General features: G+C 39.7%; 99 protein-coding genes and 3 pseudogenes. 55 read left to right on the top strand and 47 right to left on the bottom strand.

Translation table 11 applies throughout. The annotated features are described in order from the left end of the window. The 8 genes from MTN97_RS10975 to MTN97_RS10940 all read left to right on the top strand — a co-directional run. On the top strand, positions 1 to 827 hold an 827-nt coding region (locus MTN97_RS10975; protein ID WP_248474395.1), incomplete at its 5' end, for a transposase. Between the two features lie 217 nt (positions 828 to 1,044). After that, positions 1,045 to 1,926 (top strand): NAD-dependent epimerase/dehydratase family protein, encoded by an 882-nt coding sequence (locus tag MTN97_RS10970; protein ID WP_248474394.1) that lies wholly within the window; start codon positions 1,045 to 1,047, stop codon positions 1,924 to 1,926. Positions 1,927 to 2,665: 739 nt separating this feature from the next. Next, positions 2,666 to 3,229: an oxidoreductase family protein gene (locus MTN97_RS18140; protein ID WP_409418112.1), complete on the top strand. Its 564-nt coding sequence runs from the start codon at positions 2,666 to 2,668 to the stop codon at positions 3,227 to 3,229. A 133-nt stretch (positions 3,230 to 3,362) separates the two neighbouring features. Further along, the gene (gene upp, locus MTN97_RS10960; protein WP_008466150.1) at positions 3,363 to 3,995 is read left to right on the top strand and encodes a uracil phosphoribosyltransferase; all 633 of its coding nucleotides are present in this window, start codon (positions 3,363 to 3,365) and stop codon (positions 3,993 to 3,995) included. A 9-nt stretch (positions 3,996 to 4,004) separates the two neighbouring features. Then, positions 4,005 to 5,243: a uracil-xanthine permease family protein gene (locus MTN97_RS10955; RefSeq protein ID WP_055011979.1), complete on the top strand. Its 1,239-nt coding sequence runs from the start codon at positions 4,005 to 4,007 to the stop codon at positions 5,241 to 5,243. Positions 5,244 to 5,391: 148 nt separating this feature from the next. Further along, on the top strand, positions 5,392 to 7,131 hold the full coding sequence (locus tag MTN97_RS10950; protein ID WP_248474393.1) for an HAD-IIB family hydrolase: 1,740 nt from the start codon (positions 5,392 to 5,394) through the stop codon (positions 7,129 to 7,131). Further along, positions 7,124 to 8,344, top strand: coding sequence for a glycosyl transferase (locus MTN97_RS10945; protein ID WP_036983932.1), 1,221 nt, complete (start codon positions 7,124 to 7,126; stop codon positions 8,342 to 8,344). Before MTN97_RS10950 ends, MTN97_RS10945 begins: the two co-directional genes overlap by 8 nt. A 20-nt stretch (positions 8,345 to 8,364) precedes the next feature. Further along, positions 8,365 to 10,143, top strand: a complete 1,779-nt coding sequence (locus MTN97_RS10940) for an alpha-amylase family glycosyl hydrolase (protein ID WP_248474392.1) — start codon at positions 8,365 to 8,367, stop codon at positions 10,141 to 10,143. Positions 10,144 to 10,195: 52 nt separating this feature from the next. Here the strand turns inward: MTN97_RS10940 and MTN97_RS10935 are convergent, their stop codons facing one another. Continuing rightward, on the bottom strand, positions 10,196 to 11,275 hold the full coding sequence (locus tag MTN97_RS10935; protein WP_248474391.1) for an ABC transporter substrate-binding protein: 1,080 nt from the start codon (positions 11,273 to 11,275) through the stop codon (positions 10,196 to 10,198). Between the two features lie 136 nt (positions 11,276 to 11,411). Between MTN97_RS10935 and MTN97_RS10930 the strand changes: the two genes are divergently transcribed. Further along, positions 11,412 to 11,801, top strand: a complete 390-nt coding sequence (locus MTN97_RS10930) for a cytochrome b562 (protein ID WP_248474390.1) — start codon at positions 11,412 to 11,414, stop codon at positions 11,799 to 11,801. A 9-nt stretch (positions 11,802 to 11,810) separates the two neighbouring features. Next, entirely contained in the window at positions 11,811 to 12,197 is a 387-nt protein-coding gene (locus MTN97_RS10925) for an OsmC family protein (protein ID WP_248474389.1), read from the top strand. Positions 12,198 to 12,249: 52 nt separating this feature from the next. On the opposite strand, the gene ykgO is transcribed toward MTN97_RS10925, so the two are convergent. Both ykgO and MTN97_RS10915 read right to left on the bottom strand, forming a co-directional pair. Next, positions 12,250 to 12,384, bottom strand: a complete 135-nt coding sequence (gene ykgO / locus MTN97_RS10920; RefSeq protein ID WP_002958669.1) for a type B 50S ribosomal protein L36 — start codon at positions 12,382 to 12,384, stop codon at positions 12,250 to 12,252. Next, a complete protein-coding gene (locus MTN97_RS10915; RefSeq protein WP_248474388.1) occupies positions 12,381 to 12,647 on the bottom strand; it encodes a type B 50S ribosomal protein L31 in 267 nt (88 codons plus the stop codon). Before MTN97_RS10915 ends, ykgO begins: the two co-directional genes overlap by 4 nt. 244 nt (positions 12,648 to 12,891) lie before the next feature. On the opposite strand from MTN97_RS10915, the gene MTN97_RS10910 reads away from it, so the two are divergent. From MTN97_RS10910 to MTN97_RS10900, 3 genes are all read left to right on the top strand, one after another. Then, complete coding sequence (locus tag MTN97_RS10910; protein ID WP_248474387.1) at positions 12,892 to 13,161, top strand: hypothetical protein; 270 nt, start codon at positions 12,892 to 12,894, stop codon at positions 13,159 to 13,161. 276 nt (positions 13,162 to 13,437) lie between these two features. Continuing rightward, a complete protein-coding gene (locus tag MTN97_RS10905; RefSeq protein ID WP_248474386.1) occupies positions 13,438 to 14,244 on the top strand; it encodes an alpha/beta fold hydrolase in 807 nt (268 codons plus the stop codon). 4 nt (positions 14,245 to 14,248) lie between these two features. After that, positions 14,249 to 15,160, top strand: coding sequence for a diguanylate cyclase (locus MTN97_RS10900; RefSeq protein ID WP_248474385.1), 912 nt, complete (start codon positions 14,249 to 14,251; stop codon positions 15,158 to 15,160). Between the two features lie 68 nt (positions 15,161 to 15,228). Here the strand turns inward: MTN97_RS10900 and MTN97_RS10895 are convergent, their stop codons facing one another. Next, on the bottom strand, positions 15,229 to 16,269 hold the full coding sequence (locus MTN97_RS10895; protein ID WP_248474384.1) for a metal-dependent hydrolase: 1,041 nt from the start codon (positions 16,267 to 16,269) through the stop codon (positions 15,229 to 15,231). 113 nt (positions 16,270 to 16,382) lie between these two features. After that, a complete protein-coding gene (locus tag MTN97_RS10890) occupies positions 16,383 to 17,270 on the bottom strand; it encodes a LysR family transcriptional regulator (RefSeq protein WP_171036837.1) in 888 nt (295 codons plus the stop codon). Between the two features lie 115 nt (positions 17,271 to 17,385). On the opposite strand from MTN97_RS10890, the gene MTN97_RS10885 reads away from it, so the two are divergent. From MTN97_RS10885 to MTN97_RS10875, 3 genes are all read left to right on the top strand, one after another. Next, positions 17,386 to 18,558: an MFS transporter gene (locus MTN97_RS10885; RefSeq protein ID WP_248474383.1), complete on the top strand. Its 1,173-nt coding sequence runs from the start codon at positions 17,386 to 17,388 to the stop codon at positions 18,556 to 18,558. A 161-nt stretch (positions 18,559 to 18,719) separates the two neighbouring features. Next, positions 18,720 to 19,535, top strand: coding sequence for a 2,5-didehydrogluconate reductase DkgB (gene dkgB, locus MTN97_RS10880; RefSeq protein ID WP_013463211.1), 816 nt, complete (start codon positions 18,720 to 18,722; stop codon positions 19,533 to 19,535). Between the two features lie 66 nt (positions 19,536 to 19,601). Next, positions 19,602 to 19,889 (top strand): putative quinol monooxygenase, encoded by a 288-nt coding sequence (locus MTN97_RS10875; protein ID WP_248474382.1) that lies wholly within the window; start codon positions 19,602 to 19,604, stop codon positions 19,887 to 19,889. Between the two features lie 37 nt (positions 19,890 to 19,926). On the opposite strand, the gene MTN97_RS10870 is transcribed toward MTN97_RS10875, so the two are convergent. Continuing rightward, on the bottom strand, positions 19,927 to 20,580 hold the full coding sequence (locus MTN97_RS10870) for a DUF6058 family natural product biosynthesis protein (RefSeq protein WP_248474381.1): 654 nt from the start codon (positions 20,578 to 20,580) through the stop codon (positions 19,927 to 19,929). Between the two features lie 172 nt (positions 20,581 to 20,752). On the opposite strand from MTN97_RS10870, the gene dapA reads away from it, so the two are divergent. Then, entirely contained in the window at positions 20,753 to 21,670 is a 918-nt protein-coding gene (gene dapA / locus MTN97_RS10865; RefSeq protein ID WP_248474380.1) for a 4-hydroxy-tetrahydrodipicolinate synthase, read from the top strand. A gap of 68 nt (positions 21,671 to 21,738) precedes the next feature. On the opposite strand, the gene MTN97_RS10860 is transcribed toward dapA, so the two are convergent. Both MTN97_RS10860 and MTN97_RS10855 read right to left on the bottom strand, forming a co-directional pair. Beyond that, positions 21,739 to 21,912 (bottom strand): hypothetical protein, encoded by a 174-nt coding sequence (locus MTN97_RS10860; RefSeq protein ID WP_171034703.1) that lies wholly within the window; start codon positions 21,910 to 21,912, stop codon positions 21,739 to 21,741. Positions 21,913 to 21,953: 41 nt separating this feature from the next. After that, the gene (locus MTN97_RS10855) at positions 21,954 to 22,274 is read right to left on the bottom strand and encodes a hypothetical protein (RefSeq protein ID WP_248474379.1); all 321 of its coding nucleotides are present in this window, start codon (positions 22,272 to 22,274) and stop codon (positions 21,954 to 21,956) included. Between the two features lie 339 nt (positions 22,275 to 22,613). On the opposite strand from MTN97_RS10855, the gene MTN97_RS10850 reads away from it, so the two are divergent. Beyond that, positions 22,614 to 23,915 (top strand): DEAD/DEAH box helicase, encoded by a 1,302-nt coding sequence (locus MTN97_RS10850; protein ID WP_248474378.1) that lies wholly within the window; start codon positions 22,614 to 22,616, stop codon positions 23,913 to 23,915. 29 nt (positions 23,916 to 23,944) lie between these two features. Here MTN97_RS10850 and MTN97_RS10845 read toward each other — a convergent pair whose 3' ends face one another. Beyond that, complete coding sequence (locus MTN97_RS10845; RefSeq protein ID WP_248474377.1) at positions 23,945 to 25,450, bottom strand: amidase family protein; 1,506 nt, start codon at positions 25,448 to 25,450, stop codon at positions 23,945 to 23,947. Between the two features lie 92 nt (positions 25,451 to 25,542). Further along, positions 25,543 to 27,150 (bottom strand): NAD(P)/FAD-dependent oxidoreductase, encoded by a 1,608-nt coding sequence (locus MTN97_RS10840; protein WP_214552176.1) that lies wholly within the window; start codon positions 27,148 to 27,150, stop codon positions 25,543 to 25,545. Positions 27,151 to 27,338: 188 nt separating this feature from the next. Here MTN97_RS10840 and fdxA point away from each other — a divergent pair, with 188 nt between their 5' ends. Continuing rightward, positions 27,339 to 27,662, top strand: coding sequence for a ferredoxin FdxA (fdxA, locus tag MTN97_RS10835; RefSeq protein WP_008114035.1), 324 nt, complete (start codon positions 27,339 to 27,341; stop codon positions 27,660 to 27,662). A gap of 10 nt (positions 27,663 to 27,672) precedes the next feature. Then, positions 27,673 to 28,834, top strand: a pseudogene (locus MTN97_RS10830) (DUF5916 domain-containing protein); the annotation flags it as partial. A gap of 96 nt (positions 28,835 to 28,930) precedes the next feature. Here MTN97_RS10830 and MTN97_RS10825 read toward each other — a convergent pair. The 7 genes from MTN97_RS10825 to MTN97_RS10795 all read right to left on the bottom strand — a co-directional run bounded on the left by MTN97_RS10825 (position 28,931) and on the right by MTN97_RS10795 (position 35,743). Continuing rightward, the gene (locus MTN97_RS10825) at positions 28,931 to 29,635 is read right to left on the bottom strand and encodes a TorF family putative porin (RefSeq protein ID WP_138626922.1); all 705 of its coding nucleotides are present in this window, start codon (positions 29,633 to 29,635) and stop codon (positions 28,931 to 28,933) included. A gap of 8 nt (positions 29,636 to 29,643) precedes the next feature. Then, positions 29,644 to 30,861, bottom strand: a complete 1,218-nt coding sequence (locus MTN97_RS10820; protein ID WP_036983948.1) for a BCCT family transporter — start codon at positions 30,859 to 30,861, stop codon at positions 29,644 to 29,646. 166 nt (positions 30,862 to 31,027) lie between these two features. Further along, on the bottom strand, positions 31,028 to 32,695 hold the full coding sequence (gene betA / locus MTN97_RS10815) for a choline dehydrogenase (RefSeq protein ID WP_248474376.1): 1,668 nt from the start codon (positions 32,693 to 32,695) through the stop codon (positions 31,028 to 31,030). A 9-nt stretch (positions 32,696 to 32,704) separates the two neighbouring features. Further along, positions 32,705 to 34,168 (bottom strand): betaine-aldehyde dehydrogenase, encoded by a 1,464-nt coding sequence (betB, locus tag MTN97_RS10810; RefSeq protein ID WP_248474375.1) that lies wholly within the window; start codon positions 34,166 to 34,168, stop codon positions 32,705 to 32,707. A gap of 1 nt (position 34,169) precedes the next feature. Then, positions 34,170 to 34,745, bottom strand: coding sequence for a transcriptional regulator BetI (betI, locus tag MTN97_RS10805; protein WP_008111458.1), 576 nt, complete (start codon positions 34,743 to 34,745; stop codon positions 34,170 to 34,172). Positions 34,746 to 35,183: 438 nt separating this feature from the next. Continuing rightward, the gene (locus MTN97_RS10800) at positions 35,184 to 35,486 is read right to left on the bottom strand and encodes a hypothetical protein (protein WP_248474374.1); all 303 of its coding nucleotides are present in this window, start codon (positions 35,484 to 35,486) and stop codon (positions 35,184 to 35,186) included. After that, entirely contained in the window at positions 35,486 to 35,743 is a 258-nt protein-coding gene (locus tag MTN97_RS10795; RefSeq protein ID WP_013463225.1) for a DUF3081 domain-containing protein, read from the bottom strand. The genes MTN97_RS10800 and MTN97_RS10795 overlap by 1 nt, the downstream gene beginning before the upstream one ends. 146 nt (positions 35,744 to 35,889) lie before the next feature. On the opposite strand from MTN97_RS10795, the pseudogene MTN97_RS10790 reads away from it, so the two are divergent. Continuing rightward, a pseudogene (locus MTN97_RS10790) lies at positions 35,890 to 37,164 on the top strand (flavohemoglobin expression-modulating QEGLA motif protein); the annotation flags it as partial. A gap of 223 nt (positions 37,165 to 37,387) precedes the next feature. Here MTN97_RS10790 and MTN97_RS10785 read toward each other — a convergent pair. The 4 genes from MTN97_RS10785 to MTN97_RS10770 all read right to left on the bottom strand — a co-directional run bounded on the left by MTN97_RS10785 (position 37,388) and on the right by MTN97_RS10770 (position 42,015). Continuing rightward, complete coding sequence (locus MTN97_RS10785) at positions 37,388 to 38,191, bottom strand: DUF1338 domain-containing protein (RefSeq protein ID WP_036983952.1); 804 nt, start codon at positions 38,189 to 38,191, stop codon at positions 37,388 to 37,390. 27 nt (positions 38,192 to 38,218) lie between these two features. After that, positions 38,219 to 39,685 carry a succinylglutamate-semialdehyde dehydrogenase gene (gene astD, locus MTN97_RS10780; protein ID WP_248474373.1) on the bottom strand — a complete coding sequence of 489 codons (1,467 nt, stop codon included), beginning with the start codon at positions 39,683 to 39,685 and terminating at the stop codon, positions 38,219 to 38,221. 8 nt (positions 39,686 to 39,693) lie between these two features. After that, positions 39,694 to 40,728, bottom strand: coding sequence for an arginine N-succinyltransferase (gene astA / locus MTN97_RS10775; protein ID WP_013463229.1), 1,035 nt, complete (start codon positions 40,726 to 40,728; stop codon positions 39,694 to 39,696). Positions 40,729 to 40,809: 81 nt separating this feature from the next. Then, complete coding sequence (locus MTN97_RS10770) at positions 40,810 to 42,015, bottom strand: aspartate aminotransferase family protein (protein ID WP_138562442.1); 1,206 nt, start codon at positions 42,013 to 42,015, stop codon at positions 40,810 to 40,812. Between the two features lie 190 nt (positions 42,016 to 42,205). Here MTN97_RS10770 and MTN97_RS10765 point away from each other — a divergent pair, with 190 nt between their 5' ends. The 3 genes and pseudogenes from MTN97_RS10765 to MTN97_RS18020 all read left to right on the top strand — a co-directional run bounded on the left by MTN97_RS10765 (position 42,206) and on the right by MTN97_RS18020 (position 44,440). Continuing rightward, on the top strand, positions 42,206 to 42,634 hold the full coding sequence (locus tag MTN97_RS10765; protein WP_036983954.1) for an Lrp/AsnC family transcriptional regulator: 429 nt from the start codon (positions 42,206 to 42,208) through the stop codon (positions 42,632 to 42,634). A 255-nt stretch (positions 42,635 to 42,889) separates the two neighbouring features. Then, entirely contained in the window at positions 42,890 to 43,264 is a 375-nt protein-coding gene (locus MTN97_RS10760; protein WP_036983956.1) for a hypothetical protein, read from the top strand. A gap of 296 nt (positions 43,265 to 43,560) precedes the next feature. Then, a pseudogene (locus MTN97_RS18020) lies at positions 43,561 to 44,440 on the top strand (GGDEF domain-containing protein). 1 nt (position 44,441) lies between these two features. Here the strand turns inward: MTN97_RS18020 and MTN97_RS10740 are convergent. After that, positions 44,442 to 45,365, bottom strand: a complete 924-nt coding sequence (locus MTN97_RS10740) for a hypothetical protein (RefSeq protein ID WP_028834784.1) — start codon at positions 45,363 to 45,365, stop codon at positions 44,442 to 44,444. Between the two features lie 384 nt (positions 45,366 to 45,749). Between MTN97_RS10740 and MTN97_RS10735 the strand changes: the two genes are divergently transcribed. The 10 genes from MTN97_RS10735 (at position 45,750) to rluF (ending at position 61,155) form a co-directional block, all read left to right on the top strand. Beyond that, on the top strand, positions 45,750 to 46,052 hold the full coding sequence (locus MTN97_RS10735; RefSeq protein ID WP_069438942.1) for an isoamylase early set domain-containing protein: 303 nt from the start codon (positions 45,750 to 45,752) through the stop codon (positions 46,050 to 46,052). Between the two features lie 9 nt (positions 46,053 to 46,061). Then, on the top strand, positions 46,062 to 48,050 hold the full coding sequence (gene malQ, locus MTN97_RS10730) for a 4-alpha-glucanotransferase (protein WP_248474370.1): 1,989 nt from the start codon (positions 46,062 to 46,064) through the stop codon (positions 48,048 to 48,050). Next, positions 48,051 to 50,273 carry a 1,4-alpha-glucan branching protein GlgB gene (gene glgB / locus MTN97_RS10725; protein ID WP_248474369.1) on the top strand — a complete coding sequence of 741 codons (2,223 nt, stop codon included), beginning with the start codon at positions 48,051 to 48,053 and terminating at the stop codon, positions 50,271 to 50,273. Beyond that, positions 50,266 to 52,329 carry a glycogen debranching protein GlgX gene (gene glgX / locus MTN97_RS10720; protein ID WP_248474398.1) on the top strand — a complete coding sequence of 688 codons (2,064 nt, stop codon included), beginning with the start codon at positions 50,266 to 50,268 and terminating at the stop codon, positions 52,327 to 52,329. The genes glgB and glgX overlap by 8 nt, the downstream gene beginning before the upstream one ends. Continuing rightward, entirely contained in the window at positions 52,322 to 54,847 is a 2,526-nt protein-coding gene (locus MTN97_RS10715; RefSeq protein WP_248474368.1) for a glycogen/starch/alpha-glucan phosphorylase, read from the top strand. Before glgX ends, MTN97_RS10715 begins: the two co-directional genes overlap by 8 nt. Positions 54,848 to 54,867: 20 nt before the next feature. Further along, on the top strand, positions 54,868 to 56,130 hold the full coding sequence (gene glgC, locus MTN97_RS10710) for a glucose-1-phosphate adenylyltransferase (protein ID WP_069438937.1): 1,263 nt from the start codon (positions 54,868 to 54,870) through the stop codon (positions 56,128 to 56,130). Between the two features lie 48 nt (positions 56,131 to 56,178). Further along, a complete protein-coding gene (locus tag MTN97_RS10705; protein WP_248474367.1) occupies positions 56,179 to 57,711 on the top strand; it encodes a glycogen synthase in 1,533 nt (510 codons plus the stop codon). 83 nt (positions 57,712 to 57,794) lie between these two features. Next, on the top strand, positions 57,795 to 59,009 hold the full coding sequence (locus MTN97_RS10700) for an EAL and HDOD domain-containing protein (RefSeq protein WP_036983965.1): 1,215 nt from the start codon (positions 57,795 to 57,797) through the stop codon (positions 59,007 to 59,009). A 27-nt stretch (positions 59,010 to 59,036) separates the two neighbouring features. After that, the gene (locus MTN97_RS10695; protein ID WP_248474397.1) at positions 59,037 to 60,122 is read left to right on the top strand and encodes a DUF418 domain-containing protein; all 1,086 of its coding nucleotides are present in this window, start codon (positions 59,037 to 59,039) and stop codon (positions 60,120 to 60,122) included. A 43-nt stretch (positions 60,123 to 60,165) separates the two neighbouring features. Beyond that, a complete protein-coding gene (gene rluF, locus MTN97_RS10690) occupies positions 60,166 to 61,155 on the top strand; it encodes a 23S rRNA pseudouridine(2604) synthase RluF (RefSeq protein ID WP_214552163.1) in 990 nt (329 codons plus the stop codon). A gap of 60 nt (positions 61,156 to 61,215) precedes the next feature. On the opposite strand, the gene MTN97_RS10685 is transcribed toward rluF, so the two are convergent. Together MTN97_RS10685 and MTN97_RS10680 are read right to left on the bottom strand one after the other, a co-directional pair. Next, positions 61,216 to 64,278, bottom strand: a complete 3,063-nt coding sequence (locus MTN97_RS10685) for an efflux RND transporter permease subunit (RefSeq protein ID WP_248474366.1) — start codon at positions 64,276 to 64,278, stop codon at positions 61,216 to 61,218. Between the two features lie 2 nt (positions 64,279 to 64,280). Beyond that, positions 64,281 to 65,363: an efflux RND transporter periplasmic adaptor subunit gene (locus MTN97_RS10680; RefSeq protein WP_248474365.1), complete on the bottom strand. Its 1,083-nt coding sequence runs from the start codon at positions 65,361 to 65,363 to the stop codon at positions 64,281 to 64,283. A gap of 122 nt (positions 65,364 to 65,485) precedes the next feature. Here MTN97_RS10680 and MTN97_RS10675 point away from each other — a divergent pair, with 122 nt between their 5' ends. Both MTN97_RS10675 and MTN97_RS10670 read left to right on the top strand, forming a co-directional pair. Further along, on the top strand, positions 65,486 to 66,388 hold the full coding sequence (locus MTN97_RS10675; protein WP_069438931.1) for a LysR family transcriptional regulator: 903 nt from the start codon (positions 65,486 to 65,488) through the stop codon (positions 66,386 to 66,388). Continuing rightward, positions 66,378 to 66,683, top strand: a complete 306-nt coding sequence (locus MTN97_RS10670; RefSeq protein WP_036983973.1) for an MGMT family protein — start codon at positions 66,378 to 66,380, stop codon at positions 66,681 to 66,683. The genes MTN97_RS10675 and MTN97_RS10670 overlap by 11 nt, the downstream gene beginning before the upstream one ends. Before the next feature lie 378 nt (positions 66,684 to 67,061). Here the strand turns inward: MTN97_RS10670 and MTN97_RS10665 are convergent, their stop codons facing one another. From MTN97_RS10665 to trhA, 3 genes are all read right to left on the bottom strand, one after another. Further along, positions 67,062 to 67,718 (bottom strand): hypothetical protein, encoded by a 657-nt coding sequence (locus tag MTN97_RS10665; protein ID WP_051498262.1) that lies wholly within the window; start codon positions 67,716 to 67,718, stop codon positions 67,062 to 67,064. Between the two features lie 198 nt (positions 67,719 to 67,916). Beyond that, positions 67,917 to 68,504, bottom strand: coding sequence for a cold shock and DUF1294 domain-containing protein (locus tag MTN97_RS10660; RefSeq protein ID WP_190276285.1), 588 nt, complete (start codon positions 68,502 to 68,504; stop codon positions 67,917 to 67,919). Between the two features lie 295 nt (positions 68,505 to 68,799). Continuing rightward, on the bottom strand, positions 68,800 to 69,429 hold the full coding sequence (trhA, locus tag MTN97_RS10655) for a PAQR family membrane homeostasis protein TrhA (RefSeq protein ID WP_036983974.1): 630 nt from the start codon (positions 69,427 to 69,429) through the stop codon (positions 68,800 to 68,802). A 281-nt stretch (positions 69,430 to 69,710) separates the two neighbouring features. Between trhA and MTN97_RS10650 the strand changes: the two genes are divergently transcribed. The 15 genes from MTN97_RS10650 to MTN97_RS10580 all read left to right on the top strand — a co-directional run bounded on the left by MTN97_RS10650 (position 69,711) and on the right by MTN97_RS10580 (position 80,961). Next, the gene (locus tag MTN97_RS10650; RefSeq protein WP_248474364.1) at positions 69,711 to 69,989 is read left to right on the top strand and encodes a hypothetical protein; all 279 of its coding nucleotides are present in this window, start codon (positions 69,711 to 69,713) and stop codon (positions 69,987 to 69,989) included. Positions 69,990 to 70,217: 228 nt separating this feature from the next. Next, a complete protein-coding gene (locus MTN97_RS10645) occupies positions 70,218 to 70,796 on the top strand; it encodes an LON peptidase substrate-binding domain-containing protein (protein WP_036984076.1) in 579 nt (192 codons plus the stop codon). A gap of 70 nt (positions 70,797 to 70,866) precedes the next feature. Further along, on the top strand, positions 70,867 to 71,490 hold the full coding sequence (locus MTN97_RS10640) for a sigma-70 family RNA polymerase sigma factor (RefSeq protein WP_036983976.1): 624 nt from the start codon (positions 70,867 to 70,869) through the stop codon (positions 71,488 to 71,490). Then, positions 71,483 to 72,148: a ChrR family anti-sigma-E factor gene (locus tag MTN97_RS10635; protein WP_036983977.1), complete on the top strand. Its 666-nt coding sequence runs from the start codon at positions 71,483 to 71,485 to the stop codon at positions 72,146 to 72,148. Before MTN97_RS10640 ends, MTN97_RS10635 begins: the two co-directional genes overlap by 8 nt. Before the next feature lie 8 nt (positions 72,149 to 72,156). Continuing rightward, the gene (locus MTN97_RS10630) at positions 72,157 to 73,110 is read left to right on the top strand and encodes a YbgA family protein (RefSeq protein ID WP_036983978.1); all 954 of its coding nucleotides are present in this window, start codon (positions 72,157 to 72,159) and stop codon (positions 73,108 to 73,110) included. Then, entirely contained in the window at positions 73,110 to 74,504 is a 1,395-nt protein-coding gene (gene phrB / locus MTN97_RS10625) for a deoxyribodipyrimidine photo-lyase (RefSeq protein WP_069439704.1), read from the top strand. The genes MTN97_RS10630 and phrB overlap by 1 nt, the downstream gene beginning before the upstream one ends. Before the next feature lies 1 nt (position 74,505). Then, complete coding sequence (locus MTN97_RS10620) at positions 74,506 to 74,934, top strand: nuclear transport factor 2 family protein (protein ID WP_036983980.1); 429 nt, start codon at positions 74,506 to 74,508, stop codon at positions 74,932 to 74,934. 2 nt (positions 74,935 to 74,936) lie between these two features. Further along, positions 74,937 to 75,647, top strand: coding sequence for an SDR family NAD(P)-dependent oxidoreductase (locus MTN97_RS10615; protein WP_248474363.1), 711 nt, complete (start codon positions 74,937 to 74,939; stop codon positions 75,645 to 75,647). Then, positions 75,644 to 76,897: an NAD(P)/FAD-dependent oxidoreductase gene (locus MTN97_RS10610; RefSeq protein ID WP_248474362.1), complete on the top strand. Its 1,254-nt coding sequence runs from the start codon at positions 75,644 to 75,646 to the stop codon at positions 76,895 to 76,897. Before MTN97_RS10615 ends, MTN97_RS10610 begins: the two co-directional genes overlap by 4 nt. Then, complete coding sequence (locus tag MTN97_RS10605; RefSeq protein ID WP_036983984.1) at positions 76,890 to 77,627, top strand: DUF1365 domain-containing protein; 738 nt, start codon at positions 76,890 to 76,892, stop codon at positions 77,625 to 77,627. Before MTN97_RS10610 ends, MTN97_RS10605 begins: the two co-directional genes overlap by 8 nt. A gap of 49 nt (positions 77,628 to 77,676) precedes the next feature. Next, positions 77,677 to 78,939 (top strand): SAM-dependent methyltransferase, encoded by a 1,263-nt coding sequence (locus MTN97_RS10600; protein ID WP_248474361.1) that lies wholly within the window; start codon positions 77,677 to 77,679, stop codon positions 78,937 to 78,939. Then, positions 78,917 to 79,417 (top strand): DUF2878 domain-containing protein, encoded by a 501-nt coding sequence (locus MTN97_RS10595; RefSeq protein ID WP_248474396.1) that lies wholly within the window; start codon positions 78,917 to 78,919, stop codon positions 79,415 to 79,417. Before MTN97_RS10600 ends, MTN97_RS10595 begins: the two co-directional genes overlap by 23 nt. 30 nt (positions 79,418 to 79,447) lie before the next feature. Then, positions 79,448 to 79,936, top strand: a complete 489-nt coding sequence (locus MTN97_RS10590) for a chalcone isomerase family protein (RefSeq protein ID WP_013463263.1) — start codon at positions 79,448 to 79,450, stop codon at positions 79,934 to 79,936. Position 79,937: 1 nt separating this feature from the next. Further along, complete coding sequence (locus MTN97_RS10585; RefSeq protein WP_248474360.1) at positions 79,938 to 80,477, top strand: DUF3833 domain-containing protein; 540 nt, start codon at positions 79,938 to 79,940, stop codon at positions 80,475 to 80,477. A 208-nt stretch (positions 80,478 to 80,685) separates the two neighbouring features. Next, complete coding sequence (locus MTN97_RS10580; RefSeq protein WP_008112559.1) at positions 80,686 to 80,961, top strand: HU family DNA-binding protein; 276 nt, start codon at positions 80,686 to 80,688, stop codon at positions 80,959 to 80,961. 58 nt (positions 80,962 to 81,019) lie between these two features. On the opposite strand, the gene ilvN is transcribed toward MTN97_RS10580, so the two are convergent. The 8 genes from ilvN to MTN97_RS10540 form a co-directional block, all read right to left on the bottom strand. Continuing rightward, positions 81,020 to 81,520 (bottom strand): acetolactate synthase small subunit, encoded by a 501-nt coding sequence (gene ilvN, locus MTN97_RS10575; protein WP_069439708.1) that lies wholly within the window; start codon positions 81,518 to 81,520, stop codon positions 81,020 to 81,022. Continuing rightward, positions 81,520 to 83,244: an acetolactate synthase 3 large subunit gene (locus MTN97_RS10570; protein WP_069439709.1), complete on the bottom strand. Its 1,725-nt coding sequence runs from the start codon at positions 83,242 to 83,244 to the stop codon at positions 81,520 to 81,522. Before MTN97_RS10570 ends, ilvN begins: the two co-directional genes overlap by 1 nt. 462 nt (positions 83,245 to 83,706) lie before the next feature. Next, a complete protein-coding gene (locus MTN97_RS10565; RefSeq protein WP_036983988.1) occupies positions 83,707 to 84,714 on the bottom strand; it encodes an isocitrate dehydrogenase in 1,008 nt (335 codons plus the stop codon). Between the two features lie 179 nt (positions 84,715 to 84,893). Beyond that, entirely contained in the window at positions 84,894 to 86,576 is a 1,683-nt protein-coding gene (locus MTN97_RS10560; protein WP_248474359.1) for a hypothetical protein, read from the bottom strand. After that, on the bottom strand, positions 86,576 to 86,971 hold the full coding sequence (locus MTN97_RS10555; RefSeq protein WP_069439711.1) for a DUF3192 domain-containing protein: 396 nt from the start codon (positions 86,969 to 86,971) through the stop codon (positions 86,576 to 86,578). Before MTN97_RS10555 ends, MTN97_RS10560 begins: the two co-directional genes overlap by 1 nt. A 69-nt stretch (positions 86,972 to 87,040) precedes the next feature. Next, positions 87,041 to 87,814: a flap endonuclease Xni gene (gene xni, locus MTN97_RS10550; protein ID WP_013463270.1), complete on the bottom strand. Its 774-nt coding sequence runs from the start codon at positions 87,812 to 87,814 to the stop codon at positions 87,041 to 87,043. A gap of 8 nt (positions 87,815 to 87,822) precedes the next feature. Continuing rightward, positions 87,823 to 89,166: a nucleotide 5'-monophosphate nucleosidase PpnN gene (gene ppnN, locus MTN97_RS10545; RefSeq protein ID WP_248474358.1), complete on the bottom strand. Its 1,344-nt coding sequence runs from the start codon at positions 89,164 to 89,166 to the stop codon at positions 87,823 to 87,825. 77 nt (positions 89,167 to 89,243) lie between these two features. After that, the gene (locus tag MTN97_RS10540) at positions 89,244 to 90,752 is read right to left on the bottom strand and encodes a GGDEF domain-containing protein (protein WP_248474357.1); all 1,509 of its coding nucleotides are present in this window, start codon (positions 90,750 to 90,752) and stop codon (positions 89,244 to 89,246) included. Positions 90,753 to 91,241: 489 nt separating this feature from the next. On the opposite strand from MTN97_RS10540, the gene MTN97_RS10535 reads away from it, so the two are divergent. Then, positions 91,242 to 93,029 (top strand): M61 family metallopeptidase, encoded by a 1,788-nt coding sequence (locus MTN97_RS10535; protein ID WP_069439714.1) that lies wholly within the window; start codon positions 91,242 to 91,244, stop codon positions 93,027 to 93,029. A gap of 149 nt (positions 93,030 to 93,178) precedes the next feature. Next, entirely contained in the window at positions 93,179 to 95,350 is a 2,172-nt protein-coding gene (locus MTN97_RS10530) for a S46 family peptidase (protein ID WP_248474356.1), read from the top strand. A gap of 679 nt (positions 95,351 to 96,029) precedes the next feature. Here the strand turns inward: MTN97_RS10530 and MTN97_RS17915 are convergent. From MTN97_RS17915 to MTN97_RS10510, 5 genes are all read right to left on the bottom strand, one after another. Then, entirely contained in the window at positions 96,030 to 96,161 is a 132-nt protein-coding gene (locus tag MTN97_RS17915) for a hypothetical protein (protein WP_282447362.1), read from the bottom strand. A gap of 273 nt (positions 96,162 to 96,434) precedes the next feature. Further along, positions 96,435 to 96,869 carry a hypothetical protein gene (locus tag MTN97_RS10525; protein ID WP_248474355.1) on the bottom strand — a complete coding sequence of 145 codons (435 nt, stop codon included), beginning with the start codon at positions 96,867 to 96,869 and terminating at the stop codon, positions 96,435 to 96,437. 110 nt (positions 96,870 to 96,979) lie between these two features. Next, entirely contained in the window at positions 96,980 to 97,201 is a 222-nt protein-coding gene (locus tag MTN97_RS10520; RefSeq protein WP_089368207.1) for a hypothetical protein, read from the bottom strand. Between the two features lie 475 nt (positions 97,202 to 97,676). Further along, a complete protein-coding gene (locus tag MTN97_RS10515; RefSeq protein WP_248474354.1) occupies positions 97,677 to 98,369 on the bottom strand; it encodes a transposase zinc-binding domain-containing protein in 693 nt (230 codons plus the stop codon). Then, a complete protein-coding gene (locus tag MTN97_RS10510) occupies positions 98,366 to 99,202 on the bottom strand; it encodes a tyrosine-type recombinase/integrase (protein WP_248474353.1) in 837 nt (278 codons plus the stop codon). Before MTN97_RS10510 ends, MTN97_RS10515 begins: the two co-directional genes overlap by 4 nt. A 390-nt stretch (positions 99,203 to 99,592) precedes the next feature. On the opposite strand from MTN97_RS10510, the gene MTN97_RS10505 reads away from it, so the two are divergent. Further along, positions 99,593 to 100,864, top strand: coding sequence for an O-acetylhomoserine aminocarboxypropyltransferase/cysteine synthase family protein (locus MTN97_RS10505; RefSeq protein WP_248474352.1), 1,272 nt, complete (start codon positions 99,593 to 99,595; stop codon positions 100,862 to 100,864). A 68-nt stretch (positions 100,865 to 100,932) separates the two neighbouring features. After that, entirely contained in the window at positions 100,933 to 101,592 is a 660-nt protein-coding gene (locus MTN97_RS10500; RefSeq protein ID WP_248474351.1) for an NADPH-dependent FMN reductase, read from the top strand. Positions 101,593 to 101,608: 16 nt separating this feature from the next. Here MTN97_RS10500 and MTN97_RS10495 read toward each other — a convergent pair whose 3' ends face one another. The 7 genes from MTN97_RS10495 to MTN97_RS10465 form a co-directional block, all read right to left on the bottom strand. After that, positions 101,609 to 101,797 carry a DUF1289 domain-containing protein gene (locus MTN97_RS10495; RefSeq protein ID WP_248474350.1) on the bottom strand — a complete coding sequence of 63 codons (189 nt, stop codon included), beginning with the start codon at positions 101,795 to 101,797 and terminating at the stop codon, positions 101,609 to 101,611. 44 nt (positions 101,798 to 101,841) lie between these two features. Next, positions 101,842 to 102,357, bottom strand: a complete 516-nt coding sequence (locus MTN97_RS10490; protein ID WP_248474349.1) for a hypothetical protein — start codon at positions 102,355 to 102,357, stop codon at positions 101,842 to 101,844. Positions 102,358 to 102,780: 423 nt separating this feature from the next. Next, entirely contained in the window at positions 102,781 to 103,395 is a 615-nt protein-coding gene (hisIE, locus tag MTN97_RS10485) for a bifunctional phosphoribosyl-AMP cyclohydrolase/phosphoribosyl-ATP diphosphatase HisIE (RefSeq protein ID WP_248474348.1), read from the bottom strand. Next, on the bottom strand, positions 103,386 to 104,165 hold the full coding sequence (gene hisF / locus MTN97_RS10480) for an imidazole glycerol phosphate synthase subunit HisF (RefSeq protein ID WP_109874959.1): 780 nt from the start codon (positions 104,163 to 104,165) through the stop codon (positions 103,386 to 103,388). The genes hisIE and hisF overlap by 10 nt, the downstream gene beginning before the upstream one ends. 303 nt (positions 104,166 to 104,468) lie before the next feature. Next, positions 104,469 to 106,439, bottom strand: a complete 1,971-nt coding sequence (locus tag MTN97_RS10475) for a diguanylate cyclase domain-containing protein (RefSeq protein ID WP_248474347.1) — start codon at positions 106,437 to 106,439, stop codon at positions 104,469 to 104,471. Between the two features lie 196 nt (positions 106,440 to 106,635). Further along, positions 106,636 to 109,683, bottom strand: coding sequence for an efflux RND transporter permease subunit (locus MTN97_RS10470; protein ID WP_248474346.1), 3,048 nt, complete (start codon positions 109,681 to 109,683; stop codon positions 106,636 to 106,638). A gap of 10 nt (positions 109,684 to 109,693) precedes the next feature. Continuing rightward, positions 109,694 to 110,764, bottom strand: coding sequence for an efflux RND transporter periplasmic adaptor subunit (locus MTN97_RS10465; protein ID WP_248474345.1), 1,071 nt, complete (start codon positions 110,762 to 110,764; stop codon positions 109,694 to 109,696). Positions 110,765 to 111,032 lie beyond the last annotated feature (268 nt).

Raw genomic sequence — 111,032 nt, 5'->3', positions numbered from 1 at the left:
GGCTACTTGCCTTAGCAAAAGTATTTTGCATAGATGTGTGTGCTTATGCTGTGATGAGTAATCACACTCATTTAGTATTATATGTAGATGATAAAAAGGCCAATAGGCTAAATGACAAAGCCATTATTATTCGTTGGCATAAAGTGTGTAAAGGCACGTTATTAACGCAAAAATACCTGCAAGGTGAAAAACTCACTAAAGCAGAGCTTATCTTTTTCAATCAAACAGTAAAACAATACCGAGAGCGGCTATCTAGCATCAGTTGGTTTATGCGCTTGTTAAATGAAGATATTGCGCGCAAAGCGAATAAAGAAGACAACTGCACTGGTCGATTCTGGGAAGGGCGCTTTAAATCACAGGCCTTGCTAGATGAAGCCGCACTAGCTGCTTGCATGGCGTATGTAGATTTAAATCCAATTAGAGCAAAGGTAGCCAGCATCCCCGAAGAATCAAATCATACCAGCGTGAAAAAGCGATTAGAAAGTGCAGCAACAGGCAAGCAGCCTAAAAGTTTATTACGTTTTGCAGGATTACCACGCCAAATCATGCCAAAAGGCCTACCTTTTGAACTTAAATCCTACCTTGAACTCGTTGAATTAACAGGCCGTGTTATAAGAGAAGACAAGCAGGGACACATTGACAATATATACCTTCCTTTACTAGAGCGAGTCAATATTAGCCCTGAGAACTGGCTGAAATTGACGACACAATTTACGCGTGTGTTTCATGGTGCAGTCGGTAGATCTTCTTCACATGAAAGCTATTGTGAAAATCTAGGGAGAAAGCGGCGAGCAAACATGAGTAACTGCGAAAAATTACTCGCATAAAGCTTAATCAATCAAATACGTAAACTTACTGTATAGAGCAGGTATTTCCATGTCTGTCATTTAAGTTTTACAACGATATTTACTTATTTAAAGCTGAAACCAGCCTTTTAAAGTTGCAAGAAACTAAATGCAGAGCTTAATAGTGAATTTTGTGACACAGGTTCAATAGGTCGTTAAGATGGGTGTCATCGTATGATATTGTTAGTAAGGTGTCGGAATGAGAATTTTGGTAACAGGCTCTGCGGGTAGGGTCGGGCGTGCGATCTATATTAAATTAATGCGTACACATGACGTAGTTGGCATTGATAAAACACCTTGCTCAACAGCCGATTACATTGGTGATATCCGTGACAGTGCCCTGATTGATGGGGTTCTTGAAAATATTGATGTCATCGTTCATACAGCGGCTCTTCATGCTCCTCATGTTGGTTTAGTACCTGATTTAGAGTTTCAATCTATCAACGTAGACGCGACTGAAAAACTGGCTTTGGCTGGTGTAAAAGCAGGTGTTAAACACTTTATTTTTACCAGTACAACTGCGTTGTACGGTTATGCTTCGACACCTAAAAACATTACAGGTTGGATTGATGAGGAAGTTACTCCACAACCCAAGTCGATTTATCATAAAAGTAAAATTGCTGCTGAAACTAAGCTAAAAGAAATTTCAAATCTGTTTCAGCTTCCCGTGACTGTGCTGCAAATGTCGAGATGCTTTCCTGAGCCAGCGGATTTAATGGCAGTATTTCGTCTGACTCGTGGCATTGATGCTCGCGATGTAGCAAATGCTCATTTATGTGCAGTGGAAAAACGCTTAAACGGTTTTAATCGCTTTATCATCTCAGGTGCAACACCTTTTCATTTTTCTGATTGCGAAGCTCTATATGCTGAAGCTGGAGAGGTTATCAAACGTAAGTGCCCAGAAATCGCTCTAGCATTTAAACAAAGAGGCTGGCAATTACCTCAAAGCTTAGATCGCGTATATGATTCATCGTTCGCACGTGAGAAATTAGGTTGGTCACCTATACATGGTTTTGAAAGTGTTTTAGAAATGCTAGATACTGAAACGGCAGAAGTATTACCAATTTTGAAACGCAGCTAACAAAGCGTTTAAGAGTGACTCCAAACGCGTGCCGGTTTCGCTTCGCTCACAGTATGGGACGCTATGTTTGTCGCACCTTAAGGCAGCGTTAAGTTTCCAAGGAGACCATGTACAAGTTATGCAGAAACCCACCTTAAATTTCTTACTTTCAATGGCTTCAAACTATGCCTTAAGAAGTATAAGTAATGAGCAGTGTGTGTCATGGCAATTGCAAGAAAGCGTCAAGTCAGTTGGCTGATACGCGATATTAACACTGTATTTCATGTTGTGCGCGCAGGGCTTTTTTTATTAAGACCTTTTATTAAAAACACCGTCTAATGTTAAACTAACTAAAATTTAGCAACCTAATATGGCTATGTCTTTTTATCTTCCGTTACTTATCCCGCATTTTGAGCGTATAGCCATTGGCGAAACCCTAACTTCACTTTGGAGTGGCTGTGGTCAAATTGTGAAGTGCCAACTTGATGAGCAAGCCTGTGTGATTAAAGCGATTAAAGTACCCGATCACATTAATCATTCTAAAATTAAACAAAGTGCGTTTGCGCTTAACAGGAAACGTGGCTCTTACCACGTTGAATATACATTTTATCAGCAATTTAGTCATAAACTGCCCAAGCAAGCGGCAGCTATTGAATGCATTAAAGCAATCAACAAAGGCGATGAGTTTGCCTTGGTGTTTAAAGATTTTTCAAAGCAGGGTTATATCCAAGCATCTAGCGAGAATATAAAAGCGATTTTAATGTGGTTGGCACATTTTCATGCCTTTCATTTAAATACAAAATTTGATGGTTTATGGCCGCAAGGAAGTTATTGGCATTTGGATACACGCCCTGATGAATTTAATAACTTACCTGAAAAGTCCGATATTAAACAGGCTGCTAATCAATTAAATAATGCGTTAAAGCAATGTAATTATAAAACGTTAATTCATGGTGATGCCAAGCTTGCTAACTTTGCCGCTAATAGCCAAGGGCATATTCTCGGTTACGATTTTCAATATGTGGGTGCGGGTGTTGGGGTGATTGATGTAATGTATTTTATGACCAGCTGTATGGATGATTCTGAGCTTCATAAACACGCACAGAGCTACCTTGATTATTATTTTAGCCAATTGAAGCAAGCTCTGAGTGACTATCAACCACACATTAATGCTGATGATGTTGTTACACAATGGGCTCATTTATGGCCAGTGGCATGGGCAGACTTTTATCGGTTTTTACTTGGGTGGAGCCCAGAACACAAAAAGGTTAACAGCTACATGCATGATCAGGTAAATAATTGGTTAGCGAGTAACAACTCATAAACACAAAAATCTTTATAGTTGTGGCTAAATTAAATATTTTGGCACGAACTATGAAATCAAGACTAAAATTAACAGTCAAACGGCCTGTTTTAATATAAAATACGTCAAATTTTTTATCACTAGGTTTATTACTATGGCTATTCACGTTATTTCTCATCCCCTTGTTCAACATAAGTTAGGTTTAATGCGCGCGCATGGAATTAGCACGAAAAGTTTTCGCGAGTTGTGTTCAGAAGTGGGCACATTATTAACTTACGAAGCCACTAAAAATCTAGAATTAGAAGATAACGAAATTACAGGCTGGGACGGCAATAAACTTAAAGTTGAGCACATTAAGGGTAAAAAAATTACCGTGGTGCCAATTTTACGTGCGGGCCTTGGTATGATGGACGGCGTAATGTCGTTACTCCCAGCGGCTAAAGTGAGTGTAGTGGGTTTAGAGCGTAATGAAGAAACGCTTGAGCCAGTACCCTACTTTGAAAAACTAGTGGGTAATATTGATGAGCGTTTAAGCTTAGTGATTGACCCAATGCTGGCTACTGGTGGTTCTATGATCGCCACCATTGATATGCTTAAAAAAGCGGGCTGTAAAGAAATTAAAGTAATCGTACTGGTTGCTGCACCTGAGGGCGTTGAAAAAACATTAGCCGCTCACCCTGATATTGAGATTTTTACTGCCTCAGTTGATAGCCATTTAAATGAAAAAGGTTACATCATCCCAGGGCTTGGCGATGCAGGTGACAAAATTTTCGGTACGGTTTACTAAGGTTTAGCAGTGCAAAATAATTCTACATTTTCTATAAAAACCATTTTAACCGGTGCCCAAATGCTGTTTGTTGCATTCGGTGCGTTGGTATTAGTGCCAATATTAACTGGCCTAGATCCTAGCGTAGCCTTGTTTACCGCTGGTTTAGGTACTTTGTTGTTTCAATTTGTGACTAAAGGCCAAGTGCCTATTTTTTTAGCTTCGTCATTTGCGTTTATTGCACCCATTATTGCCTCAGTGCAAATGTGGGGCATACCCGCCACTATGGGTGGTTTAATGGCGGCGGGCTTTACTTATATGCTATTAAGTTTATTGGTGAAGTTTAAAGGCACAAAAACCTTACATAAAATTTTGCCGCCAATTGTGGTAGGCCCAGTGATTATGGTGATTGGTCTAGCGCTTGCGCCTGCGGCGGTTAATATGGCGATGGGTAAAAGTGGCGATGGTGGCACACAAATCATTGCCTACGACAGCGCTATTATTATCTCTATGTTCTCATTGCTCGTGACTTTAGTGTTTGCCGTGTGGGGTAAAGGGGTATTTAAATTAATACCTATTTTAGCCGGTGTTGTTGCCGGTTACACGCTATCGTTATTTATGGGTATAGTGCAATTTGAAGCCGTAAGTAATGCACAGTGGTTAGCTGTGCCAAACTTTGTGTTACCAGAGTTTAAATGGCAAGCCATATTATTTATGGTGCCGGTGGCAATTGCGCCTGCTATTGAACACATTGGCGATATGATGGCAATTAGCCAAGTCACAAAAAAAGACTATTTGAAAAAACCAGGGCTCCATCGCACTTTATTTGGTGATGGTTTAGCCACGTCTGCCGCATCCTTATTTGGCGGCCCACCTAATACCACTTACTCAGAGGTAACCGGTGCGGTAATGCTCACTAAAAACTTTAACCCTAAAGTAATGATGTGGACTGCCATTATCGCAATTTGCTTAGCATTTGTTGCTAAAATGGGCGCTAGTTTGCAAACCATTCCGGTGCCAGTAATGGGCGGAATAATGATTTTATTATTTGGCTCTATTGCGGTTATTGGTTTAAACACCTTAGTTAAATCGGGCGATGACTTAAGTGAGCCGCGCAATTTAAGTATTGTGGCACTTATTTTAATTTGTGGTATTGGTGGTATGTACATAGGTAGTAGTGAGTTCAGCCTAGAAGGTGTGAGCTTATGTGCTATTTTAGGCATAGTATTAAACTTAGTATTACCCAAAGCACAGAGCAACCAGAGTTAAGTTTGCACTGTGGTTAAAAATATTGCACCAAAAAAGCGCATTTTAAATGCGCTTTTTTTTTAACCTACTAAAAAGTAACAATAAATAATATTGGTCTAGTAACTGCATTTCCTTAGTCATACCCTATAGTTGACTCAGGGATTGTTATATGGAGACCAAGAGTGTGGATATAAATGCTTTTTTAGTAAAACACCAACTGCCGTTGAAATATCAGTATATTAGCGAGCAGTATTTTTCTGCTATTGCGCAGGACATTCTAACCAGTAAAAAAACAGCCCCTATATTTGTCGCAATTAATGGCTGCCAAGGCTCAGGAAAAACCACACTTGGTGATTATTTAGTAACTTGGTTTAGCCAAAATACCCACCTAAACTGTGTTGCGCTTTCTATTGATGACTTTTATTTATCAACTCAAAAACGCCAACAGTTAGCGCAAGATGTGCATTGTTTATTCGCCACCCGAGGCGTACCGGGTACACACGATGTTGCGTTAATGGATAACACCATTAGTCGTTTATTAAATGCAGAAGTAAATGTACCGCTGCCGCGTTTTGATAAGCAACAAGATGAACCTGTAGCAAAAAACAAATGGTTAACTAATAGTCAGCCGATCGATGTTGTTATTTTAGAAGGGTGGTGTGTAGCCAGTGAACCACAGCAGCCTTTTACTTTAGTTGAGCCTATTAACGAGCTAGAAAAATCATACGATCAACAAGGGTTATGGCGTCGCTGTATTAACAGCTGTTTAGCCAATGAATATAAAACCGTTTTTGATAAAATCGATTACACAATTATGCTCAAAGCCCCGAGTTTTGATGATGTGTTTGCGTGGCGCCAAGAGCAAGAACACAAGTTAATTGCCAAACAAGGGCAGGGCGCAGGCACTATGACTGATGAGCAGTTATTGTGGTTTATTTCTCATTTTGAACGCATCACGCGTGAAAACCTCAACACCCTTAGTGCTAAAGCAAATGCACTTATAGAGCTCGATAGTAATCGAGATGTAACTGCGATGGTGCTTACAAGCGATAGTATTGTACAACCTATCATTTTTACCGATTTAGATGGCACATTACTCAATCACAGAGATTACAACACCGATGCGGTAGATACCTTATTACAAGAGCTGCAATACAGCGGTGTACCTGTGGTATTTAATACCAGCAAAACATTTAGTGAAGTAGTGGCACTGCAACAAGCGCTTAATATTACACAGCCTTTCATTGTTGAAAATGGCTCGGCTGTTTATATTCCTAAAAATTATTTTAATCTCAGGCCAATTGGCTGCAGCGAATACCAAGGCTACTGGTGTTACTCGTTTGCTGCACCCATTAGCAATTTATGGACTGATTTAAAACGCTTAAAAAAAGACTACGGCGACCAATATAGTTTGTTTAGTGAGCTTACCAGTGAGCAGGTAATGAAAATGACAGGATTAAACCAGCTACAAGCAACGCAAGCACAAATCCGTCAATACTCAGATCCGCTCTACTGGCATGGCGATGAGCAGCAACTAAATGAATTTATCAATGCGCTATCAGTATATGGCTACGAGGTTAAAGTAGGCGGGCGCTTTGTTCACATTGGAAAAAATACCGATAAAAGCATGGCTCAGCAATGGTTAGTGCAGCAGTTTAATACGCAGTTTACTAAAGCGCTGAGCATTATTGCGCTAGGGGATAGTGAAAACGATAAGCAAATGCTAGAAGAGGCTGATATCGCCATCATCATTACCAATCCAGAGAGTAAAAAGCCAGTTAAATTAACCTATAACAAAGCGCGCTATTCTCAATTGCCGGCACCGCTAGGCTGGGTTGAAGAAATTACAGCACTACCTTGTATTAACAGTATTTTACCCAGTTCTGAGGAGCATAGTTTACATGGCTGATTTTTATCAAAATGGCATTATTACAACACTACATAATATTGCCAACAGACCCGTAGACGATTTAGAAAAAGAGTTGCTGAGTTTTAGTAAGCAGCGACCCATGGGGCTTATTTTGCCCTCATTATTTAGTGAGTTAGAAGGCCCCGCGCTACAAAATATTGTTAAAGAGCTGCAAAAAGTACCTTATTTATCACAAATTACCATAGGCTTAGACAGAGCCGACGAAAGCCAATATCGTTATGCACTTAACTTTTTTAAATCGCTCGATCAAAATCATAAAGTGTTGTGGAACGATGGCCCCCGTTTGCAGGCGCTCGATAAAGAGCTTCAAGCCTTAGGTGTGGCGCCACGCGAGCTAGGTAAAGGCCGTAATGTGTGGTACTGCATGGGCTATAAACTCGCTACTGCTGAGGTTGAGTCAATAGCACTACATGATTGCGATATTTTAACTTATGACCGAGGCTTATTAGCGCGATTAATTTACCCTGTTGCACATCCTCGATTTAACTATGAATTTTGTAAAGGCTTTTACCCGCGCACCGCCAATGGAAAAATAAATGGTCGAGTATCGCGTTTACTAGTTACTCCGTTATTGCGCTCGTTTAAAACCATTTTAGGCAGCCGTGATTACCTAGAATACATGGATTCATTTCGTTACCCATTAGCCGGTGAATTTTCGTTTAGGCGTGATGTATTAAACGATATTCGTATTCCTAGTGACTGGGGGTTAGAAATTGGCGTATTAAGTGAAATGTATCGTAATTATTCTCATAACCGATTATGCCAAGTTGATATTGCCGACAACTACGATCATAAACATCAGGCGTTATCGCTCGACGACCAAACCGCTGGCCTTTCTAAAATGTCGATTGATATCACCAAAGCACTATTTAGAAAGTTAGCGACTCAGGGGGTTACCTTTACCAGCGAAACTATACGTTCATTAAAAGCGACTTATTACCGCATTGGTTTAGATTTTATTGAAACCTATCACAATGATGCACTAATGAACGGTTTAACCCTTGATATTCACCAAGAAGAAAAAGCCGTTGAAATGTTTGCGCAAAATATAATGAATGCCGGTCAGCACTTTTTAGAAAACCCAATGGAAGCCCCCTTTGTGCCAAGTTGGAACCGTGTGGCCTCGGCAATGCCAGACGTACTTGAGCGTTTAAAAGAAGCCGTTGAGCTAGATAACGAGCAATACAGTTAACATCATTAAACGAGGCGCCTGTGAGTATAGTTAAAGAACAGTTTTTTCAACGAGTTGAACAACATTTATATGCTATTTATCAAGATGTTGAATTACCGATAGCAATAAGCGAATTGACTGAAGAATTGATCACCTTAATTCTAGGTGATAACCCACTTCGCGATCCCACGCCACACACTAACCGCTGGGATGAACAAGATGTTGTGCTAATAGCCTATGGCGATTCGATAATAAACCATGAAGACAGTGAGTTAGCCGTTGGGACTCCCTTAGAAGCCCCGTTAAAAACCTTGCATCGCTTTATAAAAGAGCAGTGCGATCATCAGCTTAATGCACTGCACATTTTACCCTTTTATCCGTATAGCTCAGATGAAGGGTTTGCGGTAATGAACTATGCACACGTTAATGAAGCGCTGGGCGACTGGCAAGACATAAATGCGATTGCCAACGATGTAAAGTTAATGGCTGACTTAGTAATTAATCATTGCTCTAGTCGAAGTATTTGGTTTGAAAACTTTTTAACCGACACACACCCCGGAAAAGATTACTTTAAAACAGCCAGTTTAACTGACGATTTAAGCCAAGTTGTTCGTCCTCGTACGTCGCCACTATTAAATACGGTAACAACAACTAGTGGTGAAAAACATGTATGGTGCACATTTAGTCATGATCAAGTGGATTTTGATTTTGAAAATCCCGAGGTGTTAAAAGAGTTTGTCGGCATTATTCGCCACTATTTAGATAACGGTATTCGCTTGTTTCGCCTTGATGCCGTGGCATTTTTATGGAAACAACTCAATACCAGTTGTATAAACTTACCGCAAACCCACGAAGTGGTGCGTTTACTGCGAACGCTGATTGAGCATGCTGAGCCCAGTGTGGTGATTATTACCGAAACCAATATTCCTAATCAAGAAAACCTATCGTACTTTGGTAATGCCAACGAAGCCCATGCAATTTATAACTTTGCTTTGCCTCCGTTGTTATTGCATACCTTACTTAGCGGTGATAGTACGGCGCTTAAGCACTGGATGATGAGCATGCCGCCAGCACAAAATGGTACCGCATATTTTAATTTTATAGCCTCTCATGATGGCATTGGTTTAAGGCCAATTGAAGGGTTATTACAACCGAGTGAAGTTGCTTCGTTAGTCAGTACGACCATGCAATTTGGGGGGCGTGTTTCAATGCGCACCAGCCACGATGGCACGCATACCCCCTATGAGCTAAATATTGCTTTGTTTGATGCCTTACAAGGTACGCATAACGGCGCAGATAAATATGGCCTTGAGCGTTTTTTGTGTGCCCATGGCATTATGTTTGCAATGGAAGGCATACCAGGGCTATATATACATAGTTTACTTGGTACAACTAATGACTATGAGCGTTTTGAAAATTCGCAGCACAATCGCGCAATTAATCGTCATCGCTGGCAAGAATCAAAATTGTTAGCGGCAATTGAAGAAAAATACAGCCATCACCACCAGGTGTTTAAGGGAATAAAACAGTTATTAGCAGTGCGTAAAAGGCAAGCAGCATTCCATCCTAATGCCACACAATTTACTTTGCACTTAGGAGAGGGGTTATTTGGATTTTGGCGACAAAGCATTGACCGTCAGCAAAGTATTTTTTGTGTTTATAATATTAGCAGTCAGCCACAAAGCTTAACCTTAGCCGATTTGAACTTAATAAATACACAGCAATGGGTTGAGCTGCTCTCTAAAACAGTGCTGGATGAAGAGCTTAAAACTATGCAATTAGCACCGTATCAAACACTCTGGTTATCTAATAGAGCATAAATAACGACGTTTAAAGTAATCAATATAACTGTAAAGGGGCTTTACAGTTACATTACTCAAGCGCGAGTAGTAAGTTTTCTATAGTAAATTCAACTTTGTCTGGGCGGGTTTTACTAAACTGCGAAAAGTCTATTTCGGCTAGATTATTCGCATTAATTGCATTATATAAAGGCTTATTTGTATCGTTGAGTGGCTGAAAAATATCATTAGTGCTGTGAAAAAGTGGCCAACGCTTTAAATCAGTATGGTTATCAAATAAGTTTATAATTGCATGAGCCCCTAATAAAACATGACCTCCTATAGATACATCAAGCTCTGAACCAGTATTAGGTGGAACCTCCCAGTTAATACCGCCCACAATAACCTGTGATTGTATGTTTAGCTGTTTTAATGCCCTTTTTGCGCCAAACGCAATCGCGTCATTCGCACACCAAATAATGTTAATTTCAGGGGCTTGCTGCACATACGCCAAGGTTTTTGTAAACCCTTCTTGTTCAGACCAATTGGCAACCTCTTTACCGGTTAAGGTGACTTGCGGTGTTTGCGTTAAAAAATCCATTAACCCTTGAGTGCGCATAATAGAAGCAGGCGTTGCATAGTCGCCTAATAACGCCAATATATGTGCGCTAGTTGTTGTTTTATTGGTAAACTTTTTATAAAGCTGCTGCATCAATGATTTACCTGCAACGCGATTATTTGGGGTAATACTGCCGATCACATTGACGCCATTTTTTTGCAATTGCTCGAGAGACGCAGGGGAAGGGCGATTTAATAAAAAATAAATGGGAACATTGTTACTGTTTATTTTAGATAGGTATTGGCTGGTGACATTTTTTTCGTTTACCAATAACAGGTAATCAGGCTTATCGTTAATGGCCTGCTGGATCAGCTCTTTCATTAAAATATGATTTCGATTGGCGTATTTTATAGTTAATGTCACATCTAAATCTGTGGCAGCATTTTGCATAATTTTAGAAACATGAAACCAAAAATCACCGGTTTTATTGCTATTAGCTTCAGTTGAATTTGAAAAGCCAGGATTGATGAATATGATCTCTAAGGCATTAATACTGTAACTGCTGAATAGCAGGCAGGAAAAAGTTATCAGGCGGTGTAATTTGAACAAAGGCATATGTTTCTCTATATATTTTATAAAGCTCGATTTTTATCTTGCTAACTAGCTCCGTGGTGACATCTAAGCGTTATGCTATATAATACCCTAGTAAGTTTACCATGTATGCAGCAATTAATTTTTTTAGGATTTATGAATGAAAGCAGTTTTATTGTTAATAGTATTACTCTTTAGTCAAACAGTTGCCGCTAATGACGTAAGTGATTTAGAAAAGACCATGAAAAATATAGGGCTGGCTTATAAACAAAGTGTTGAAGCAACCCACCTTAAAGAATTTAATGGTGCTATCGATGAATTTATTGGATTGATAGAGCAAGGTAAGAAAGCCAAATTTTATAAAGAAGCTGAGAAGTCGGTGCAAGGGCTCGATAAAGTACTTGTTCAAGCCCAGTTAGCCAAAAAAGTAGCGAATGAGCAGGGACTCGAAGCTGCAAAAATACCACTTAAAGCTATCGATAATTTACGCAAAAAATATCATAAATTACATGAGCCTCCAGGCTTTTTTGAATTACTGTTTGGAAAATAAGGATTAGTAATGGAAATTTCAGTTTCAATGTTAGACGGTCAAAAATTAAGTGCTAAGTTTGGTGAGCATGAAGTTATAAGCGATCAAAGCATAAACGCTGGTGGTGATGCAGAACATCCAGAGCCGTTTGACTATTTTTTAGTAAGCATGGTGTTGTGCGCTGGTTTTTATGCGCGCAAATTTTGTCAGCAAAGAGAGATCTCGACTGAAGGGATGACACTGACACAAAATAACGAAAATGTAGATGAAAACGGTAAGAAGCTTTTTTCAATCGAAATTGGGTTGCCAGAAGGTTTTCCCGATAAATATAAAAAAGCACTTATTGCTGCTGTAAATACATGTACCGTGAAAAAGGTTATTCAGGCAGTGCCTGAGTTTTCTGTTGAAGTAAAGTAAATACCCTTTAACAATAATGCCGAGTATAAACTCGGCATTATTATCTATCCCACTATTTTTTCTTCATACCCTGCACGGCTTTAAATCTAGGGTTGTTTTTACATATCACGAATACTCGCCCTTTGCGCTTTACAATTTGACAACCTGGTCGTTGTTTTGCACTTTTTAATGAACTTAATACTTTCATTTGCTTTCCTTTTTAGCTGCAGAGAGGTTTTTAAAGCGACGATTAAATTGCGCAACGCGGCCATCAGTAGCAAGTGTTTTTTGTTTTCCGGTATAAAATGGGTGTGAGTCAGATGAAACATCAATAGGCACATAGGGATATGTATTACCGTCTATTTCGATAGTGCGATTGGTTTTAATGGTTGAACCAATAATAAAGTAAGAATCAGCTGCAGTATCATGAAAAGCAACCACATGGTAATCAGGGTGAATATTGGGCTTCATAAAATGCCTTTAATGTTATGTGATAGTATATCATTTAATCTAACGTATTTATTTTCCCTTTGCAAATCATTTTAAATAGCCTTAAACGCAGCGTAATTGCTACGTAATTGCTGCGTATTTGCACAAAGCAGTCAAAAAATAAGCACTTAGATCAAAAGTACTAGCTATTAGTATTTAGGCTGCTATAACTAGTCTCAGCAAAAAAAAATAATAAAAATTTAATAACGTTAATAGAGGTAGTTTTATGAGTGACGCTCAGGCACAACAAGACCAAATCGACCAAGGAGTCATGGATACTCTTAGGGAGCGCGATCATAGTGTATTGGCAAAACAAGTTGACTCACTCGCATGTACTCATAACGATATCATTGAATTACTTGCTCATTATTTAGCATTAAGCGAACAAGAAGATGATGAGTTATTTGACGATTGGTTTGATTCACTTTCAAAAGAGCAACACACCGTATTAAAAGTATTTGAAGTTTATCGCGGGCAGTATGAGCACCAAAACTAATCCGTTTGGTTGTAATAGCCATTTTATTAAGATGATGCTGGCTGCCAAGGATGTAATTTAATGTTAACAAAGGTGTGTGTTTTTATACCTAAGTAAAATATAAAATCACACTTTTTTAAGACAATAGTATGTACTTTTTCTCTTGATTATCTTTCATATAACTAATTGATGTATAAAGCTTTGTAATGAGTTACACTTATTTGTATAAACAGTAGCCTCACTATGTTTAATAAATGCACTCCTTTTATTAGGTGAACAAAGAAAAGGATCATTCTAATGTCGCACTTAAATGAAATACGCAAAAGAAACAACGTCAAAATAATTGGCAAGGGTGATAAAACCTTAGTGTTGGCTCACGGCTTTGGCTGTGACCAAAATATGTGGCGATTTATTATTCCTGCCCTTGAACAACATTTTACTTTAGTGCTGTTTGATTATGTAGGCTCAGGTAACTCTGATGTGGCTAAATATAATAAACAGCGCTACTCAACCCTTGATGGGTATGCCAAAGACGTACTAGAAATATGTGCCGCACTTGAACTTACCGATATTACATTTATAGGCCACTCGGTTAGTGGCACCATTGGCGCACTTGCTGCCATTGAGCAACCAGAGTTATTTACTCAGCTGGTTATGGTGTGCCCCTCACCGTGCTTTTTAAATTTACCCCCTGATTATTTTGGTGGATTTGAAAAACAAGATTTGCACGAACTACTTAACCTAATGGATAAAAATTACATTGGCTGGGCCAATTACTTAGCGCCTTTGGTTATGGGGAGTTCTCATCCTGATGAATTTATAGCGGAACTATCGGGAAGTTTTTGCTCAACCGATCCCCTTATTGCAAAAACTTTTGCAGAAGCCACGTTTTTATCCGACTACCGTTTTATACTTGAACATATAAAACAGCCTACTTTAATTTTACAAAGTGAAAATGATGCTTTAGCCGCGCCTTCTGTTGGGGAGTTTGTAGCGAATGAAATTTCAAATGCAACACTTAAGGTTATTAGTGCGCATGGCCACTGTATACATATGACGCACCCAGAAACAGTCAGACGTTTAATTTTTGATTTTGTGAGTTAGCCACATGTCACTTAATAAAGTAGATGAAAAACTTGCTGATTATTCCGCAGATCACTTTTTAAATGGTGCATTAGTGACAAATGCAGATAACATTATTGTTTATGCAAATACCTATTTTCAAAAGGAATTACAGTGGAATACTAATGAGCTTATTGGCAAGTCGGTTGATAAAATTATAACTAAATCATCAAAAATATTTTTACAAAGTTATGTGTTTCCTACCTTACTGCACGAAAAGCAATGCCAAGAAATGCAGTTAATTATGCTCAGCGCCCAAGGCGAGCGTATGGCGGTTACCGTTAATGCTCAGCTTAATGAAAAGAGCTATATATACTGGAGCTTTTTTAACGCGACTCAGCGAGATAAGCTTTACGACGAGCTGATTAAAACACGGGAAAAGTTAGAAGCGCAAACTGAACGCTTACAATCTTTAGCGTCTACCGATGAGTTAACCAACTTATTAAATAGAAGAGAGATGAATTGCCGCAGCGTGCTGTTACTCGAACAGGCTATGCGATTAAAGCAGTCGGTTGCATTATTAATTATCGATATTGATAATTTTAAAGTCGTTAATGATACCTTTGGGCATTTAGAAGGGGATCGAGTTTTAAAAGAGTTGGGGCAACGTCTTAAACATTTTGGTCGACAAACCAACCTTATTTCTCGTTATGGCGGTGAAGAGTTTTTAATTATGCTGCCAGATACAAATAAAGCAGATACTTTGTTATTTTGCCAAAGGCTGCATTTATTAATTGCTGAGATTAAAGTAGGTGATCGCCCAGTAACCGCCAGTATTGGGGTAAGTTTAAGTCGTGCGAAAACGACGTTTACTGATTTATTTGCTCAAGCCGATAATGCGGTATATGAAGCCAAAGAGCGCGGAAAAAACAGAACCCAATTATACGATAACCCCTAACTAAATAGAGGTAAACTCAATAAGGTATTGAGTTGAGCTTACCCAAAAGATGGCAGTTATAGTTGGTATTATTGCTCTACACAATTGTTTTTTGCGAATGGCGATGCTAACACGGTATTGGGGTGCCAAATTCTATCCCATATTTTAGGTAAGTTGTTTAAGTTGGGTCTTTGACTTATTTTTTCAAAATTACCGACACTGATTGCTGAGCCATCTTTCTGACCGACAACAAAATTAAACACATAGGCACACTCCATGCCCATGCGTAAATCAGAGAGAATAACTTTGTCTTGCTGCTCGCGAACGGAATAAAACCCTTTTGTAAACCACTGCAAGCGTTTAACACCCCATTCATTTTTAATCTCGTTTAGCAAAGAAGGGGTTGTTTGGTATGCATTTAAGGTAACCTCGTTGGCTGTATCAAACACCGATGCATAGCCTTCATAATATTTCCCATCCGACATCACAACCACCCGCCAAAGCAAAGTAGTAAATGGTGCTGGTGTGCTAATGTATTCATTGACTGTGATGCCTCTGTTTTGCAGCGCAGTGTTGACTTTATCGTCAATAACAACTTTAAGAATAAGCGAACAACATAAATAGAGAGTACTTACTGTGAGCGTAATTGCGTTAATTTTGTAGGCGGTCGGGGCGGTTATTTTTGGTATTAAAGTGCTTATAACCCCTACTAATAGTGGTAACGTGTAGAGGGGATCAATAATAAACATATTTGAAACCGCAAACGGATGCTCTGTAAGTGGCCACATTAATTGCGTACCGTACACAGTGAGTGCATCCAATAGTGCATGGGTTGATAAACATAAAAACACTAACCAAAACCAACGAACTTTATAAGCCTGCATGCCTGTGTGAATTTTTAATATTAGCCACACAATCAGCGGGCTTATTAATAAATGCACAAATAAAGAATGGCTAAAACCGCGATGATAGGTAAACGCCTCTACACTACCGCCATAGGGTAAAAATACATCTAGATCGGGTAAAGTGCCTAAAATAGCGCCCCACGCCACGGCTTTTCTACCTACTTTATTGCCTAGTACCGCGTAGCCTACAGCGCTACCTAACGCAACTTGTGTTAAAGAATCCATACTACCTCATCTAAATAATGCAACTGCAGTGTTTATACTCAGCTTAATCTTAAAACCGTCAATAATGTAAATTATTTCATTAAGTTGCTCTTTAAACTCAATTTAAAAGCGATTTATAAACTTAGTCGCGGTTGTATAAAATCTAAAAATGCAACGATACGGGAAGAAACCGCCCCATTTTTGTAATAAACGCCATAAATAGACTCTCGGCTATTTGGGCTACTCACGCTGTGGGGTAAAACTTCTATTAATCGTTTTTTGGCTAAATCTTCTGCAATCATAAATTGTGAGAGAAGTGCTATGCCTTGATCAGCAATACATAAATGCCTAATGGTTTCGCCGCTGCTAGCCCTTAAATCAAAGTGCAGTGATTGCTCATGTTTCAAGGGCCATTGATTAAGAGTATTGGGCTCACTGAAGCCAATTAGGTTATGGTTTTTAAGATCTGAAACCTGTTGTAACGGTGGCGCATTTTTTAAATAATCAGCGCTTGCGACCAGTTTTAATTTACTTTGGCCTAATTTTCGCGCATGCAGGTTTGAATCTTTTAAGTCTCCAATGCGAATAGCTAAATCTGTTTTGCGCTCAAGTAAATCAATAATATTGTCGTGTGAGGTAATATCGAGCGTGATTTGCGGGTATTGCTTTTTAAATTCATTAATTAGTGGCGCTAGTTGATGTAAAACAAAAGGGCTTGCTGCATCTATACGCAAGTGCCCGCTAGGTGCTTGCTTAAGTAGCTTTATTGTTTCTTCCCCTAAGAGCAGAGTGTTTAAAGCCTTTCGCGCATATTCTATGTATATATGTCCTTCCTCGGTCAGTTCTAAACGCCGAGTTGTTCTGTTTAATAATGTGCAGTTTAGCCTGCTTTCAAGGCGAGATAGCGCTCTTGAAACCTTAGCTACATTTAAATCAAGTAAACTAGCCGCACCGGAAAAACTGCCACAATCCACAATGGTAATAAACATTTCTAGATCTTCAGTTTTAGCTTGAACAGGCATAAATTCACTCATTTATATTTGCAAAATAAACAAAAGTATTTTGCCATTTATGCTATTTATTGCAAAGGGGTTTTTACACACACTATGCATCTATTTAAAAAATGAGGATGTATTTATGCCATTGGCTTTATGGGCGCTTACCTTAAGCGCATTTGCAATTGGAACAACCGAGTTTGTTATAGTGGGTTTAGTGCCAACTATTGCAAACGATTTAGGGGTGAGCTTACCATCAGCAGGCTTACTAGTGAGCTTATATGCAGTTGGTGTAGCTATTGGCGCACCGGTACTCACTGCATTAACGGGGCGCTGGAACCGAAAAGTGGTACTTATAAGCCTTATGGGCTTATTTGTTATGGGTAATTTATTAGCTTGGCAAGCGCCGAGTTACGAAACACTAATACTGGCGCGCATACTAACAGGCTTAGCTCACGGTGTATTTTTCTCTATTGGCTCAATGATAGCAACAAGCTTGGTAAGTAAAGACAAAGAGGCGAGCGCTATCGCAATTATGTTTACCGGCCTTACGGTAGCGCTTGTAACGGGTGTGCCATTAGGAACATGGATTGGCCAGCACTTTGGCTGGCGTGCAACTTTTTTAGTGGTTTCGGCATTAGGTTTAATTGCGCTAATTGGCAGCGCTATTTTAGTACCAAAAAACTTAAAGCAGTCTATTCCGGCGACGTTTAAAGAGCAGCTACAGGTTATTGTTAAGCCGCTGTTATTGCTCGTTTATTTAATGACTATATTAGGCTACGGCGGTACGTTCACCGCATTTACTTATTTAGCGCCTATATTAGAGCTGCAAACTGGCTTTGCACCATCCGCTATTGGTTTAATAATGCTGGTTTATGGTGTGTCGGTGGCTGTTGGTAATATATGGGGCGGAAAATTAGCCGACAAGCGAGGCCCAATTAGCGCACTGAGTATTATATTTAGCGCGTTAACAATTATTTTATTGGCTTTCACCTTTACTATGGAATCAAAAGTAGCCGCGGTGCTGACTATTTTAATATGGGGGGCATTTGCATTTGGTAATGTACCAGGTTTGCAGCTTTATGTAGTAAAACAGGCAAAAAAGCATACTCCTAATGCGGTAGATGTCGCATCGGGCTTAAACATCGCGGCGTTTAATATTGGAATAGCCTTAGGCTCTGTTACAGGGGGGCTTGTAGTCGAGCATATGGAACTAAAAGATACCGCATGGATTGGGGCCGTTGTTTCATTACTGGCTTTAATAGTCACTCGATACAGTGGCAGGCTAGATAAACATAATGTTCAGGCTAAATAAAGCCGAACTCATATAGGTTAGTCTTGAAATAAAAATGAATGGCCTCAGTGTTTATATGAGGTCAAAATTTTAAATCAAAAAAATAATCGGTGTATTTAGTAAACGCGACTAGTAAACGCGACGTTTGAATTTTAAACCAATTATTTAATAAGGATAAAGCTATGACACAACGTGTAATTGAAATGCCAGACTTAGGTATGGGTACTTTTCGTTTAGAAGGTAAAACTGCTTATGAATCTGTAAAAATGGCGTTAGAAGTAGGATTTCGTCATATTGATACCGCGCAAATTTATGGTAACGAAGAACAAGTTGGCCAAGCTATTAAAGACAGTAATATCCCCAGAGATGAATTATTTATTACCACCAAAGTATGGAACAATAAACTCAATAAAAACGACTTTATCGCAAGTGTAGAAAAGTCATTAGAAAAGCTGCAAGTTGACTCGGTTGATTTATTGCTAGTTCACTGGCCTGCACCATCAAACAATGAGCCTATGAGCGAATACCTGACTGAGCTACTAAAAGCTAAAAAGTTAGGGTTAACTAAACATATTGGCGTTTCAAACTTCACTATTGCGAACTTAAAAGAAGCGATGCAAACGTTAGACTCGCGTGAAATATTTACTAACCAAGTAGAAGTGCATCCTTATTTAACCAACACCAAACTGCGCGCCTTTTGTGCTCAGCATGACATACATGTAACAGCCTATATGCCGTTTGTGGTTGGTAAAGTGTTGAACGATCAAACCATTATAGATATTGCCAATAAACACGATGCAACGCCAGCGCAAGTGGTTATTGCATGGGAAAATGCAAATGGCATGACCACCATTCCATCATCGACCAAGCGTAAAAACTTAGAAGATAACTTTAACGACAAAGTTAAACTTGATGATGAAGACATAGCGCGTATAGATGGCCTTGATTGCAACGACCGCCAAGCAACGCCAGACTTTGCACCGCAGTGGGATCAATAACTAAAGAGCTAAAGCTAAAACAGGTGCAGCAAAGCTGCACCTTTATTTTTTAAACAAGGAACACCCATGTTAACGGTAATTGCCACACTAACGAGTGAAAATAGCGATGCAGATCGCCTTTTAACCGAGCTCGAAAACTTACAACAGACCTCGCGCCAAGAAGTAGGCTGCCTGCGTTACGAGCTATCAGTTAAAAACGATGCTGAGCAAACCATCTATTTAGTGAGTGAGCAATGGGCGTCTACTGAGCATTTTGAAGCCCATAAAAACGCACCACACTTTAAAGCCTTTGGTGATGCAGTAGGTACATTTATTACCTCTACTAATATTGATGTGTATAAAACCATTGGTTAACAGCACAAAGCTAATAGCCAAGTAGGATCTGTAACCTTTACTTAATCGATAAGTCGTATTTTAAAATAAGGGCATCAATATAGCGGCTACGTAATGTAAGTTGCTTTTCGTGATCGGCGCCATGGCTGAGGGCTTTATTTAAAAGCTTCATAGCAGGGTGAATGCGGGTGCGTTCATCTTTATCTAAACTGGCTTTACTGCGCAACTCGGTTATATCGTCTACTAATAATCTGCCTATATCCACAGCCACAATCTCATCAATCAGGCCATTTTGGGTGAGCACCCCATATTTGCTGCATAAAAATTGTTGCCACACTTGCTGTAAATGTTCTTCTATTTCACAGCCAAACAATTCTTCGTTAAATATAAAGCCTTGCTGTGCAAGCTTAGCTAAGCATTGGGTATAGTACTGAGCAAACAAATTAAACGCCTGATTAGATGACTCAATTTTTTGCTTTATAACTCCTTGACCCCAGTTTACGCAGCCACGGGGATAGTAATCGTCGTATTCTTCACATTCATACAAGCCTGAATAAGAGCTGCAACTCATCTGGTTTTTAATGCAATAACTTGGCTTAGGGAAAATGCTTTGCGCTTGCCAGTTTTCAAGGGTTTCAGTGTCTATGTTGAGTGCTTGGCATAACTCTTCAGTGTGATAAAAGTGAGTGCTTAAATAGTCAGATAAACGCATAGTGGCTCGCTTAATAGTAAAAAATAAAATACTGTTTATTTATACAGTTATTTATTTTGTATCATCAAACCCAATAACACAAGCCATTTTATAATTAAATACTGGCTATCACTGCAAATAGCGCGGTAAATATGGTACAAATAGGCCAAGTATTAATAACAATGATTTTTTTATGTGCACCCTAGAACAAATTAAACAAGCAAGCCTTATTACTGCAATTAAAACACCTTACTTAACCAATGGTGAAATCGATCTTGCAAAGTATGATGAACTCGTTGAAATACAAATTGCAGCGGGTGTTGACGGCATAGTTGTTGGTGGCACCACCGGTGAAGGCCAGTTAATGAACTGGGAAGAGCACTTAATGCTAATTGCGCACAGTGCCAATAAATTTGGTGATAAATTACTGATTGTAGGCAACACCGGAAGTAATAATACGCGCGAAGCAATTAAAGCAACTAAATATGGTTTTGCCAGCGGCATGCATGCCTCATTGCAAATTAACCCTTACTACGGGCGCACATCAATTGCGGGTGTTAAAGAGCACTTTAAACGTGTGCTTGATATTGGTCCGGCGTTTATTTACAACGTAGCAGGGCGCACAGGCCAAGACCTCACCCCTGATATTATTGAACCACTAGCACAGCATGAGCACTTTATTGGTGTTAAAGAATGTGGTGGCAATGAGCGTATAGCACACTATGAACAACAAGGCATTGCGTGTTGGTCTGGTAATGATGACGAAGCACACGATGCACGCCATATCCATAAAGCACATGGTGTTATTTCAGTTACGTCTAACCTGATCCCAGGGTTGTTCCGTCAATTAATGGATAGCAAAAATGATGCGCTTAATAACTCATTACAACCATTAATGAACTGGCTATTTTGCGAGCCAAACCCAATTGCCATTAACACCGCGATGATCATGACAGGTGCGGTTAACCCCGTTTTTAGAATGCCTTACGTGCCGCTCAACGATGAGCAACAGCAACAAGGTGAAACGCTAATTAATCAGCTGAATGAGCAAGATTTTGTCGGTAGCCGAGCGCAGTGTGTGGATATTAGTAAAGTTTTGATTTTATCTTAAATTCTTAAAGTCTTTATTAGACACATTTTTAAAGCAGCCTACTGTAAACTCAGAGGCTGCTTTTTATATCACTGCCAATAGTAGTTGAGTTTAAGCTGCCACATAGCTGAATTAGCATGAGTGACCGCTAATCGAATATCAATATCTTGGCTTATAGGCACTGCCAGTTCTAGTTTGGTTTGCGCAGGGTTTTTGGCATTTAAGAATGACTTTTCATAGGATGCTCTGAGCTTATATCCCACCTATCTCACTTTGGCTATTTTTTACTAAAATACTTAGCACACTAAAAAAGGCCAGTTCCAGATTCAATAGGAATATTTGACATATTGAACTGCTTAACAACATTATTTTCATCAAATAACATTACTAGCTCACTACGTGTGCCTTCTGATTTTGTACTAGCTAAACCATAGGCAAGTAAGATAGAGCCAACTGTTTCAACCGTAAATGCTGAAGTATTATCATAACGATACTTCCATATTGATAGTCCACCATCTGTATAGCTCGTCTTATACGGGCTTCCAAATTCTATACGTATTTCTTGCTGAGTTGTTTTACCTTTTATTATTTTTGCACTGGCATCTGCTTCTGTTAAATCTTCCATTGACGGGTTACCGCTATTTGCACAACCACTTACCGTAATGATTGAACAAAGGATTAAACCCCAAGCGAGTATTTTTTCACTATATAACTCAATTTATTTAAATTTCTAGTCAAAAACTAACATAGGCATACCTACCCAAATTGTAAATCAAAATTTTAATCCTTAATCAAGTACAAAAGTCTTCTATTGATTAACTTTATTTAGAATAGCCATTGTAGGAAATAGCTAACTACCCTGCATTTTATAAATTAGCGGTTTCTGGTGTTTAAAACTAACTGTTTAAGCGAATTTGCTGTATAATTTGCGACCCTTGATAATGTGGCCGCAGGTTATACAGCAATGAATTTTAAATCTTTTAGTTTTGCCCCTGAACTTATTCAGGCGTTAGACGAACTTAATTACCACACCCTTACGCCCATTCAGCGCGCAGCTATTCCGGCTGTTCGTAAAGGTAAAGACGTTTTAGCAAGTGCTCAAACCGGTACAGGTAAAACCGCTGCCTTTGCACTCCCTATTATCCAAAAGTTATTTGAGTCAGATAGCAGTACTACGAATGCGCCAAGCGCCTTAGTCCTTGCGCCTACGCGAGAGCTTGCAGAGCAAATAGCGAATAACTTTAAAAACTTTGCTAAGTATACTCAGTTAAAAGTAGTGAGTTTATTTGGTGGTGTTAATACCGCAGGACAAGAAATTGCACTCAAAGAAGGTGTGGATATTGTAGTAGCAACACCAGGGCGTTTACTTGATCATATTCGTTTAGGTAACTTAAGCCTTGCCCAAGTAAAACATTTAGTCCTTGATGAAGCTGACCGTATGCTCGATATGGGCTTTATTAATGACATGCAAAGCGTAATAAAAAGCTGTGCTGATGAGCGTCAAATCTTATTGTTTTCAGCAACTTTCCCAGCAGCAATTAAACAATTTGCCTCTAAAGTGCTAAAGCAACCTGAAATTGTCCGTGTTGATCAAACTAACAGCACCGCAAGCACAGTACAACACGTGGTTTACCCGGTAGAAGAGCGCCGTAAGCAAGAGTTACTTTCTGAGCTAATTGGTAAGAAAAACTGGCAGCAAGTGCTGGTGTTTGTAAACATGAAAGAAACCGCAGATGAGCTAGTCACTGAACTTAACCTAGACGGTATCCCAGCGGCAGTGTGTCATGGTGATAAATCGCAGGGTAACCGTCGTCGTGCGTTACGTGAATTCAAAGAAGGCAAAGTACGCGTACTCGTTGCAACAGAAGTAGCGGCCCGTGGTATTGATATTGACGGTTTACCACGTGTTATTAATATTGATTTACCTTGGCTTGCTGAAGATTATGTTCACCGTATTGGCCGTACCGGTCGTGCTGGTAACCAAGGACAAGCAATTTCGTTTGTGAGTCGCGAAGAAGAAAACATGTTGTTTGAAATTGAAACCTTAATTGGTCAAAAAATTAAACGTGTTTACTTAGAAGGTTACGAAGTAAGTAATCGTGAAGTACTGATTGATAAAATTGGTAAAAAGCCAGCGCATTTACGCCGCACCCGTGCTAATAAGCCATCAGGCCAAGCTACCGGTGAAGCGAGAGCGAAAAACCGTTCGCGAATTTCTAATGTACGTAAAAGCTTAAAAGGCGAAAAGCTGTCACTTAAAAAGTAAGATAGCTAAGCCATTAAAAAAACCTGAGTTTACTCAGGTTTTTTTATGCCTAATACATTATCGATAATAGCAGCGTACTTATACGCAGCCGCTTCATCGTTCTGATTAGCTATAACTGATAAACCAACCGGTAAGTGGCTGACTTTACCTACTGGCAAAGTGATGTGGGTCGTCCCTGCAATAGCAGGCAATGAACTACTACTGCCTTTAAAGTTATCACCGTTAATTAAATCGGTTTTCCACGCGGGCGAAACGGTGGGGGCAATCATAATATCGAGCTGATTATTGCGGTATAAATTGCTAATAGCGCGGTTTGCTAGTGCGCGATATCGCGCTTTGGTGCTTTTGTATCGTTGTATTTCACTCAAATCAACCGCGTTAGCTTGTTGTAAAATATCTTGCTCAAAGTAGGGCATTTCCTGCTGTTTATTTGCGCTATTAAATGCGATTAACTCATCTAAACTTTTTACGGTTACCTGCGTTGGTGTTTTGCTTAAGTAGTGGTTAATTTCGGCTTTAAAGTCGTAAAGTAGGATGGCGTATTCATCAACGTAAAGCGTGCTTAAGTCATCTTTTACTGCAACATTGACAACGGTATGACCTGCGTCTTTTAATGTTTGTAACTGCTTAGCGTAAAGCTTTTGTGTTGCCACAGTAAACTTACTGGCAGGTAACGCGCCTATCCTCAGTGATGGCTTAGGCGCTATACTATCAAGCTTTCTATTTACGTTGAGTGTCGATACATCGTCTGAGTCTTCACCTTGAATGACTGATAATACTGCGAGTGCATCTTTTAAAGAATGCGCCATTGGGCCTACCGAATCTTGGCTACTAGAAAGAGGGATCACGCCTGCGCGCGAAACTTGCCCCATGCTGGGTTTAATGGCGTACACCCCATTAACCGAAGCAGGGCAGGTAATTGAGCCGTCGGTTTCAGTGCCCAGCGCAATAGGCGCAAAATTTAAAGCAACCGCCACAGCAGAGCCCGAGCTTGAACCACACGGATTACGAGTTACATCATGGGCGTTATGGGTTTGCCCACCTATTGCACTCCAACCAGATGATGAATACGATGAGCGAAAATTAGCCCATTCACTTAAGTTCGCTTTACCTAAAATAATCGCCCCTGCTTGGCGTAATTGTTTAACCACAAAGGCATCTTTATCGGTAACGTTATTTTTAAGTGCCAGTGAGCCCGCTGTGGTAGGTAATGTACCTGTTGTTTCAATGTTATCTTTTAGTAATACCGCTATACCATGTAAAGGGCCTGCCCATTTTCCGGCTTTAAACAGTGCATCGAGTTGTTTGGCTTGTTCAATTGCAGTGGGCTCAATACTAATTACTGCATTATATTTAGGATTGAGCTCGTTTATTCTGTTGATATAAGTGCGGGTAAGCTGCTCAGCGGTGGTGGTATTATTTTTATAGGCACTGTGAATGTCACTAATGGTTTTAAGCTCTGTATTGTTAGCCGCTGCGTGTAAGTTAGTTATTGTACAAACACATAAGATTAAAAGTAGCCGTTTTATACTCATTGTTATTATCTATTTTATGGAAACACAGGTTATTTTTAGCACAAAAAAACCTCACATTGTGAGGTTTTTCGGTAAAGGTCGATTAAATCGAGTTAGGCGTTTTCTAGCATCGATAACGCAACCGCCTCTGCGGCTTTAATGCCATCAATACCCGCTGATAAAATACCGCCTGCATAACCTGCGCCTTCACCTGCAGGGTAAAGCCCTTTAGTATTAATACTTTGGAAAGTTTTATCGCGCTTGATACTGATAGGTGATGAAGTACGCGTTTCTACACCCGTTAGTAAGCCATCCTTGGTTGAAAAGCCACGAATTTGTTTGTTAAAGGCAGGAATTGCTTCACGCAAGGCTTCAATCGCAAAAGCTGGCAGTACTTTGCTTAAATCAGTCAGTTTTATACCTGGTGTATACGAAGGCTGTACATCCCCTAAATTAGCCGATGATTTACCTTTTAAAAAGTCGCCAATCAGCTGTGCAGGGGCATCGTAGTTTTTACCACCAAGTTCATAGGCTTGCTCTTCTAGCTTACGCTGTAAATCAATGCCGGCTAGGGGATGCCCAGGGAAGTCTTTTTCTGGCGAAATACCCACTACAATAGCGCTGTTAGCATTACGTTCACTACGTGAATATTGGCTCATGCCATTGGTGACGACTCGGCCTTCTTCAGATGTAGCGGCAACCACCGTGCCGCCAGGACACATACAAAAGCTATATACAGTACGGCCGTTATTACAATGGTGTACTAATTTGTAATCTGCTGAGCCTAAAATAGGGTTACCCGCATTATCGCCAAAGCGGCATTCATCAATCATTGATTGCTTATGTTCTATTCTAAAGCCCACTGAAAAGGGTTTAGCTTCAACATAAATGCCTTTATCGTGGATCATTTTAAACGTATCGCGGGCACTGTGGCCAACCGCTAATATCACATGGCGAGTTTCAAGCTGTTCACCATTAGAAAGTGTAAGCCCAGTCACTTGGCCTTTGTCTAAATGAATATCGTCAACGCGGGTGCTAAAACGAATTTCTCCACCAAGTTCTATAATACGGGCACGCATTTTTTCAATCATGGTTACTAGTTTAAAAGTACCAATATGCGGCTTACTCACGTATAAAATTTCTTCAGGCGCGCCGGCCTCTACAAACTCAGTAATGACTTTACGGCCATAATGTTTTGGATCTTTTACTTGGCTGTAGAGCTTACCGTCTGAGAACGTGCCTGCGCCACCTTCACCAAACTGTACGTTTGATTCTGTATTAAGGGCCTTTTTACGCCAAAAGCCAAAGGTGTCTTTGGTGCGCTCACGCACTTCTTTACCGCGCTCTAAAATAATTGGGTTAAAGCCCATTTGTGCCAACACTAAACCGGCAAATAAGCCACAAGGGCCAAAGCCAATTACCACAGGGCGTTCTTTAATACTGCTATTGGCGTGCGCTACAAATTTGTAGTTGGTGTCAGGGGAGACTTTAACGTGTTGGTCTTTTTCAAACGAGGTTAACAGTTGTGCTTCGTTATCCACTTCAACATCAAGCGTGTAAATCAGTAAAATAGCGCTTTTTTTACGTGCATCGTAACCGCGTTTAAACACATTGTAGCTGTGTAGCTGCTCTGGGCTTATATTTAATTTATTGATGATGGCTTGGCCTATGGCATTTTCGTCATGGTCAAGCGGCAGCTTTATTTCGGTTAAACGTATCATTAATATCTCTTTAGGTGTCATAGCGGGGATTAAATTCCGCTCACAATAAGGGGGGTGCACAAAGCGCTGATTTATAAGCGCCATATATTACGTTAAATTGCCCACTTTTGGCACTTATTTATTGTGTTTTGGTAAGGGTTGGGTATGATCCGCAGCTGTTATTGTAAAGCATTAGGTATTAAACCATTATGGCGTTTGTAGTCACCGAAAACTGTATAAAATGTAAGTACACTGATTGCGTATCAGTATGCCCTGCAGATGCATTTTTTGAAGGCCCTAATTTTTTGGCTATTAGCCCTATTGACTGTATTGACTGTGGTTTATGCGTACCTGAGTGTGCCGCTGATGCTATTTTTCAAGAAGATGAATTACCTGAATCGCAAAAAGAGTTTACCCAATTAAATGCGGAGCTAGCAGAAATATGGCCACGCATCACCCAAGTTAAACCCGCCCCGGAAGATGCCGATAGCTGGAATGGTGTGGCTAATAAATTAAAACTTCTCGACACATAATCATTCTACTTCGTTGTGTCAGTTTGACATAATAAGCGGATTTAATAATTTAGCACCGAGTAAAAACCTGCAATTAACGCCAACCTTAACCGCATTAAGAAACGATCAAAAAACATAAGTACCTGGGTGCGTGGGATAATGGCGATGTAGACACTGAAGTAGGGCTTGATCTTCGTTGGGGTATTACTAAAGATGCCGTAATTAATGCCACCATAAACCCTGACTTTTCTCAGGTAGAAACCGATTCGTTAGAACTGGATGTAGACACCACATATTCTATTTATTACGTTGAAAAACGCCCGTTTTTCTTAGATGGCGCATCTTATTTCAAAAGTAATTTATTTGAACTGCTTTATACCCGTACCATAGCTGAGCCTACTATTGGCGCCAAGCTCACCGGTAAAACCGACAGCCACAGTTATGCGCTAATGTTTGCAGATGACGACAGTAATATTTTATTGCCAACTAACCAAGGCTCGGGCTTTGCCAACTTAAATGATAAAACCAAAGCGGCGGTGGCGCGATACCAATATGATATTGGCCAACAAGGTACTATTGGTGTCACTTCTACACATAGAGAAAGTAGTGACTACCATAATACGGTGCTATCGGTTGATGGCAGCTATGGTTTAATCAGTCAGATACGCTTAATTATCAAATCGCGAATGCTGATACCAATAACTTGCCGCTTTTAGACCTACAAAAAATCTAAGATTATCGTTATATGCCGAATATGCAAGCCGTATAGATTACACTAATGAGCAGTTAGGCGATGTTTTAACTACACAACCGCAGGCTGTTTGGGATATTAATAATCATTGGCAGGTCGATGTTAGGCATAATTATAGCCATCTAGATGATTACCAAGGGCGACGTGTTCTTACCGCAAACCTTGTTGATTTTAGGCTTTATTATAAGTTTAGTATGCGCGCTATGCTTAAGCTGATTTTACAGTTTGAAGATATAGACAGAAATGAAGATGCTTATTTTATCAGGTTAGCGAAATCAACAAAGATTATGGAAGTCAGCTGGTTTACTCATACAAAATTAACGCACAAACGTTATTTTATTTAGGTTATTCAGATAAAGGCTATCAGGGTGACTCGTTAAAAAGCATTGAGCGTGACCAATGTACTTTCTGTACTAAAGTCAGTTATGCGTGGCAGTTATAAGGTTATAAACATTATGAAAGCAAGGTTTTGCTAGGCAATAAAAAACACGCTACTGGGTAGCGTGTTTTTTGTTTTACTAAATGGTAAACCTAGTTATTACAAGTCAAAAGTACGTGAGATAGCAAGTACAATTCGCTCATCGGCGTAATCGTAGTCCAAGCTGGTATTCTCAGCTGCTACTTCAATACCAAACCCTTCATAGCTTGTTTGGTACGCTAAGCGGTAGTGATAATACGATTTGTCGCCCTTAGCTTCATCCCATTGGAACTTATTGCCATCGAGTGAGTTTGAAATATCAAAGCTGGCACGAATCGCATGATTTGGCGCAAGCTCGAAAGTGTGCGCAATCATCGAAATCACATGGCCAGTATCGTAGCCAAAGTAATCCCAGCTGTACCAAAAGTTAAGCTCTGTTTGGCCGTAGTCACTGGCGTAACCAAATTTAGTATACGCTTCTGCGTAGTTACCATCGCTGTTATTACCTTGGTAAGTGTAATAAGCAATACCGTAATCAAGGCTTACTTGTTCGTTTAACTGAATGTATCGGCCTACGTATGCATCTAGTTCAAAGTCGGTGTCATCACCAAAATCTACGTTTGATGCCCATACACCGGCATAAACACCGTTATCATACGCGTAGTCAAGACTTGCTTGTAGCGCAGGATCGTTATCTGTTTGAGTTACACCATTAAAGGTGTAATCAGATGCAGCCGTAATCGTTGTTGACCAGTTAGCCGCTGCTGTTGTTGATAAAACAGTTAATGGTAAAGCGATAAAAAGGTGTTTTAATTTATTGTTCATGTGATTTCCTAGCTGATTGTTTCTATTTTTGTGTAATCAATTTTATTCGCTTTTGGCGATCCTTCGATATTGCTGACTGTTTTAAGTTTGCTATAGGCAATAAAACCAATACAAATAAAGAATAACCCTATAACTAAAGCACCAACCCATTGAATTTGTAAAAACTCAAGCTTAAATAGCAATGTTAGTAGCGACAAAGCGACAACGTTCATGGCAATGTACTTAAATTTACCAAGGCGTTTTACAGTTAAGTTTAAATTATCTGTGTATAAACGGATCAGTGAATCGAGCGAGTTAATAACAAACACGATACCTACAAACACCATGGCAAAGTTTTTAATACCTGAAGTTGGAATGCCGGCTTCGTGATAGTGATATAACACACTAAACCAGATAGCGATTGGAATTGACGGGAAAATTAACATAGCGCCCAGTACTTGGTATGTTTTTAAACCGCCCACAAAACGCGATGTAAATTGACCAATCATAATACTCCACGCAAACCACCAAAATAAGTAAAACTCATGGTAATCATTCAGTGGTAATACAAACTCATTGATGTTGGCAAAGTAATTACCAATTAATCCGATGTTTTTAGTAAATGCAGAGAGTTCACTGTCGCCAAATAAGAAGGCATCAGCCCACATAAAGCCAATTAGGGCTATAAACAACCAAGTAGTTGCAATACTTAAAAAGCGTACATATTTAATATCGGTACTTGAATACACCGCAAAGCAAATAGCGGCAAGCACGATTAAGTAAAACGCAGGAATAACATTTGAGCCATCACCGAGTTCAGGTAAATACCACGGCAAGTTACTCAGTAATAAGTAAGCGGTAAACGCACAGGTACCAATAATAACGACATTATTTATAAACTTAACCCATGGAATTTCAAAAAATTTCACTTTGGGTTCTATTACACAGAAATAAAAGCACGTAAGAAAATAAAATCCCCAAATTAAAAATCCCCAATAACCAAACTCAATAGAGAGTGGGTTGGCAAATGCATATTCTGGGCTTGCTTTTATGTCTGCATAACCGGCAAATTCGGTTAAAGGAAACATAATAAGGCCAACGTCTAGGCCTGAGGTAAACAGGATTGCTATAAAAGTGAATGTTCTCACTGGTGTGACGCCAACTACACGTACATTACCCCATTTTATTAAAATAGTAACAATGGCAAGTAAGGTGAAAATAATGCCTGCATTAAGCCAAATAGTCATTATCGCCCTCCCAGAATGAATAAAAATAACACATATATACTCCGTTTTTTATTGTGCTTGCATTAACACAGGCATAACCTATTTATGCTTGTGAGCCACTGCAAGGCGCATAAAGGCACTCCTTAAAGCATTTTACTTAAAAGAGTGGCCTTTATGGCAGGCTAAATTAAAGGGTTTTATTTCGTTGTGAAGTTTGCCAATCAGTGGCATTCACAACATCAACTCCTGTATGAGCTAAAGGCTTATTACCTAAAATAATATCAGCGGCTTTTTCGGCCACCATAATGGTAGGCGCATTTAAATTACCATTAGGTATGGTTGGAAAAATCGACGAGTCAACTACACGCAAGCTTTGCATGCCATGCACTTGGGTATTTGAGTTAACTACAGCCATGTCGTCTTCACCCATTTTACAAGAGCAAGAAGGGTGGTAAGCACTTTCCACTGCTTTGCGCACAAAGGCATCAATTTGCTCATCCGTTTGAACTTGTTGCCCTGGTTGAATTTCTTCACCACGAAAGTCGTCAAAGGCAGGTTGTTCAATAATTTCACGCGTTAAACGTACGCACGCCCTAAAGCCTTCAGTGTCGTCTTGGTGCTCAAGATAATTAAACACAATCTTTGGTGGCTGCGTCGGATCCGCTGAGGCAATGGTGACACTACCACGACTTTTAGGTTTGTTATGACCTACATGCACTTGAAAACCATGCCCTGCAAATGCACTGCGTCCATCATAACGCATTGCTGCGGGTAAAAAGTGATACTGAATATCAGGCCATTCAACACCGGGTTTTGAGCGAATAAAGGCACATGATTCAAAGTGATTAGTTGAGCCTAAACCTTTACGGGTAAGCAGCCATTTTGCACCAATTAAACCTTTAGAAAATAAGCCTAATTTACCGTTTAAGGTAATGGGTTGTTTACACTTATATTGAAAGTAAAACTCTAAATGGTCTTGCAAGTTTTGACCAACACCTGGTAGGTGATGTTTTACTTCAACACCTGCTTTTTCAAGTATTTGTGTATCACCAATACCGGACAGTTGTAACAGGTGAGGAGAACCGATAGAGCCCGCACTTAAAATAACCTCTTTACTTGCTGTGGCTGTTTTAACTGTGCCATTGAGCTTGTATTCAACACCGGTTGCTTTTTTACCGTCTAAAATAACGCGCTGCGCAAGTGCATCGGTTACAATTGTTAGGTTACTGCGATGTTTAATCGGATCTAAATATTCACGAGAGGCTGAGCTGCGCACACCGTTTTTAACGGTCATGTGCATAGGGCCAAAGCCTTCTTGTTGAGCACTATTATAATCAGCTGTAGTGGCATAACCCGCTTGAGCACCAGCATCAATAAAGGCGCTATACAAAGGGTTTTCCATGTTATTACCGTTATTAACGCCAAGGGGGCCTTTTCCACCACGATGGCTGTTTTCACCTAGGTAAAAACTTTCTGCTTTTTTAAAATACGGTAAACATGCTTGATAATTCCAGCCATTAGCGCCATGTTGCTGCCATTCATCAAAATCTTTTGCATGACCACGTACATACACCATGCCATTAATAGATGATGAGCCGCCAAGCACTTTACCGCGTGGGCAGTGCATTTCACGGTTATCTAAGTACTTTTCTGGCTGCGTATGAAATTGCCACGCATACTTATCGGTATTCATTGGAATCGACAGAGCAGTGGGCATTTTAATAAAGATGCTTTTATCGCTGCCGCCGGTTTCAAGTAATAATACCTTGTTATTTGAATCTTCAGACAAGCGATTTGCTAACACACAGCCTGCCGACCCTGCGCCTACAATAATATAATCAAAAGAGTGGTTCATAATGATTCCTTAAAATGGGCTTTCTATGTCAGCCATACCAACATAAACAGACTTAGTTTGCGTGTAATGATCAAGCGTTTGTATGCCGTTTTCGCGGCCGATACCTGATTGCTTATAGCCACCTACAGGCATTTCTGCCGGCGAGTTACCGTAAGCATTGATCCAACAAATCCCCGCTTGTAGCTGATGAATAACGCGATGAGCACGTTTAATATCGCTTGTGAAAACGCCTGCAGCTAAACCTAAGTGAGTGCCGTTAGCACGTGCAATAACATCATCTTCGTCATCAAACACTAAAACGCTCATTACTGGGCCAAAAATTTCTTCTTTGACGATGGTCATTTCATCGTTGCAATCAACAAATACGGTTGGCGCTACAAAATAACCATTTGGCGCTGAGGCTGGTGAAAGCGTTGAGCCACCGGTTAATAGCGTTGCCCCTTCCTCAATGCCTTTGTTGATGTAGCTCAGCACTAAATCTTGATGCTTTTTAGAAATAAGCGCGCCAAAGTTAGTGTTTAAATCTTGTGGATCGCCGGCAATAATATTGTTTTCGGTGCGTGTTTTAAGCTCATCAATAAACTGCTGGTACACATTTTTGTGAACATAGATACGAGTGCAATTAGTACAAATTTCACCTTGGGTATAAAAGTTCCCTAACATTGCCGCGCTTACTGCTTGCTCTATATTGGCATCGTCAAAGACAAGTAACGGCGATTTACCACCTAGTTCCATAGTCACATCTTTTAATGTACCTGCAGCACTGGCGACGACTTTTTTACCGGTACCTACTTCACCAGTAAATGATACTTTTTCAATATTTTGGTGTGCAGTAAGCCATTGGCCTACCTCACTCGCGCCTTGAACTACATTGAATACGCCAGCGGGTACACCTGCTTCAATAAACACCTCGGCTAATTTAATTGCGCCAAGCGGGGTTTCTTCTGAAGGTTTAAAAATAAATGCATTACCCGCTGCAAGGGCAGGGCCAGACTTCCAACATGCAATTTGTAATGGGTAGTTCCATGCACCAATACCAGCACAAATACCTAAAGGCTCTTTGCGTGTGTAGTAAAAGTCATCGCCAACCATTTGTTGTTGACCAACTTGCGCAGGGGCAAGGCCTGCAAAATATTCAATTACATCTGCACCTGTTTCAACATCTACGCAGTTAGCTTCTTGCATTGGTTTACCGGTATCGAGCACTTCAACTAGTGCAAGCTCATCATTACGCTTGCGTAAAATAGCAACGGCGTTTAATAAAATACGGCTGCGCTCAATAGGGGTCATAGCTGACCAAACTTTAAAGCCTTGTTTTGCACTTTCAATTGCTGCGTTTTGAACGTATTCATCGGCAACTTCAACGGCATAAATTACTTGGCCGGTTGCAGGGTTTACTACATCAAATGTTTCGCCGCTTTTGTTTGCAAGGAATTGACCGTTGATAAAGTTTTGATAGATAGGTGTAGTCACGTTAGGCTCCATATTGCTTGATAAGTGAATGCACGTAGTTTTTAGCCAGTGATTCACTGTGTTTAAACTGATTTTCGTCTGATTGGCTTAATACGGCTCGTAGCCATAAACCATCAATCATTGCTGCGGTTAACTCTGCCGCGAGATTTGCTTGCGCTAAAGGCATTAATTGCTTAAATGAAACGGTTAAATTGCTTTGCAAGCGTTTGCTGTTTACATTTTGTAAACGATGAAGTTCCTTGTCGTGCATTGATTGCGCCCAAAAGCTTAACCACGTCCGAGTGGTGTCTTTTCGTTGTTGTACTAGCGCAAAGTTTGATTCAACAATAAACATTAACCTTTGAGTTGGTGTGGTCTTTTCATCTACCTTGCTGATCAAATCATCTTTCAAGTTAGACAGTAAGTAACGCACAGTTGCTTCAATTAGCCCCTGTTTCCCACCAAAATAATGGCTAATTATGCCAGAGGACATCCCCGCATTTTTGCTAATACTATTAATTGTGGTTGCTTGTAACCCTTTTTGCGCAACTGACTCTATTGTTGCGTCAATTAGCTGCTGACGCCTTACAGGTTCCATTCCAACTTTAGGCATAATTTTTATTAATTGATCGTTCAATAAAGATAAGCTTAAGGTAATAGCTCTAACAATTCAAGGTTCCTGCAAATGGTGAGTGTCTGAAATGTGGATAAATATTTAATAAAATAAGTCTAAAATGAAGTTATATTAACAAGCTGGGTTTTTATAAAATATCATTTAATAACAATTTGTTACGTGTATTTTTTTGATTGAATTTTGCGGTGTAATTATTTGTTTACATGATTGGTGAAACTTTTAATGATTTATTTATTAGTGTGATAACTATTAGAGTACTAATTGTATTTTTTGTGGGCAGGTTACTTTAAAAAGTGGTAAGGCGAGTTTGTCGGAAGATCCAAGAAAAAAGATTCAGGAAGTGAAATATGAGATTAATTTACAGAAATGTTAACTTAGTGAAGAGATAAATAAAGACGCTGTTTAGGTTTCAACAACGCCTTTAAATAACAAAGGATAACGTCTTAAACGGTTGCCAATATAATCGTCAGCCATAATTTGGTCGCAAATTTCATCAATATTATCGGTCGCTTCAAATACCCAATCAAAACGTTCTATTGCAAGTAAAAATCCACGCTTTAAATGCGTTTGCGCACGGTAATAAGCAAGGTTGTTTTTGATGAGTTGCAGTTTTTCAGGCTCTGCTTTTAATTGCGCAATAACTTGATTAATAAACTGCAAATTGCGCGAACTGGTTGGTCTGTTTCGTCGGTATGTTGATCGCATCACTCTTCATTAGCTATGTTGTAAAGTTTTTTCAAAAAGTCGTCTTTGTGTTTGTCATGTTCATAATCAAGGTGATAAGTATTATGAAACCCAAAGCGAAGTAAAACACCACTACCTTGTAAATAGACGGTATAGCCATCTATGTCAGAATATGCAGTGATCCCTTGATAAAATTTACCTTCTTCTGTGACTTCTCCGCGTTGTTGAATGCGTTCGTAAACCGCTAGAATCTGTTTATTGTCGATTTCATTTTTCATTGTTTGTCCCTTTTATTTAATCACTCATACGCTATAGAAGTGAGGGTCGATCATCATAAAAACAATAGTCTAAAAAGTATGATATTGCTTTGTTATTTTTCATTTATAAATTATGCTCAAAGTTCACTTTTTGTTGAGCTTTTACCATGATAGACAAAGCGTTACTTTTGAAAACTCGTGAATTATCCGACCAACTCATTGCATTGCAAACACCCATTAGAATACTCGATGCAATAAATTGGGATAAACAAATTAAAGAGGAATTTTTTAGACAAAAATGTCAAAAAAATCCACTTATTGATCGTGCTTATTATCAACAGCGCGATTTAGGATTTGTTCCTAGCGAGTTGCGCCAAGCATTTTCAACACTGCACCGCAATATTATTAACCAGTTGGGACAATTAAACCCAATTGCACAATATATGGGTAAAATGTGTACCGAATATAAAACGGTTCTGAGTATGCTTGAATACCGCGGTACGCCAGAGTTTCATGACTTATCAGTGGAGCTATTTGGTCATCCTAAAGATTTGTTTCATGCCGGTGAGCCATCGCTATCAGAACTGGCTAATATGCTCGAACAGCCTTTAAAAAATTTACTTGCAGCGGATATTTTGCCTGAAGATCCTAAAAATATTGATGCCAGCGACGCGGTGCGGATTTTATCTGAACAGGTCAATGCCAGCATGCCGGGAATAAACGTAGAAGTGATGCTAAGTGATGGTATTGTCAGCGATGCGGCAGCAGGTGCTAATAATATTAAGCTCAATCAAGATGTTAAGTTTTCTCAGCGCGAATTAGATATTTTAGAGGTGCACGAGGGCTGGATCCATGTAGGCACCACTCAAAATGGCTTAGCGCAACCTTATTTAACTTGCTTGAGTAAAGGCACACCAAGCTCTACGGTGACCCAAGAGGGGCTTGCAGTACTGACGGAAATTATTACTCTTAAATCAACACCACGTCGCTTATCAAAATTAGTAAACCGTATTCAAGCGGTGACGAAAGTAATTGATGGCGCTGAGTTTATCGATATTTACCGAGATTACGTTGCTCAAGGTTTATCAAAAGACGACAGCTATACCCTTGCACAGCGCGTTTTTAGAGGCAGTACCGCAACCGGCTTACCCTTTACCAAAGATATTGCTTACATAAAAGGCTTTGTTTTAGTTTACAACTTAATTAGGGTGGCGATACAGCTTGGTCGAATTGATCAGTTGCCATTATTGCTGGTGGGTAAAATATCAATTGATGACTTTAGATTAATATCGCAATTGCATGACTTAGGTGTCATTGAAAATCCGCAATTTGTGCCGCCTCATTTTAAAGATTTAAGAGGCCTTGCTACGTGGCTCAGCTTTGGTCGATTTATTGGCGATTTGTCATTCGAACAACTAGAAAACGACTATAAGCCGTTGTTTTATAATATTAAAGAGAAAGGGCGGCTACTTTTTTTAGCAAAAAACGCAGTTGGAATAAGCAACTGCGTTTAAGTTTACACACATAAGCCTGCATGCCCATAAGGGGGCAATTGATTGTTCTCATTTTTATTTATCGTTTTATCGATATATAAAATTGTTTTAAACCATTCATTAGGCATAAAAAAAGCCCAAAAGTGGGCTTTTTAAATTCAACACACTTTGGTTATCGTGCGTTGGTGCTTTCAAATATTTTGTCTGCAGAGGCAGCGACAAAACCGGTGTAAATTTCACCATCAGGTTTTGGATAACGAATAGCAAACTCGTAAAAACAGCTAGGAATGCGCATATCGCCATCGCTAAAGGTTACAGCGTATTCATCAGCTAATGTTGATGATTGCTCTAATAGCACCTCTGGTGAGCCTTTTACTTCACCCCCTGAGGTATTGAGTGCAAAACCGGCATCTTTAAGAGCTTGGTTTACATCATGGATGTTATCAAACTTAGCCAAAGTATTAATGTTCACGGTGAAGTGATTGGCACGATAACCCCACGCAGACATCCACGCCGCATATTCGCTCTCAGCTAATAACTTTTTGTATGTATCGGTGCTTACTTGCCAATGCGTGCCTGAATATAAAAAGTTATCTGCTGTTACTGCACTTTCGTCAATTTGTGAAACCATATCAGTGACAATTGCTTGTAGTTCAGGTGAACATTTTTCAACTAATAACTCAGAGATAAACACTTTAGGCTGCGTTGGATCGCTGTGCTCGTAATGCTTAGCGTAGAGTTTTTTTGCTTCAAAATGGTACTCACCACATTCTTTGTAGCCAATGGCTAAAAAGTGTGCAGCTAGTTTTTCAAGGCCTACTTTTTCAATATTAAAAGTACGTAGCGCAATATGGTCGTTAATTATATCGTCTTTTTGCGTTGAGCCTAATAGGTCATGAATTTTGTCAGCCGATGGCGTTACGCTTAGGTAGTTTTGCCACAGGTTATCAAATAATGTGTTTACATCAGTATGCATGGTAAATCCTTAAATCTGTTTAAATTGTTATTCAATTATTAAGCCCGGCGCGAGGGTTTGCGGTAAGTTAACTTTTTCTGACTCTACTGAGGCCACTGGGTATGCGCAGTAATCTGCAGCGTAGTACGCACTGGCTCTGTGGTTGCCACTGGCACCTATACCACCAAATGGCGCTGCGCTTGATGCGCCTGTAATAGGGCGGTTCCAGTTAACAATGCCGGCACGAATACGTTTTAAAAAGTGACTGTAATCATCTTCGCTATCAGCAAGTAAACCAGCAGATAAACCAAAGCTGGTGTTGTTTGCTTCTGTTATAGCGCTATTGAAATCAGTGTAACGATATACTTTTATAAGCGGGCCAAAGTGTTCTTCATCGGCAATTTCGCTTATATTAGTGACATCAATAATGCCTGGGCTTACAAACCCAGTGCCTGATTTTAACTGCTTAAGCTCAACAAGAATCTCAGCACCTTGTTTAACTAGCTCAGCTTGCGCTGCCACCATGCCTAATGCGGCTTTTTCACTGATCATGGCACCCATAAAAGGTTGATCGTCCGCAAAGCTATCGTCTACTAAGATATTTTTGGTGGCGCTAATCAGCTTTTCTAAAATAGCATCGCCATTGGGCGACTTTTCAATAAATAAACGGCGTGCACAAGTACAGCGTTGGCCAGAGGTGATAAAACCCGATTGAATAATATCGTGCACGGCGGCGCTAACATCAGCAACATCTTTAACCACTAGCGGGTTATTACCGCCCATTTCAAGCGCTAAAATTTTACCTGGGTGGCCAGCAAATTGTTTATGTAATAAATGCCCTGTGTTTGAGCTACCAGTAAAAAATAGGCCATCTATATCTTGGTGTGAGGCCAGCGCTTTACCTGTTTCTAACTCACCTTGAACAAGGTTTATAACCCCAGCAGGTAAGCCTGCTTTTAACCATAGTTCTAAGGTAAACTGCGCTACATGAGGTGTTAATTCTGATGGTTTAAATACCACGGTATTACCGGCTAGTATGGCTGGTACAATATGGCCGTTTGGTAAATGCCCAGGGAAATTATACGGACCAAAAATAGCGACCACACCGTGAGGTTTGTGGCGAATAAAGGCTTTTGCACCAGGCATTGGGTTTTCGGTTGTACCAGTACGTTCATTGTAAGCACGGATCGAAATGGCCACTTTGCCTGTCATCGCGCCCACTTCTGTGCGTGTTTCCCATAGCGGTTTACCTGTTTCACGAGCAATAATAGTGGCCAACTCTTCGCTGTGTTCTTTTAGTTGGGCTACGAAGTTTTCTAAAATAGTAATACGTTGCTCAATTGGCATATCTGCCCATTGAACTTGCGCGGCTCTTGCCGCTTTAATGGCACTGTCAACTTGCTCTGCGTTGGCGCCATTACCTTGCCATACAATTTCACCATTACTTGGGTTAATAGAATCAAACGCTGGGCCTTTGCCTACAAGCCATTGATTATTAATTAGTTGTGTGTTCATAAATAATGTTACAGGCGGAAAAATCGCGCTGCATCTCCTTGTTTTAAATGAAGTGCATCAGCTACTTCTTGGCTGATGATTAAGGTGTGCTTTGCCTGATTGTAATGAGCATGTTTGGTGAATGTGGCTCTGAAATCACTAACCCCTTGATTACAAATAGCAAGGGTGTCTGAGCTTTGCTCATTGATATGTTCAAGCTCGCCAATAGTAATAGGGCACACCTGTGAATCACGAATACTGCGAATATTACCGAGTTTTGCTTCTACAGTGGGGCCTGCGTCAAATAAATCAACATATCCGCGGTGTTCAAATCCTTCTTTTTCAAGCAGTTTAAGTGCTGGTTTGGTTTTATCATGCACATGGCCAATCACCGCTTGTGCTTTTTTGCTCAGCAAATTCACATAGATAGGGTATTTAGGCATGAGTTCGCTAATAAACACTTTATCGCCTAACCCCACTAAATGGTCGGCTTGTGGGAATTCAATGCTAAAAAAGTGTTCCTGTAACCATTGCCAAAATGGCGAGTGACCGTCTTCGTCGCTAACACCACGCATTTCAGCAATTACTGTGTCGGCAAAGCGCTCGCTGTGTTGCGCCATAAATAAAAAACGTGAACGTGATAAAAAACGTCCCGTCAGGCCTTTTCTACTGTCTTCACGTAAAAATAAAGTACATATTTCTGAGCAGCCAGTGTAGTCATTACACATACTCAAAATATCTACGGTATTGTAAACGTTTAAGGTAGGTGAGTGATGAACGGTTTTACCTAGATGATAATGATACAAAGGTACAGATAATCCGACGGCCGCTTCAATGGCGGTAGTACCAATTACCTTTCCGGTTTCACTGTCTTCTAAAACAAATAGATAGCTTTCGTCGATGGGCTTATCTACGTTTTTAGTAAAACTGTTTTGCGCACGATCAATTTTTTCTTGTAGTTGCCCATCATCGACAGGTAAAGAGGTAAAGCCATGGCCAGACTCAATGGCAATCTCTTTAAGTGCTGCAAAATCATTGACAGTAATAGGACGTAATACTTGCATTAACTACTTGCTCCAACAACATATAAAATCATGAGGTAAACGTGTGTTTGCCTCAGGACTTAGTTATGTTTTACTTAGTTATTAACCGTTTACTACATCGCTTACTGCTTTTTCAAAGCGAGCTAAGCCTTCTTTAATGTCCTCAAATGGGATCACTAATGAAGGTGTAAAACGAATAACGTTCATACCGGCTACTAAGTTCATTAAGCCGTTATTTGCACTTGCTACTAAAAAGTCACGAGCGCGGCCTTCAAATTTCTCATTTAGTACCGCACCGATTAGTAAGCCTTTACCACGGATTTCGCTAAATACATGGTATTTTTCATTAATTGCATTTAAACCATCACGGAACATATGTTCACGCTCTTTTACGCCATCTAATACAGCAGGCGTATTAACGGTATCAAATGCCGCTTCTGCAACAGCACAAGCCAACGGGTTACCACCATATGTAGACCCATGCGTGCCTACTTTTAGGTGTGCTGCAATTTCAGTGGTGGTGATCATAGCGCCAATTGGAAAACCGCCACCTAAGGCTTTAGCCGTCGTTAAGATATCAGGAACAACATCTAAGCCTTCGTATGCGTATAAGTGACCTGTACGGCCAACGCCGGTTTGCACTTCATCAAAAATAAGTAGTGCGTTGTGTTTAGTACACAGCTCACGTACTTTTTGTGCAAATTCATTAGTTGGTGGCACAATGCCGCCTTCACCTTGTAATGGCTCCATCATTACCGCACAGGTATCATCACCAATTAAGGCTTCAAAAGCGGCAATATCATTGTAGTCACAATGCACAATATCAGCAGGTTTTGGACCAAAACCGTCAGAATAAGCAGCTTGGCCACCCACTGTTACAGTGAAAAATGTACGACCATGAAAACCTTTATTGAAAGCAATAATTTTAGTTTTTTCAGCACCAAATTTATCCAGTGCAAAGCGACGTGCTAATTTTAATGCTGCTTCGTTTGCTTCAGCCCCTGAGTTTGCAAAGTAAACTTTTTCAGCAAACGTGGCATCAACCATTTTTTTAGCTAGACGAAGAGCTGGCTCATTGGTCATTACATTTGATAAGTGCCAAATTTTTTCGCCTTGCTCTTTAAGTGCACCGACTAATGCAGGATGGCAATGCCCTAAACAATTAACTGCAATACCACCGGCAAAATCGATAAATTCGTTATTGTTCTGATCCCACACACGTGAGCCTTCACCGCGAACAGGAACAACAGCTGAAGGGTTGTAATTAGGGACCATTACGTCGTTAAATAAATCTCTGGTTACTTGCATTTTTACACCTAAATTATTCACATAAAAAATACGTTGCTGAAAAAATAACGATAAGGTCAAGATGATTCAGCAATACAATGTGTTTTACTTATTAAAAATGTCATTATCAAAGGTTATGAATGAAATTTGCAGTGCTATTTTGTAAAAAATGATTAGAATAATAGTCAAATTAACGAATTTAATTAGCATTATGATAACTCCCCAAGATGAAAAACTACTCTCAGTATTAAAAACGAACGCCCGCGCTAGCATTTCTGATCTTGCAAGGCACTTGAGTTTATCTCGTTCAACGGTGCAAAGCAGAATGCTAAAATTAGAGCAAAGTGGGATCATTAAGGGTTATAGCGTTGACTTTGGAGATGACTTTTTAAATAGCTTGGTCTCTGCGCATGTTTCAATAAAAGTAAAACATAAGCTAACAACAAAAACTAATATTGAATTAAAGCAAATTGATGCGATTTCTCAGTTGTATGCAATTAGTGGAGAGTTTGATTTAATTGCCATTGTAGAAGCACAGAACCTTGAGAAGTTAAGCCACTTACTTGATGATATTGGTAACTTAGATGGGGTAGAGCGTACCCGTTCCTCGGTTATTTTAGAGACTAAATTTAAGCGTTAATTCGATTTATTTAGTACATTCAGTGAGCATTAATTATTGCATTTAAGCTAACTTGATTGTAGTCTACTCGATATTAGGAACAAGGAATATTTTTAACCAAATCAATAGGCTTATTGCCCTGCATTTGTTGCAATTCTCCGGTACTTAATAAATCTCATCAATACAGTTACTAATTTTATTAGCATTGGCTAATAAGATGTGAGTGAAATAGGACGTTTTTAGCACCACTGGGCTAAGACTTTACAAGGAAATGTTATGAAATACACAACAATGGCTGCTGTGGCATTATTAATAGGTGGCTCATATTTAAGTGCAAAAACGACTTTATTTGACCCTGCACAGAGCATAACGGTTGAAACTTACAGCGATATATTCTTCAAATTAGAATCCTCTCCTGTCAGCATTAATGAAATTATTACCGGGGCGAGTCAATTTGCCGATAGCTTGTGTGATGAAACTATCTACCAAGAAGTAATTGGCGAATCGGTAAACTCATGTAAGCAAAAATTCAAACAATCTCAAGCACAATGTGCTGAGTTTATAATAAAAAATAACGAGCCTATGTACACTGATAAAGTGGCTATAACACAGCTCTCTGAGAAGTTTATTAATTGCATGACCAATAGCTAAAATAACACTTACAGTTCTTAATATATTAAAAGCGCGGCTCCTAAACTGAATGAGCATTGATGCTTGAATTTTTATTTAGCATATTCCACTGCGTGGTCTATTCTAAATTTTATTAATGCTCAAACGCCCAGTTTGCTTTAGGGAGTACAATGCAAGAAAATTTACTGAATTCAGTCATCAAAATAGCAAAAAATAGAGATGTAGATTCTCTTGAATATAGTTTGATATCGACCATCCAAGAATTTATAGGCTGTAAAAAGGTCTTAGTTTATAAAGATATAGAATTTTAAGGCCAACTGACTATTGAGCAAAGTCTTTGCTTAAAAGTGACGGGTGAAAAGCAATTAGAGTGGGTACAACGACAAATTGTTGCACAGCCTGAGGATGAACTTCTATCGTGTTTACGCTCTGCCTGTATTATTACTGTTCAGTCTGCCGATGGAATTGAACGCCGTTGCCTCCCCATTACCCGCCAAGAAAAAACAGTTGCTGCCATTTCTGTGGTTTCAAAAAGTTTAGATAGTTCGGCTCAAGTGATGCTATATGCTTTTTGTCGCATATTTGAAAACTATTTAGTGATACTCCATGAAAGCGAAAGAGATAAATTAACGGGTCTGTTAAATAGATAGACCTTTGAGAAAAAAATAAAACAGCTAATTGAAAAACAAGTATTAAAAATGCACGGCTCATCCCGAGATGAGGATAAAAGGCAACAAAAGCAGGCATCAACATCTTGGCTGGCTATTTTAGATATTGATCATTTTAAAAATATAAATGATCAATAAGGTCATATCTGTAAAGATGAAGTGGTACTGGTATTAGCGCAAAAAATGCGTCACTTTTTTCGCTCAACAGATTTAATTTTTCGTTTTGGTGGGGAAGAATTCGTGATTGTTTTTGAGCCCACAGATGCTGACTCAATCAGTAATAAAATGGCTGAGTTTATACAGCTCATTAGGTAATACATCGTTTCCTTTTGTTGAAAATATGACGATCAGTGCTGGTTTAGCGCGTATTAGTCCTTATGATTTTCCAATCGCAGTGCTAGAAAGTGCAGATAAAGCGCTTTATTATGCAAAAAATAATGGCCGAGATAAATTTTGTATCTATGAAGATTTACTTGCCGAGAACTTAATAAGTGTACAAGTTAATTTCTCAGAAATAGATTTCTTTTAAACTACTGCGGCTGAGGATGGCTTCGCTGCACTTTTACTTTGGTTACTTGGTCGAGCTTTATAAAATAAACATTGCCGCCAATGCCTTTGAATTCTTCATCGGTAAAGGCGATGGTGTTGTCATCATAAAAGGTGATTGCCTCTTTTTGGGTTACAATACCTAAGTCAATTTTAAATACATCGCCAGAGAAAAACTTATCGCCTTTAAAGTTTTCAAACAGCCAAATACTGGTTGAATCTAGTAGTGCGAGCTTTTTTCTATCTGGGCTAAGTGCTGCGGATGTGATCCAGCAAAGCTTTTCCATAGTGGTGCACGTTTTAAATGAATCTATCAGCTGGGCATCAAAATTCGCTGCATGGTCGCCTACTTTGTAAACGTTAGTAATTCCATCGAATGGCTCTGTGCGATTTTTAGTAAACAAGTATAAATGTCGACCAAAAGCCACAAACGCTTCTAAGTCATAATTACGTTGATCAGGCTGTATTGGGCTGCCATCTAATTCTGGGTAGGTAAACTTTATAATTTCAGCTTCTGTTGTATTGGTTTTTATATCTATGGGGTTTTCTATTTTATAAATTGTTAGCCATTTACGTTCATTTTTATTATTACCAAAGTCGCCTAAAAAGAAATGACCAAACTTATTTTGCGTCATATCTTCCCAGTCTATATTTTTTGCATTCGTGACGAGTACTTCTTTTGCAATTGAACCATCGTCATTGAGCCTATAAAGCTTAGGCTCGTCGCCACTATCGTTAATAGCCCAAAGCCGTTTATGTTTATCAAACTCAATGCCTGAAATTTCTTTTAGTTTTGGGTCTACAGAGACCACCTTTTTACTATATAGTGTATAAATTGAACTGCCTACAACAGCCGTAATGATGCTAAAGACGATAACAGAAGTAATAAGGATGCTTTTTTTCAACATTGTATTTAAGTGTTCATCGGGTTGGCTTAGTAGATAGTTATTATCGCTGATGATGTTGTTAAGCTAAAGGTTTTTATAGTTTTAATGTAGTAATAAAAATTAATAAGTTTGTGTATAAGGACAAAAGCAAATTAATTAGCTGTTATGGTGTAGTTGGTTTAAAAGTTGCTCAGTTGAAGAGCTTACGTAAAAATCAGTATTAATGGTTAAAATTGCACCAAACCAGTGCGATAAAATAAATAACGCACTGTAATAATGCGTAAATAAAGTTTTGATTAACTTTAAAGCTGTTTTTATGTGAATGAATGGATTCCACACCGCCTTTTTAAGCTGTTTGGCCTGTGGCAAAGATGAAGAACCCTTATGGTTTAGTTGGAGCCTATTATGTTGAATAAACGCTTTTTTAAAACAAAAAATGAAGCAGAAGTAACCTTTGAATTTTCTCACCCAGATGCAGATGATGTCTGTTTACTTGGAGAATTTAATGATTGGCAGCCGGTGCCAATGAAGCACAACAAAAAGCGTGGCGTATTTAAATGCAAGCAACGTCTTCCCGTTGATAAAGAGTTTCATTTTCGCTATTTAATAAATGGTAAACAGTGGGATAACGATCATCAGGCTGATGGGTATATTGCTAATAATTTTGGTACAGAAAATAGTATAGTAAATACACAACGCATTAATTAAGGTCGCTGAATGGACGCACTATCGCAATTGTTTTATTTGCATGGTATTGGTTACGAATACACTAAGTATACGGGTGAACACGTTATATTTAGCGAAGACACCCGTAAATCTGCTTTGCACTGCTGTGGCGTTGACACACGTGATACGGCGCAAATAACCCAGTTAAATTATCAATTGGATGCGGCTACATGGTTAACACTCGTACCTGCTGTTAGCATAATAGATCAGGCTAGTAATGTGCTAAAGGTGCGTGTTAATGAAGCTGATACGCATCACAAAATTACATTAACTGTGGCAGCATTAAATATAAAGCTGCAATTTGAACACATTGCTCAGTATGCAGCATTAGGTGAGTACTTTGTAAATGGGTGTCGTTATATAGAAATAGCGCTACCACTGACGCATTTACCAACCGGCTATTATGATGCGTTATTAACGATGGGTGAGCAATCTGCTAAAACACAAATTTGGTCTACCCCTGAACAAGCCTACCAAATAGCGGATAAAAAACGCTTTGGCTTATCAATTCAGTTATATACATTAAAAAATAAAGCCGGACTCGGGATTGGCGATTTTAGTGATTTACTTGAGTTGGCAACCTTATGTGCAAAGCAAAATATGGACTATATTTTACTTAACCCATTGCACTTATTGTTTGCAGATAACCCTGAGTGCGCCAGCCCCTACAACCCAAACAATCGTGCCTTACTCAATCCGCTATATATCGCAATTAATTTATCGCCAGACAGCTTTAACAATCCGGATTTAACTGAGTTGTTATCTGCTATTACCTCAAGCAAATACAGCGACCAAAATGTAGCGTTTATTGATTATAGAACGGTTACTGAGAGTAAATATGCTGCTTTTAAGCTGCTTTTTAAGCATTTTCAACAACAGGGCAGTCAAACACGGCAAAACGAATTTAGTGCGTTTTGTAAACAGTACAGTGATGTACTTGCTATGTTAGAAACCACAGAGCCCACATTTGAATATTACCTCCAATGGCAAGCACACAGCCAACTCGCGCTATGCCAACAGCATTGTATTGAGCAAGGGATGGCGATTGGTTTAATTAATGATTTAGCGGTGGGTTGTGCTAATGAGGGCACTGAATTTAAATACCAGCAGGGATTATTTAGTCAAGATGCAACCCTTGGCGCACCACCAGATCCTTGGGCACCTAACGGCCAAAATTGGGGGCTGCCAGCAATAAACCCGCAGCGCCTTGCTGACAATAACTATCAGTTTTATCGCTCACTCATACGCGCCAATATGGATGCAGCAGGCGGGTTACGAATCGACCATGTAATGGCGATTAGGCGTTTGTGGTGGTGTTTCATAAACAATAATACCCAAGATGGCTGTTATGTGTACTACCCATTTGAGCATTTATTAGCAATTTTAAAAATTGAATCTCATCTTAATCAGGTCATAGTAATAGGCGAAGATTTAGGGGTTGTTCCACCGGAGGTAAAAGAGGCACTGGTTGATAGTGGCATTTTCTCAAACAGCTTATTTTATTTTGAAAAACAACAAAATGATGAATTTGTAAATAGCGATGACCTCAGCGAGCAATGCCTGCTGATGATAGCCAATCATGATGTACCGCCATTTGTGGGCTGGTGGCAGCATAGCGATTTAAAAATTAAACAGCAGTATGGGCTGATTGATACTGATGAGTATCAGCAGTTAGTTCAGCAGCGAGAGCAAGAGCAGCACCGGCTATTACGCTTTTTAAATCCGCAAAACACTTCCTTGTCACTTAACACGGATGCTTTTGACGTTTATAGCGCTTTGGCTGTATGTTTAGCTAAATCGCCGTCTCGTTTACTTGCATTACAGCTTGATGATTTAGATAAGCAACACTACCCAGTCAATATTCCTGGCACCGACAAAGAGTATCCTAATTGGCGACGGGTACTCACACATACGTGCGACGATATTTTTAAAGATAATGCTGCTCTTTTGGCTGCAATACATTCAATAAGGAATGCGTAAATGGGCAGTACTAAAAATAAGGTATCAACGCAATTAGTTGATTATGACGCACAGGTAAACGCTTTAACTGCAGGGCGATTTAAAGACCCGTTTAGTTTTTTAGGCGCGCACAACATCCAAAGTGGCACTGAAATACGCGTGTATTTGCCAGCGGCATTACGCGTCGAACTGTTAATTGATGGTCAAGTTATTAGCGCGTTACGCTATAAACACAGTGATTTATTTATCGCTGAGTTATCAAGCATGCCTAGCAGTGTTTACCAATGCCAGGTTAGTTATGAAAATAGCGATGTTACATTTTACGATGAATACAGCTTCAGCAGTACATTGGATGAACAAGCTATGTACTTGTTTAACGAAGGTAGCCTTGAGCATGCTTATACTCACCTAGGTGCGCAATTTACTACACAACAAGGGGTAGATGGTGTTCGTTTTTGTGTGTGGGCGCCTAATGCCGCCAGTGTATCGGTTATTGGTGAGTTTAATTTTTGGCAAGCGAATCGCCATTTTATGCGATTTCATCCGGCCAGTGGGGTATGGGAATTATTTATCCCGGGTTTAAGTGCAGACATGTGCTACAAATTTGCTATTACTACGCTCAGTGGCGAGGTCTTAGATAAAGCCGATCCTTTTGCGTTTAAAATGCAGCAAGCACCGGGCACTGCCAGTATATTACAGTACAAACCAGCGCCTATTTTGCTAAGTGAACAAGCGATTATAAATCGCCAAAAGCGTAATCATATTGATGCGGCTATCAGTATTTATGAAGTGCACTTAGGCTCTTGGCAACGCGCTGAGCATAACCGTTACTTAAGCTACACCGAGCTTGCAGATAAGCTTGTAGGCTACGTGATTGAAATGGGGTTCACGCATTTACAACTTATGCCGATAAGTGAATACCCGTTTGATGGCTCTTGGGGTTATCAGCCAGTAGGGCTGTTTGCACCTACGAGCCGCTTTGGTGATTACAACAGCTTTAAATACTTAGTTGAACAATGCCATAAAGCTAATATAGGCATATTACTTGATTGGGTCCCTGGGCACTTTCCAAGCGATCCGCATGGCTTACATTGCTTTGATGGCACCCATTTATACGAACACGCTGATATGCGCCAAGGGTTTCATCCTGATTGGAACACCTATATTTATAATTATGACCGCCCTGAAGTAAAAAGCTTTTTAATTTCTAATGCGATGTATTGGCTTAGCCAATTTGGCATAGACGGACTACGTGTGGATGCGGTGGCGTCGATGCTTTATCTTGATTACAGTCGTAAAGAAGGACAGTGGGTAGCTAATTGTTATGGCGGTCGAGAAAACTTAGGGGCTATAGAGTGCCTAAAACAAGTGAACTTACGCAGTTATAAAAATAACCCCGGCATTATGATGGTTGCCGAGGAGTCAACGGCTTGGCCTGGGGTCACGCAAAGTGTTGAACACAATGGCTTAGGTTTTGGTTATAAATGGAATATGGGCTGGATGAATGACAGCTTAGATTATATGCAGCAAGATCCGTTATTTAGAAAATATCACCATCATAAAATGACATTTTCTATGGTGTATGCATTTAGTGAAAATTACATTTTACCGCTCAGTCATGATGAAGTGGTGCATGGAAAGGGATCACTACTAAACAAAATGCCCGGTGACGATTGGCAGCAGTTTGCAAACTTGCGTGCTTATTATGCATTTATGTGGGCACATCCAGGCAAAAAATTACTGTTTATGGGCGCCGAAATAGCACAGCGTAAAGAGTGGGATCATGACCATTCACTAGACTGGCACTTGCTTGAGCATCAAAGTCATCAAGGTATTCAGCATACGGTTAAACGTCTTAACCAAGTGTATCAAGCGCATCCATCTTTATATGAGCTTGATAGCTGTGCAACGGGCTTTTCATGGATAGATAATAATAACAGCCAGCAGAGTATGTTTAGCTTTATTCGTTATGCTAAAAAGGCTGACCACTTTATGGTTATTGTCGCTAACTTTACACCAACGGCTTATCAACACTACACCTTAGGTGTGCCAGCGAAGGGCATATATAAAGTGGTATTAAACACCGATGAGGTTTGCTTTTTTGGCTCAGGTTATCGTGTCACAGAGGATAAAAACCAGCTTATCCACTCAGTTGTTCAGCCAAGTCATGGGTTTGATCACAGTATTACAGTTAATATTGGTGGCTTAACCACACTTTACTTAGAAAAGGTGAATGATGAGTAATTGCTTTGAGGTTACTCAGGGTGCGCCTTTGCCACTGGGTTCGAGTGTACAAAACCAAGGCGTTAACTTTGCCTTGTATGCCCCTAATGCAAGCCAAGCTTTTGTGTGCTTATTTGATAAAAGCGGCCATACAGAAATATTAAAAATAGCCATGAATATTAATGAAGGCGGCGTATGGAGCATTCACATAGCCCCATTAAGCACAGGCGCATTGTATGGCTTTAGGGTTGATGGCGAATACAGCCCAGAAAAAGGCATGTTGTTTAATGAACATAAATTACTGATTGATCCGTATGCAAAAGACTTGTTTAACGAATTTACTTGGAGCGAACGACATTACGGGCAAATGCCCATTGGCACTAAAAGTGTGGTTAATAATGCGATAGATATGCCTAAATCAAAAGTGACTGCGTCGGTAGCTTATACACAAACAAAGCCACAGCATAGTTGGGCCAATACCGTTATTTATGAGTGCCATGTTAAAGGTGCCACCTGTCGCCATCCTGATATCCCTAGAGCACTACAAGGGACATTTTTAGGTTTGAGTCATCCCAGTTTTATTGATCATTTAAAAAGTTTAGGGGTAACAGCTATTGAACTTTTGCCTGTGCATGCTTTTATAAGTGAACAATTTTTAACCGCTAAAGGACTGCAAAATTACTGGGGCTATAATAGTCTTAACTTTTTCACTCCTCATAAAGACTATTTGGTTAATGACGATATAAACGAATTTAAACAAATGGTGAGCGAGTTACACCGCGCCAATATTGAAGTTATTTTGGATGTGGTATACAACCACACCGCAGAGGGAGGAAATGATGGCCCTATTTTATCTCTGCGAGGGCTCGACAACCTGACATATTATCGCACCATTGACGGGCAACCCAATGTTTATATTAATGATACAGGGTGTGGCAATACGTTAAATATCGATCACCCTAAAACCTTACAATTGGTACTCGACAGCTTACGTTACTGGGTTGAAGTTATGGGCGTTGATGGCTTTCGATTTGATTTAGCCACCATTTTAGCGCGTTCAAATACGGGCTTTAGTGCGTCTCACACCTTTTTACAAGCAATTGCCCAAGATCCTGTGTTAAATAAAGTTAAACTGATCAGTGAGCCGTGGGATATAGGCCCTGGTGGTTATCAGCTTGGTGCATTTCCTTCACCTTGGCGAGAGTGGAACGATCAATATCGTGATGTGATTAAACGCTTTTGGCAAAGTGAAAAAGGCATTATTAGTGATGTGGCAAAGCGTTTACATGGCTCGTTTGATATTTTTGAACACAGTAACCGAGGCCCGCTAAATAGCATTAACTTTATTACCAGCCATGATGGGTTTACGTTAGCCGACTTAGTCAGTTATGAGCAAAAACATAACCAGGCCAACGGTGAAAACAACCAAGATGGTCATAGCGCTAATTATTCGTTTAACTGCGGGGTTGAGGGATTTACCAGCGACTCAGAAGTAATGAGTTTGCGCTTACAACAGCAAAAAAACTTTCTACTCACCTTATTACTCTCCAAAGGCGTGCCAATGATAGCCGCTGGCAGTGAGATGGCGCACTCGCAAGGCGGTAATAATAACGCTTACTGTCAAAATAATCGCACCAGCTGGCTTGCTTGGAAAGACTCACAACTGAATCATTCATTGATTCAGTTTATTGATGATGCGCTAAAAATCAGGCGTGGTCACAGTGCATTTAAACACAGTGTGTTTTTGGATGATATTGATGAGCGCTTCACCGTTAAATGGTTTACCGAGCAAGGTAAAAAAATGGATGAAACACATTGGCATGAAGATACACGTCAATTTTTAATGTATAGCTTACTTGATAAGCAAAATAAGCATGCGTTATTAATTATTCTTAATGCTAGTAAACAGCCTGTGGTCTGCCAATTACCACAATCGCCCATTATCGCGCCATGGACGTTAGTGTTATCAAGTGTAAATAACGCATCATCTGTTATTCAAGAAGATGCAACCGTGAATATTTCAGCACAAAGTAGTTGGGTTTTTAGTGCCAATTTAGAAGGCGATGATTATGACTAAGCAAGACGAGCAAGTGTGTGTAGTAAAAGGCTGGCAAGCAGGCCCAGTGATAGACGAAAGTACTTTAAGTGATGATTTAACACGGCACTTTTATTACACCTTAGGACGTGATGTGGTGGGCGAGTCACAGTTGTATTTGTATCATGCATTAGCACTGACGATCAGAGACCGATTAGTGGCACGCTGCAGGGAAACCAATCAACAAATAAAACAACAAAAACGCCGTAAAACAGCCTATTTATCGTTAGAGTTTTTAATGGGCAGAGCGCTGGGTAATGCGGTATTAAATCTAGATTTAGAATCACAAGTTACAAAGGCACTGCAAGCTTACTGTACTGAGCTTGAAAGTGTGGAACAAGCTGAGCATGATGCCGGTTTAGGCAATGGCGGCTTAGGGCGACTAGCGGCTTGCTTTTTAGATAGCTGTGCCAGTTTAGCGCTGCCAGTGGTCGGTTATGGTATTCGTTATGAATATGGCATGTTTAATCAGTCAATAAAAGAGGGTAATCAGGTTGAGCAACCAGATAACTGGTTACGAGAAGGTCATCCTTGGGAATTAAGCGCACCGGAGCAAGCTAAACGGGTTAAGTTTTTTGGTTATGTACAAAGCTACACCGATAAATTTGGCCGTGAGCATCGCCAATGGATCAGTTCTCAAAATGTATTAGCAGTGCCTTATGATGTACCTATTCCGGGCTATAAAAATAATATTGTTAATACCCTTAGACTTTGGAAGTCTGAAGCAACGGACGAATTTAACTTAACAGAATTTAATGCCGGAAGTTATTCTGAAGCGGTAGCACAAAAAAATCTCGCTGAGCAAATAACCATGGTGTTGTACCCTAACGACAGCAGTGAAAATGGTAAAGAGCTGAGATTACGTCAACAATACTTTTTATCATCGGCAAGTATTCAAGATGTACTTACACAATGGATTGAACAATACGGTAATGATTTTACTGAATTTGCTCAGCATCATGTGTTTCAGCTTAACGATACCCACCCAAGTATTGCAGTTGCCGAGCTGATGCGAATTTTAGTTGATGACCATGAACTGGATTGGGATCAGGCATGGAATATCACCACCAAAACCATGGCTTACACAAATCATACCTTACTACCAGAGGCATTAGAGAAGTGGTCGGTATCGTTATTTGCTAAATTATTACCGCGTATTTTAGAGATTATTTATGAAATTAATGCCCGCTTTTTAGCCGAGGTGGCCATGCATTGGCCAGGTGATGTGCAAAAACAACGGGATTTATCATTAATTGAAGAAGGGGGCGAGCCGCAAATACGTATGGCCTTTTTAGCCATTGTCGGCAGCTATTCTGTTAATGGTGTGGCAGCACTACACACGCAGTTATTAACCGCGGGTTTGTTTAAAGATTTTTATGCGCTATGGCCTGATAAATTTAACAACAAAACCAATGGTGTTACTCCACGGCGCTGGCTTGCATACTGCAATCCGAGTTTAAGCCAGATCATTAGCGAAAAAATAGGCAAAGACTGGATAGGCGATTTTGCACAAATTAGCCAATTACGTCGTTACTACGATGACCCCCAGTTTCATATAAATTGGCAACAAGCAAAACAACAAAACAAACAACGCTTAGTTGATTTAGTAAAACAAAGATGTGGCGTAGAGTTTGATATTAACATGCTGTTTGATGTGCAGGTAAAACGTATTCACGAATATAAACGTCAGTTACTTAACATTTTACACGTTATTCATTTATATGACCGCATACGCCGTGGCGACACACAAGGCATGGTGCCTCGCTGCGTTTTATTAGGTGGTAAAGCAGCACCGGGTTACATGATGGCTAAAAAAATCATTAAGCTGATTAATAATGTTGCTGAGGTGATCAATAAAGACCCACAGGTATCTGCTTTTCTAAGAGTCGCGTTTTTACCTAATTATAATGTAACCGCCATGGAAACCATTTGCCCTGCAACGGACTTATCGGAGCAAGTATCAACCGCGGGCAAAGAGGCCTCAGGTACCGGCAACATGAAGTTTATGATGAATGGCGCGCTAACAATAGGCACCCTAGATGGCGCTAATATTGAAATACGTGACGCTGTTGGGGCTGAGAACTTCTTCTTATTTGGCGCACAAGCTGAGCACATTGACGACATAAAAGCGCATTATAACCCCAGTGAAATAATTGCGAATAACCCTGATTTGAATAGTGTGATGCACTTACTCGAAAGTGGCCATTTCAATCTATTTGAACCTGGCTTATTTGACGATGTGATTAATGGCATTAAAAGTAACAACGATCCTTGGTTAACCGCCCATGACTTTGCCAGCTATATAGCTGCGCAACGTGATGTTGATAAAGCCTATGCAGATCAAACATACTGGACTCAAATGAGTATTTTAAATACTGCCGCCAGTGGCTCATTTTCTAGTGACAGAACAATTAGTCAATATTGTGATGATATATGGCATTTAACTCCACTTGATACCACACACCAAACAGTAAAAACAAACACTGACACTAACAGCTGACACTAAACGGAGAGAGTAATATGCCCAGTTATGCAAATCGTTATATAAGTAATTTAACCAGAGAAACCTACGCTTTAATTCTTGCCGGAGGTCGCGGTTCTCGCTTGCATGAGCTAACCGACTGGCGTGCTAAACCCGCCGTTTATTTTGGTGGTAAACATCGTATTATTGATTTTCCACTATCAAATTGCATTAACTCAGGTGTAAGACGTGTCGGAATTGCAACGCAGTATAAATCTCATTCGCTAATACGCCATGTAAATCGTGCATGGGGGCATTTTAAAAAGGAATTAGGTGAGTCAGTTGAAATATTACCTGCGTCACAGCGCCATGGTGAAGAATGGTATTGCGGTACTGCCGATGCGGTATTTCAAAATATGGATATTATTCGCCATGAATTACCTAAATATGTAATGATTTTGTCAGGCGATCATGTATATCGTATGGATTACGGCGGTTTGTTAGCAAAGCATGTCGAAAATGGTGCTGATATGACCGTATGCTGTTTAGAAGTCGCGGTTGAAGAAGCAGCGGGTACCTTTGGCGTAATGACCGTTGATCAAGAAAACCGAGTGCGACGATTCGATGAAAAACCAGCTGAACCAAGCTCTGTACCTGGTAAACCTGGTACGTGTTTAGCGTCAATGGGTAATTACGTATTCAATACTGAGTTTTTATTTGAGCAATTACAAAGAGATTCACAAACAGAAGGCTCAGGGCGTGATTTTGGTCATGACATTATTCCAGCCATTATTGAAGAACATAATGTGTTTGCTTATCCGTTTAGAGATCCCGCACAAGTAGGGCAACCTTATTGGCGCGATGTAGGGACCTTAGATTCATTTTGGGAAGCTAATATGGAACTGGTTATGCCTGAGCCTCAATTGGATTTGTACGACCCTACTTGGCCAATTTGGACATACCAAGAGCAGCTTCCTCCAGCTAAGTTTATTTTTGATGATGACGATCGCCGGGGTATGGCTGTTGATTCAACCGTATCCGGTGGCTGTATTATTTCAGGCTCATTAGTAAGAAAGTCATTACTGTTTTCGAATGTACATATTCGCTCATATTGTACTATTGAAGAGTCGGTGGTTTTACCCGGTGTTATAGTTAACCGTGGGTGTAAAATAAAACGTGCCATTATTGATAGAAGCTGTGAGATACCACCTGGACTAGAAATTGGTTATGATCGCCAATCTGACGAAGCCAATGGCTTTAGAGTATCTAAAAAGGGAATTGTTTTGGTAACCCGTGAGATGCTGACAAAGTTAAATCAATAATTAAAAGAGCAAGGCGAAAGCCTTGCAGCAAACTATAAGAGTAAATTAATGCATATATTAATGGTTGCTGCAGAGAATGATGCGTTACCTAATGCCAAAGTTGGTGGTGTTGCTGATGTTATTCGTGATTTACCAAAGGCGTTAGTGGCGCAGGGGCTGACGGTAGATGTGGTTATTCCTGATTATGGTTTTGAACTAGGTGAGCGCTGTTTTATTGGTGAAGTGAGTGTGGCATTTAAGTCACAGACCCACGTTTTATCTTTGTTTGAAATTCCACAGAATCAAAAAGGGGTGAGGCAAATAGTGATAAGTCATCCTCTTTTTAGTCAATCATTGAGTGTGTATTGTAACGACAACCATAATAGACCATTTGCTACCGATGCAACCAAGTTTGCACTGTTTAATGCCGCTATTTGTGAAGCGCTTTTACAAGGGGTATTAACACAACCCAACACGTTACATTTGCATGATTGGCATAGTGCCTGTGTGGCCGTGTTACTTAAATTTAATCCTCGTTATGGCAAGCTTGCTAAGCTGCGCTTGGTATATACGGTGCACAATTTAGCTTTGCAGGGAATTCGTCCTTTTAAAGGGGATGATTCAAGCTTAGAAGCATGGTTTCCCTCGTTAAGTTACGACGGGCAACGATTATGCGACCCTCGTTATCCGCATTGCTTTAACCCTATGCGCAGTGCCATTAATTTAGCCGACAAAGTACATGTGGTTTCACCGAGTTATAGCCAAGAAGTGCAAATAGCAAGTAATGACGCCCACGGATTCTTTGGTGGCGAAGGGCTTGAACGAGATTTACAGCAAGCGGCTGAGCAAGGCAAATTAATTGGCATACTCAACGGCTGTGATTACGCAATTCAAGACGAACATGAAGCAACCTATAGTCAGCTATTAGAGCAAATAGAATCGACTTTGTTTAGTTGGATGGCAAAAAGCGCGCAATTACACAGCAGCTACTACATCGCCCATCAGCGTGTTTTACAATTTATGGCGTGTGATAAGCAAGGGCCACTTGTAACAAGTGTAGGGCGGCTCACTGATCAAAAAGTATTGTTACTTTGCCAGCAACAAAGCAAAGACCTGACTATTGATTCAGTGTGTCAGATCATTAATCAATTTAAGGGGCGTTTACTTGTGCTGGGCTCAGGCGATAGTAAACTTGAACACCTTTTTACCTGCGCCATGGCACGTAATAACAACTTTTTGTTTTTAAAAGGCTATGGGCAAGGTGTTGGCGATTTAATGTATCAATTAGGTGATTTATTTTTAATGCCGAGTTCTTTTGAGCCCTGTGGGATTAGCCAGATGCTCGCAATGCGAGCCGGCCAACCTTGCTTAGTGCACAGTGTCGGAGGTTTAAAAGATACCGTAGAGCATAATGTCAGTGGATTTTGTTTTAACGGCGATACACTAAGTACACAAGCTAATGCACTCTTGCAGAGTTTAACTGAGGCACTTAGCCTATATCAAACAAACCCTAAGCAATGGCAAGCAATAAAAAGGCGAGCTGCTGATGCACGATTTAGTTGGGATAGTGTGGTAACTGATTATATAACATACTTATATTAAAAAATTTTATAAAGTTCAGTGACATCCCTTCTTGTTTACGCTTTAATTACTTAGTCTGGTGGAAATAATATAAAGTAGGTAATGTGTCTGTATTTGTGGCAAGGCAAGCAATACTAAATAGGAATCAAAATGTAGTTGCTTATGAACTGCTATTTCGCGATAGTCCTGAAAATTGCTTTCCTGGTGTGTCTGATGGCCAAGCAACGGCGAGGCTTATCATGGAAAACCAGCTTAACCTAGGTACTCGTCACATTACCTCGGGTAAAAAAGCATTGATTAATATTGGCCCTGAGTCGTTAAAACTTGATTTGTGTGATTTTTTACCTTGTAAAGATGTGGTTATTGAATTACTTGAGACCATAGAGCCCACCGACGATACCTACGAGCTATGTCGTAAACTATTCCACAGTAACTACAAATTAGCCCTTGATGATTTTGTTTATAAGCCGCAGTGGGAGCGCTTTTTAAAGCTGGTCAACTTAATTAAATTTGATATTCGCCTTACTCCACTTGCTGAAATTCCGCTGGTGGTGAATAAGCTTAAAAAATACAAAAATATTAAACTACTAGCCGAAAAAATAGAAACCGTTGAAGAATATAAATTGGCCCGTAAAATGGGCTTTGATTATTTTCAAGGTTATTATTTTGCGCGCCCAGTGATGATAGAACAAAAAGATATGCACTATAATTACGGCCTAGTGATCGCCATTTACTCAGAAGTAATGAAGCCAGATCCTGATGTTAAAGTGATCACCGGTTTATTTGAGCTTGATGCGGCATTGGCCTACAAGTTACTGCGTTTATTAAATAGCGGTGTGTTTCCGCTACAAAGCCAAATTTCGTCGTTAAAACAAGCGTTAGTTTACCTCGGCCAAGCACGTTTAAAAAAGTTTGTTAACTTAATTGTCACTGCCCATACAGCTCGCTCTAAGCCTATAGAGCTCATGCAGATGTGCGTTATTCGCGCACGGTTTTGTGAATTAATAGCCGCAAAAGTTGCTAAGCAGGTTCAAGGTGAAGCATTTTTAACGGGGCTTTTTTCACTGCTCGATGCTATTTTAGACAAGCCAATGGACTTGCTGGTTGATAAACTTCCATTCCCGGAAGATATAAAAGCAGCGTTAACTGGTGAAAAAAATAACTTATATTATATCCTTGAAACAGTCAAAGCCTACGAAACAGGAAGCTGGTGGGCGCTTGAGAAAGCGGTATTACTGATTAATTTAGACAGTGCTTTTTTACCAAAATTATACAAACAAGCGGTACAATGGGCCGATAGCTATAAAGATAATATTTAGGGAATTCATGCTTTGCGCAATTATAATATGGACTTTATAAGGGGCGTAGCCGTACTTGGTCTGGTATTTATTAACTGTTTTTCCTTTGCTATTTTCGAGCTTAATTATACGCCACTCACAACATCACCACCTAGCGATCAGTTTCTAAACATACTAAGCCTTATATTTGTTGAAGGGCGGTTTCGCACTTTATTTACGTTATTGTTTGGTGCGGGTCTTTATATTCAGTTCCAGCGACAGCAATGTATTGAGCCATTAAAAAAACGCCTATATTGGCTTATTGTGTTTGGCTTAATACATGGTTTTTTATTGTGGGCGGGTGACATTTTGTTTTTATATGGGGTGTCAGGTTTATTTATATTGCGCTATTTAGATTACACGAATGAAGAGCTTAAAAACAAAGCGGCGCTTTTTACTTTTATTTCTTTAATGACCATTGCCATATTTATGTTAGGGCTTAATGAGGAACCACTCTATAGGGATTCTCCCGAGTTTGACCAGATATATAATAGTTATTACCAAAGTATTGGTGCGCATTTTAGCCAAAATATAACAATGAGCATTTATATGTTGCTAACAGTGCCTATTTTATTACTGTGGGCAAGTGCTGGCTTTATGCTAATTGGTATTGTTGCCTACAAATGTAATGTGTTTAGTGATGGATTTAGCAGGTCGGGGCTAATTAAACTTGCTGTGTTAAGTGTGTTGCTGACTAGCTTACGATTAGTGTTAGAGTCATATGAACAAGGTATTGGTTATGCGTTACAAGAGCCTGTTAATGAACTTGCTGCCTTATGTGTTGCACTGCTTTATATTCATTTAATTGTTAAACTTTGCGACAACAGCGCCTACATAGGGGGGCTTATCCAACAAGTTGGACGCTTAGCGTTTACTTTATACATAAGCCAAACCATTATGCAGTTATTATTGTTTAAAGTGTTTTTTCCGCAGTGGACGCTTAGTTTTAATCGACTCGATTATTGGCTTGTTGCCATTAGCTTAGTGATTGTACAGCTTATATTTACAGCTATTTATTGCCGTTATTTTAAGCAAGGCCCGCTTGAATACCTATGGCGTAAATTAGCAAAAATTAACCGCGAAAAAATAGCTTGAGTAGTTTAAACTATGCGCTTTTATATTTAAGAAGATTTGCCAGATGACAGACTTGAAGCGTTTAAATAAATTTATTAGTGAAACCGGGTTTTGCTCTCGCCGCGAAGCCGATAAATATATTGAGCAAGGTCGTGTTACCGTTAATGGCGAATTACCAGAAATGGGTGTTAAAGTTGCACAAAGCGATGTGGTATTGGTTGATGGTAAACCATTAAAAGCACCACCTAAACGTGTGTATATTGCTTATAATAAGCCTGTGGGCATTACCTGTACCACAGAGCGTAAAATTCAAAGTAATATAGTTAAAGCTGTTAATTATCCTGAACGTATATTTCCGATTGGTCGTTTAGACAGACCCTCAGAAGGGCTGATTTTTTTAACCAATGAAGGCGATATCGTTAATAAAATCTTACGAGCTGGCAATAACCACGAAAAAGAATATGTGGTTACTGTAGACAAACCACTTAATCGTCAGTTTGTAAATAAAATGGCGAACGGTATTCCTATTTTAGATACCGTGACTAAAAAGTGTAAAGTTACTCAGACCGGTGCGCAGCAATTTAGCATTATTTTAACCCAAGGTTTAAACCGTCAAATTCGCCGTATGTGTGAATACTTAGGTTACGAAGTGGTTACACTAAAACGTGTGCGTATTATGAACGTAACCCTCAAAGGATTGAAAGTAGGGCAGTGGCGACATTTAAGCGACGCTGAAATGGCGGTCATTAACGACTCAATTGCTGATTCAGGTAAAACGCAAGAACACTCACTTTATGATGATACTGAACAGCGCAATTACACTGAACAAGCTAAAAATAATGGCGCTAAATCTGCTCATAAGCGTGATTTTCAGGGCGGGAAACTACGTCGTGAAAATAATGACGAGCAACAAAAGCACGCTAAAAAAAGTAGTCGAAATACGCCTTATCAAAAACGCTCTACTACCTATGTAGGTAAATCAAAGACTCACAAAGCAAATACTGCCACAGGAAATAAAACCCGCAGCAGTAGCACGTTAAGCTTAAAAAAGTAATTAAGCTTGTTTAACAAAGCAAATAAAAACGCAGCCTTAGCTGCGTTTTTTGTTAGCCTACTATTTAGGGTAATCAATCCTAAATACCACAGTGTATAAAACCGGCACTACAATTAGCGTCAGTATTGTAGCAAATCCTAACCCAAACATAATGGTGACCGCCATCGACTGAAAAAATACGTCGAATAATAACGGGATCATGCCAAGTATTGTTGTGATAGCGGCCATGGCTACAGGGCGCACACGGCTTACGCCTGAGTCAAACACTGCTTGATAGGGTGATTTACCTTCACTCAGTTCTAAGTTTATTTGATCAACCAGTACAATGCCGTTTTTAATTAGCATGCCGCTTAAGCTTAGTAAGCCTAGTAGCGCCATAAAGCTAAACGGTGCATTCATCACTAATAAGCCTGCACTAACACCAATAATAGCCAGCGGTACAGTTGCCCAAATAACTAAAGGTTTTTTCACTGAGTTAAACAGTAATACTGTTACTGCAAACATTGCTAAATAGCCCAGTGGTAACGAGCCAAAAATAGCCTTTTTCGCTTTGCTTGATGATTCGAACTCGCCGCCCCATTGCATTTCATAGCCACGGGGTAAATCAATTGCTTCAACCTCAGCGCGAACCCGAGCAAATAATTTTGCAGGCGTTTCATCACCCAAAACATCATGATCTGCCATCACAGTAATGGTGCGTTTACGATCGCGACGCATAATTAAGCTGTCTTCCCACTCAACAATAAATTCATCAACCACTTGGGTAACCGGCACAAACACGCGTAAAACAGGGCTATAAATTTGTAAATCGTGAACACTGTCTACATTTAAGCGCTCGCTTGCCGGTGAACGGGCAATAATAGGCAATAATTGCGTACCATCACGATACACACCCACTTGCTTACCCGACAGGCTCGTTAACAGAACTTGGTCAAGATCAAATTTGGTGATCCCCAAACGGCGTGCTTTTTGTTCGTTAAATTGGGGGCGAATCATTTTAGTGCGTGCACGCCAATCATCGCGAATGTTAAAGGCACCGTCGTCTTTGGCGATAATCTCTTTAGCCTGTGATGATAGCTGTCTTAAAACAACCGGATCGGGGCCTGAGAACCGCGCCTCTATTTTAGCATCGGTTGACGGACCAATTTCCATTGGTTTTACTTTTAGCTTTGCTGACAGCGGATGTTGCTTTGCGTAATCGCGCACTTTTTGCATGACTTTTGCGACGGCTTCACGATTGGTGACACGAATAATTAACTGCCCATAAGCAGGATAAGATTTTTCTGGCGCGTAAGTCAGCATAAAACGCGGCGCACCTTGGCCAACCGTACTGGTGATTTCTGTGACCAGTTCATTCTTTTGTAAATAAGCTTCTAGCTGCTTAATGCCCTCAAGGGTTGCACGAATATCAGCACCTTGATCTTGCCAGTAATCCACATAAAACATCGGTGTATTCGAGGCTGGAAAAAATGATTGTTTTACCGAGCCAAACCCCACTACAGCGCTACATAAAAGGGCAACCATAAGGACTAAGGTTGTTTTTCTAAAGCGCATAGCTAAATTTAATGTCGCTTTATAACCATTGAATATGATGCCTTGATAAGGGTCTTCATGCTCTTGATTATGTTCGTGTTTAAATTCGGTTTCTTTAAACATTAAATGGGCAAAAAACGGGGTGAGGGTAATTGCGGTGATCCAGCTTAATAGCAAAGAAATAAACAGCACCCAAAATAAGCTGCCAGCAAATTCACCACTGGCATCTGAGCTTAAACCAATCGGTGCGAAAGCGGTTATGGCAATAACTGTTGCGCCAAGTAGTGGCCACTTAGTTTGATCGACAATATTAACTGCGGCTTTAAGCTTTGTTTGACCGCGCTTGAGGTTGATGAGAATACCTTCGGTCACAACAATGGCGTTATCGACCAGCATACCTAGCGCAATAATTAGCGCGCCTAATGATATACGTTGTAAGTCAATCGCAAACAGCTTCATAAATATAAAGGTGCCTAATACGGTCAGTAATAAAATACCGCCGATTAAAACCCCACTTTTAAAGCCCATAAAAATAAGTAGTACTACAATAACTATTGCAATGGCCTCTATTAAACTAACAATAAAGCCATCTACCGACTGCTCTACTTCTTTAGGTTGGTTATACACTGAGCTAATATCAATACCATGCGGGCGTTGATAATCAAGAGATGCTAAGTGCTCATCTATGTGTTTACCCACATCAACAACATTAACCCCAGACATAAACGACACACCAATAAGCAGAGCATGTTGTTGATTGTAATGAATCACATTAGTCGGTACTTCAGCATATTCACGGTAAACCTTTGCAACATCGCCTAGATAAATGAGTTCGCTGGCACCAGGCTTTGAAATTAATAAGGTTTCAAGTTCTTTTACATCTTTAAATTCACCAGTAGGGTGCAAGCGAATAGACTCATTACCCACGCGAATACGTCCAGCGTTAGATACGGTGTTTTGTGATTGCAGTAAATCATAAATATGACTAGGCGCAATACCGAGTTGGGCAAGCTTTTGCGTCGATACCTCAACCATTACTTGTGGCTGCTGTTGGCCCGCAATTGTAACTTTGCTCACTCCTTTGACTAAAACAAGTTCACGTTTTAAATAATCAACATAGTCTTTTAATTCATCATACGAGTAGCCATCGCCCGTGACGGCAAACATAACGCCGTAAACATCGGCAAAATCATCAATCACATTACTGGGGTAAACACCACTTGGCAGCGACGGGCTAAGGTCGTTTATTTTACGACGCATTTCATCCCATATTTGTCTTAGCTCCTGTTTACGATAGGTGCTTTTCATTTCTACGGTAATTTGTGATTTACCATTGGATGAAATAGAGGTGACATAATCAACATAGGGGAGCTGTTGAATGGCATTTTCAATCGGAAATGTCACTTCTTCTTCGACTTGCTGTGGAGAGGCACCTGGATATAAAGTGATCACCATGGCTTTTTTTAAAGTGAATTCAGGATCTTCCAGCTGGCCTAAATCAAAATAAGATACACTGCCGCCAATTAACAGCAACAGCGTAAACATCCAGCTAATGACTTTTTTCTCAATAGATAGTTGCGCAAAGCCCATAATTATAAGCCTCGCTCTTTATTCCAAGGACGAACAGACATGCCCTCTTGTAAAGAGTGAACACCGGCAGAGACAATTTGTTGGCCTTCTTTTACGCCGCTAAGCACTTCGATAGTGTCGTGATGCAATTGGCCCACTTGTACTGCTTGTTTATGCACAGTGCCAGTTTGCTGATTAAAAACCCACACATAGGCATTATCGCTTAGGCTTTTATTAGGATCTGAAAATACCGACTCAATAGGTAAAATAGTGTAAGGGGTTTGTGAGCGTGTAACTTTGCTCAAATCTATCATCACTTGTCCCGACATACCCGCAAGCAAATTAAAATCTTTTGGCACCGGTAATGAAAAAACCACTTTATAGGTAAGCGTTGCCGGATCGGCTTGGGTGTCCCATTCTTTAAGCGTTAGTTTGTATTGCTTGTCGTGATAGCCATCAAATTCAACCATAGGTTGGTATTGGGTATCTTTTTGAATGCGCGCCACGATTTTTTCAGGAACCTGTATTTCTACATCCATAAAATCGCGAGTTTCTAGGCGCAGAACATTTTGTTTTGCTTGAATACTCTCAAAGTTTTTTACAAACACTTTGGCTACTATGCCAGCAAAAGGAGCACGAAGTTCACTGTACTCTAAATTTGTTTCTGCAATTTTAAACGCTGACTCAGCGACTTGTTTATTGGCAACGGCTTGATCAAGCTCAGATTGACTGGTGATATTTTTATCAAATAGTTGTTTAATGCGTTTTAGCTGTGATTTTGCCAGTTCGTATCGTGCTTTACGTTCGTTATATTGTAATTGAAAATCCTCAGGATCTAACTTAGCCAATAGTTGTCCTTTTTCAACTTGTTCACCAGCTAATACAGGAAATTCAACCAACTCACCGTTGACCCTAAAAGCAAGATATGAGCCTTGGTTTGCAACCACTTCAGCGGGGAAGCTGCGAATGTTAGTTTGTGAATCATGACCAATGCTAAATAATTTAACCGGACGAATAGGCTCTTCTTTAGCTATTTTCTCGGGCTCTGAGCAGCCTATTAAACTTAGTAATGTCGCAGATAGTAAACATAAGCGAAACAGTGGCATGATATCTCCATGATAAAAAAAGGCTAAATAAGTGTGTGCAGCATACGCTGCAAACATATAAAATAAAATTCATTAAATTTTAGAAACTCAATAAGTTTTACTTATAATGTGCCGGGCTGACTATGAAACTTAATCAATTACAAATTTTAGATGCTATTGTGCAAAGCGCGAGTTTAAGTGGCGCTGCATTAAAGCTACATAAAACGCAACCAGCGCTCACATTGGCGATTAAAAACTTAGAAGCTAAATTAGGCTTTGACCTACTCGACCGTTCAAAATACCGATTACAACTTACCGAAAAAGGGCGTATTTTTCATCGTGAAGCTAAACAGCTTTTAAACGCGAATGAGCAGCTTACTCAGCTTGCAACCGAGCTGGCGCTGGGGAATGAAGCGCAATATAGAGTTTGCTACGAGCAAATTTGTCATGTGCAAAGTTATAACGAGATCATAAGTAATACTTTTAAGCATTTTTCTAGTACAGAATTTCGTTTAACCAGTGGTAAACGGTTTGTATCTTTAGAGCAAGTTAATACCGGCCAAGCCGAGCTTGGGATTGGCCCATGGTTTGATTTATTTCATGCCACCGGCGATTTAGAAAGCTTACCGATAGGCAAGCTTGATATAGGCATTGTTGGCGCAAAAGGGATTTTACCTAAGCAGCTTACCTACGATGAGTTACAACTTTACCCGTGTTTAGCGATGTTTGAAAGTGGCTTGAGCATAGACAGCGACAGGTTGTCTTATTCTAAAGGGGCTGCGGTAATGAAAATAGATGACATATCTACCCTAAAGTCGTTTTTATTGTCAGGTGCAGGATGGGCAATGATGAGTTTAGGCCACTGTAAAAAAGAAATTGCCGCGGGCTCATTACAGCAAATAATAGTAACAGACAGAGAGCATCAGTTTAGCGCGCAAATTCGTGTTTTTCGTCAACATGCCATGCACCATGGTCCTGTAGCGCGTAAAATTTGGCAGCAATTTGAATTACTCAGTCAGGAGTACTTAAACAATAATGGACGTTAATAAAGAAACGGTAATTTATACTATTATTGCGAGTATACCCTCAGGGTGTGTTGCCAGTTATGGGCAAGTAGCGGCGCTTGCAGGGTATCCTAATAATGCAAGGCTAGTTGGCCGATTATTAAAAGAGATGCCTAAAGATTCGGCGATCCCTTGGCATCGAGTGGTTAATAGCCAAGGTAAAATATCGTTTCCCGAAGGAAGCGATAAATACCAAGAACAACGACAAAAACTGTTATTAGAAGGTGTTAATTTTAACAATAATAAAGTGAATATGCGCGAGTGTAGATGGGAGTGATATAACTATTCTCGGCAGATAAGTGCTCGCGTAGGTCTGATAAGCGAAGCGCCATCCGACAAAGTAAAATACCTTGCCAATAATTCTCAATATTTAATGTTGTCGAGTGGCTAGAGAGTGCCATGAGCGGATTTTAAAGGCGTGTATCTGAAACTCTGTTGGGTGGCGCCTTTGGCTTAACCAACCTACCTTTTGACGTAGGTTGGACAAGTGGCGGAGCCACGCTATCCGACAAAAATAATGAATTTACCAGAAACAACCCAATTTACCCGTTAGCGATATAAATAACTGATTTGTACTGTAAGTTAAACCATCTATATTGACTGTCGGCTGAGTGCCATAAGCGGACATTCATAGCCTTAGTCAGTTGTTAGGTGATTATTCGCAAGCGCGCCACCTTTCGACTTGCTCTCTAATCTTTATAGGGTTAACTATCGTGTTCCCACAACCAGCAATATAGTCGCATACATCCTCAATAGTTGTATTCTTGAATTTACAGCGATTGAAATAGGCTTTCAATTTTTGCTCATGACGTTTGATGGGTCTATGCCTAGAAGCAATAACCCAATACAGAATATTAAAGAAAGCATCATGATGCTTACCACCAACGCGTAGTATATTTGCTAAATCTTCATGTACAGTAGAATCCAATGAAAGGGCATCTCGCGCACTGAATCCAATTCGATTTGCATGCTTCACATAATATTCTTTTTGTTCATGAAATAATCGCCACGCCTTATCAAAGTCTCGCTCTTTAACTGCCTGCTTAGCCTGACTTTTCGCATCAGCAGCTTTGCCAAGGTAATCATTAGTATCGAAGCAATAACTGGAATTGTGTATGTTGTCATCTACATTACTCTTTTTAGAGTGCGATGCTGTAAACATAGTCCCTGAATACTTAGCATCTTTCATACCACTACGCGAAACAACCTGATTGCTTACCACTTTTTGAGTCGAAGAGGCTCTTGTTTGTGTAAGAGTGACTACAACCACAAGCACCACTACTAATAATATAATAAGTGTTATTATTCCCATTATTACCTCTTCTCATGGTTTAAAATAAGCGCACAAAAGTAATCACCTAACGCCGCGTTAAGTGGTGAAAAACGCGACCACCAAACCTAAACCATTGTGCCGTAGCCACTAAAGCTGAACCAAACCAAAACTACCAAGCGTTGTGAATCCGTCTTGAACGCTTTGTTAGCCCACATTACTTTGCAAGTTTGATAGACGCTAAAACGCCCCTAAAACACTCTGGACTATACGCCGTCCTGATTCACTCAACAACCAAACAAAACCACCAATGTTGATAAAAATTGTAATCCATAGAATGAACTTGAAAGGTTGTTTCCTTGATTTGTGTCGTAGTTGAAACTGAGCCAGTAGTGCTCCTGGCCAACCACCGACCAAAGATAATGTATGCAATGTACTTTCTGACGTTCTCCAACTACCATTCTGTGCCGCTTGTTTATCCCACGCAAACATAAAATATGTAAAGATGCTCAATACTAAATACAAAGGAATTAGAAGTATTTCACCATTAAATACTGTTACCGATGCTATTGCTGCGACCAAGAAGCTAAAACCAAATAGCACTGTATAAGGGAATCCGTTGACACCTCGCACCACAATATTTTCAGCATTGAATCGTCCCTTTTTATCCTCAGCGACGTCAAAAGTAACGCTATCTTTTACTTTAGGGCGATAACCTCGGTTAGTGATAGATGAAATATGGAAGAATACTCTCACTTTCCCATCAACAGACGATATAAACCCATAACCTTTAGTATCGTTCCATTCTACTATTTGACCTTTTATCATAATCCTTCGCTAATTCTGACGCCTGTGGGCTAACAATTTAATAGTGCGCTCATCGCGCATATTTTTGCCGATTTAACGCTTATTTATCTACTTTTAACAAATTACCTAAGGCACTACTATCACTAAGTTTTTTAAAACTTTAAAGTAAAGTTAAATAGAATAATTTACGCGCGCCGCTCATTTTCATAAATATATGCGCAAAGAGCAGTTTCACCAATCAATTAACTACGATATTTAGCCAATTTCAATGACCGCTTCTCGCTCAAACCAGACTAATCTAAATGGCTTAACCAGCCTAATAAACATAGTTACTGATCGAAATATAATGGCTAACACATCCACCAATAACAAAAAGGTGCCAAATAGCATGGCTATATTGAGTACTTTTAGCACTATAAAAAATAGTACCTACACTATAAAATAAGCCGCCAGCTAATAGCCAATAAAGTGCATTGATAGGCACGTTTAAATAAAGCGGATACACAATGGCTAATGCAAACCATCCCATTAATAAATAAGTAGCCAGTGATACTTTTTTATTGCCATTTTTAACCAATAGCTTATAAGCGATGCCTGCAAACGCTACTGTCCAAATAAAGGCTAAGGTAGCCCAAGACCAGAGCCCAGATAACGACAGCAACAAAAAGGGCGTGTAGGTGCCTGCAATCAGTAAATAGATGGCGCAATGATCACATTTTTTGTAAAACGCTCTCAATCTTGGGCGCACACTGGCGTGATAAAGCGTTGAAGATAAAAATAAAATTAGTAAGCTACTGCCGTATATCAGAGTACTAGCATAGCTTTTCACACTATTAGTTTGTTTAACTAAATCCCAAAAAACAAAAGCAGCAAATACAATGCCTAGGGCATGACTAATAACATTTAACAGCTCTTCTTTTTTAGAATAGGGAGCTTCAACAGACATAACAGATCCTACCACTTTCCGAATGATTTTTAGTGTACAGGTGTACGCTGAAACTTTCAAATACGAAATAAAGTCATTAATTTACTGAACATTAACAAACACACTATTATTTGGTTTTATTTTTAAATTCATTGGTCAAAATTACTAATCTAGATTTTGTGGATTTCTTTTAAATTTATTTATTTAATTTTAAAACAATGACTTATAAAGTTTTTCCATTATGGCATAGCCCTTGATTGTAACTAAGCGTACTTACCAATAAACAAACAAGGAATACTATTATGAAAACTTCAATCAACATCACAATCGCAAGCTTACTTGTATTAGGCTCAACTCAGGTTAACGCGACAGAAGTCGATTTAAATATTACAGATATGCTAACTAAAACAGTGTCTACTTATGTATCACAAGCAACCTATGAACTTGAACAGTCAGTAAAGGAAGCTGTTTCTTTTGATGCCCAAGCTATTTTAGATGGTTTACTACAAACCAACCCAGTTGTTGATAATAGTGGCATTGATGAAAAGCAACTTGTAGTAAAAACACAACAAAAGCAATAAAAATAGGGAATAAGTGATGAACAGCGAGTTCGAATTGTTAGCCCTGATGTTGGCGCCAGTGGCAAGTGTACTGAGTGTATATTACATCGCTTACATGATAAAAAATGTGGGAACGAGGTTTAATTAGCGAATGCACTTACACGGTAAAACAATCGATGTAACTAAAGCTGATCGACTTCAATAGAGCGCACGTAAATAAAGGCAGAGTGTTTGAAAGAAGTAGACTTTATGAAACGTGCGATTTTCCCATTACCTATTTTTATATTACCTGAAGGCTATACGCGATTACGTATATTTGAGCCTCGTTATTTGACGATGGTTAAAAACGCATTAAAAACAAACAGCGGTTTTGTACTTTGCACCTTCGAACACGACACACCATTTAATATAAGCGCCCAAGGGTGTTTAATGGATATTATTGATTTCGACCAAGACGAAAGCGGTATGCTGTTGATTGATGTTTTTGCATCAAAAAGTGTGCAACTAGATAACGTGTACCAAGACGAACAGGAGTTACGCTATGGTGAGGTCTCTGCGTGCAATACACCTTATTGGTACAATAGCAGTAATCATGACATTGGCGAACATCAACTACTTCAAGTGGCATTAGAAGAAGTATTCTCTAATAATCCACAGCTACAGTCTCTTTATAAACATACCCAGTTTAATCAACTTACTTGGGTTGTTGCCAGATGGCTTGAGCTTCTCCCTATTTCTATTGAGAAAAAACAACAACTTGCATTTGAAACTAATTTTGATAACTTGCTGAATTTCCTCCATACTGTGATTAATAATGAATTTGCCTAAAATAATTATGATCCGCTTATATTCTTAGCTCGTAATGGTACTTACAAAAGCTATAACGGGACATTTTACTATGGTAAGTCAACAACAAATATTACGTTGTGAACCTAACACAGGTAAGTATACTGCCATGCCAGAAACGCCAAGTACGGAGCTCAGGGAAGCATTAGTTAATGTAGCCCAATCTCGCGATAAAAAATCTTTCGCGTACTTGTTTGAATATTTTGCACCAAAGATCAAACGCTTTGGCATTAAGCAGTTTGGTGTAGAAGCCCAAGCAATGGAGTTGGTGCAAGAAACACTCACTTCAGTGTGGCGAAAAGCGCATTTGTACAACAGCGACAAAGGCGCAGCCACTACGTGGGTTTATACGGTAATGCGTAATGCGTCCTTTGATATGCTTCGAAAGATGAAAAGCAACAAAGAAGAAAATATCAGCGAAGACATCTGGCCGTTATTGAATGAATCAGAAGATACACATCACGAATACAGTGACCACCTTGAAGATAAACAAATTAAGCGCTACCTAGATAAACTACCACAAGCACAAAGAGAAGTGGTACGCGGTGTTTACTTTCAAGATATGTCGCAAGAGCAGCTTGCTCAACAATTAAACATTCCAGTAGGCACGGTAAAATCACGATTACGTTTAGCCTTGCAGAAATTACGTAATGAAATGGGAGATCAGCATGATTAAACATCACCCGAGTGAAACACTACTTACACAATACTGTGCAGCAACACTTCCCGCATCACTAAGCTTAGCCGTATCTATTCATGTAGACATGTGCCCAATATGCCAAGCTGAGGTTGAAAAACTCGAGGCAAGTAATGCAAAAGCAGTGTTTAGTGACAACATGAATGTTAATAACGATGAGCAAAGCGACGATATAGCGGACTCAGGGTTGCTTGAATTAATTACGTCAGACGATTCGATTGATGAAGTTTATGCTGTTGAACCTGTTACTATTGATGTGAATGACCATAATTACAGCTTACCAAGAGCATTAACACGTATTTCTTATAGCAAATTTACACAAGTAGGTAAGCTTGCTCGTTCACGTATAGCGCTTGACGATGGGCATTTGCGCTCGAGTTTATTGCACATAGACGCAGGCGGCGAAATTCCTGAGCATACACATACAGGTTTTGAAGTTACGCTGCTTCTTGATGGCGAATTTACAGATGAAGAAGGCAGTTATGTACCAGGTGATTTTATTTGGCAAGATGGCCGTCATCAACATACTCCTTTAACAAAAGAGGGATGTTTGTGCTTTACTGTTGTTAGTAGTGCGCTACATTTTAATAAAGGACTTAGCAAGTTACTTAACCCAATTGGTGGCTTGATTTATTAAGAGAATCTATGCAAACAGATACAATAAAAATAGGTATTAGCGCCTGCTTAGCAGGCGAAAAGGTAAGATTTGACAGCGGCCACAAAAAATCTAACTTTTGTATGGAAGAGCTGGCAAAACATGTTGAATATAAAATGTATTGTCCTGAGGTTGCGGTAGGTTTACCAATACCCCGTCCAACAATTCGTCAAGTAAAAACAGGCGATACTATTAAAGTGTGTCGTCCGGATGGTACGGGAGATGTTGGCCCGCAGCTCACAGAATACGGTAAAAAAATAGCTACAGAACAAGCGGGGCATCTAAGTGGATTCGTTTTTTGTGCTAAGAGCCCAAGCTGTGGCATGGAGCGCGTTAAAATTTACAATGAAGCAGGAACGGGTAACACCTCTGAGGGCGTTGGCTTCTTTGCTGAACAAATCATGAAACACAATCCTTTACTACCTTGCGAAGAAAATGGACGTTTAAATGACGTTCATTTACGCGAGAATTTTGTAATGCGTGTTTATACATTGCATAACTGGCAACAGTTAGTGAAAGAGCCGGTTACTGTACATCGTTTGACCCAGTTCCATGCTCAATACAAATACTTGTTAATGGCTCATAATTATCAAGCGTATCGTGATTTAGGCAATCTACTTGGAACGTTTGTAGGTGACGATGTTAATGCTCTAGCCGACGAGTACATTTTAGGTTTAATGACCGCGCTTAAACGACCTGCTTCAAGAAAAAATAATTCTAACACGTTGATGCATTTGCAAGGTTACTTCAAAAAAGATTTATCAAAAATCGAAAAAGAAGAAATGCGAGATGCAATTGACGAGTATCGCCAAGGGTTGGTGCCGCTTTATGTACCACTAACCTTGCTTAAACATCATTTAAAGGTTCACCCGAATGAGTATTTAAGCAAGCAAATATACTTTAACCCTTATCCTAATGAACTTAAGCTACGTTACGGTTTGTAATGAATACACTATTTTGGTTTAGGCGCGATTTGCGCCTTTTTTCTAACGAAGCGCTTATTGAAGCGCTAAATAATGGTGCTAAACACGCCATTTTTTTTGTGTGCGAAAAACAATGGGCACAGCATAATACTGCCCCAATTCAAATTGACTTACTAAAACGCAGAGTCAGTTATATCCGTGAAAAATTAGCTGAGTATGGTATTAATTTACACGTGATAGAGGCTCCTTATTTCACAGACTGCCAAACTAAGCTTCTCGATTTTTGTCAGCAGTATGAGATTAAACACATAATAGCCAATAAAGAATATGAACTTAATGAGTTTAATAGAGATAAAGCGATTCAAGCGCAATGCGATCAACAGCAAATAACATTTACTTTATACGAGGGTGATATCATTGCTCCCGTAGGTAGTGTACGCACTCAAAATAATGAAATGTATAAAGTGTTTACGCCCTTTAAACGGGCGTGGCTAAAACAGTATCAAGATACTCACTTTAGCTTGGTGCCGTGGCCATTATCTTCAAATCCTATTGAGATTGAATCGTGTGAATTACTCAGCAGTGATGACAGCTCAAAAAAATGGCCGGTTGATGACGACACTTTAGCTAATGTAGTCGATAATTTTATCCATGATAAATTAGCAAGTTATGATGATGTACGCGATATACCTAGTGTAAAAGGAACATCGGGTTTAAGCCCCTATTTAGCATTAGGGGTTGTTAGTAGTAAACAATTAATGGTTAATATACAACAACATTACCCCGATATACTGACCACCTCAAAAAGTAAAACCTTTACCTGGGTAAACGAGCTGATTTGGCGTGAATTTTATAAACATTTAATTGCTGAATTCCCAAAACTTTCACGCGGTGCCAATTTTAACGAAAAGTATGATAGTGTGAGTTGGCGTGACAGTGACGCTGAGTTTAAGCAATGGTGCGAAGGCCGTACAGGCTATCCACTTGTTGATGCCGCCATGCAACAGCTATTGCAAACAGGCTGGATGCATAATCGTTTAAGAATGGTGGTTGCGAGTTTTTTAACTAAGCACCTACTGATTGATTGGCGAAAAGGCGAGCAGTTTTTTATGCAGCATCTTATTGATGGCGATTTAGCCTCAAACAATGGTGGTTGGCAATGGGCTGCAAGTACCGGCTGTGACGCACAACCTTACTTTAGGGTATTCAACCCCATTACCCAAAGCGAACGCTTTGATCCAAATGGTGATTTTATCCGTAAATATCTGCCTGAATTACAAAAAGTGCCAGATAAACACATTCATTTTCCTCATACCTATTTAGCAGCAACGGGGCAAAGTGAACACTGTTACTGGCCGGCAATTGTTGATCATAAAGCGGCACGAGCGAGGGCTTTAGCTGCATTTAAGGTGTGATATGGATAACCAATTATCAGTCGATAAATTTGTAGAAATATATCAAAAGCTTGATAAAGATAACCTAGAGTTATTAACTGAAATTTACGCTCAAAACATTCACTTTATAGATCCGTTGCACGAGATTAATGGCCTTGAAGATTTAAGGCGTTATTTTTGTGGTTTATATAGTAATGTTAAGCATTGTCGATTTGACATAACCGACTCATTTACCAACGATAATAATGCATTTGTATACTGGACAATGCATTATTCTCACCCAAAACTTAACGCGGGCAATACAATTTCAGTGCAAGGGCACAGCAAGTTGGTATTTGAAGGCGACAAGATTGTAAAACATCGAGATTACTTTAATGCTGGTGAGCTTTTGTATAAGCATATTCCATTACTGGGCAACATTATTAATTTTATTGATAAAAGGGCTGGTTAACTATGATTACCCTTATTACAGGTGCAACGTCGGGTATTGGTGAGCAACTTGCTATTAAGTACGCCGATCAGGGTGATACAGTGATCGCCTGCGGGCGTAATACGCAAAAGCTCGCTGAACTTGCCAAACATAACAACATAGAAACCTGCCAGTTTGATGCAACCAATTTGCAAGATATAAAAGCGGCAACGTTAGGGTACACTCAATTTGACCGCGTAATTCTCAATGCTGGCAACTGCGAGTATGTTGACGATGCACGTAATTTTGATAGCGCCTTATTTGAGCGTGTTATTAACGTTAATTTGTTATCAATGGGTTACTGCTTAGAGGCGCTTTTGCCAAAAATAGTCTCTGGCGGGCAATTAGTAATGGTTAGTTCAAGTGTTACTTATTTACCATTACCACGTTCAGAAGCCTACGGTGCATCAAAGGCAGGCGTTAGCTATTTAGCTAAAACCCTTGCGGTTGATTTAAACGATGTTGATGTAACATTAGTACACCCTGGTTTTGTAAAAACCCCTTTAACTGATAAAAATGATTTCCCTATGCCGATGGCTGTTAGTGCTGAAAAAGCGGCTGACTATATAATAAAGGGCGTCGCTAAACGTCGTAAAGAAGTTCATTTCCCCTATCGTTTTACATTTATACTTAAAGCATTGCGAATATTGCCACTTTCGCTTTGGCTTAAAATTGCAAAAGGATTAACCCGTTGAAAAAAATAGCAATAATTGGGACTGGCGTATCAGGTTTAACCTGCGGACATTTACTGCACAAGCATTACGATGTCACATTATTTGAAAAAAATGATTATATTGGTGGTCACACCGCAACTGTAGATGTAGTGCACAGCGGTATTAATTACGCGATAGATACGGGGTTTATTGTATTTAATGATAGAACGTATCCTTATTTTGAAAAATTGCTTAAACGCATTGGTGTGAAACGTAAACCGACCCAAATGAGTTTTAGTGTGCATAACGAGGCAACCGGCTTTGAATACAATGGGCATACATTTAGTAGTTTATTTGCTCAACGCAGAAATATAGTTAGACCTAAATTTTGGCGTTTATTGTATGACATCGTGCGTTTTAATAAGTTATGTAAGGCTTTGCACGCAAAAGGTCACTACACAGAGCAATCACTAGGTCAATTATTACAACAACATCGTTTTAATGATTTCTTTAAATATCACTACATTTTACCTATGGGTGCTGCCATTTGGTCTACTAGCATTAAAGAAATGGAAAATGTAGGGGTTGAGTTTTTTGTAAAGTTTTTCTTTAACCATGGTTTGCTAGACATTACCAATAGACCTCAATGGTACGTTATTCCCGGTGGCTCTCGTGAATACATTAAACCGTTGATAGCTGGTTTTGCTGATAAAATACAGTTAAACACTGACATTAAATCGGTAACCAGAGACGAGCAGGGAGCCACCATTACATTTGCTGATGGCCAGCAAGCCCTGTTTGATAAGGTTATTTTTGCGTGTCATTCAGATCAAGCGTTAGCGTTACTTGGTGATGCCTGCGAGCAAGAAAATAAGGTGTTGGGTGCTATTCCATACACTGAGAACTCGGTGGTATTGCATACCGATGTTTCACTATTACCAGATAGAAAAGCCGCATGGGCAAGTTGGAATTATTTGCTCAATAACAATACCGATAAAGCGGCGGTGGTTACTTATCAAATGAATATACTGCAAGGGATCAAATCAGATACACAGTTCTGCGTTACCTTGAACCACTTAGAAGGTATTAATCAGAGTAAAATTTTACGTGAATTTACCTATCATCATCCGGTATTTAATCAATTATCTATTGCCGCTCAACAGCAAAAGCATACCGTTGATGGACAAAATAACACGTACTTTTGCGGAGCGTATTGGTACAACGGTTTTCATGAGGATGGTGTGCGCAGCGCCGTTGATGTGGCCAAGCAACTTGGAGTAGAGTTTGACTAATGCAGTGTATTTAGGCGATGTTAAACATCGCCGTTTTGCTGTTAAACATCACGCGTTTAATTACCCGCTTTATATGATGTGGGTTGATTTAAATAATACTCATGCGCTTAATGGCGTCCATAAGCAGCTTGGAACTTCAGGGTTTAAAGCATTGAAGTTTGAGCAATCTGATTATTTAAAAGGGTTACCCGATAGTCATCATCAGCCCATCATAGAGCGAGCTCATGCGCAGCTAGCCCAGTTAGGGGTAGATGAGAAATTTAGCCATGTGTACCTGCTAGGGCAGTTACGCTGCTTGGGTATTTACTTTAGCCCCGTTAATTTTTATTTTTTTGGCCATGACGATAATCAATTTAGCTACATGGTGGCCGAGGTAAGTAATACCCCATGGAATGAGCGACATTACTACTTGGTTCCACTACAAAAAAAAGTGAACTTTAAGAAAGTTTTTTCCGTATCACCCTTTATGAATTTGGATATGAACTATCATTGGACTGTTCGACAAAAGAAAGACAATATACTGATACGTATAGAAAATAAGCGAGATGAAGAACTACTTTTTGATGCTTCGTTAAGGTTACAGCGCCAACCCTTGTGCAATAAACAAATGAGCAAGTTGTTGAAGCGCTTTCCTGCAATGACATGGTCTATTTTCAGAGGTATTTACTATCAGGCATTTAAATTGTTTGTTAAAAAAGTCCCTTTTTTAGGTCATTCAGGCAAACTTTAAATTTAATTTATGTTGTTTTATAAGTAATAACAATAATATAGGTAAGTATATGGAAAAGGTATCGAGCTTACGCGTTCAGGAACGCACCAGTTGGTTTACTAATTTTTATAAAAAGTTAGTGTTTAAAGCGTTCTCGTCAATTGATACAGGTCAAATAGTGCTTGTAGACAATAATCAGCAGTCTGTATTTGGCGATACGTCATCAGAGCTTAAAGTAACGGTAACCGTTAATGATACTGCTATGTATAAAGCATTTGCGCTGTCGGGAAGTATTGGCGCGGGAGAATCCTACATATTAGGGCAGTGGCAGTGTGATAACTTAACTCGGTTGATAGAAATTTTTGCAATAAACCAAGACCAACTAGACGCATTTGAAAAGAAATTCGCTTTTTTTAGTAACATCGCTCATCGTATAAACCACATTAAAAACAAGAACTCACATGCGGGTTCTAAAAAGAATATTGTTGCACACTACGACTTAGGCAATGACTTATACGAGTCTTTTTTAAGCAAAGAAATGCTTTATTCAAGTGCCGTATACCCAAGTAAAGACGCCACCCTCGAGCAAGCACAGCAATACAAACTACAGCGTATTTGTGAACAAGTCGAGTTACAACAAGGCGACACCGTCATTGAAATTGGTACAGGTTGGGGAGCATTTGCAATTTACGCGGCTACTCACTACGAATGCCATGTAACAACCACTACCATCTCTGATGAGCAGCACGATTATGTTGCAAATAAAATTAAAGAGCTTGGGCTTGAAAACAAAATAACCTTGCTCAAACAAGATTACCGTTTACTAACCGGTAAATACGATAAGCTAGTATCAATTGAGATGATAGAAGCGGTTGGTCATGAGTACTTGCCTAGTTTTTTCACTCAGTGCGGTCAGCTATTAAAAGACGACGGTGCTATGCTTATTCAAGCAATTACAATTAGCGATCAGCGTTACCAACATTATTTAAAAAATTCTGACTTTATTCAGCAGTATATTTTCCCTGGTGGGTGCTTGCCTTCGCTCAACGAAATGAGTGAGCAAATAAAAAATCATACCGATATGAATATCCACACAGTTAACGATATTGGTGTTCACTACGCAAGAACCCTTGCTGATTGGCGAGATCGTTTCATTGCAAGTTGGCCAAACCTCGATAGTAATAAATTTGATGAGCGATTTTATCGTTTATGGCTATTTTATTTTGCTTATTGCGAGGGCGCATTTAGAACTCGCGCAACAAGTACCGTGCATTTAATGGCACGCAAACCCCGTTTTACGAGTAGTAATGATGAGATTGCACTCGCTTATTAATTTTGTTCTGTTTCAAGTAGTGTGGTTTTTATGCCTACTGCTTGAACAGCACTCACTTATCTATTCAACTGTTATCATTGCATTAATGTTTTATTTGTCAGCGCAAAAAAAACAGGATGCTTTTTTGCTTCTAAAGTGCTTACCACTAGCCTTACTAAGTGAATTTATCGCGGTTAAGTTCGGTCTGATTGAATTTAAAGTAGCGCCATTTCCGCTTTGGTTAGTGTTTTTATGGGCTGCTTTATTGCTATGTATTAACACCTCAATGTCGTTTTTAACAACCCTTAAACCTTGGCAAGCGTTTATTGTATGTTTAGCGTTTGCACCAGGAAGTTACTGGGCGGGGGCGCGATTCGACGTGTTAGAACTCGGCTTGCCGCTATGGCAATTTTGGCCTTTATACGGTGCTTTATGGGCTACAACGTTTAGCGTTATTTTATTTATTAACGGTAAAATTGGCGCGTTTATTAAGCAATAAAACAATTGTATTTACTGCTTGGAGCTGATTATGAAAACGCTTTTAAATTTAGTACTAATTTATGCCCTGTTTAACCATGCTGCTTATGCTGATACCCAGTTTAACAAAGTGGGCGAGGCACGTATGGAATACCTTTTTTGGGATGTTTATGATGCAACGCTTTTTACTCCCTCTGGATCTTATAGTCCCAAGCAAACGCCAGTTAAATTTACTTTAACTTACCTGCGAGACTTTGATGCTAAAGACATTGTAAAAGCCACTAAAGAGCAATGGCAACATTTAGGTAAATCACAATTATCAGCTCGCTATGCAGATAAATTATTAGCGATATGGCCAGACATTAAAAAGGGTGAATCGTTAACCTTACTGACCGATCAGCAAGGACACAGTATTTTCTTTCACAATGACAATGAAATAGGCCGCATAGAAGACACCACTTTTGCAGATGACTTTTTAGCTATTTGGCTAAGTGAGAACACCTCAGAACCATCGATTAGAAATCAACTTTTAGGGATTTAATATGATTAATCTAAAACGTATCAAAGTAACTTTGCTGCTGGTAGTGAGCTTCTTTATTGCAAGTTGTTCAGCGCCGAGTGTAGAGCACTACAAAGGCTCAGAGCCTAATTTCGATTTTAAGACTTTTTTTAGCGGCGATTTAAAAGCCTACGGTGTTGTACAAGACTTTAAAGGCGAATTAACCCGTAAGCTTGTTGTAGACTTGAGCGCTACGTGGGATGGCAACCAAGGCGTTATTGAGGAAGACTTCGTTTATGATGACGGCGAAACCCAAAAACGTATTTGGAAAATAACCTTAAACGACGACAACACGTTAACCGGTATTGCTTCTGATGTTTTAGGTACGGCCACAGGCAAAAGTGAAGGCAGTGTTTTTCATTGGAACTACAATGTGGAAATTCCTTATGATGGTAGCACTTTTGAAGTTAACTTTGACGATTGGATGTATTTAGTCACCAACACGCGCTTGATAAACCGCACATCTATTGTTAAGTTTGGCGTTGAGGTCGGGGAAGTGACCTTAGTAATTGAAAAAATATAGCGACTCATCACAGTGCATAGCTGCACTATATTTGTGCTTAAATTAAGTTTTTGTTAACCCAACTCGCTGTATTTTACAGTGAATTATTATAATTTTACTAATTTTTTAGTATTTAAGTTAAAAAACGTAATTTGCTGTTGCTAACTCTTCGAAAATGCATAAAGATAGGATTTGCGAAGGCAAAATAATAACGAATAGGAATCTAATAATGAACAAAGCTCAACTAGTTGAAAAAATCTCTACTGACGCAGAAATCTCTAAAGCAGCCGCTACACGTGCACTTGATGCATTCACAGGCGCTGTAACTTCTTCACTAAAAGAAGGCAACTCTGTTGCATTAGTTGGTTTTGGTACTTTCTCAGTTAAAGAACGTGCTGCTCGCACAGGTCGTAACCCACAAACAGGTGCAGAAATCCAAATTTCAGCAGCGACTATTCCAAGCTTTAAACCAGGTAAAGGTCTTAAAGACCAAGTAAACCTATAAGGTTTATAAAAATAATAAAAGGGCTATTAAGCCCTTTTTTTTGTCGTAAATTTAACGCTTATTTAGCTTTAAGCGCCTTATCTCCGCGACCAATGCCGACCGCGCCAGAGCGAACCACTTCTATAATGTCTGTTTCATGACGTAAGGTATCTAAAAACGACTCTATTTTATCGGTACTGCTTACCAATTGTAGGCTGTAACTTTGACGCCCCATATCTAAAATAGCGCCCTGAAATACATCTACAACCCGCGTTACAGCAGCTCGCGTAGCTTCATCTTGAGCAAATACTTTTACTAATAACAGTTCGCGCTCTATGTGGCTCATTTCGGTTAAATCAATCACCTTAAGTACATCGACCAGTTTATTTACCTGTTTGGTGATTTGCTCAACAATTCTATCATCGCCTTTAGTGGTGATAGTAATACGCGAGAGTGATTCATCATCAGTGGTTCCAACAGTTAAACTATCAATGTTGTAAGCTCGTTGAGAAAAAAGCCCCACTATACGTGATAACGCACCGGGTTCATTTTCTAATAATATAGATAATATACGACGCATTATGCCTTTACTCCTTTTCTTAACCACATTTCATCGATGCCACCGTGCTTAATTTGCATCGGGTAAACATGTTCTTTTTCGTCTACTAAAATATCTAAAAACACTAATCTATCGGTTATCGACATGGCTTTGTCTATTGCTGGCTGTAATTCATCCAGTGTATTGACTCGTATTCCTACATGGCCGTAGCTTTGTACAAGTTTTACAAAGTCAGGAAGTGATTCCATATAGGAAGAGGAGTGTCTGCCGCCATAAATCATATCTTGCCATTGTCTAACCATACCTAGTGAACGGTTATTTAACGAGATCACTTTTACCGCTAAGTTGTATTGTAAACAGGTAGAAAGCTCTTGAATGTTCATTTGAATAGAGCCGTCGCCAGTCACACATAAAGACTCTTTATCAGGAAAGGCGAGCTTAACCCCCATTGCAGCCGGTAAACCAAAGCCCATGGTGCCTAAGCCGCCTGAGTTGATCCACTGACGAGGGTGCTTAAATGGATAATACTGCGCCGCAAACATTTGGTGTTGGCCCACATCTGAACTGACATAAGCATCACCATTAGTCGCTTTATAAATAGCCTCTATAACTGCTTGAGGTTTAATTTTATCGCCATCGGTATTGTAGTTTAAGCATTTTTGTTCGCGCCAACTGATCACCTGTCGCCACCAATCTTCTTGTGCACTGCGGTCTATTTTTATTGGGCTTTTATCTATAGCAGTTTGTAACTGTTCAAGTACCGTGGCTAAACAGCCAACAACCGGAATATGTGCTTTTATGGTTTTGGAAATTGAAGTCGGATCGACATCTACATGCACGATAGTGGCATTAGGGCAAAACTTTTGTACGTTATTGGTAACCCGATCATCGAATCGTGCGCCAAGGGCTAAAATAACATCAGCATTGGCCATGGCTTTATTTGCTTCTAATGTACCGTGCATACCCAACATACCAATAAAGTTAGGATGAATGCCTGATATACCGCCTAGTCCCATTAGGGTATTGGTAATAGGGGCATTAAGCGATTCGACTAAGTGGGTTAGTTGCTCTGATGTATTTGAAAGCACAATTCCGCCACCAGAATAAATAACCAGCTTTTTCGCTTCTAAAATAGCAGCAACGGCCTTACGAATTTGTTTAGAGTGACCCTTGGTATTAGGGTTGTAGGTTCTGAGTTCTGTTGCCGCTGGAAAGTTATAAGCAAAGGTTAGCTCAGGGTTAAGCATGTCTTTAGGAAGTTCAACGACAACTGGGCCTGGGCGACCTGAGCTGGCAATATAAAAGGCTTTAGCAAGAATATTGGGAATTTCACTAGCGCTTCTACAATTAAAGCTATGCTTTACGATAGGGCGAGAGCAGCCAACAATATCCGTTTCTTGAAACGCGTCATCGCCAATTAAGTTGGTTGGCACTTGACCTGATAACACCACCATCGGAATAGAATCCATATACGCAGTTGCTATGCCTGTTACACAGTTTGTTGCCCCCGGTCCAGAAGTGGCAAGTACAACACCGACTTCACCGGTTGCTCTTGCGTAACCATCGGCCATGTGTGTGGCGGCCTGTTCGTGACGGACTAAAATATGTTCAATATCATCTTGCTGAAATAGCGCATCATATAAGTCTAATACTGAGCCACCGGGGTAACCGAATATATACTTAACGTTTAACTCTTTTAATGACTTAACAACCAATTCAGAGCCATTATATTCTTGTTTACTCATCCTCATTCCTCTGTTGACTAATTTATGCAAAAAAAAACCCCCGCGTAGTGCGAGGGTTTAAAAAAGCATGTTTCACCTTTTAATATATCCCCGCTGGGCTTATCACTAAGACCAGTACGAGTAAGAATAAAAGACGAAATTGTGTGTTCATAATGTTTTGCTCTTTAAAATAAAATGCTGTTTAAATTACAATTTTTGTATGTGGTTATTTTTAAGGCTTTTGCGCGCTCATGTCAACCCAAAACTAAAGTTTTTGGATTAAAAATTCATTTTTATATCTTTTTTAATCTTAAATTCTAATTGCTGTGAAGTATTCTTACGTTAAAAGCAGAAATTATGCATTTTTAATTTTAAGGAGAAGGGAGCTTAAATACACATTAATTACATTAAAGTGATACAGGCGGTTTTGAGCAGGCATAAAAAAAGCCAACAGATGTTGGCTTTATAATTCAATTATACTTGTTACAGACGGTCGATTACTGACTGAGTGAAGTCAGTTGTACCATGGCTGCCGCCTAAATCGCGAGTAGTACGGTCGCCTGATTTAATTACATCAGCCACTGCGCTACGAATGCGCTCTGCCGTATCGCCCATATTTAAATGCTCTAGCATTTGAATAGATGCTAAAATAACTGACGTTGGATTTGCTAGGTTTTTACCTGCAATATCAGGTGCGCTACCGTGAACAGCTTCAAAGATAGCCGCATTTTCACCAATGTTAGCACCAGGCGCCATGCCTAAACCACCAACTAAACCAGCACATAAATCAGATAAAATATCGCCGAATAGGTTAGTCGTTACAATTACGTCAAACTCTTCCGGTGTCATTACTAGTTTCATACAGGTTGCATCAACAATCATTTCAGTTGATTCAATCTCAGGGTAACGTTCAGCCACTTCACGAGCAACTTTTAAGAACAAACCCGATGTTGATTTTAAAATATTTGCTTTATGAACAGCGGTTACTTTTTTACGGCCTTCGCGTACAGCTAGCTCGTATGCAAAAGTAACGATTTTTTCAGCGCCTTCACGCGTGATAACAGACATTGCCTCAGCTTCGTTGCCATCAGCACTCACTACTTGACCTGCACCTGAGTACATACCTTGGGTATTTTCACGAACAGTAATAATATCAATGTCATCGTAACGTGCTTTAGTACCTGCGAACGACTTCACAGGACGAACATTAGCGTATAAACCAAACTGTTTACGAAGTGTTACATTGATTGATGTAAAGCCTTCGCCTACAGGGGTCGTTAATGGACCTTTTAAAGTGATTTTATTTTTAGCAATCGTGTCAATTGTTTCTTGTGGAAGCAATTCGCCCGTTTTTTCAAGCGCAGCGAGGCCAGCGTCAACAAATTCATAATCAAAATCGCATCCTGCGGCTTTTAGTATTTCAAGTGCTGAGTCGATAATGCTTGGGCCGATGCCGTCGCCTTTGATCACTGTTATGGTTTGTTTGGCCATGAACTTTTCCTTTAAAGATTTGGATACACACATAAATAAAAAATACTCACAGAGTTTAGACTACTTATATGACAGGGGTGCTAAATTTAAGCCGGCATTTATACCAATTTATTGAACATTTTGCCAGTTTATACTGCAAATACAGGGTATAAATTAAATTTATAATTATAATAAGTCAGCTAAATACTATTGTGCAGACCTAATTGCTGCAGGGATTGATAAAAAATGGCCTCACTTTTCCAGCCATGGCGGGTGAGTTGTTGATTTAATATCTGCTGTTGCCATGCTGTTAATGGCTGGTTAGGTTTAAGTACGCGCTGGGCTACAACTTTTAAAGCTGCCCACAACTTAGCGCTATCATCGAGCTGCTTTTTAGGCAATGTTTCAGCTTTTAATAACGCTATTGCCCAGGGGTCGCTACTAAGTAATTCATTAAGCTCATTAGTTAAATGAGGGGTATCAACATTGTTTATGCCAAAAAATGTGCATATTGGCGTATCTAAGGATTTATTCGGTGTTTGGTCTAGGGTGATTTTTCTAGAAACTTCTGGGCTGTAATTAATTAATAGATAATATAAATAGGCATATAGGCTCAAACTAATGCGTTCACTTTGCAAATTTTTATCGTGTTTTACTAACAGCTCTACAATGTTGACTAAACAACCCATGCGGGTACACAAAAATGTATGTAAAGGATGGGCAATACTATTTACCAACTGCTCGAAAACCATGCCTTGAATAATCGCAGGGGCCTTATCGTAACCCACCATAGACAAGCTATGCCTTAAATCTTTTGCCGGTTGCAGCTCTTTATTATACTGTTTTACTGCATGGCACACTGATTTTATAACATTAGGATAAGGGGTAAGTAATGTATTTAATGCTTTGTAATTGTACTTTTGTTGGTTTTTTATTCGTTTAACTAATTCGTACAAAGCGGACTGTGTATTGTCACTCTTATGAACAATATGCAGGTATTCACTGTCCCAAACTTTTAAAAACAAGCGATCGTCATTACACGGCCATGCCTTTGAGTCATCCTCTAATGATGCTTTTATTCGATACCAGGCCATTTTTGTATTGGCATTATTAACGATAATATGACGGCCTGCCGAATCTGTAGCCAAATAAATCATTGTTTGGTCCGCATAAACCACTTGGCTACCTGGTACATATTGTCCAACGTGTGCCACTAAGTCTTTTAATAGTCTCTGTGCAAATGAGTTGGGGGTTCTTATGTACAAATCAGCTACTGCTTTATAAAAACTAATATGCTGCTGTTTTGCGTTGCAGGTTACGTTAAGCGCCAAAATATTTGCCAAAGCAACCAATACACTGGCACCGTCATAAAGCATGATTTTAGGCGTGTTTAATAATGCGTGTTTGTATTTGGCTAGTTTAGCTAAAATATGGGCAATTTGATGTGCTGGTTGTTGTGATGTCAATATCACTTTGGCAGCGAGTTTATGGCGTAACTGCCACATTTTAGTGTCGGTATTAGTAAATGTTTGCTGTTGGGCTAGTTTATTCAACTGATCAGCAACACAAAGGTGTTCCACCAATGAGGCACTGATATAAAGCTCTGTTAAGTGTTTATCGTAATTTTGGCTAGCACTTAATGCACAAGTTAAAACACATTGATTAACCACTACATTGGTTGCAAAGCTATAGTGTGTTTTATACAAATTGAGCTGAGCTTGTAACGCTGCTGGGTTTTGTTTATATAACGCTGCGTATTGCTCTGCAAGTTTACAAACAATCGGATAAAAAGTATGCCACTGGTTTTTATTATTATGTGAACTTAAAAGCAACTGTGTGCTTTCGAGTAGCTTGTTTAGGTTACCCGACAGTGGTGCTTCCATTAAATTGTTCCATCATTTTGTTCAAGGTATTTTTCATAAGCACTTGGGCCCCACATTATTAGTTGGCCGTTTTTAAATAATAACCCGGTACATTCATCCATGGTGGTAATGCCATCCGAGGTTTTATGTTGTGTACGATAAAATAAAACTTGCCACACCTGTTCACCATCGCGCTTGGCGTAGGTTAAATCTGGGCTGCCTAAATATTCAAGCACAGCATTTAGCGTAAAAGTATCTTCTAAGCGCAGTTTTTCAATATAGCGTTTATTGAATGCTTCGCGGTCTTGCCAAATCATTGCTTGTGGATCGTCTTTATAAAACATAATAACCGACGTGGCTATTAATGCATATAAACCTAATCCCAATATCAAATACCTAAAAAACTTCTTAAACATTGCCTACCCAGACCAAGATAACTATTACTAGTATACGTATTGCGATCGTTCAGTGCCATTAACTTGCGACTAATTAAGCCTTAACTGCTTTAAACTAAAGCCTAAGTGGATATCAGTACGCAAACTCACCAGTTGTTTAGAAATAACAAACATATCCATATCATCAGCAAGCTTTTTTTGTAAGCGCGCACTTAATGATTCATCGCTTAATGCCTCTTCGAGAGTGTTGTACTGATTCACCAATTGTTGCGCCGATTTAACACCAATGCCTTTAACACCTGGAATGTCATTGGTTTTGTCTCCTGCCAGAGCCCAAAAGTCTATTAGTTTGTGTTGTGCTACGCCAAAACGTTCTTGGATATGCTGCTGTGTGAGCTGTTGCTTTTTAAAGTAATCATACACTTCAATTTGCTCATTTAAATGCGGTAAAAACCCTTTATCGGTAGAGACAATAGTATTATTTATCTGATTGTTGGCGGCTTTATGGGCTAATGTTGCAATAATATCATCGGCTTCATCGTTAGTCGGCTCAAATACCACAATGCCGGTTTCTTCAATGGCCGCTTTAAAATGTGGCAAGGCTTCTTTTAACGTTTGTGGCATCGGGGCGCGCGAATGTTTGTAATCTTTGTAAAAGTGATAGCGCCAACTTTTATCGCCGTCAAATACAGCAATTGCATGGGTTGCATTAGTGGTTGTTATGAGTTTTTTGCAGGCATGTGCTACTCGAGCGCAGCATGCTTTTAACATATGTTCGTCGCTGTGATGCGTTTGGTTAGCATCAACAGCATAGATGCGTCTAATTAAATTAAGCGCATCAATAAGAAGTAAATGGGGATTCAATTATAAACTCACGCTTTTATTGTATAACAAGGAATATACTTACTGCCAGGGAGCTTCATTCTACCTTGTTCTACAAACGCTTGTAAAAGTGTGTCCATTGCTTTCATTAAATCAGGCTCGCCACTGAGGACATACGGGCCGTATTTTTTAATCGCATGTAAACCTTCTTCTTTTACATTTCCCGCCACTATTCCCGAAAACGCACGGCGTAAATTAGCTGCTAATTGTTGTTTGGGTTGATCAAGGTGCAAATCAAGCGACGCCATAGCCTCATGAGAGGGGTAAAAAGGTTGCTGAAAATCACTGTCTATTTTCAAGGTCCAGTTAAAGTAATATGCATCCCCTTGGCTTTTACGGTATTCGCGTACACCATTCATTGCCGACTTTAACTTTTGACTTACTAATTGAGGGTCATCAATAATTACTTCAAATTTATCTAGGGCTGCATCGCCTAAAGTCATTTGAATGAATTGACACAGCTCCTCAAAGTAAGCTTCACTTTGTTTTGGACCGGTAAGAATAACAGGTAAACATTGCTTTTCGTTTTCAGGGTGTAACAAAATGCCTAATAAATACAATAGTTCTTCAGCTGTGCCTGCACCACCAGGAAAAATAATAATGGCATGAGCGGTGCGAACAAAGGCCTCAAGCCGCTTTTCAATATCGGGTAAAATAACCAGTTCATTCACAATTGGGTTAGGTGGCTCAGCTGCAATAATACTGGGCTCAGTTAAACCTAAATAGCGGTTGTTAGTTATACGTTGTTTGGCATGACCAATAGTGGCGCCTTTCATCGGGCCTTTCATTGCACCAGGACCACAGCCAGTACAAATATTTAACCCGCGCAAGCCTAATTCGTAACCTACTTGTTTAGTGTATTTATATTCTATTTCGTTAATAGAGTGGCCACCCCAACATACAATCATGTTAGGTTCACTATTTACTCTAAGAGCGTCGGCATTTCTAAGCATGTCAAAAACCATGTGGGTAATGGCTTTAGTTTCTTTGAGATTTTTTTCATACTTTTGGCAAATAAATAAGATATCGCGAATAACCGAAAATATATGCTCATGTATGCCGGTGACTATGTGCCCGTCAACGAAGGCCGTTTGCGGCGGGTTCTCTAATTCAATTTTAATACCGCGTTCACGGCTTACCAAACGAATATCAAAATCTTTATGTTTTTCGTATATATCATTACTTACATCGGTATGGCTGCCTACATTAAGCACAGCTAAAACACAATTTCTGAATAACCTGTAGCGTTCGCTTGTTGATGACTGTTCTAGTAGGTCTACTTCTAGCTGCGATAATAAATCTAATACCCCTGTTGGGTTTAACTGTATTAGCATCGGCATTCTCCTTGAAACTTCTTGGGTAAATTTACTGCGTAATTATGCCTTGTACTCAAAGGTAGAAATGCATAACACTATTTACTAATGCACAGACGATCCCGGCCTGAATTTTTAGCATCGTATAAAGCTTGATCGGCTCTATCAAATGCTTTTAGAGGGGTATCTCCCTCTTTAAATTGGGTTGCGCCTATCGAAACAGTAATTTCAATTTGTTTGTCTTTAAATTTAAACGGTATCTTTTTAATAGACTGTTTTAATTTATTGAGGTGCGCTGTCGCGTTTTCAAGTGAAGTGCGTGGCATTAATAGCACAAACTCTTCGCCGCCATAGCGTGCAATAAAGTCTGATTGCCTAATCGACTTTTGCAACGCTTTGGCAATAACTTGTAAAGTAATATCGCCCGCAGTATGGCCAAATCGATCGTTGATTGATTTAAAATGGTCGACGTCTATAACAACTAGCGTTATGTCTGAGGGTTGTTCGTTAAATAAATTAATTTCGTAGTTGTAACGCTCATCAAATGCCGCGCGATTAGGCAGTTTTGTCAGGCTGTCGAGTAAGCTTTTAAATCGTTGCTCATTTAAACGTTTTTTATAGTTACTGACTTTGTTTTCTAAGCTATTAATTCTTTCATTTATTTGTGTAAAGCTGGCAACTAAAATTCTGCGATCTTTTTGTTCGAGTTGTTCTTTTTCTAAAATATCTGCACTGAGTGAGCGTAACTCGTTTTCAACTAGCTGCTTTAACGCTGTGATTGAGGTCGCATTTTTTGTTTGTGTATTTAGACTTTCTAGTTTTTCACCAATGCGTTTATTTATTAAGTCAAATTCAACATTCATCGATTGAGAGTGTTCACTGGTTGATACCAATGAGCGATGCAGCTCTTCAAGTGTTTGGTTTAATGAAGCTAAAAAGCTTTGCGCTGATTCACGCTCAACGTGAAAACTTTTAACAATTAAAGTAATCACATCTATTGCGGCATCAAGTAGCTGGTCAACGGCTTTATTTTTAGCAATGCGTTTTTTTATTAAATACAGTGATTCGTTGGCTTCTTCTTCTAGTTCGAGCTCACTAACTAATTTAAACAGCTTTTCAGTGAGCACACTTAAATTGGGTGGTTTAAAGGTATTATTGCTTTTAGCAATTAAAGCTTGATGATAAAAGGTGATCAATTGGTTTAATATTGGGATAAACCCATGCACCGATTGTATATCGTCAAGTTGGTTATCTAATAAATGACGCAGCGTTCTGCGGGTTTCGTCAGGCAGGCCTTTCGTTTGTTGTAACTGTTTTCCTGCATTTTGTACGCTGGTTAACAGGTCGCGTTGATGCGCTAGTTGAATCGCTTCCTGATTTTTTAGCAAGGCCAAAATATCATCTATCAAAGGAGAGAAGTCTTCAAAATCCATTCCTTTGTTTAATGCGCTACGGAACTTTGCTAGGCGGTTATCAAGCTCAATATCAAGTCCTTTACAGCTTAAAGATAACTTAGCTGCAAAATTAGAAAGGGTACTCACTTGATGTTGGCGAGCACTTTCTATTACTTTTCTACTGTCGATTGCTTGCTTTAGTTTTTGTTCCACCGTATTGGAGCTCCTAGACACCTACACACCATTATCTTAATACCTTTATTGTTTTAGTTTACAACAAAAACATATTAATAGTAGGTATGAGATCAAAAACTTAATGATTTTAGGGTCTGTTTATCTTTCGAGGTTGATTTTGCAGCAGTGCGTTTGGTTTTTAGGCAAGGCAGAGCCTACGTAGTGTGGTTATTCCCCATAAATAGGCGATAACGCAGCATAAATGCCAAACGCGCGCTGCCCTTTGGGTTCTTCCTAGGTGCGATTAACTCTTTGTTGCTCGATTTTTACTTAGCCCACTAGGTTACAAATCTCGCGCCGCGATTAAATCGCACCTAGGTTGAACAAATTTTAATCCTGAAAGGTCAACAGACCCTAGCAACAAAATACGAACGATCTTAAATATAAGTGTATTTATCGCTTTTAATTCACTTTTAAAATGGGTCTTGTTAACCTTGGGCAACAATACGTTATATAAAAAGAGCCTTTATGAAAAAGCTACTTGCCTTATCAATTTTAGCTGCCTGTTCAGCACCGGTATTTGCCGACGTTAATTACGCTTTAAACATTTCTCAGCCAGAGCATCATTTAGGTGATGTGAACGTAGAATTTCCTAAAACGGCGCAGTCTTTCTTAGATGTGAAACTTCCAGCATGGCGCACTGGTCGTTATGAAATTTTAAATCTTGCCAATGGCGTTCGCTACTTTAAAGCCAGTGATGATGAAGGTAATGAATTAAAGTGGGAAAAGATTGATCACAGCACATGGCGTGTTCATTTAAATGAACCCACTGAAGTAAATATAGATTACCAAGTCTATGCCAATGAGCTAGGTAAACGTGCCCGCCATATAGACGACAGCCATGCCTTTATTGATGCATCAGGCTTTTTTATGTTTAGCGAATCATTTCGCCAAGAGCCAGTAACGGTTGAATTAAACGTCCCCAAAGCATGGCGCTCTGTGTCAGGCATGGAAAATTATAAAAATAAGCACAGCTTCAAAGCCAGTGATTACGATGTATTAGTTGATTCGCCAATCGAAACCGGTATTAACGAGCTACGCACATTTAAAGTTAATGGTCGTGAGTACGAACTGGTGGTATGGGGTGAGGGTAATTACGATATTGAACTGATGCTAACTGATTTGAAAAAGCTAGTGGCTACCGGCAATGTGATTTGGGACAGCTACCCGTATGAACGTTATGTATTTATGGTACACGCTACATCAGGCGCAGGCGGGGCAACTGAGCACTTAAACTCAACGATTATTCAGCGCCCACGCGACCGCTTTGCTAAGCGTGAAGACTATTTAGGTTTTATAAGTACTGCAGCTCATGAGTTTATACATACTTGGAATGTAAAAGCGTACCGTCCAAAAGGGCTTGCGCCCTATGACTACACTAATATTAATTATTCAAAATTGCTATGGATAGCAGAGGGCTCTACCAGCTATTTTGAAGATCATTTATTAGTGCGTTCGGGTATTCAAACCACCGATGAATTTTTTAAAGTATTAAGCAAAACCATTAACCGCCACCTCACAACACCGGGGCGTGAAGTGCAAAGTGCCAGCGAAACCAGTTTTGATAAATGGATAAACCAAGGCGGCGATCACGCACGTAACTACAGCACTAATATTTACCTTGAAGGTTCATTATTGTCGATGGCGTTAGATATCGACCTACTTGAAAATAGCCAAGGTAAAATTAGCTATAAAGACGTACACAACGAACTTTATAAGCAGCATAAATTACCGGCAGGGTTTACTGAGCAAGACGTACTGGCTATTTTAAAACAACTATCAGGGCGTGATTATAGCGCGTGGTGGCAGGCAAATGTTGACTCACCAGCCAACCTTGATTTTGATGCACTGCTAGCAAAAGTAGGTTTAAGCTTTGAATTACCAGAAAAAGCCAAGGCCACACCAAGCTTAGATGCATTTACTAAAAATACTGGCGAGTTACTTACGCTTACCCATGTACGCCGCGATGGTGCAGCATGGCAAGGCGGCTTAACCACCGACGATAAACTCGTCGCTATTAATAAAAAGCATGTAGGTAAAGACTTAACAGCCAGCTTAGAAACCTTTAAAGTAGGCGATAAAGTCACTGTTGATTTTATTCGTCGTGATGCCTTAATGGCGACTGAGCTTGTGTTGTCTGAAGATTTCGACAAACCTAAAAAAGTGGTTGCGAATAAAAATGCCACTGATGAGCAAAAAGCATTATTTAAAGCATGGATGGGTGTTGCGCATCCAAACGATGTGAAAAAAGATTAATAAAACAACGCATCATCAACAGTTAAAAAAGGAGCTTAGCTCCTTTTTTGTTTATTGGGCGCTATATTGTAACAATTTATCTCAGCGCAGTTGACCTTACTCATACTTAATGAGTAATCTGCAGGTTCAATAATAAAAGGGATTCTATAATGCGTTTAAAACCTCTTGTTGCCACTTTGGTAGCAACCTGTTCACTGGCACTCTCTTCTGCGGCCAATGCCGATGAAGGTATGTGGCAACCTCATCAGCTACCAGAGCTGGAATCAATCTTAAAAGCCAAAGGCCTTGAAATCAGTGTTGATTCAATTTCAAAATTAACCGAATTTCCAATGAATGCGGTTATTAGCTTAGGCGGTTGTACAGCCTCGTTTGTTTCGCCAAAGGGGCTGGTTGTTACTAACCATCACTGTATTTATGGCTCAGTGCAATATAATTCAACACCTGAAAACAACATACTTGAAAACGGCTTTTTAGCAAAAACACCGGCTGAAGATTTACCTGCTGCGCCAGGTTCGCGTGTGTACGTTACAGAAACAGTGACCAACGTGACTGATAAAGTAATTAGCGGCACTAACGAGCTAAGTGCAAAAGCACGCTACGATGCGTTAGAAAAAAATCAAAAAGCCCTCGTTGCACAGTGTGAAGCCGATGAAAGCTACCGTTGTAATGTATATTCGTTTCATGGTGGTTTAGAGTTTTACCTTATTAAATCGCTGGAAATTAAAGATGTACGTTTAGCGTATGCACCTGCTATGGGCGTAGGTAAATACGGTGGCGATATCGATAACTGGATGTGGCCGCGTCACACAGGCGATTTTGGTTTTTACCGCGCCTATGTAGGTAAAAACGGCAAACCAGCAGAGTACAGCGAAGACAACGTACCGTACGTGCCTGAGTCTTACTTAAGTGTAAGTGCTAAAGGCGTGCAAGAGGGTGATTTTGTCATGGTGACTGGCTATCCAGGACGAACCAATCGTTACCGTATTGCGGCAGAGATCGATTATGTATTTAACGACAGTTACCCTAAAGCGCGCATGCACAATACTAAATACGTGTCACTGATTGAAGAAAACTCAGAAGATGGCAGCAAAGCACGTATTGCTTACGAAAGCACCATAGCTGGTTATAACAACTACATTAAAAACTATGGTTCGATGATCGAAAGCTTTAAAAAAGGCACCATGTTTGAGCGTAAAAAGCAGTTTGAACAAGAACTTACAAACTGGATAAACAGCGATAGCGAGCGTAAACAGCGCTACGGTAATGTACTTAATGAGTTATCAGCACTTGTTGCACAATCGCAAGGGCACAGTGAGCGCGACCGTATGGTAGGCTATGTTCACCGTTCACAAATGATCAGCACGGCACGTCGTTTATACCGTTTAGCTTATGAAAAACAAAAGCCAAATAGCGAGCGTGAATCGGGTTATCAAGAACGTGATTTACCGCGTATTAAATCGGGTTTAGAGCGTATGTCACGTCGCTTTGATGCAAACGTAGATAAAGCTATATTACTGCACTTTTTAGAGCAATATGTAGCATTACCTAAAGCAGAGCGTTTTAGTGAAATTGATAAAGCTTTTGCTTTAGAAAACGGTTTTGATAAAGCAAAACAAAGTGCATTACTTGATGAAATGTACGCTAAATCAACGCTTGATAACGAAATTGTACGTAATTCATTATTTGAGCAAACGCTTAGCCAATTAAATCAAAGCCAAGACCCATTCATGCAATATGCAAAAGCCATATTCACGGTAATGAAAGCTGAGGAAGATAAGTCAAAAGCCCTTGCAGGTAAGTTACAAGCCGCTCGCCCAGAGTTAATGAGTGCGATTATTGCCTTCAACAAAGCGCAAAACAAACCGGTTTACGCCGATGCAAATAGCACATTACGTGTAACTTACGGCACGGTAGGCGGGTATTCTCCGCAAGATGGTTTAGTGGCCACGCCGTTTACCTCACTTGAAGGGTTACTGGCTAAAAACACCGATGTTGACCCATTTAATGCCCCTAAAAAGCTGCAAGAGCAAATTAAAGCCAAGCTTTATGGTGATTACACAGGTGGGATGAATACCGTACCGGTTAACTTTTTATCAAACGTTGACACGACTGGCGGTAACTCAGGTTCACCAACACTTAATGGTAAAGCTGAGCTGGTAGGGTTACTGTTTGACGGTGTGTATGAAAGCATTATTGGTGATTGGGATTACAACCCAGAGCTAAATCGCTCAATCCATGTAGATTCACGTTACATGCTGTGGGTAATGGATAAAGTAGATAACGCACAAAACTTATTAGACGAAATGAAAATCGTAAAATAAAAAGCAGTTAAAATAACAAACAGGCGCTTACCCTAATCGGAAGCGCCTTTTTTGGTTTAAACATTTTCTGATTAATTTAACTTAAGGTACAGGCTTCGGGCTAAGAGCTACGAGGTTTGGGTTGCGGGGGGAGCTAATTTGTTTTTAGCAGTAAGTATCTTTAGTAGCAGCGATTTTATATCGCGTCAGAGTTAAGCCTAAATAAGTATTTACCACCGAGAACACAGAGTTAACAGAGAAATACTTAAAAGATATCAATCCACCTCTGTGTAGCGCAAAGCGCCTCGGGATTCTCTATGGTGAAAAAACTGTTTTTAGCAGTAAATGTCTTTCGTAGCAGCGGCTTTATATCGCGTCAGAGTTAAGCCTAAATAAGCATTTACCATCGAGAACACAGAGTTAACAGAGAAATACTTAAAAGATATCAATCCATCTCTGTGCAGCGCAAAGCGCCTAGGGATTCTCTATGGTGAAAAAACTGTTTTTAGCAGTAAATGTCTTTCGTAGCAGCGATTTTATATCGCGTATTTATGGGCATTAGCATTTTACTCGCGCCTCGTAGCCCGAAGCCTCCCATCCACTTCTCTTTGTTAAATAAGGTCTTTTAGTGATTTATGCACAAAGAGGGCGAAGAGGCGCTACGCTTTTAGAGGAAGATGTAAACCAAAGCTTTTTTTAGCTAGTCACTGCCATATAGTGCAACGTTATCTTTGCTGAGTATGTAAGGTGACGATTTATAGTAAACAAAGAACCAGCCTAATATGGCTAATATTACGCCTAAACCGTACTCACTGAGAATCTGAATATACATTATCAATCTAAACACGACTGTCGAATACAATAAAAATATAGCCCAGAATAATTTTGAGCTGATAAGTTTCAATCTCAACTGACAATTGGCACATTTAAAATAAAACGGGAATGCAGATAAAGAAAAGCTGAAAACATCTATTTTATGTTCACAGCGAGGACACAGACTCATAAATTTCCTTGTACTTTTAACGCTTGATTAAAGAGTTAGCAGGGTATGGCGTGGCGGTTGCGAAAGCAAGAGGCATGACATGCACTGATAATCTCCTTTCAGTCACTTGTTATATCTCGTAGACGCCATATAAGATGCCATCAATAAACAAGCAGGTAAAACTAGCGATGGTAAGAAATATAAACTAGATATTCCTGCAAACGGATTTGATATAGGACTACCGTATACTAAAGCGGAACCTACCGAAAAATAAAACAAGACTGAAACATAGCAGATTAGACTATAAGCTAACCAGTTAGATAAAGTAACTTTACCCAAAATATATCCCGTGATTAGAGCCAAGATGCCAAAGCCCAAAAATTGTTCTACCAGTCCTAATATAAAAAATCCAAGCTCGATAAATAGATTTTCCTCAAACCACAAAAAGTATTCTTTGGGTATTGCAATTGCAGCTATATAACCCATCAAGTGTACGCCAATTAAACCTAGAATTAATCCAGACATAATTGAGACTGAGATAGCTTTAATTTGATTCAAACTGGATCCTTACATTAGAGATATAACGCCGCCAGCATGCGCGGCTTTGTAGTGAAGGTGAAGCCGCAGCGGAAAAGACGTCGCCGTGACTGGCCTTGTTATAAACCACCTTACTCACTTACTGCCGCCGATGCTGAACCAACATCTTTTTTAAACAGCAGTATGAATAGATAAATTACGCTAAAGATTGGAATAAGTGACAAAACAGCACCGAGTAAACCCGCAGCCGCTGGCTTTTGCATTTTACGACGAGCTACGTAATAGCATAGTGCGCCCATGATCAGCGCGAAAATGATTACAAATTGGCCGTACAAAGTAGCATTGATATTCAAATGAACTCTCCTTGTGGTTTATAACATTTTAGTATTTATGCGACACGCTGTTTGTGTTGCAGTGTCGCTTGTTGGACTGAGCCGCTACCTGCTCGGTGTGTCAGAGTTGGTGTTGTTTATGCTATGGGAATTTGCTTTTCGGAGGCTCTCACTTTCCTAGCTGATTTAATCAGCTTAGCTAGTGTTATGTATGCTTTCCCTGCATTGCTCAGCGCTTATTATGTATTCATTACACCTCAATTTGCCTTAATAAGCAATTATATTTTTTACACGTACAGAGGCCGCTAGCCTGAGCAGTTAAGCAGGTTAACTAATTGATTTTAAGCAGCTACCTAGCTGCTAACTCGTTCGCTCTACTTTGGTCGTTGTTTCATATAACTGGAATACGCCAATTAACCGCAAGATACCTGCCTTACAATGCTGGCAAGGCCAATGCGGTATTAGTGTTACGTTTTCTGTCTTTAGCTTCTCCACTTTACCTATGTGTGATTAAATTTTCACTGTACGTTAAACAGGCTTTGCTATAAACACACCATTTGGTTGGCATGTTTATCTTCGTAAATGAACTATCGCATTCATTGAGCGCCGCCAGCATTTTACCTCTAAAGACTGTTGATAACGCTTTCACGGGGTATAAATAGCCTTTTTCTATTTCATGCCAGTGCGTTTTTTCAAGTGCACCTGCGGGTATCAAACAATGCAAGTGGATATGCTGACTTAAGTTTTGCCCCCATGTATGCAGTACGCTTGTCATGCCTAACTGACCATGCCTCTTTCGTTTCGCAAATTTGTTCAGCGTTTGCCATGCGGCTTTAAATAAACACTGGTACAACGCGTTTGGGTTATAGTGCGCAATGATATTCAACTCATGGGGGAGCGTAAAAACAAGGTGGAAATACCGACACGGTAATAAATCCTCTTGCTGCCTTTGCACCCACTTAGCCGTAGCCATGCCTTGGCAACGCGGACAATGACGGTCTCGACAACTACATCCAATCTTTTGTGACTCACCACAGCTATCACATTGCCATGCTTGATAACCGAGCTGACCCGTTCTGCATGATTGAAGGTGCTGACACACGCGCAGTTGTTGATAACTCACCGTATGATGTTGGCGATAACTCTCAAGGCTTGAGTTTAAAATATCAGCGAGGTGTAAGGCGTTCATTGTTTACTCCAGCTCGCAAGCAAATCAATGCCGCCATGACCTAACTCTGGTAACCAATGTAAGTAACTTTGTGTGGTTTTAATATCACTGTGGCCAAGCTGATGTTGCAGTTGATGAAGTGGCATACCTGATTCAAGTTGGTGTGTTGCATAAGCATGGCGTAAAGTATGTGGATTACAGTGCTTTAAGCCACACGCTTGTGTATGTTTTCTCAATGCCTTTCTGAAGCTTGAGGGTGACATGGGTTTATCCATTAACCATCGTGAATAAAACATCCAGCCCGTTGGGTGATACATTTTCCAATAGCAACGTAATTGATTTAGCACGCTATCTGATACAACAACATAGCGTGACTTATCTCCTTTACCCTGTTCAATTAAAATGGTTTTACGCTGTCCATCTATGTTTTGCACTTTAATGTGCAACAGCTCGCCAATACGTAAACCACACCCGTAACACACCACTATTAACGTTTTTAGTCGCATATCATCCGTGCAGCTCTCTATCAGCCGCCGCATATCATCACGTGATAAATAGGTGGGTGCGCGCGACTTCACTTTTGGCAATGCGACATCTAAGTTCAATGGCCGGTGTAAAATATTCTTAAACAAAAACCAAATGCTGTTTATCTGTACTTTTTGGCTTGCTCTAGACAGTTTACGAATAGCGGGATCGTTAAAAAAGGCGTTAAGTTCGTCATCAGTAATCGAATCGAGTGGTCTATTAAAATAATGACTGAGTTTTAGTAAATGTTCACAGTAGCTTTTACAGGTACTTTGCGAATAACCACGATAGGCTATTTCAGTTTTGACTTGTTCAATGAGTGTATTCATGACTTACCTCCAAGTTATGGGATAACCCCAAGGTAAGTGTGGCTCAAATGGTCAGAATAGGATCTCCGCGTAGCGGCTTAGTTCAACAATTTAATAGTGCGCTCATCGCGCATATTTCTGCCGACAATACGCTCATGTATTTTATAAATCATTTTTACCAAATAACTTAACACATTGCTATATATAATTTTTTATTATCACTCAAACTCTCAATAAAAGAGAAAATGCGCTCGCAGCTCATTTTCTTGAATATATGAGCAAACGGTAGTTTGAACGCTTTGTTAAATACAGTATTCAATCTATTTCCTTCAACATTCTTTAGTATATTTCATGTGCACTTTGTAACCATTAAATGCTACGTTAGGTGTAACTATATTGAAGGGATAAATTATGAAACTTGAGTCTTTAGCGTTGCACCATGGTTATGAATTTGAAGCCACCACTAAATCGGCGGCGGTGCCGATTTATAACACCTCTTCGTACACCTTTGATAATACCCAGCATGGCGCTGATTTATTTGATTTAAAAGTGCCGGGTAATATTTATACCCGCATTATGAACCCGACCAATGCGGTACTTGAACAACGTATTGCTGCGATGGAAGGCGGCATTGGTGCGCTGGCGGTGGCCTCGGGTATGGCGGCCATTACCTATGCGATTCAATGTTTATGTGAAGTGGGCACTAATATTGTAAGCACTAGCCAAGTATATGGCGGTACATATAACTTATTTGCTCATACGTTACCGCGTCAAGGTATTGAAGCTCGCATGATTAAAGCTGATGATTTTAGCGCCTTTGAAAACGCGATTGATGAAAATACCCGTGCAGTATTTTGTGAATCAATTGGAAACCCTGCAGGGAATATTGTCGATATTGAGCGTTTAGCTAACATTGCTCATAGTAAAGGGGTGCCGCTTATTGTTGATAATACCGTGGCTACCCCGTACTTATGTCGCCCATTTGAGCTAGGTGCTGATATAGTGGTTCATTCACTGACAAAGTATATAAACGGGCATGGTACCGCTATTGGCGGTATGATTGTTGATTCGGGCAAGTTTGACTGGAAAGCCAATGCCACCCGTTTTGTGATGATGAATGAGCCTGATCCGTCGTATCATAATGTAGTGTATACCGATGCGTTTGCTGAAGCGGCGTTTATTGGTCGTTGCCGCGTTGTACCACTTAGAAATACCGGTGCGGCGCTTGCGCCTAAAAACGCATCTGATATTTTAATTGGCCTAGAAACCTTAGGCTTACGAATGGATCGCCACTGCGAAAACGCGCAAAAAATTGCTGAATACCTAGAGAGCCACCCTAAGGTGCTGTGGGTTAATTACGCGGGATTAAAATCAAGCCCCTATAACGAAATGAGCCAAAAAATTACCAATGGTAAGGCGTCAGGTATTTTAAGTTTTGGCATTGCCGGTGGCCTTGAAGCCGGTACGCGCTTTATTGATGCTCTAAACATGATTTTACGTTTGGTGAATATCGGCGATGCTAAATCTCTGGCGTGTCATCCAGCATCTACTACGCACCGCCAATTAAATGATGAAGAACTGGCCAATGCGGGCGTTAGCCGCGATTTAATTCGTTTATCGGTGGGTATTGAAAACATTGACGATATTATTGCCGATGTAAGCCAAGCGCTCGATAAAGCCTAAATCGTACGTTAAATACCTCAGATTTTTTTGAGGTATTTATTTTTGTAATCAAAAAGGAGTGCCGTTACATGAAGTTATTAATTTTTCTCGGTTCGGTTAGAAAAACTACTCCACCTAAGCCTGCGCGTTTAGGGAAAAGAGTAGCAAAAGCATGTGAGCGTTGTTTGCTTGAGCACTACTCTGAGCATGAAGTAGAGCTTATTGATCCGCTTGATTATGATTTAGACCCTATCTTTAAGCCGCATTTTGCTTACGCACAGGGCGATGCGCCAGAGTCGCTTAATGCCTTAGCTGCAAAAATTAAAGCCAGCGATGGCTTTGTTATGGTAAGCCCTGAATATAATCATTCTATGAGTCCGGCACTCGCTAATTTGCTAAACCATTTTGGAAGTTCTCTATTTGGCTATAAACCCAGCGCGATTGTGACCTATTCTGCAGGGCAATGGGGCGGTGTACGCGCTGCTGTTGGCATGCGCAGCTTTTTAAGTGAACTAGGTTGCTTACCGGTATCAGCTATGATCCATGTACCAAAAGCGCAAGATGTGTTTATCGAAAGTGGTGAAGCAAACAATGCGGCAGAGCAAACATCGTGGGATAGCTATTTTTCGCGCACATTCAATCAATTAATTTGGTGGGCAGAAGGTGCTAGCAAACAACGTGAAGCGTTAGACCCTAAGCAATTAAGCAAAGACTTTAAACGCGACCCATCACAACGTAATGCGCCTTAATAGTTATAAATTCAAGCTAGTCTTTTTTGGCGTCTACACGAGGGGAGGCCAATATAGCTTGCTTTTGCTCATCGGTTAAAATAATCCAGTCGAATATTTCGTCACTTGTGCGCCCGCACCCAGTACAGTAGCTATTCATTCTATAACATTCACCGATACAGTCTGTTTTTAAATGAGTGGATTGTTTACTGGGTGTTTGGCGCATACATTCTCTCGTTATTATTTAGTGGCGCATACATTCTCTCGTTATTATTTAGTGGCGACGGGCTTTCCTACTTCTAACGAGGTCGACCAGGTTTTAATTTTTGATAAGGTTTTGCTGGTATAAACAGAAATAACCGGTGACTTGTCATCAAGTACAAAGGTGGTACGCAGAGAGGTTTCCGACTCTTTTTGTGTTTCTAACCAGTTGCTATTTTTTGTTAAACATTGGCGAGTGAGCTCAACGGCTTGTTGATGCATGGCAACGGCTTGTTGTTGGTCTTTGTAGTTTTCTTGACAGCGATAGGTCACGGTTTGATTGTTAAAGCTGGTTACTTGGCAGTTATTGCCAAATACGTTGTACTTTGCGCTCCACACATCTAAATAAGGTGTTTTTACTTTGGTGTCTTTTAACGCTTCAAAGCGATTGTCATAGGCGGCAATCAGCCCATCCATTTTTTCGCAGGGAGTTAGGTTATCTAGTTTAGCTTTTTGCTCAGTGGTTAAACTGCAACAGCCAGATAAAATTAGGCCAGTTAATACCAGCGATATATAGGTTTTCATAATGCGCTATCCTTTTGTAATAGCTATTCCTTGAACATTAGGGTCTATTGACCTTTCAAGGTTGAATTTGCAGCAGTCTGTTTGGTATTTAGGCAAGGCAGAGCCTATGTAGTGTGGTTATTCCCCATAAATAGGTGATAACGCAGCATCAATGCCAAACAGGCGCTGCCCTTCGGGTTCTGCCTAGGGGCGATTTACTCTTTGTTGCTCGGTTTTGACTTAGCCCACTAGGTTGCAAACCTCGCGCCGCGATTAAACCGCCCCTAGTTTGAACAAATTTTAATCCGCAAAGGTCAACAGACCCTAGTTAAAGAATACCCAAGGGAAGGAGTAAATGCTATTCGCAAGGTGTAATTTAAAGTGAATTTATGGTTTTAACATACTGAGTGCGCCACAAAATAGCGCACACAGTAACAGGCGGTTTTACTTATGACGCCCTTGTAGGCAAGTAACTGCATCGGTGAGCTCTAAGCCTTGGCGCTGTAGTAACACAATTAAGTGATATAACAAGTCAGCCGATTCGTTAGTAAGCTCATTGTTGTCGTGTTTCATTGCCGCAAGCGCCACTTCAACGCCTTCTTCACCTACTTTTTGGCAGCTGCGGCTTAAGTCTTCAGCAAATAAAGACGCGGTGTAGCTTTTAGCTGGATCGTCATTTTTACGTGCAACAATCACATCTTCAAGTTGCGCTAAAAAGCTTAAGCTTGGTTTTGCAGCATCGCCAAAACAGCTTTGCGTGCCTAAATGGCATGTTGGCCCTTCTGGGTTTGCCAATACTAAAATTGAATCGTAGTCGCAATCTGTATGCACAGAGACCACGTTTAAGTAGTTTTCTGATGACTCGCCTTTGGTCCATAAACGCGATTTAGAACGCGAATAAAAAGTCACCTTATTACTTTCAAGCGTGACAGCAAGCGCTTCGCTGTTCATAAAGCCTTGCATTAAAATTACGCCAGAGCGGGCATCTTGAACAATGGCAGGGATCATCTCGCTTTTAGCGAAATCAACTTGAGTTTGGTTTTCTAAGGTTACTTGCATAGTCTTGCTGCCACTTGGTTATCGATTAAAAATTGTTTTAGTTCGCCAATGTTAATCACGTTTTTGTGAAAAACACTGGCTGCGAGCGCACCATCTACTTGGCTTTGTTGAAATACATCAACAAAATCTTGCATGCTGCCTGCACCGCCTGAGGCGATTAAAGGAATATCACACAGCTGGCGTATTTTGCTTAGTTGCTCGTTGTCGTAACCGTTGCGAACACCATCTTGGTTCATACAATTTAAAACGATTTCGCCAGCGCCTAAGTCTTGTACGCGTTTAACCCATTCTTCGGTTTTATATCGGGTGCGGCTTGACGCATTAGGATCGCCAGTAAGCTGATACACTAAGTATTCACCGGTTGTTTCATCGTAAAAGCTATCAATACCAACAACTACACACTGCTTGCCAAACTCATCATGTAATTCTTTAATTAGCTCTGGACGCGCAATTGCAGGGCTATTAATACTGATTTTGTCAGCGCCACGTTCAAGCACACGAGCTGCATCGGCTACCGATTTAATACCACCGGCTACACAAAATGGAATATCGATATGGCGGGCAATGTTTTCAACCCAATTAACATCGAGTAAGCGTTTTTCAACACTTGCACTGATCTCGTAAAATACCAGTTCGTCGGCACCGGCTTCACTGTAGGCTTTAGCAAGTGTTAAAACATCGCCGACTACCTCATGGCCCTTAAATTTAACGCCTTTAACGACTTGGCCGTCTTTTACGTCTAAACAAGGAATTATGCGTTTTGATAACATGAGAATGCCTCGTTTTTAAAATTTTGATTTGAAATAAAGCTGTTTTTACATTTATTGTTTGTATGACTAAATAGAAGACACATAGACTGCACTTGATATGTTATTTATTTGATAAATTTGAATAGTTAATTTAATGAATGAATCTTAATGCATTACTATGCAGTGAATTCTTAACCCCACTATATAATAAAACTCCAACTATGTTAATCGCTAAAGCTAGAACTTAAAGTGATAATTAATGCCTTAAAAAAGTATTCGCTTCAAAGCTTATTTTAAATTTATAAAATACTAAATTTAAAATGTTTATTTGGAAAAGCGATAACAGTTTCTGCCAGAGTTTTTAGCTTCATAAAGTGCTTGGTCTGCCTGTGTTTTAAGCTTAATGCTGGTTTGAGTTTCTGACGCGCTGGTTGCAATACCAATGCTTATACCTAAGCTGCATTGCTGATCAAAAATAGTAAAGGGGGTGTTAATACTTGTGATAATTCGCTCTGCAATATCCGCTATTGCTTTTTTATCGTTTAACTGAGGAAGAATTGCTGCAAATTCATCTCCCCCAATGCGCGCAATAATGTCTTGTTGTCGTAAACAACTTTTGATGCGAATCACCACCTTTTTAAGAACTTCATCACCTGCACCATGGCCTAATTCATCATTGATGGGTTTAAAGTAATCTAAATCAAGGTACATAAGTACCAAAGGGCAGGAAAGCTGCGTTGCTTTTATGATTTCTAAATCAAGCTGCTCCAAAAAAATACGGCGGTTATAAAGCCCTGTTAAACTGTCAAAATAAGCATAGTTTTCTACTTTGGCTTGATATTTTCTTCTTTTAATTGTGTTTATGGCAAAAGTATAAATAACAAATATCATTAACGTCATAATACCAAGATAAAGAGCGATAATAAGTTTCTTTAAGCTACTAAACTCACTCTCTATTTTAGCCAGCGGGACTTTATTTATTAATGTCCATTCGGGTCTGTTTATTAGGCTATTAGCGATATTATTTGGGAGCAACATGTCGTTTAATAAAGTTAAGTGCTCATAAATATAAACATTGTTTTCATTTTCAATAATTCCATTCGCTTGGGTTTGCATGCTTTGCCATATGTGTGGCTGCTGATCTTTAAAACGGTGTTGCGGTCTGTTAGCAAACATAAATGACCATTGCTTATTGGTAGCTCCAAATAACCAATAGCTGTCTTTATTAAGCAGCATAATATTGCCTGATGAATTTTTTGAGATATTGTCTAATTGGCTAAGTAAGTGAGCTCCTTCAAGGTTGACGATAAGTAACCCTATTTTAGTCCCTTTGGGTCCCATTAGCACAGAAGCTAAACGTATCATTGGTTTGAAAGGGCGTTCTATCTCACCGTTTTCAAAATTTAAATCTAATGGGGAAATAAAAATAGCTGACGGGTTCATTTTTATAGCCTGTTTAAAATAGTAACGATGGCTTTTGTCTTGTAGCTGCTCTGCTGAGACTATAGCAACATTGTGCTTGTCTCTATGCACCCTTAATAGTTCCTTACCTGTTAGATCAAGAATTCGAATTTGTGTATAAAAGTTTTTAATAGAAATAAAGTTAGCATAGTCTTGCTCTAGCTGAGCTCTATTGACCGAACTCAAAATGTCATGATCTTTAAAATGATGATTGTTTCTTAAAATCAGCAAGTCACGAGAGGCATGATTAAGTTGTTGTAAAAAAGCTTTTTTTGCTTGTTTTAATTCATTTTTTTCATGTTGTATAACATTATTAATACGTGTTTGTAATTGGCTTTGGTAAAACATATATAAGGCGATATATAACAATACCGCAGAGCAAAAGTAGGCCAATGAACTAGTCAGTTTTGTCGTGTTTTTTTGTGTGTTATGTGATTGGTTTAATGAAAAAGCATATTTAATTACGAATAAATAAATAAGCGAGACACTTAAGCTACTTAAAATTAAGCCGTCAATGAGCATGATTTGCCATTGTTTTAACATGAGAGCATCAAAATTAAAGGCAAACATTATGATTGCTTCAACAGTGAACACAATCATAGCTATTTTTATAATAAGGAACTCAGTTCTGAGCTTTTGGTGAGTTACAAAGTCATTATCGCGAAATAAGTAAAGGGTAGTGACAATCGCTACTAACGCGATAAGGCTGGAATCTAATATTACTGAAAGCCAAACACCGGTAAACTGGGTAACAAATGCGGCTAAAAAAAGCATAATAACAGCTTCACTAAACGCTAAAGATAAAAAGAGGATCAGTAAGCGTTTTATTGGCATGAAAGTATCCGTGGAGTAAGTGTTATTATTGAATTTCAAAACGAAAACATTTTGTAACTATATAATAATTATAAAGGATGAGAATTACTATAAAGTTTATTAAATTAACTGTAGTTTTGACTAAAGTATAATAAGGATCCGGTCAAAGCAGAACATTGTTTAACCGAATCCTACAATTTAGAGCTTAATTACTCGCTTACTGATTTTGTTTAACATTCATAAAAATAGCATATAGCACGGGTATCACGATTAAAGTCAGCAGGGTAGCAAACAGTAATCCAAACACTAAAACCACAGACATTGATTGGAAAAATGCATCAAAATACAGTGGAATAACCCCTAATACAGTGGTCAGTGTGCCCATCATTACCGGTCTTACCCGACTATTTGCCGAATCGATAATGGCATTATATGCAGCTTTACCTTGGCGAATTTCTATGTCCATTTGATCTACTAATACAATGGCATTTTTAATTAACAAACCAGAGAGCGATAGCAATCCTAATATGCCCATAAACTCTAGTGGAATTTGTGTGGTTACCAGTCCAAAAACAACACCAATTAAGGCTAATGGCACGACAAGCCAAATAATAATTGGTTGTTTTAAAGCGTTAAATAACACAATAACAATCAGCACCATGGCTAAAAAGCCCAGCGGAATAGTTGAGGCCAGCATTTCGTTAGATTCTTTCGATTGTCCGTATTCGCCATCCCATTCAAGTCGATACCCTTGAGGTAGGTCAATGGCTTCTATTTTAGGCCTTACCCGATTAAATAACTCTGAGGCTAGTTCACCTGGTAGTGGATCGGCTTGGGTTTTTATAGTCCATTCGCGGTCTTCACGCTTTAAAATACCATCGCGCCAGACGGTTTTAAACCCATTGGTTACTTGCGCAAGGGGCAGTGTTTCACCAGTGATATTGCTTTGTACTTGAATGTTGCCAATATCGTTTATGTCGACACGTTCAGCTTGTGGTGCTCTAACAATAATAGGAATGAGCTCTTCACCTTCACGATACTGCCCAACGATTTGCCCCGAAAAATTTTGCTGTAAGGCTTCAGCAACTGCCTTACGCGTTACACCAGCGCGCTGTGCATTAATGGCAGAATACTGTGGCTCAATAACACTAATGCGTTGTCGCCATGTATCTTTAATTGATAGAGCGCCGCCATCATCAATTAATATTCCTTTTGCTTGTGCAGCTAGCTCTCTTAATACATCTGGGTCTGGGCCTTTAAATGTGGCTTCTATTTTAGAGCCCCCACCAGGGCCCATCACAAAGCGCCATGCTTTGCCTTGAGCATCGACAAAGTTATCGTCAATGTAATTTTGTACGGTAGGTAAAAGTTGATCTAGCTTTTTGTAGTCATCGACTTTAGCTAAAATTTGCCCATAAGAACTATTTGGTGACTCACTACCATAAATAAGCATGTAGCGAAGACCGCCGCCACCAATAAGCGTTTGTATACCTTCAACGCCATTTTGTTGCTTTACAAATTCCTCTAACTTGAGCATATCTTTTTTGGTTTTTTCAATATCGGTACCTTGTGGTAGCCAAAAATCAACCACCATTTGCGGTGTAGTAGAAGCTGGGAAAAAACCTGATTTTACAAATTGAAATCCCCACATAGACACACTGAAAGTGGCAACCACAATGGCAATACTAAGCCAGCGGTGATGCAATGCCGAAACCACAACAGACTGATATAACGCCATGAGTTTATTTGGTTTTGCTGAGCCTGAGGTGTCGTTATCTTGCTCTTTAAACAAGCAATAGCAAAATAAGGGAGTTAGGGTAATGGCAAATAACCAGCTGTATAATAAGGAGATTAAAATAACCCAAAATAAATGACCGGTAAATTCAGCGGTATCACCTGGAGCAAGACCAATAGGCGCAAACGCAACAATGCCTACCAAAGTACCCCCCAGTAGTGGCCATTTAGTTTGCTTGACGACTTCGCTAGCAATTTCTAACTTTTTACGGCCTTTTTGTGTACCAACTAAAATCCCTTCGGTCACAACTATGGCGTTATCAACCATCATTCCTAACGCGATAATCAGCGCACCAAGAGAAATTCGATGCATGGGTATGCCGCTCAAATCCATGGTAGCAAGGGTCGCAAAAATAGTTAGCAGTAATACGGCGCCAATAATAATTCCTGAGCGCAAACCCATAAATAGCAGCAGGGTAACCATTACGATCACCAGTGCGACTAAAACATTCACTACAAAGTTGTCGACTGAATCTTGTACTACTTTACCTTGGTGGTAAAACTCATGAACTGTGATACCCAGCGGTCTGAGGTTCTCAGTTTGTTTTACTTTGTCATCAACGCGGTCAAATACTTTAACCACATTAGCACCCAATACACTAGCAACCCCAAGTGAAATTGCAGGTTTAGAGTTATAGCGGACTAATTTTGTTGCAGGGCTTTGAAAGCCACGGTATACATTAGCAATATCTTTAAGATAAATTGTTTTACCTTCACCGCTGGCACTAACCAATAGATTTTTAATGGTATCAACGGAGTTTATTTCTCCGGTAGGGTCGATAAAAATACGTTGATCGCCAATTTGAGTGTTACCAGCGCTCAATACAGCGTTTTGCTCATCTAAAATGCCGTAAATATTATTAATAGACACGCCTAAAGAGGCTAACTCTTCACGAGCTATTTCTACAAATATGCCTTCTTGCTGCACGCCTGTCATAGCAACTTTGGCTACGCCCTCTACTTGTAAAATGTCACTTTGCAAATCTTTAGCGTAGGCATGTAACTCGTCGGGTGAGTACCCTTCGGCGGTTATTAAATAGCTCAAGCCATACACATCACCAAAATCGTCATAAACTTGTGGCGTGCCAGTACCAGGCGGTAATGTTGGACGTGTGTCATTTATTTTGTTTCTGAGCTTAGTCCAAATAACTTGCAACTCAGATTTAGTCGGGGAAAACTCTGATTTAATCTCTACTTTAATTTCAGATAAACCTGTAGATGAGGTGGATGATATAGTATCAACTTCTTGTAGTTCTTGAATTGCACGTTCAAGTGGCTCAGTTACCTCTTTTGCAACTTCTAGTGGGCTTGCACCTGAGTACGAGACAAACACTTGCGCGGTGCGAATTATAAATTCGGGGTCTTCAAACCGCGCCATATTTTTATAGGATGAAAAACCAAACCCTAGAGTTAAAATAATGAGTATGGTGCTAATTAATTTATTATTGATTGTCCATTTTGCTAAATCCATTACCGCGCTCCTATGCTTTAGTCCAAGGACGTACTTTCATACCCTCAGTTACATAGTTTGCACCTGCACCAACAATTACATCGCCAGCACTTAAACCGTCAGTGACGATGAGTTGTTCTCCAATGCCATTTTCAATAGTAACGGGAGTTTTAGAAGCTTGCATAGTTTGAGCGTCAACCGTCCATACAAAGTGTTCACCATTTTGTTCAAAAATAGCAAAGGTTGGCACTAATAAACGAGTGGATGCTGAGCTGGCTTCACGTGTAAGTTTTAAACTGGCATTCATACCTGGCAATATATTAAGGTTATTTGGTACAGCAAATGCAAATCGCACTTCATAAGTTTGACTCGCAGAGTCAGCTTCTAAATTGGCACGTCTAAATGTTGCTGGAATGGGGGGAGTCGATACATCTTGTAAAATAACTGACGCTACATTGTTTTGCTTAGAGTCAACCGTGGCCACAATAGACGCGGGAATATTTACCACCGCTTCCATTTCGCCTTTACCAAATAAAGTAACAACATGTTGACCTGCGCTTATGTTTTCAAGCTGCTTTACTGGCACCTCAGCAACAATGGCATCGTAAGGCGCTATAATTTTACTGTCAGATAGTGCTTTTTGCGCCGAGTCATATTGTGATTCAGCTACTTCTTTTTTAGATTTTAGTTGCTCTATATCTCGTTGTGAAATAACCCCATCTTTAGCGAGCTTTAAACCACGTTGGTAATCATTGTCGGCGGTTTCAAACTGAATTTTGCTCGACTTAACCTCATTAATAAAGTTTCGTTGTTCCAATACGGCTATTACATCGCCTTTTTTTACGTTTTGTGCGGCAATAACGTTAAGCGTTTCTAGCTTTCCGCTAACTTGAAAAGCAAGCTTTGAGCTCTTTATAGTGTCGATAGTGGCTGGGTAGGTGAGCGTTTTTGATTGCGACTCATCACCTATGGTTATTAGTTTAACCGCACGTGGTTCGTTTTGTTTTTGCGTGCTGACTTCACTTTCTGAGCAACCGGCTAATAAAAATAGAAACATGATACTAATCAAATTAAATTGAGTAAAACAAGGTGTTTTGATCATCTGGTTTACCTTAAATAAAAAGTGCGTTGTTAATTGTTGGCATTTTTAAGCAATTAAAAATTATAAAATAGCCAATTGAGTTTGTTTTCAAATTTACCTTAAATGCAATGTATTAAGTAGTAACTACTGACTACTTGAATGAAAGCAGCCATTAGCTAATGAGTAATAAATAACATTTTAATTTCAACAGCTGAATCGCCCCGAGTTCATCGGAGACCAGTTTGTTTAAGTCAGGCCACTTTACCTGACTCGTTTAAATTATCATAGT

The organism is Pseudoalteromonas sp. 2CM36K (genome assembly GCF_023161865.1).
Lineage (GTDB): Bacteria > Pseudomonadota > Gammaproteobacteria > Enterobacterales > Alteromonadaceae > Pseudoalteromonas > Pseudoalteromonas tetraodonis.
The sequence above is the reverse complement of the archived record's forward strand: the minus strand, read 5'-3'. Positions and strand labels throughout refer to the sequence as shown.

Excerpts from the sequence above, each read along its gene's own strand:
- MTN97_RS10565 (WP_036983988.1), bottom strand. The coding sequence starts at position 84,714 with ATGGCCAAACAAACCATAACAGTGATCAAAGGCGACGGCATCGGCCCA.
- MTN97_RS10800 (WP_248474374.1), bottom strand. The coding sequence starts at position 35,486 with ATGCGATCAACATACCGACGAAACAGACCAACCAGTTCGCGCAATTTG.
- glgX (WP_248474398.1), top strand. The coding sequence starts at position 50,266 with ATGAGTAATTGCTTTGAGGTTACTCAGGGTGCGCCTTTGCCACTGGGT.
- MTN97_RS10645 (WP_036984076.1), top strand. The coding sequence starts at position 70,218 with ATGAAACGTGCGATTTTCCCATTACCTATTTTTATATTACCTGAAGGC.
- phrB (WP_069439704.1), top strand. The coding sequence starts at position 73,110 with ATGAATACACTATTTTGGTTTAGGCGCGATTTGCGCCTTTTTTCTAAC.
- MTN97_RS10840 (WP_214552176.1), bottom strand. The coding sequence starts at position 27,150 with ATGATACGTTTAACCGAAATAAAGCTGCCGCTTGACCATGACGAAAAT.
- MTN97_RS10875 (WP_248474382.1), top strand. The coding sequence starts at position 19,602 with ATGTTAACGGTAATTGCCACACTAACGAGTGAAAATAGCGATGCAGAT.
- MTN97_RS10515 (WP_248474354.1), bottom strand. The coding sequence starts at position 98,369 with ATGAACGCCTTACACCTCGCTGATATTTTAAACTCAAGCCTTGAGAGT.
- malQ (WP_248474370.1), top strand. The coding sequence starts at position 46,062 with ATGGACGCACTATCGCAATTGTTTTATTTGCATGGTATTGGTTACGAA.
- MTN97_RS10670 (WP_036983973.1), top strand. The coding sequence starts at position 66,378 with ATGGACGTTAATAAAGAAACGGTAATTTATACTATTATTGCGAGTATA.
- ykgO (WP_002958669.1), bottom strand. The coding sequence starts at position 12,384 with ATGAAAGTATTAAGTTCATTAAAAAGTGCAAAACAACGACCAGGTTGT.
- MTN97_RS10785 (WP_036983952.1), bottom strand. The coding sequence starts at position 38,191 with ATGCATACTGATGTAAACACATTATTTGATAACCTGTGGCAAAACTAC.
- MTN97_RS10630 (WP_036983978.1), top strand. The coding sequence starts at position 72,157 with ATGCAAACAGATACAATAAAAATAGGTATTAGCGCCTGCTTAGCAGGC.
- fdxA (WP_008114035.1), top strand. The coding sequence starts at position 27,339 with ATGGCGTTTGTAGTCACCGAAAACTGTATAAAATGTAAGTACACTGAT.
- MTN97_RS10770 (WP_138562442.1), bottom strand. The coding sequence starts at position 42,015 with ATGCAAGTAACCAGAGATTTATTTAACGACGTAATGGTCCCTAATTAC.
- MTN97_RS10475 (WP_248474347.1), bottom strand. The coding sequence starts at position 106,439 with ATGCCAATAAAACGCTTACTGATCCTCTTTTTATCTTTAGCGTTTAGT.
- hisIE (WP_248474348.1), bottom strand. The coding sequence starts at position 103,395 with ATGCAAGTAACCTTAGAAAACCAAACTCAAGTTGATTTCGCTAAAAGC.
- MTN97_RS10585 (WP_248474360.1), top strand. The coding sequence starts at position 79,938 with ATGATTAATCTAAAACGTATCAAAGTAACTTTGCTGCTGGTAGTGAGC.
- MTN97_RS10900 (WP_248474385.1), top strand. The coding sequence starts at position 14,249 with ATGTCACTTAATAAAGTAGATGAAAAACTTGCTGATTATTCCGCAGAT.
- betA (WP_248474376.1), bottom strand. The coding sequence starts at position 32,695 with ATGAACCACTCTTTTGATTATATTATTGTAGGCGCAGGGTCGGCAGGC.
- MTN97_RS10560 (WP_248474359.1), bottom strand. The coding sequence starts at position 86,576 with ATGGAAGCACCACTGTCGGGTAACCTAAACAAGCTACTCGAAAGCACA.
- hisF (WP_109874959.1), bottom strand. The coding sequence starts at position 104,165 with ATGTTATCAAAACGCATAATTCCTTGTTTAGACGTAAAAGACGGCCAA.
- MTN97_RS10765 (WP_036983954.1), top strand. The coding sequence starts at position 42,206 with ATGATAACTCCCCAAGATGAAAAACTACTCTCAGTATTAAAAACGAAC.
- MTN97_RS10500 (WP_248474351.1), top strand. The coding sequence starts at position 100,933 with ATGAAGTTATTAATTTTTCTCGGTTCGGTTAGAAAAACTACTCCACCT.
- astD (WP_248474373.1), bottom strand. The coding sequence starts at position 39,685 with ATGAACACACAACTAATTAATAATCAATGGCTTGTAGGCAAAGGCCCA.
- MTN97_RS17915 (WP_282447362.1), bottom strand. The coding sequence starts at position 96,161 with ATGTATATTCAGATTCTCAGTGAGTACGGTTTAGGCGTAATATTAGCC.
- MTN97_RS10735 (WP_069438942.1), top strand. The coding sequence starts at position 45,750 with ATGTTGAATAAACGCTTTTTTAAAACAAAAAATGAAGCAGAAGTAACC.
- astA (WP_013463229.1), bottom strand. The coding sequence starts at position 40,728 with ATGCAAGTATTACGTCCTATTACTGTCAATGATTTTGCAGCACTTAAA.
- MTN97_RS10590 (WP_013463263.1), top strand. The coding sequence starts at position 79,448 with ATGAAAACGCTTTTAAATTTAGTACTAATTTATGCCCTGTTTAACCAT.
- MTN97_RS10615 (WP_248474363.1), top strand. The coding sequence starts at position 74,937 with ATGATTACCCTTATTACAGGTGCAACGTCGGGTATTGGTGAGCAACTT.
- trhA (WP_036983974.1), bottom strand. The coding sequence starts at position 69,429 with ATGTCTGTTGAAGCTCCCTATTCTAAAAAAGAAGAGCTGTTAAATGTT.
- MTN97_RS10695 (WP_248474397.1), top strand. The coding sequence starts at position 59,037 with ATGGACTTTATAAGGGGCGTAGCCGTACTTGGTCTGGTATTTATTAAC.
- MTN97_RS10845 (WP_248474377.1), bottom strand. The coding sequence starts at position 25,450 with ATGAGTATAAAACGGCTACTTTTAATCTTATGTGTTTGTACAATAACT.
- MTN97_RS10530 (WP_248474356.1), top strand. The coding sequence starts at position 93,179 with ATGCGTTTAAAACCTCTTGTTGCCACTTTGGTAGCAACCTGTTCACTG.
- MTN97_RS10855 (WP_248474379.1), bottom strand. The coding sequence starts at position 22,274 with ATGGAAGATTTAACAGAAGCAGATGCCAGTGCAAAAATAATAAAAGGT.
- MTN97_RS10910 (WP_248474387.1), top strand. The coding sequence starts at position 12,892 with ATGAGTGACGCTCAGGCACAACAAGACCAAATCGACCAAGGAGTCATG.
- MTN97_RS10850 (WP_248474378.1), top strand. The coding sequence starts at position 22,614 with ATGAATTTTAAATCTTTTAGTTTTGCCCCTGAACTTATTCAGGCGTTA.
- MTN97_RS10895 (WP_248474384.1), bottom strand. The coding sequence starts at position 16,269 with ATGGATTCTTTAACACAAGTTGCGTTAGGTAGCGCTGTAGGCTACGCG.
- betI (WP_008111458.1), bottom strand. The coding sequence starts at position 34,745 with ATGGAACCTGTAAGGCGTCAGCAGCTAATTGACGCAACAATAGAGTCA.
- ilvN (WP_069439708.1), bottom strand. The coding sequence starts at position 81,520 with ATGCGTCGTATATTATCTATATTATTAGAAAATGAACCCGGTGCGTTA.
- MTN97_RS10665 (WP_051498262.1), bottom strand. The coding sequence starts at position 67,718 with ATGGGAATAATAACACTTATTATATTATTAGTAGTGGTGCTTGTGGTT.
- MTN97_RS10870 (WP_248474381.1), bottom strand. The coding sequence starts at position 20,580 with ATGCGTTTATCTGACTATTTAAGCACTCACTTTTATCACACTGAAGAG.
- MTN97_RS10570 (WP_069439709.1), bottom strand. The coding sequence starts at position 83,244 with ATGAGTAAACAAGAATATAATGGCTCTGAATTGGTTGTTAAGTCATTA.
- dapA (WP_248474380.1), top strand. The coding sequence starts at position 20,753 with ATGTGCACCCTAGAACAAATTAAACAAGCAAGCCTTATTACTGCAATT.
- MTN97_RS10820 (WP_036983948.1), bottom strand. The coding sequence starts at position 30,861 with ATGACTATTTGGCTTAATGCAGGCATTATTTTCACCTTACTTGCCATT.
- MTN97_RS10885 (WP_248474383.1), top strand. The coding sequence starts at position 17,386 with ATGCCATTGGCTTTATGGGCGCTTACCTTAAGCGCATTTGCAATTGGA.
- MTN97_RS10825 (WP_138626922.1), bottom strand. The coding sequence starts at position 29,635 with ATGAACAATAAATTAAAACACCTTTTTATCGCTTTACCATTAACTGTT.
- MTN97_RS10890 (WP_171036837.1), bottom strand. The coding sequence starts at position 17,270 with ATGCCTGTTCAAGCTAAAACTGAAGATCTAGAAATGTTTATTACCATT.
- rluF (WP_214552163.1), top strand. The coding sequence starts at position 60,166 with ATGACAGACTTGAAGCGTTTAAATAAATTTATTAGTGAAACCGGGTTT.
- MTN97_RS10595 (WP_248474396.1), top strand. The coding sequence starts at position 78,917 with ATGAGATTGCACTCGCTTATTAATTTTGTTCTGTTTCAAGTAGTGTGG.
- MTN97_RS10915 (WP_248474388.1), bottom strand. The coding sequence starts at position 12,647 with ATGAAGCCCAATATTCACCCTGATTACCATGTGGTTGCTTTTCATGAT.
- MTN97_RS18140 (WP_409418112.1), top strand. The coding sequence starts at position 2,666 with ATGTGGTTGGCACATTTTCATGCCTTTCATTTAAATACAAAATTTGAT.
- MTN97_RS10680 (WP_248474365.1), bottom strand. The coding sequence starts at position 65,363 with ATGCCACTGTTTCGCTTATGTTTACTATCTGCGACATTACTAAGTTTA.
- MTN97_RS10490 (WP_248474349.1), bottom strand. The coding sequence starts at position 102,357 with ATGAAAACCTATATATCGCTGGTATTAACTGGCCTAATTTTATCTGGC.
- MTN97_RS10505 (WP_248474352.1), top strand. The coding sequence starts at position 99,593 with ATGAAACTTGAGTCTTTAGCGTTGCACCATGGTTATGAATTTGAAGCC.
- MTN97_RS10465 (WP_248474345.1), bottom strand. The coding sequence starts at position 110,764 with ATGATCAAAACACCTTGTTTTACTCAATTTAATTTGATTAGTATCATG.
- MTN97_RS10740 (WP_028834784.1), bottom strand. The coding sequence starts at position 45,365 with ATGTTGAAAAAAAGCATCCTTATTACTTCTGTTATCGTCTTTAGCATC.
- MTN97_RS10795 (WP_013463225.1), bottom strand. The coding sequence starts at position 35,743 with ATGAAAAATGAAATCGACAATAAACAGATTCTAGCGGTTTACGAACGC.
- MTN97_RS10925 (WP_248474389.1), top strand. The coding sequence starts at position 11,811 with ATGGAAATTTCAGTTTCAATGTTAGACGGTCAAAAATTAAGTGCTAAG.
- MTN97_RS10715 (WP_248474368.1), top strand. The coding sequence starts at position 52,322 with ATGACTAAGCAAGACGAGCAAGTGTGTGTAGTAAAAGGCTGGCAAGCA.
- dkgB (WP_013463211.1), top strand. The coding sequence starts at position 18,720 with ATGACACAACGTGTAATTGAAATGCCAGACTTAGGTATGGGTACTTTT.
- MTN97_RS10495 (WP_248474350.1), bottom strand. The coding sequence starts at position 101,797 with ATGCGCCAAACACCCAGTAAACAATCCACTCATTTAAAAACAGACTGT.
- MTN97_RS10580 (WP_008112559.1), top strand. The coding sequence starts at position 80,686 with ATGAACAAAGCTCAACTAGTTGAAAAAATCTCTACTGACGCAGAAATC.
- MTN97_RS10675 (WP_069438931.1), top strand. The coding sequence starts at position 65,486 with ATGAAACTTAATCAATTACAAATTTTAGATGCTATTGTGCAAAGCGCG.
- MTN97_RS10905 (WP_248474386.1), top strand. The coding sequence starts at position 13,438 with ATGTCGCACTTAAATGAAATACGCAAAAGAAACAACGTCAAAATAATT.
- MTN97_RS10555 (WP_069439711.1), bottom strand. The coding sequence starts at position 86,971 with ATGTTTAAGAAGTTTTTTAGGTATTTGATATTGGGATTAGGTTTATAT.
- MTN97_RS10640 (WP_036983976.1), top strand. The coding sequence starts at position 70,867 with ATGGTAAGTCAACAACAAATATTACGTTGTGAACCTAACACAGGTAAG.
- MTN97_RS10970 (WP_248474394.1), top strand. The coding sequence starts at position 1,045 with ATGAGAATTTTGGTAACAGGCTCTGCGGGTAGGGTCGGGCGTGCGATC.
- MTN97_RS10705 (WP_248474367.1), top strand. The coding sequence starts at position 56,179 with ATGCATATATTAATGGTTGCTGCAGAGAATGATGCGTTACCTAATGCC.
- MTN97_RS10600 (WP_248474361.1), top strand. The coding sequence starts at position 77,677 with ATGGAAAAGGTATCGAGCTTACGCGTTCAGGAACGCACCAGTTGGTTT.
- MTN97_RS10685 (WP_248474366.1), bottom strand. The coding sequence starts at position 64,278 with ATGGGCTTTGCGCAACTATCTATTGAGAAAAAAGTCATTAGCTGGATG.
- MTN97_RS10930 (WP_248474390.1), top strand. The coding sequence starts at position 11,412 with ATGAAAGCAGTTTTATTGTTAATAGTATTACTCTTTAGTCAAACAGTT.
- MTN97_RS10935 (WP_248474391.1), bottom strand. The coding sequence starts at position 11,275 with ATGCCTTTGTTCAAATTACACCGCCTGATAACTTTTTCCTGCCTGCTA.
- MTN97_RS10760 (WP_036983956.1), top strand. The coding sequence starts at position 42,890 with ATGAAATACACAACAATGGCTGCTGTGGCATTATTAATAGGTGGCTCA.
- MTN97_RS10635 (WP_036983977.1), top strand. The coding sequence starts at position 71,483 with ATGATTAAACATCACCCGAGTGAAACACTACTTACACAATACTGTGCA.
- MTN97_RS10535 (WP_069439714.1), top strand. The coding sequence starts at position 91,242 with ATGAAAAAGCTACTTGCCTTATCAATTTTAGCTGCCTGTTCAGCACCG.
- MTN97_RS10620 (WP_036983980.1), top strand. The coding sequence starts at position 74,506 with ATGGATAACCAATTATCAGTCGATAAATTTGTAGAAATATATCAAAAG.
- MTN97_RS10945 (WP_036983932.1), top strand. The coding sequence starts at position 7,124 with ATGGCTGATTTTTATCAAAATGGCATTATTACAACACTACATAATATT.
- MTN97_RS10470 (WP_248474346.1), bottom strand. The coding sequence starts at position 109,683 with ATGGATTTAGCAAAATGGACAATCAATAATAAATTAATTAGCACCATA.
- upp (WP_008466150.1), top strand. The coding sequence starts at position 3,363 with ATGGCTATTCACGTTATTTCTCATCCCCTTGTTCAACATAAGTTAGGT.
- MTN97_RS10510 (WP_248474353.1), bottom strand. The coding sequence starts at position 99,202 with ATGAATACACTCATTGAACAAGTCAAAACTGAAATAGCCTATCGTGGT.
- glgB (WP_248474369.1), top strand. The coding sequence starts at position 48,051 with ATGGGCAGTACTAAAAATAAGGTATCAACGCAATTAGTTGATTATGAC.
- glgC (WP_069438937.1), top strand. The coding sequence starts at position 54,868 with ATGCCCAGTTATGCAAATCGTTATATAAGTAATTTAACCAGAGAAACC.
- MTN97_RS10660 (WP_190276285.1), bottom strand. The coding sequence starts at position 68,504 with ATGATAAAAGGTCAAATAGTAGAATGGAACGATACTAAAGGTTATGGG.
- ppnN (WP_248474358.1), bottom strand. The coding sequence starts at position 89,166 with ATGCTAATACAGTTAAACCCAACAGGGGTATTAGATTTATTATCGCAG.
- MTN97_RS10650 (WP_248474364.1), top strand. The coding sequence starts at position 69,711 with ATGAAAACTTCAATCAACATCACAATCGCAAGCTTACTTGTATTAGGC.
- MTN97_RS10950 (WP_248474393.1), top strand. The coding sequence starts at position 5,392 with ATGGAGACCAAGAGTGTGGATATAAATGCTTTTTTAGTAAAACACCAA.